General features: G+C 71.7%; 105 protein-coding genes (1 of these 105 running past the window's edge). 53 read left to right on the top strand and 52 right to left on the bottom strand.

What is annotated here, in order from left to right; translation table 11 throughout:
• Positions 1 to 252: 252 nt before the first annotated feature.
• On the bottom strand, positions 253 to 1,209 hold the full coding sequence (gene miaA / locus GRQ65_RS10710; protein ID WP_337191632.1) for a tRNA (adenosine(37)-N6)-dimethylallyltransferase MiaA: 957 nt from the start codon (positions 1,207 to 1,209) through the stop codon (positions 253 to 255).
• A gap of 57 nt (positions 1,210 to 1,266) precedes the next feature.
• Between miaA and GRQ65_RS10705 the strand changes: the two genes are divergently transcribed.
• The 5 genes from GRQ65_RS10705 to GRQ65_RS10685 are packed head-to-tail and all read left to right on the top strand — an operon-like array spanning position 1,267 to position 2,832.
• A complete protein-coding gene (locus tag GRQ65_RS10705) occupies positions 1,267 to 1,527 on the top strand; it encodes an antitoxin (RefSeq protein WP_237448039.1) in 261 nt (86 codons plus the stop codon).
• On the top strand, positions 1,524 to 1,760 hold the full coding sequence (locus tag GRQ65_RS10700; protein ID WP_160877925.1) for a hypothetical protein: 237 nt from the start codon (positions 1,524 to 1,526) through the stop codon (positions 1,758 to 1,760). Before GRQ65_RS10705 ends, GRQ65_RS10700 begins: the two co-directional genes overlap by 4 nt.
• Positions 1,761 to 1,767: 7 nt before the next feature.
• Positions 1,768 to 2,274 carry an NUDIX domain-containing protein gene (locus GRQ65_RS10695; RefSeq protein ID WP_160877924.1) on the top strand — a complete coding sequence of 169 codons (507 nt, stop codon included), beginning with the start codon at positions 1,768 to 1,770 and terminating at the stop codon, positions 2,272 to 2,274.
• Complete coding sequence (locus tag GRQ65_RS10690) at positions 2,271 to 2,543, top strand: hypothetical protein (RefSeq protein WP_160877923.1); 273 nt, start codon at positions 2,271 to 2,273, stop codon at positions 2,541 to 2,543. The genes GRQ65_RS10695 and GRQ65_RS10690 overlap by 4 nt, the downstream gene beginning before the upstream one ends.
• Before the next feature lie 22 nt (positions 2,544 to 2,565).
• Positions 2,566 to 2,832, top strand: coding sequence for a hypothetical protein (locus GRQ65_RS10685; protein ID WP_160877922.1), 267 nt, complete (start codon positions 2,566 to 2,568; stop codon positions 2,830 to 2,832).
• Positions 2,833 to 2,860: 28 nt separating this feature from the next.
• On the opposite strand, the gene GRQ65_RS10680 is transcribed toward GRQ65_RS10685, so the two are convergent.
• Positions 2,861 to 4,450 (bottom strand): RecQ family ATP-dependent DNA helicase, encoded by a 1,590-nt coding sequence (locus GRQ65_RS10680; protein WP_160877921.1) that lies wholly within the window; start codon positions 4,448 to 4,450, stop codon positions 2,861 to 2,863.
• A 92-nt stretch (positions 4,451 to 4,542) separates the two neighbouring features.
• Here GRQ65_RS10680 and GRQ65_RS10675 point away from each other — a divergent pair, with 92 nt between their 5' ends.
• The 4 genes from GRQ65_RS10675 to GRQ65_RS10660 all read left to right on the top strand — a co-directional run bounded on the left by GRQ65_RS10675 (position 4,543) and on the right by GRQ65_RS10660 (position 9,677).
• Complete coding sequence (locus GRQ65_RS10675; protein ID WP_160877920.1) at positions 4,543 to 5,442, top strand: PfkB family carbohydrate kinase; 900 nt, start codon at positions 4,543 to 4,545, stop codon at positions 5,440 to 5,442.
• Entirely contained in the window at positions 5,439 to 6,359 is a 921-nt protein-coding gene (locus tag GRQ65_RS10670; protein ID WP_337191631.1) for a pseudouridine-5'-phosphate glycosidase, read from the top strand. Before GRQ65_RS10675 ends, GRQ65_RS10670 begins: the two co-directional genes overlap by 4 nt.
• A gap of 301 nt (positions 6,360 to 6,660) precedes the next feature.
• Positions 6,661 to 8,406, top strand: a complete 1,746-nt coding sequence (locus GRQ65_RS10665) for a DUF1800 domain-containing protein (RefSeq protein WP_160877919.1) — start codon at positions 6,661 to 6,663, stop codon at positions 8,404 to 8,406.
• Complete coding sequence (locus GRQ65_RS10660) at positions 8,403 to 9,677, top strand: DUF1501 domain-containing protein (RefSeq protein WP_160877918.1); 1,275 nt, start codon at positions 8,403 to 8,405, stop codon at positions 9,675 to 9,677. Before GRQ65_RS10665 ends, GRQ65_RS10660 begins: the two co-directional genes overlap by 4 nt.
• A 34-nt stretch (positions 9,678 to 9,711) precedes the next feature.
• Here GRQ65_RS10660 and GRQ65_RS10655 read toward each other — a convergent pair whose 3' ends face one another.
• On the bottom strand, positions 9,712 to 10,908 hold the full coding sequence (locus tag GRQ65_RS10655; RefSeq protein WP_337191630.1) for a homogentisate 1,2-dioxygenase: 1,197 nt from the start codon (positions 10,906 to 10,908) through the stop codon (positions 9,712 to 9,714).
• A gap of 64 nt (positions 10,909 to 10,972) precedes the next feature.
• On the opposite strand from GRQ65_RS10655, the gene GRQ65_RS10650 reads away from it, so the two are divergent.
• Positions 10,973 to 12,055, top strand: a complete 1,083-nt coding sequence (locus GRQ65_RS10650; RefSeq protein ID WP_337191629.1) for a fumarylacetoacetate hydrolase family protein — start codon at positions 10,973 to 10,975, stop codon at positions 12,053 to 12,055.
• Entirely contained in the window at positions 12,052 to 12,717 is a 666-nt protein-coding gene (locus GRQ65_RS10645; RefSeq protein WP_160877917.1) for a helix-turn-helix domain-containing protein, read from the top strand. Before GRQ65_RS10650 ends, GRQ65_RS10645 begins: the two co-directional genes overlap by 4 nt.
• Before the next feature lie 137 nt (positions 12,718 to 12,854).
• Here the strand turns inward: GRQ65_RS10645 and GRQ65_RS10640 are convergent, their stop codons facing one another.
• Positions 12,855 to 14,402, bottom strand: coding sequence for a molybdopterin-dependent oxidoreductase (locus GRQ65_RS10640; RefSeq protein ID WP_160877916.1), 1,548 nt, complete (start codon positions 14,400 to 14,402; stop codon positions 12,855 to 12,857).
• A 67-nt stretch (positions 14,403 to 14,469) separates the two neighbouring features.
• Between GRQ65_RS10640 and ispF the strand changes: the two genes are divergently transcribed.
• Complete coding sequence (gene ispF / locus GRQ65_RS10635) at positions 14,470 to 14,973, top strand: 2-C-methyl-D-erythritol 2,4-cyclodiphosphate synthase (RefSeq protein ID WP_160877915.1); 504 nt, start codon at positions 14,470 to 14,472, stop codon at positions 14,971 to 14,973.
• Between the two features lie 21 nt (positions 14,974 to 14,994).
• On the opposite strand, the gene nirD is transcribed toward ispF, so the two are convergent.
• On the bottom strand, positions 14,995 to 15,354 hold the full coding sequence (gene nirD, locus GRQ65_RS10630; protein ID WP_160877914.1) for a nitrite reductase small subunit NirD: 360 nt from the start codon (positions 15,352 to 15,354) through the stop codon (positions 14,995 to 14,997).
• Positions 15,355 to 15,467: 113 nt separating this feature from the next.
• Between nirD and GRQ65_RS10625 the strand changes: the two genes are divergently transcribed.
• Positions 15,468 to 16,145: an IspD/TarI family cytidylyltransferase gene (locus GRQ65_RS10625; protein ID WP_160877913.1), complete on the top strand. Its 678-nt coding sequence runs from the start codon at positions 15,468 to 15,470 to the stop codon at positions 16,143 to 16,145.
• Here GRQ65_RS10625 and GRQ65_RS10620 read toward each other — a convergent pair.
• Together GRQ65_RS10620 and GRQ65_RS10615 are read right to left on the bottom strand one after the other, a co-directional pair.
• Entirely contained in the window at positions 16,102 to 16,671 is a 570-nt protein-coding gene (locus GRQ65_RS10620; protein ID WP_237448038.1) for a 2-C-methyl-D-erythritol 4-phosphate cytidylyltransferase, read from the bottom strand. The genes GRQ65_RS10625 and GRQ65_RS10620 overlap by 44 nt on opposite strands.
• A 62-nt stretch (positions 16,672 to 16,733) precedes the next feature.
• Complete coding sequence (locus GRQ65_RS10615) at positions 16,734 to 17,219, bottom strand: CarD family transcriptional regulator (RefSeq protein ID WP_160877912.1); 486 nt, start codon at positions 17,217 to 17,219, stop codon at positions 16,734 to 16,736.
• A gap of 279 nt (positions 17,220 to 17,498) precedes the next feature.
• On the opposite strand from GRQ65_RS10615, the gene GRQ65_RS10610 reads away from it, so the two are divergent.
• Genes GRQ65_RS10610 through GRQ65_RS10600 form a run of 3 tightly spaced genes read left to right on the top strand, consistent with a single transcriptional unit; the run spans position 17,499 to position 20,016 of the window.
• On the top strand, positions 17,499 to 18,536 hold the full coding sequence (locus GRQ65_RS10610; protein WP_160877911.1) for a UbiA family prenyltransferase: 1,038 nt from the start codon (positions 17,499 to 17,501) through the stop codon (positions 18,534 to 18,536).
• A gap of 44 nt (positions 18,537 to 18,580) precedes the next feature.
• The gene (locus GRQ65_RS10605; RefSeq protein ID WP_160877910.1) at positions 18,581 to 19,264 is read left to right on the top strand and encodes a copper chaperone PCu(A)C; all 684 of its coding nucleotides are present in this window, start codon (positions 18,581 to 18,583) and stop codon (positions 19,262 to 19,264) included.
• A gap of 8 nt (positions 19,265 to 19,272) precedes the next feature.
• The gene (locus GRQ65_RS10600; RefSeq protein WP_160877970.1) at positions 19,273 to 20,016 is read left to right on the top strand and encodes a phosphoglyceromutase; all 744 of its coding nucleotides are present in this window, start codon (positions 19,273 to 19,275) and stop codon (positions 20,014 to 20,016) included.
• A gap of 168 nt (positions 20,017 to 20,184) precedes the next feature.
• Here GRQ65_RS10600 and GRQ65_RS10595 read toward each other — a convergent pair whose 3' ends face one another.
• The gene (locus GRQ65_RS10595) at positions 20,185 to 21,195 is read right to left on the bottom strand and encodes a hypothetical protein (RefSeq protein ID WP_160877909.1); all 1,011 of its coding nucleotides are present in this window, start codon (positions 21,193 to 21,195) and stop codon (positions 20,185 to 20,187) included.
• A gap of 233 nt (positions 21,196 to 21,428) precedes the next feature.
• Positions 21,429 to 22,088, bottom strand: coding sequence for a phosphate signaling complex protein PhoU (gene phoU / locus GRQ65_RS10590; RefSeq protein ID WP_160877908.1), 660 nt, complete (start codon positions 22,086 to 22,088; stop codon positions 21,429 to 21,431).
• A 122-nt stretch (positions 22,089 to 22,210) separates the two neighbouring features.
• Between phoU and GRQ65_RS10585 the strand changes: the two genes are divergently transcribed.
• A complete protein-coding gene (locus GRQ65_RS10585; protein ID WP_160877907.1) occupies positions 22,211 to 23,377 on the top strand; it encodes an ATP-binding protein in 1,167 nt (388 codons plus the stop codon).
• Entirely contained in the window at positions 23,374 to 24,051 is a 678-nt protein-coding gene (locus tag GRQ65_RS10580) for a response regulator (protein ID WP_160877906.1), read from the top strand. Before GRQ65_RS10585 ends, GRQ65_RS10580 begins: the two co-directional genes overlap by 4 nt.
• A gap of 18 nt (positions 24,052 to 24,069) precedes the next feature.
• On the opposite strand, the gene GRQ65_RS10575 is transcribed toward GRQ65_RS10580, so the two are convergent.
• Positions 24,070 to 24,756 carry a maleylpyruvate isomerase N-terminal domain-containing protein gene (locus tag GRQ65_RS10575; protein WP_237448037.1) on the bottom strand — a complete coding sequence of 229 codons (687 nt, stop codon included), beginning with the start codon at positions 24,754 to 24,756 and terminating at the stop codon, positions 24,070 to 24,072.
• A 64-nt stretch (positions 24,757 to 24,820) separates the two neighbouring features.
• On the opposite strand from GRQ65_RS10575, the gene GRQ65_RS10570 reads away from it, so the two are divergent.
• Both GRQ65_RS10570 and GRQ65_RS10565 read left to right on the top strand, forming a co-directional pair.
• Positions 24,821 to 25,780: an EamA family transporter gene (locus GRQ65_RS10570; protein ID WP_160877904.1), complete on the top strand. Its 960-nt coding sequence runs from the start codon at positions 24,821 to 24,823 to the stop codon at positions 25,778 to 25,780.
• 19 nt (positions 25,781 to 25,799) lie between these two features.
• Positions 25,800 to 26,150, top strand: a complete 351-nt coding sequence (locus GRQ65_RS10565) for a DUF1304 family protein (protein WP_160877903.1) — start codon at positions 25,800 to 25,802, stop codon at positions 26,148 to 26,150.
• Here GRQ65_RS10565 and GRQ65_RS10560 read toward each other — a convergent pair.
• The 3 genes from GRQ65_RS10560 to GRQ65_RS10550 form a co-directional block, all read right to left on the bottom strand.
• Positions 26,109 to 26,675 carry a type III secretion system chaperone family protein gene (locus tag GRQ65_RS10560; RefSeq protein ID WP_439331856.1) on the bottom strand — a complete coding sequence of 189 codons (567 nt, stop codon included), beginning with the start codon at positions 26,673 to 26,675 and terminating at the stop codon, positions 26,109 to 26,111. The genes GRQ65_RS10565 and GRQ65_RS10560 overlap by 42 nt on opposite strands.
• Positions 26,672 to 27,919 carry a D-inositol-3-phosphate glycosyltransferase gene (mshA, locus tag GRQ65_RS10555; RefSeq protein WP_439331855.1) on the bottom strand — a complete coding sequence of 416 codons (1,248 nt, stop codon included), beginning with the start codon at positions 27,917 to 27,919 and terminating at the stop codon, positions 26,672 to 26,674. The genes GRQ65_RS10560 and mshA overlap by 4 nt, the downstream gene beginning before the upstream one ends.
• A 152-nt stretch (positions 27,920 to 28,071) precedes the next feature.
• Positions 28,072 to 28,530, bottom strand: coding sequence for a hypothetical protein (locus tag GRQ65_RS10550; protein ID WP_160877901.1), 459 nt, complete (start codon positions 28,528 to 28,530; stop codon positions 28,072 to 28,074).
• Positions 28,531 to 28,597: 67 nt separating this feature from the next.
• On the opposite strand from GRQ65_RS10550, the gene GRQ65_RS10545 reads away from it, so the two are divergent.
• Together GRQ65_RS10545 and GRQ65_RS10540 are read left to right on the top strand one after the other, a co-directional pair.
• Complete coding sequence (locus GRQ65_RS10545) at positions 28,598 to 29,428, top strand: SDR family oxidoreductase (RefSeq protein WP_337191627.1); 831 nt, start codon at positions 28,598 to 28,600, stop codon at positions 29,426 to 29,428.
• 5 nt (positions 29,429 to 29,433) lie between these two features.
• Positions 29,434 to 30,123, top strand: a complete 690-nt coding sequence (locus GRQ65_RS10540) for an amino acid racemase (RefSeq protein WP_160877899.1) — start codon at positions 29,434 to 29,436, stop codon at positions 30,121 to 30,123.
• A gap of 123 nt (positions 30,124 to 30,246) precedes the next feature.
• Here the strand turns inward: GRQ65_RS10540 and GRQ65_RS10535 are convergent, their stop codons facing one another.
• The 3 genes from GRQ65_RS10535 to GRQ65_RS10525 form a co-directional block, all read right to left on the bottom strand.
• Positions 30,247 to 31,593 carry a protealysin inhibitor emfourin gene (locus tag GRQ65_RS10535; protein ID WP_160877898.1) on the bottom strand — a complete coding sequence of 449 codons (1,347 nt, stop codon included), beginning with the start codon at positions 31,591 to 31,593 and terminating at the stop codon, positions 30,247 to 30,249.
• Positions 31,594 to 31,651: 58 nt separating this feature from the next.
• Positions 31,652 to 32,164, bottom strand: a complete 513-nt coding sequence (locus GRQ65_RS10530) for a hypothetical protein (RefSeq protein ID WP_160877897.1) — start codon at positions 32,162 to 32,164, stop codon at positions 31,652 to 31,654.
• Between the two features lie 102 nt (positions 32,165 to 32,266).
• On the bottom strand, positions 32,267 to 32,740 hold the full coding sequence (locus tag GRQ65_RS10525; RefSeq protein WP_337191626.1) for a PPOX class F420-dependent oxidoreductase: 474 nt from the start codon (positions 32,738 to 32,740) through the stop codon (positions 32,267 to 32,269).
• Between the two features lie 82 nt (positions 32,741 to 32,822).
• Between GRQ65_RS10525 and typA the strand changes: the two genes are divergently transcribed.
• Complete coding sequence (gene typA / locus GRQ65_RS10520) at positions 32,823 to 34,715, top strand: translational GTPase TypA (protein ID WP_160877895.1); 1,893 nt, start codon at positions 32,823 to 32,825, stop codon at positions 34,713 to 34,715.
• Positions 34,716 to 35,429: 714 nt separating this feature from the next.
• Positions 35,430 to 37,418, top strand: a complete 1,989-nt coding sequence (locus GRQ65_RS10515) for an ATP-dependent nuclease (RefSeq protein ID WP_337191625.1) — start codon at positions 35,430 to 35,432, stop codon at positions 37,416 to 37,418.
• A gap of 135 nt (positions 37,419 to 37,553) precedes the next feature.
• Here the strand turns inward: GRQ65_RS10515 and GRQ65_RS10510 are convergent, their stop codons facing one another.
• The 6 genes from GRQ65_RS10510 to GRQ65_RS10485 form a co-directional block, all read right to left on the bottom strand.
• On the bottom strand, positions 37,554 to 38,531 hold the full coding sequence (locus GRQ65_RS10510) for a zinc-binding dehydrogenase (protein WP_160877893.1): 978 nt from the start codon (positions 38,529 to 38,531) through the stop codon (positions 37,554 to 37,556).
• A 33-nt stretch (positions 38,532 to 38,564) separates the two neighbouring features.
• Positions 38,565 to 38,969, bottom strand: coding sequence for a DoxX family protein (locus GRQ65_RS10505; protein WP_160877892.1), 405 nt, complete (start codon positions 38,967 to 38,969; stop codon positions 38,565 to 38,567).
• Complete coding sequence (locus tag GRQ65_RS10500) at positions 38,962 to 39,384, bottom strand: Ohr family peroxiredoxin (protein ID WP_160877891.1); 423 nt, start codon at positions 39,382 to 39,384, stop codon at positions 38,962 to 38,964. The genes GRQ65_RS10505 and GRQ65_RS10500 overlap by 8 nt, the downstream gene beginning before the upstream one ends.
• A 38-nt stretch (positions 39,385 to 39,422) precedes the next feature.
• Positions 39,423 to 39,860, bottom strand: a complete 438-nt coding sequence (locus GRQ65_RS10495) for a MarR family winged helix-turn-helix transcriptional regulator (RefSeq protein ID WP_337191624.1) — start codon at positions 39,858 to 39,860, stop codon at positions 39,423 to 39,425.
• 167 nt (positions 39,861 to 40,027) lie between these two features.
• Positions 40,028 to 40,639, bottom strand: coding sequence for a rhomboid family intramembrane serine protease (locus GRQ65_RS10490; protein ID WP_160877890.1), 612 nt, complete (start codon positions 40,637 to 40,639; stop codon positions 40,028 to 40,030).
• A gap of 44 nt (positions 40,640 to 40,683) precedes the next feature.
• Complete coding sequence (locus GRQ65_RS10485; RefSeq protein ID WP_160877889.1) at positions 40,684 to 42,018, bottom strand: MFS transporter; 1,335 nt, start codon at positions 42,016 to 42,018, stop codon at positions 40,684 to 40,686.
• Positions 42,019 to 42,090: 72 nt separating this feature from the next.
• On the opposite strand from GRQ65_RS10485, the gene GRQ65_RS10480 reads away from it, so the two are divergent.
• Complete coding sequence (locus GRQ65_RS10480) at positions 42,091 to 42,588, top strand: MarR family winged helix-turn-helix transcriptional regulator (RefSeq protein WP_337191623.1); 498 nt, start codon at positions 42,091 to 42,093, stop codon at positions 42,586 to 42,588.
• A gap of 204 nt (positions 42,589 to 42,792) precedes the next feature.
• On the opposite strand, the gene GRQ65_RS10475 is transcribed toward GRQ65_RS10480, so the two are convergent.
• Positions 42,793 to 45,399, bottom strand: a complete 2,607-nt coding sequence (locus GRQ65_RS10475) for an Ig-like domain-containing protein (RefSeq protein ID WP_160877888.1) — start codon at positions 45,397 to 45,399, stop codon at positions 42,793 to 42,795.
• A 271-nt stretch (positions 45,400 to 45,670) separates the two neighbouring features.
• Between GRQ65_RS10475 and icmF the strand changes: the two genes are divergently transcribed.
• From icmF to GRQ65_RS10460, 3 genes are all read left to right on the top strand, one after another.
• Positions 45,671 to 48,829 (top strand): fused isobutyryl-CoA mutase/GTPase IcmF, encoded by a 3,159-nt coding sequence (gene icmF / locus GRQ65_RS10470; RefSeq protein ID WP_160877887.1) that lies wholly within the window; start codon positions 45,671 to 45,673, stop codon positions 48,827 to 48,829.
• A complete protein-coding gene (locus GRQ65_RS10465; protein WP_337191622.1) occupies positions 48,826 to 49,620 on the top strand; it encodes a helical backbone metal receptor in 795 nt (264 codons plus the stop codon). The genes icmF and GRQ65_RS10465 overlap by 4 nt, the downstream gene beginning before the upstream one ends.
• A gap of 86 nt (positions 49,621 to 49,706) precedes the next feature.
• On the top strand, positions 49,707 to 51,344 hold the full coding sequence (locus tag GRQ65_RS10460) for an ATP-binding protein (RefSeq protein WP_160877886.1): 1,638 nt from the start codon (positions 49,707 to 49,709) through the stop codon (positions 51,342 to 51,344).
• On the opposite strand, the gene GRQ65_RS10455 is transcribed toward GRQ65_RS10460, so the two are convergent.
• Genes GRQ65_RS10455 through GRQ65_RS10440 form a run of 4 tightly spaced genes read right to left on the bottom strand, consistent with a single transcriptional unit; the run spans position 51,280 to position 54,375 of the window.
• Entirely contained in the window at positions 51,280 to 51,963 is a 684-nt protein-coding gene (locus GRQ65_RS10455; protein WP_337191621.1) for a dihydrofolate reductase family protein, read from the bottom strand. The two genes, GRQ65_RS10460 and GRQ65_RS10455, sit on opposite strands and share 65 nt — an antisense overlap.
• Positions 51,960 to 52,484, bottom strand: coding sequence for a class III extradiol ring-cleavage dioxygenase family protein (locus GRQ65_RS10450; RefSeq protein ID WP_337191620.1), 525 nt, complete (start codon positions 52,482 to 52,484; stop codon positions 51,960 to 51,962). Before GRQ65_RS10450 ends, GRQ65_RS10455 begins: the two co-directional genes overlap by 4 nt.
• A 26-nt stretch (positions 52,485 to 52,510) precedes the next feature.
• Positions 52,511 to 53,374 (bottom strand): dihydropteroate synthase, encoded by an 864-nt coding sequence (gene folP / locus GRQ65_RS10445; RefSeq protein WP_337191619.1) that lies wholly within the window; start codon positions 53,372 to 53,374, stop codon positions 52,511 to 52,513.
• Positions 53,371 to 54,375 carry a glucosyl-3-phosphoglycerate synthase gene (locus GRQ65_RS10440; RefSeq protein ID WP_337191618.1) on the bottom strand — a complete coding sequence of 335 codons (1,005 nt, stop codon included), beginning with the start codon at positions 54,373 to 54,375 and terminating at the stop codon, positions 53,371 to 53,373. Before GRQ65_RS10440 ends, folP begins: the two co-directional genes overlap by 4 nt.
• A 662-nt stretch (positions 54,376 to 55,037) precedes the next feature.
• Here GRQ65_RS10440 and GRQ65_RS10435 point away from each other — a divergent pair.
• The gene (locus tag GRQ65_RS10435) at positions 55,038 to 56,075 is read left to right on the top strand and encodes a polysaccharide pyruvyl transferase family protein (protein WP_160877884.1); all 1,038 of its coding nucleotides are present in this window, start codon (positions 55,038 to 55,040) and stop codon (positions 56,073 to 56,075) included.
• A 371-nt stretch (positions 56,076 to 56,446) separates the two neighbouring features.
• On the opposite strand, the gene GRQ65_RS10430 is transcribed toward GRQ65_RS10435, so the two are convergent.
• A complete protein-coding gene (locus GRQ65_RS10430) occupies positions 56,447 to 57,364 on the bottom strand; it encodes a hypothetical protein (RefSeq protein ID WP_160877883.1) in 918 nt (305 codons plus the stop codon).
• A 443-nt stretch (positions 57,365 to 57,807) separates the two neighbouring features.
• Here GRQ65_RS10430 and GRQ65_RS10425 point away from each other — a divergent pair, with 443 nt between their 5' ends.
• Complete coding sequence (locus GRQ65_RS10425) at positions 57,808 to 59,181, top strand: exopolysaccharide biosynthesis polyprenyl glycosylphosphotransferase (protein ID WP_202387882.1); 1,374 nt, start codon at positions 57,808 to 57,810, stop codon at positions 59,179 to 59,181.
• 314 nt (positions 59,182 to 59,495) lie between these two features.
• Here GRQ65_RS10425 and GRQ65_RS10420 read toward each other — a convergent pair whose 3' ends face one another.
• The 3 genes from GRQ65_RS10420 to GRQ65_RS10410 all read right to left on the bottom strand — a co-directional run bounded on the left by GRQ65_RS10420 (position 59,496) and on the right by GRQ65_RS10410 (position 63,634).
• A complete protein-coding gene (locus tag GRQ65_RS10420; RefSeq protein ID WP_160877882.1) occupies positions 59,496 to 60,788 on the bottom strand; it encodes a polysaccharide pyruvyl transferase family protein in 1,293 nt (430 codons plus the stop codon).
• A gap of 63 nt (positions 60,789 to 60,851) precedes the next feature.
• Positions 60,852 to 62,441: an oligosaccharide flippase family protein gene (locus GRQ65_RS10415; RefSeq protein ID WP_160877881.1), complete on the bottom strand. Its 1,590-nt coding sequence runs from the start codon at positions 62,439 to 62,441 to the stop codon at positions 60,852 to 60,854.
• Complete coding sequence (locus tag GRQ65_RS10410) at positions 62,438 to 63,634, bottom strand: glycosyltransferase (RefSeq protein WP_160877880.1); 1,197 nt, start codon at positions 63,632 to 63,634, stop codon at positions 62,438 to 62,440. The genes GRQ65_RS10415 and GRQ65_RS10410 overlap by 4 nt, the downstream gene beginning before the upstream one ends.
• Before the next feature lie 26 nt (positions 63,635 to 63,660).
• Here GRQ65_RS10410 and GRQ65_RS10405 point away from each other — a divergent pair, with 26 nt between their 5' ends.
• On the top strand, positions 63,661 to 64,218 hold the full coding sequence (locus tag GRQ65_RS10405; RefSeq protein ID WP_160877879.1) for an acyltransferase: 558 nt from the start codon (positions 63,661 to 63,663) through the stop codon (positions 64,216 to 64,218).
• Here GRQ65_RS10405 and GRQ65_RS10400 read toward each other — a convergent pair.
• Together GRQ65_RS10400 and GRQ65_RS10395 are read right to left on the bottom strand one after the other, a co-directional pair.
• Positions 64,211 to 65,332: a glycosyltransferase gene (locus GRQ65_RS10400; RefSeq protein ID WP_160877878.1), complete on the bottom strand. Its 1,122-nt coding sequence runs from the start codon at positions 65,330 to 65,332 to the stop codon at positions 64,211 to 64,213. The two genes, GRQ65_RS10405 and GRQ65_RS10400, sit on opposite strands and share 8 nt — an antisense overlap.
• Before the next feature lie 91 nt (positions 65,333 to 65,423).
• The gene (locus tag GRQ65_RS10395) at positions 65,424 to 66,617 is read right to left on the bottom strand and encodes a right-handed parallel beta-helix repeat-containing protein (protein WP_160877877.1); all 1,194 of its coding nucleotides are present in this window, start codon (positions 66,615 to 66,617) and stop codon (positions 65,424 to 65,426) included.
• Positions 66,618 to 66,913: 296 nt separating this feature from the next.
• Between GRQ65_RS10395 and GRQ65_RS10390 the strand changes: the two genes are divergently transcribed.
• The 3 genes from GRQ65_RS10390 (at position 66,914) to GRQ65_RS23995 (ending at position 69,833) form a co-directional block, all read left to right on the top strand.
• On the top strand, positions 66,914 to 67,816 hold the full coding sequence (locus tag GRQ65_RS10390; RefSeq protein ID WP_160877876.1) for a right-handed parallel beta-helix repeat-containing protein: 903 nt from the start codon (positions 66,914 to 66,916) through the stop codon (positions 67,814 to 67,816).
• A 66-nt stretch (positions 67,817 to 67,882) separates the two neighbouring features.
• Positions 67,883 to 68,725, top strand: a complete 843-nt coding sequence (locus GRQ65_RS10385) for a glycosyltransferase family 2 protein (RefSeq protein WP_160877875.1) — start codon at positions 67,883 to 67,885, stop codon at positions 68,723 to 68,725.
• Positions 68,726 to 68,738: 13 nt separating this feature from the next.
• The gene (locus tag GRQ65_RS23995; RefSeq protein ID WP_160877873.1) at positions 68,739 to 69,833 is read left to right on the top strand and encodes a glycosyltransferase; all 1,095 of its coding nucleotides are present in this window, start codon (positions 68,739 to 68,741) and stop codon (positions 69,831 to 69,833) included.
• Positions 69,834 to 70,177: 344 nt separating this feature from the next.
• On the opposite strand, the gene GRQ65_RS10375 is transcribed toward GRQ65_RS23995, so the two are convergent.
• Both GRQ65_RS10375 and GRQ65_RS10370 read right to left on the bottom strand, forming a co-directional pair.
• Positions 70,178 to 71,155, bottom strand: a complete 978-nt coding sequence (locus GRQ65_RS10375) for a glycosyltransferase family 2 protein (protein WP_237448036.1) — start codon at positions 71,153 to 71,155, stop codon at positions 70,178 to 70,180.
• 11 nt (positions 71,156 to 71,166) lie between these two features.
• On the bottom strand, positions 71,167 to 72,108 hold the full coding sequence (locus GRQ65_RS10370; RefSeq protein ID WP_160877869.1) for a glycosyltransferase: 942 nt from the start codon (positions 72,106 to 72,108) through the stop codon (positions 71,167 to 71,169).
• Positions 72,109 to 72,230: 122 nt separating this feature from the next.
• On the opposite strand from GRQ65_RS10370, the gene GRQ65_RS10365 reads away from it, so the two are divergent.
• Positions 72,231 to 72,947 carry a Wzz/FepE/Etk N-terminal domain-containing protein gene (locus GRQ65_RS10365; RefSeq protein WP_160877867.1) on the top strand — a complete coding sequence of 239 codons (717 nt, stop codon included), beginning with the start codon at positions 72,231 to 72,233 and terminating at the stop codon, positions 72,945 to 72,947.
• Positions 72,948 to 72,960: 13 nt separating this feature from the next.
• Here the strand turns inward: GRQ65_RS10365 and GRQ65_RS10360 are convergent, their stop codons facing one another.
• Positions 72,961 to 74,241, bottom strand: a complete 1,281-nt coding sequence (locus tag GRQ65_RS10360) for an O-antigen ligase family protein (RefSeq protein ID WP_160877865.1) — start codon at positions 74,239 to 74,241, stop codon at positions 72,961 to 72,963.
• Between the two features lie 187 nt (positions 74,242 to 74,428).
• Here GRQ65_RS10360 and GRQ65_RS10355 point away from each other — a divergent pair, with 187 nt between their 5' ends.
• From GRQ65_RS10355 to GRQ65_RS10325, 7 genes are all read left to right on the top strand, one after another.
• Positions 74,429 to 75,400 carry a glycosyltransferase gene (locus GRQ65_RS10355; protein ID WP_202387881.1) on the top strand — a complete coding sequence of 324 codons (972 nt, stop codon included), beginning with the start codon at positions 74,429 to 74,431 and terminating at the stop codon, positions 75,398 to 75,400.
• Positions 75,397 to 76,473 (top strand): glycosyltransferase, encoded by a 1,077-nt coding sequence (locus tag GRQ65_RS10350; RefSeq protein WP_160877861.1) that lies wholly within the window; start codon positions 75,397 to 75,399, stop codon positions 76,471 to 76,473. The genes GRQ65_RS10355 and GRQ65_RS10350 overlap by 4 nt, the downstream gene beginning before the upstream one ends.
• Before the next feature lie 160 nt (positions 76,474 to 76,633).
• The gene (locus tag GRQ65_RS10345) at positions 76,634 to 77,806 is read left to right on the top strand and encodes a nucleotidyltransferase family protein (RefSeq protein ID WP_337191633.1); all 1,173 of its coding nucleotides are present in this window, start codon (positions 76,634 to 76,636) and stop codon (positions 77,804 to 77,806) included.
• Positions 77,803 to 78,660 (top strand): class I SAM-dependent methyltransferase, encoded by an 858-nt coding sequence (locus tag GRQ65_RS10340; RefSeq protein ID WP_160877857.1) that lies wholly within the window; start codon positions 77,803 to 77,805, stop codon positions 78,658 to 78,660. Before GRQ65_RS10345 ends, GRQ65_RS10340 begins: the two co-directional genes overlap by 4 nt.
• The gene (locus tag GRQ65_RS10335; RefSeq protein WP_160877855.1) at positions 78,653 to 78,934 is read left to right on the top strand and encodes a PqqD family protein; all 282 of its coding nucleotides are present in this window, start codon (positions 78,653 to 78,655) and stop codon (positions 78,932 to 78,934) included. Before GRQ65_RS10340 ends, GRQ65_RS10335 begins: the two co-directional genes overlap by 8 nt.
• Positions 78,935 to 78,986: 52 nt before the next feature.
• Complete coding sequence (locus GRQ65_RS24270; RefSeq protein ID WP_369334240.1) at positions 78,987 to 79,370, top strand: lasso peptide biosynthesis B2 protein; 384 nt, start codon at positions 78,987 to 78,989, stop codon at positions 79,368 to 79,370.
• Positions 79,371 to 79,522: 152 nt separating this feature from the next.
• The gene (locus tag GRQ65_RS10325) at positions 79,523 to 80,662 is read left to right on the top strand and encodes an asparagine synthase-related protein (RefSeq protein ID WP_237448103.1); all 1,140 of its coding nucleotides are present in this window, start codon (positions 79,523 to 79,525) and stop codon (positions 80,660 to 80,662) included.
• Here GRQ65_RS10325 and GRQ65_RS10320 read toward each other — a convergent pair whose 3' ends face one another.
• Positions 80,663 to 81,532: a hypothetical protein gene (locus GRQ65_RS10320; RefSeq protein WP_160877849.1), complete on the bottom strand. Its 870-nt coding sequence runs from the start codon at positions 81,530 to 81,532 to the stop codon at positions 80,663 to 80,665. It lies immediately after the preceding gene.
• A 127-nt stretch (positions 81,533 to 81,659) separates the two neighbouring features.
• On the opposite strand from GRQ65_RS10320, the gene GRQ65_RS10315 reads away from it, so the two are divergent.
• Complete coding sequence (locus GRQ65_RS10315; protein WP_160877847.1) at positions 81,660 to 81,830, top strand: hypothetical protein; 171 nt, start codon at positions 81,660 to 81,662, stop codon at positions 81,828 to 81,830.
• 69 nt (positions 81,831 to 81,899) lie between these two features.
• Here the strand turns inward: GRQ65_RS10315 and GRQ65_RS23990 are convergent, their stop codons facing one another.
• Together GRQ65_RS23990 and GRQ65_RS23985 are read right to left on the bottom strand one after the other, a co-directional pair.
• Positions 81,900 to 82,565: a LuxR C-terminal-related transcriptional regulator gene (locus GRQ65_RS23990; RefSeq protein WP_160877845.1), complete on the bottom strand. Its 666-nt coding sequence runs from the start codon at positions 82,563 to 82,565 to the stop codon at positions 81,900 to 81,902.
• On the bottom strand, positions 82,562 to 83,137 hold the full coding sequence (locus tag GRQ65_RS23985; RefSeq protein ID WP_337191616.1) for a LuxR C-terminal-related transcriptional regulator: 576 nt from the start codon (positions 83,135 to 83,137) through the stop codon (positions 82,562 to 82,564). Before GRQ65_RS23985 ends, GRQ65_RS23990 begins: the two co-directional genes overlap by 4 nt.
• Positions 83,138 to 83,389: 252 nt before the next feature.
• Here GRQ65_RS23985 and GRQ65_RS10300 point away from each other — a divergent pair, with 252 nt between their 5' ends.
• Positions 83,390 to 85,126, top strand: a complete 1,737-nt coding sequence (locus tag GRQ65_RS10300) for an ATP-binding cassette domain-containing protein (protein ID WP_202387880.1) — start codon at positions 83,390 to 83,392, stop codon at positions 85,124 to 85,126.
• Between the two features lie 16 nt (positions 85,127 to 85,142).
• Here the strand turns inward: GRQ65_RS10300 and galE are convergent, their stop codons facing one another.
• Positions 85,143 to 86,147, bottom strand: coding sequence for a UDP-glucose 4-epimerase GalE (galE, locus tag GRQ65_RS10295; protein WP_160877841.1), 1,005 nt, complete (start codon positions 86,145 to 86,147; stop codon positions 85,143 to 85,145).
• 235 nt (positions 86,148 to 86,382) lie between these two features.
• Here galE and GRQ65_RS10290 point away from each other — a divergent pair, with 235 nt between their 5' ends.
• On the top strand, positions 86,383 to 87,570 hold the full coding sequence (locus GRQ65_RS10290; RefSeq protein ID WP_160877839.1) for a right-handed parallel beta-helix repeat-containing protein: 1,188 nt from the start codon (positions 86,383 to 86,385) through the stop codon (positions 87,568 to 87,570).
• A 163-nt stretch (positions 87,571 to 87,733) separates the two neighbouring features.
• Here the strand turns inward: GRQ65_RS10290 and GRQ65_RS10285 are convergent, their stop codons facing one another.
• The 6 genes from GRQ65_RS10285 to GRQ65_RS10260 form a co-directional block, all read right to left on the bottom strand.
• Positions 87,734 to 87,892, bottom strand: a complete 159-nt coding sequence (locus GRQ65_RS10285) for a hypothetical protein (protein ID WP_160877837.1) — start codon at positions 87,890 to 87,892, stop codon at positions 87,734 to 87,736.
• Positions 87,893 to 87,979: 87 nt separating this feature from the next.
• Positions 87,980 to 89,287, bottom strand: a complete 1,308-nt coding sequence (locus GRQ65_RS10280; RefSeq protein ID WP_160877835.1) for an NAD(P)H-dependent oxidoreductase — start codon at positions 89,285 to 89,287, stop codon at positions 87,980 to 87,982.
• Positions 89,284 to 89,832 (bottom strand): dTDP-4-dehydrorhamnose 3,5-epimerase family protein, encoded by a 549-nt coding sequence (locus GRQ65_RS10275; protein ID WP_160877833.1) that lies wholly within the window; start codon positions 89,830 to 89,832, stop codon positions 89,284 to 89,286. The genes GRQ65_RS10280 and GRQ65_RS10275 overlap by 4 nt, the downstream gene beginning before the upstream one ends.
• 7 nt (positions 89,833 to 89,839) lie before the next feature.
• A complete protein-coding gene (locus GRQ65_RS10270) occupies positions 89,840 to 90,865 on the bottom strand; it encodes an NAD-dependent epimerase/dehydratase family protein (protein ID WP_160877831.1) in 1,026 nt (341 codons plus the stop codon).
• Complete coding sequence (locus GRQ65_RS10265; RefSeq protein ID WP_202387879.1) at positions 90,865 to 91,695, bottom strand: sugar phosphate nucleotidyltransferase; 831 nt, start codon at positions 91,693 to 91,695, stop codon at positions 90,865 to 90,867. Before GRQ65_RS10265 ends, GRQ65_RS10270 begins: the two co-directional genes overlap by 1 nt.
• An 8-nt stretch (positions 91,696 to 91,703) precedes the next feature.
• Positions 91,704 to 93,002, bottom strand: a complete 1,299-nt coding sequence (locus GRQ65_RS10260) for a methyltransferase domain-containing protein (protein ID WP_202387878.1) — start codon at positions 93,000 to 93,002, stop codon at positions 91,704 to 91,706.
• Between the two features lie 128 nt (positions 93,003 to 93,130).
• Between GRQ65_RS10260 and GRQ65_RS10255 the strand changes: the two genes are divergently transcribed.
• Positions 93,131 to 94,222: an LCP family protein gene (locus GRQ65_RS10255; protein WP_160877828.1), complete on the top strand. Its 1,092-nt coding sequence runs from the start codon at positions 93,131 to 93,133 to the stop codon at positions 94,220 to 94,222.
• Between the two features lie 125 nt (positions 94,223 to 94,347).
• Here GRQ65_RS10255 and GRQ65_RS10250 read toward each other — a convergent pair whose 3' ends face one another.
• Genes GRQ65_RS10250 through GRQ65_RS10240 form a run of 3 tightly spaced genes read right to left on the bottom strand, consistent with a single transcriptional unit; the run spans position 94,348 to position 97,591 of the window.
• The gene (locus GRQ65_RS10250; protein WP_337191615.1) at positions 94,348 to 95,313 is read right to left on the bottom strand and encodes a GDP-L-fucose synthase family protein; all 966 of its coding nucleotides are present in this window, start codon (positions 95,311 to 95,313) and stop codon (positions 94,348 to 94,350) included.
• Positions 95,310 to 96,350 carry a GDP-mannose 4,6-dehydratase gene (gene gmd, locus GRQ65_RS10245; RefSeq protein WP_160877827.1) on the bottom strand — a complete coding sequence of 347 codons (1,041 nt, stop codon included), beginning with the start codon at positions 96,348 to 96,350 and terminating at the stop codon, positions 95,310 to 95,312. Before gmd ends, GRQ65_RS10250 begins: the two co-directional genes overlap by 4 nt.
• Positions 96,347 to 97,591, bottom strand: coding sequence for a glycosyltransferase (locus GRQ65_RS10240; RefSeq protein ID WP_160877826.1), 1,245 nt, complete (start codon positions 97,589 to 97,591; stop codon positions 96,347 to 96,349). The genes gmd and GRQ65_RS10240 overlap by 4 nt, the downstream gene beginning before the upstream one ends.
• Before the next feature lie 182 nt (positions 97,592 to 97,773).
• Between GRQ65_RS10240 and GRQ65_RS10235 the strand changes: the two genes are divergently transcribed.
• Positions 97,774 to 98,874, top strand: coding sequence for a glycosyltransferase (locus GRQ65_RS10235; RefSeq protein WP_160877825.1), 1,101 nt, complete (start codon positions 97,774 to 97,776; stop codon positions 98,872 to 98,874).
• A 316-nt stretch (positions 98,875 to 99,190) separates the two neighbouring features.
• Here the strand turns inward: GRQ65_RS10235 and GRQ65_RS10230 are convergent, their stop codons facing one another.
• Complete coding sequence (locus GRQ65_RS10230) at positions 99,191 to 100,615, bottom strand: hypothetical protein (RefSeq protein WP_160877824.1); 1,425 nt, start codon at positions 100,613 to 100,615, stop codon at positions 99,191 to 99,193.
• Positions 100,616 to 100,685: 70 nt separating this feature from the next.
• On the opposite strand from GRQ65_RS10230, the gene GRQ65_RS10225 reads away from it, so the two are divergent.
• Together GRQ65_RS10225 and GRQ65_RS10220 are read left to right on the top strand one after the other, a co-directional pair.
• The gene (locus GRQ65_RS10225) at positions 100,686 to 102,023 is read left to right on the top strand and encodes a hypothetical protein (protein ID WP_160877823.1); all 1,338 of its coding nucleotides are present in this window, start codon (positions 100,686 to 100,688) and stop codon (positions 102,021 to 102,023) included.
• The gene (locus GRQ65_RS10220) at positions 102,024 to 103,238 is read left to right on the top strand and encodes an MATE family efflux transporter (RefSeq protein ID WP_160877822.1); all 1,215 of its coding nucleotides are present in this window, start codon (positions 102,024 to 102,026) and stop codon (positions 103,236 to 103,238) included. It abuts the gene before it with no gap.
• Here the strand turns inward: GRQ65_RS10220 and GRQ65_RS10215 are convergent.
• Both GRQ65_RS10215 and GRQ65_RS10210 read right to left on the bottom strand, forming a co-directional pair.
• Positions 103,229 to 104,464 (bottom strand): right-handed parallel beta-helix repeat-containing protein, encoded by a 1,236-nt coding sequence (locus GRQ65_RS10215; protein WP_160877821.1) that lies wholly within the window; start codon positions 104,462 to 104,464, stop codon positions 103,229 to 103,231. The two genes, GRQ65_RS10220 and GRQ65_RS10215, sit on opposite strands and share 10 nt — an antisense overlap.
• Positions 104,461 to 105,399 carry a glycosyltransferase gene (locus GRQ65_RS10210; protein ID WP_160877820.1) on the bottom strand — a complete coding sequence of 313 codons (939 nt, stop codon included), beginning with the start codon at positions 105,397 to 105,399 and terminating at the stop codon, positions 104,461 to 104,463. The genes GRQ65_RS10215 and GRQ65_RS10210 overlap by 4 nt, the downstream gene beginning before the upstream one ends.
• A gap of 308 nt (positions 105,400 to 105,707) precedes the next feature.
• On the opposite strand from GRQ65_RS10210, the gene GRQ65_RS10205 reads away from it, so the two are divergent.
• The 4 genes from GRQ65_RS10205 to GRQ65_RS10190 all read left to right on the top strand — a co-directional run.
• A complete protein-coding gene (locus tag GRQ65_RS10205; protein WP_160877960.1) occupies positions 105,708 to 106,226 on the top strand; it encodes a WcaF family extracellular polysaccharide biosynthesis acetyltransferase in 519 nt (172 codons plus the stop codon).
• Between the two features lie 34 nt (positions 106,227 to 106,260).
• The gene (locus GRQ65_RS10200; RefSeq protein ID WP_160877819.1) at positions 106,261 to 107,286 is read left to right on the top strand and encodes a GDP-mannose 4,6-dehydratase; all 1,026 of its coding nucleotides are present in this window, start codon (positions 106,261 to 106,263) and stop codon (positions 107,284 to 107,286) included.
• 131 nt (positions 107,287 to 107,417) lie between these two features.
• A complete protein-coding gene (locus GRQ65_RS10195; RefSeq protein WP_202387876.1) occupies positions 107,418 to 108,746 on the top strand; it encodes a methyl-accepting chemotaxis protein in 1,329 nt (442 codons plus the stop codon).
• Positions 108,747 to 108,762: 16 nt separating this feature from the next.
• Positions 108,763 to 108,770, top strand: partial view of a chemotaxis protein CheW gene (locus GRQ65_RS10190; RefSeq protein WP_160877817.1) — the 5' end (the start) only. 1,480 nt of this gene lie beyond the right edge of the window; only the first 8 of its 1,488 coding nucleotides appear in the window; its start codon is at positions 108,763 to 108,765; its stop codon lies off the right edge, out of view.

The following is a 108,770-nucleotide window of genomic DNA, read 5'->3' as shown; positions in this document are numbered from 1 at the left end:
ACTCGGAGGTCTTCGTCATCGTCCAGCCGGCACGCCGTACCTAACGTCCGTGGATGGAACAGCTAGCGCCGTCTCGAAACCACTGGCGGTGGTGAGTGGTTTCGAGACAGTCGCTAGCGCGACTTCCTCAACCACCGCTGCGCCGCTCCCGACTCTCGGATCAAGAGGTCGTGCAGCGACCGTCTCGAGACCACCCCGACCAGAGTGGTTTCGAGACACGAGTTCGTCGTTCCTCGACCACCGAGTCGTTCCTCAACCAGCGGAGCGGACGAGCGCGACGGCCTTCTCCACCAGGTCGGGATCGTCCGCGCGAAGCCAGTGGATGCGGGGGTCCTTGCGGAACCACGAGTCCTGGCGGCGCGCGAAGCGCCGGGTGGCCTGGGCGGTGCGCTCGCGGGCCTCGGCCTCGGTGAGCTCGCCCTGCAGGAGCGCGACGACCTCGCGGTAGCCGATGGCGCGGGGGGCGGTGCGGCCCTCGGCGAGGCCGTGGTCGAGCAGGTGGCGCACCTCGTCGACGAAGCCTGCGTCGAACATCGCGGCCACGCGCGCCTCGATGCGGGCGTCGAGCGTGGGGCGGTCGAGGTCGACTCCGATCTGGACGGTGCGCGGGTCGACGTACTCCAGCACCGGGAGGCTGGCGCTGTAGGGGCGGCCGGTGAGCTCGACGACCTCGAGGGCGCGGACGGTGCGCCGGCCGTTCTCGGGCAGGATCCGCGCTGCGGCCTCCGGGTCGGCCTCGGAGAGCCGGGCGTGGAGTGCGGCGGGGCCGACCCGCTCGAGCTCGTCCTCCCACCGGCGGCGCACCGCCTCGTCGGTGCCGGGGAACTCGAAGCGGTCGAGCACGGCCCGCGTGTAGAGCGCCGACCCGCCGACCAGCACGGGCGTGACACCCCGGCCGCGCAGCGAGGCGATGACCTCGCGCGCCCAACCCTGGAACTCCGCGACCGTCGCCGGCTCGCGCACCGTCAGGGTGTCGAGCAGGTGGTGCGGGATGCCCCGCCGCTCACCCGGCGGGAGCTTGGCCGTGCCGATGTCCATGCCGCGGTAGAGCTGCATCGCGTCGGTGTTGACGACCTCGCCGCCGAGCCGCTCGGCGAGGTCCAGTGACAGCGCCGTCTTGCCCGAGGCGGTCGCTCCGACCACGGCGACGACCGGCGGATCGACCGGCGGATCGACCGGCGCATCGATCGGCGGACGGGCTTCGGGCACGTGGCTAGTCTGTCAACGCCTGCCGGGCCACCCGGGCCCGCACCGGACCAGGAGCAGATGATGGGCTTCCTCGACGACGCCAAGGCCAAGCTGAACGACGCGGTCGACAAGCACGGCGACAAGATCGCCCAGGGCATCGACAAGGCCGCGAGCCTCGCGGACCAGAAGACCGGCGGCAAGTACTCCGAGAAGATCGACACGGGTGCCGCGAAGGCCAAGGACGCCCTCGAGAAGCTCGACGGCAAGAACGACGACCTCGGCGGCCCCGGCACGACCGGGACCACCGGCGGCCCGACCGGTCCGGTGGCGCCCCGGTGACCTCGAGCGACGCACCGCAGCCTCCCGGCACCCCGCTTCGAGAGGACGCGCCCGAGGGCGGGTTCTCGCCCGACGCGGAGCGCGAGGAGCTGCCCGACCTCGACCCGCAGCACGGCTCGGCCCCCGACGACACCGACGTGCCGCCGGTCAGCCACGAGTCGGAGCAGTCCGACGCCGCGGCGGACCTGCAGGAGGAGAACGCCGAGACCACGCTGGACCAGCCGTCCCAGTGAGCGGGCTGTGACCGCGGCCGACCACGGCCGCTTCGTGGTCGTGCCCGCGGCCTACGCGTTCCTGCTGAGGGAGGGCGGGCAGGGCACCGAGGTGCTGCTGCAGCTGCGCCAGGGCACCGGCTTCATGGACGGGCACTGGGCGGCGGCCGCCGCCGGCCACGTCGAGCGCGGCGAGACGGCGTACGACGCCGTGCGGCGCGAGGCACTCGAGGAGATCGACGTGCGCGACCTCGAGCTGGAGTTCCTGACCACGATGTCGCGCACGCAGAACGGCGCGCCGATCGACGAGCGCGTCGACTTCTTCTTCGCGGCCCGCGGGTGGACCGGCGAGCCGCGCATCGTGGAGCCGGCCAAGTGCGCCGACCTGCGCTGGTGGCCGCTCGCCGCGCTGCCCGACCCGGTGGTGCCGCACGAGCTGTCGGTGCTGCAGGGCATGATCGACGGACGCCTGCCGGCGTACACCACCCACGGCTTCGCACCCGCCCCCGAGCCCGACCAGGAGTCACGACGATGAGCGACGACACCGCAGACGACCAGCCCACCCAGACCGGCGACCTGGGCGACATGCCGGCCCCCGACACGGAGCCGCGCGAGCCCAACCCCGGCGGCGTCGACGCCCGCCCCGAGGCCGAGACCAACATCCCGGCCGACCTCGACCCCCAGGACAACCCCGCCACCGAGGACCAGCCGGACGAGCTGCAGGAGGGCGAGGACACCGAGACCGAGGCGACCCAGGAGTCCGACTCCGGCGACGTCGCCCCCGAGGACGAGTCCCCCGCCTGATCGACACGGGTACGTTGCTGTCATGAGCGCACCCGACCAGCACGACCCCTCGGTCAGCGGCACCTCCGGCGAGACGTCCGGCGACATGGGCGTGAGCAGCCAGCGCATCGGCGACGTCGGTGGCGGTCGGCTCGCGCCCAGCGGCACGCGCGACACCGCGCCGGTGCGCGCCGACGAGGTGCGCCCGCACCGCGACGCCGACGTGCAGCCGGACTACCCGAGCCTCCCGGTCGCCGGCTACCCCAAGCTCGACCCGCGCTCCAAGCTGCACCGCTACCAGCCGCGCTGAGGCGGCCGACCGGCCCAACCTCCGGGCCTCAGGCCGAGGCCGGCACCAGGATGCCGCGCTCCTCGACGACCTCGAGGCTGAGCGTGCGGTAGCCGACCTCGTCGAAGAGCACCGTCACGCGGTCGGCCTCGACCTCGCTGACCAGACCCGCGCCGAACTCCTCGTGACGCACCGGGTCGCCGACGCCGAAGGCGCCCCCGGCCGACTCGACGGCCCGGTCGCTCTCCTCCGCCGACCCGGAGCGGCAGGCGTCGCACACCCCGCAGCGGGCCCGCTCGGGGTCGCCGAAGTAGCCCACGATGAAGTCCATGCGGCAGCGCTTGGTGTCGGCGTACTCGCGCACCATCTCGACACGGGAGCGCTCCAGCTCGCGCTGCGCCTTGGCCCGCTCGAGCACCCCTAGGACGGGATCGTCGGCGCCTTCGCTGAGCGAGAGCAGGTTGAGGATGCGGGCGGTCTTGCGGGGGCCGGTGCCGGCCTCGACCTTCACGACCTTCGGGTCCCGGGAGCCCAGCCTGCTCGCCGCGCCGAGGACGGCGCGCACGTCCTTCTCCTTCGGCAGCCCGCCCGAGAAGAACTTGCCGAGCGAGAGGTCCTCCGGGCGGTGCACCAGCACCACGCTGGCGGGCTCGCCGTCGCGCCCGGCGCGGCCGGCCTCCTGGTAGTAGGTGTCGAGAGACTCCGGGGCGCGGTGGTGCACGACGAAGCGCACGTCGGGCTTGTCGACCCCCATCCCGAACGCCGAGGTCGCGACGACCACGTCGAGGTCGCCGTCGGGTGACATGAACGCGTCCTGGGTCTCGCGGCGGCGCTTGGCCCCGTGGCCGGCGTGGTACGACGCCGCGCGGCGCCCCGCCTCGACGAGTGCGGCGGCCAGGTCGTCGGCCTCGCCGCGGGTGCGGCAGTAGACGATGCCGCTGACGCCGTCGGGCTGGGCGGCGACGAGGTCGAGCACAGCGGAGCGCTGGGCGTCGCCGTCGGCGACGCGGCGGACGGTGAACTCGAGTCCGGCCCGGCGGAACCCGGTGATGACGACGCTGGGCTCGCGCAGCAGCCGCTCGACGATGTCCTCGCGCACCGGCGCCGCGGCGGTGGCGGTCATCGCCAGCACCGGCGGGCCGCCGACGGCGTCGAGGAGCTCGCGCAGGCGGAGGTAGTCGGGGCGGAAGTCGTGGCCCCACGAGGAGACGCAGTGGGCCTCGTCGACCGCGACGAGGACGGGCTCGACGGCGCGCAGCCGCTCCTGGACCTCGGGTCGGGCCAGCTGCTCGGGGGCCAGGAAGAGGAAGGCGAGTTCGCCCGCCTCGGCGGCCGCGAGCACCTCCTCCTGCTGGTGCTCGGTCTCCTGCGAGCTGAGCCGGGCCGCGCGGGTGCGCTCACCGAGGCGGGCGAGGTGGTCGACCTGGTCCTGCTGGAGCGCCACCAGCGGCGAGACCACGAGGGTCAGCCCGCCGCTGAGCACCCCGGCGACCTGGTAGGCGAGCGACTTGCCGCTGCCGGTGGGAGACACGAACAACACGTCGTGCCCGGCCACGGCTGCGGCGATCGACTCCGCCTGACCGGGGAGCAGGGAGTCGTGGCCGAAGACCTCCCGGGCCGTCTGCAGGACCTGGTCCACTCCCTCATCCGTCACGAGGGATCAGGTGACCGGGGGCGCACGGCCCGAACCTCGCCCCGGAGGGTGGGCGACTCCCTCACTACGCTGCGGGCGTGCCGTCAGAGCTGCTCCCCGTCGCGGTCGTCGGCGGCGCCAACGTCGACGTCAAGGCCCGCACCACCGCCGCGCTCGTCGGGGCGACGAGCAACCCCGGCGCCGTCTCGCGCTCGGCGGGCGGCGTGGGCCGCAACATCGCCGAGAACCTCGCCCGCCTGGGCCACCCCGTCTCCCTGCTGTCGGTGGTCGGCGACGACGCCGACGGCGACTGGCTGCTCGAGCGGACGGCCGCGGCGGGCGTCACCGTCTCGTCCGTACGCCGCACCGGCCGCACCGGCGCCTACGTCGCGGTGCTCGACGATGCCGGGGAGCTCGCCGTCGCGGTCGCCGACATGGCGGCCACCGACGCCTTCTCGCCCGACGACCTCGACCTCGACGCGCTGCGGGCCGCGGCGATGGTCGTGCTCGACGGCAACCTCACTGCGGCCACGGTGGCCGCGGTGCTCGACGCGGCCTCGCGGGCCGGCGTACCCGTCGTCGTCGACCCGGTCAGCGTCGCCAAGGCCGCCCGCATCGCGCCGCTGCTCGGCCCCGACCGGCCCGTGCACGCGCTCACCCCCAACCACGACGAGCTGGTCGCGCTCGGCGGCAGCGCCGCGGCGCTGCACGGGCGCGGTGCCGAGCTGGTGTGGGTGCGCCACGGTCGTGACGGGTCGGTGCTCAGCACCGCAGCCGAGCCCACGGCCGGCACCCGGCTCCCGGCACCGCTCGTCGATCCCGCCGAGGTCGTCGACGTCACGGGGGCGGGCGACGCCTCCATCGCGGCGTTCTGCCACCGGCTGCTCGCCGGCGACGCCCCGGCCGAGGCGGCGGCGTACGGCCACCGCGCGGCCGCGCTCACCGTGGCCAGCCCCCACACCGTGCGCCCGGACCTCCGCGAGAGGATGGGGTCGTGAGCCACCCCATGCTGCAGGTGACCGACGAGGTCGCGACCGCCCTGGCCGACGGAGCCCCCGTCGTCGCCCTCGAGAGCACGATCATCAGCCACGGGATGCCCTACCCGCAGAACGTCGAGATGGCCACCGAGGTCGAGGGCATCGTGCGCGCGGGCGGCGCCGTGCCCGCGACCATCGCGGTGCTCGGCGGGGTGCCGCGCATCGGCCTGTCGACCGACGACCTGGAGCTGCTGGCGAGCGACCCCGACGTCGCCAAGGTCAGCGTGCGCGACCTGCCCAGCGTGGTCGCGCAGCGCCGCCACGGTGCGACCACCGTCGCCTCGACGATGCGGCTGGCCGCGCTCGCCGGCATCCGCACCTTCGTCACCGGCGGCCTCGGCGGCGTCCACCGCGGCGCCCCCACGACCTTCGACGTCAGCGCCGACCTCACCGAGCTCTCGCGCACCCAGGTCGCGGTCGTCTGCGCCGGCGTGAAGTCGATCCTCGACATCCAGCTCACCCTCGAGACGCTCGAGACCCTGGGTGTGCCGGTGATCGTCGACGGCTCGGACGAGTTCCCGGCGTTCTACACCCGCGGCAGCGGGTTCCCCGCCCCGCTGCGCGCCGACGGCCCCGACGAGATCGCCGCGACCATGCACGCGGCCTGGTCCCTCGGCCTCGACTCCGGCATCGTCGTCGCCCACCCGGTGCCCGAGGCCGACGAGATCCCCGCCTCCGAGATCGACTCGGTGATCGCCCGTGCCCTCGCCGACCTCGACGAGCGCGGCATCAACGGCCGCGACGCCACGCCGTTCCTCCTCGGCCGCATCGTCGAGCTCACCGACGGCGCCAGCCTCACCACCAACATCGCGCTCGTGCGCGAGAACGCCCGCGTCGGCTCCGCCATCGCCGCGGCGTACGCCGCCACCGCCGGCTGAGCGCCGCGCCCCACCGCTGAGCCCGGTGGTACCGACAGTGGTTTCGAGACGGCGCTGGCGCGCCTCCTCAACCACCGACCACGACAGTTCCGACCCCGATGGTTGAGGAAGGACGAAGTCCTGTCTCGAAACCACTAGCCCCACCGGACCAGACCGGGACCTGACCGATCGGCCCAACCTCGCGCACTTCGTCTGCCGAGGCGCGCCGTCGTTCCTAGCGTGGACGTCGAGAGCGTGACTCGGCCGCCCCCACCGGTTCGCTCGACCCACCCTGCGTCCCCCCGCGAAGTGTGAGCCAGCGATGCCGCCACTCCTGCAGTCGACTCCCCCGACGTCGACGCCGCTCTCGGACCCGCTGTCCGCGCGGGCGCTGGCGGGCGGCGGCAAGACCAAGGGCAAGGCGAAGCGGAAGTTCCACCGCTGCCGGGTGCACACCTCCCACACCTGCTGGAAGGCGACCACCTGCAAGCATCGGTTGCACAAGCCGGCGAAGCAGGACGACGGCGGCAAGGGCAACCAGGGCAACCAGAACGGCAACCAGACCAAGCCGCCGAGCACGACCAAGAACCCCACCACCACCTCCACCCCGACGCCGACCCCGCTGGCGCCGAGCCCGCTGCCGAGCGCGTTCGGGCTCCACCTCGGCAGCCGGTTCAGCTACGGCGTGACCCCGCAGCTGCACCAGGAGATGGAGGCGGCGGGCGGCCCGCAGGCGTGGTTCACCGCGCAGCTCTCCCCCGCCGGCATCCCGGACCCGGTCGGCGACCAGTTCCTGACGTGGTGGCCCTCCCTCGACCTCGACGCCCCGACCATCTGGCAGCGCGACCAGGCCCAGGTCGAGCCCGCGTGGGAGGTGATGGCCGACTACCAGCGCTGGTGCCTGCTGCGCCGCATCTGGTCCTCGCGCCAGGTCCTCGAGCAGATGACCGAGTTCTTCGAGAACCACCTGCACGTGCCCGTCCACGACGACGGCGTCTTCGGCTTCCGCGCGTCGTACGGCAGGCTCATCCGATCCCTCGCCCTGGGGCGCTTCGACCAGCTGCTGACGGCCGCCATCACGCACCCGGCGATGGGCATCAGCCTCGACAACGCCTCCTCCACCAAGCGCGCCCCCAACGAGAACCTCGGCCGTGAGCTCCTCGAGCTGCACACCGTCGGGCGCGGCAACTACACCGAGGACGACGTCAAGGCCTCCGCGCGCATCCTCACCGGCTACCGCGTGCAGATGTGGAGCACCTGGCGCGACTGGTACGACACCGCCTCGCACTGGACCGGGCCGGTGCAGGTCATGGGGTTCAGCCACCCCAACACCGACCCGGACGGCCGGGCCGTCGCCACGGCGTACCTGTCCTACCTCGCCCACCACCCCGCGACCGCCGCGCGACTGTGCCGCAAGCTCGCCGTCCGCTTCGTCTCCGACGACCCGTCGCCGGCGCTCGTCGACCACCTCGCGCAGGTCTACCTCGCCGCCGACACCGCCATCGCGCCGGTGCTGCAGGCGCTGGTGGCCCTCCCGGAGTTCGCGGCGTCCGCCGGCGCCAAGGTGCGCACGCCGACCGACGACGTCGTCGCGACCTGGCGGGCCCTCGGGGTGCAGCTCGCGCGCCCGACCGGCAACGACTCGGCGGCCAACGCGATCCTGTGGCAGACCTCCACCGTCGGCGCCGAGCCGCAGAGCTGGCCGCGACCCGACGGCCCGCCCGAGCGCGGCGCCGCGTGGTCGTCGGCCTCGCGCATCCTGGCGTCGTTCCAGATGCACTACGCGATGGCCGGCACCTGGTGGCCCAAGCAGGACCTGACCTACCGCCCGCTCGCCTCGTGGGCGCCGGTGACCACCGGCACCTCCATCCGCTTCGACGACCTCGTCGAGCACCTCTCCCGCGAGCTGCTCTGCCGCTCGGCCAGCGCCCGCGTGCAGGAGGCGGCCCGGCTGCAGACCGGCCTCACCGCCGCCACGGTCATCACCCCCACCCACGCCCTCGTCAGGTGGGGCATGCCCGGCCTCATCGCCACCCTCCTCGACAGCCCGGAGCACCTGACCCGATGACCGACCAGACCTGCTGCGACGAGTTCAGCGAGGCGACCAGGCTGGGTCGCCGCTCCTTCCTGCGCGGGGTCGCCGCGATCGGCGGCACGGCCGCGGTCGCCACGACGTTCGGCACCGCCGCCGTCTCCACGGCGTACGCCGCGACCCCGGCCAAGCGCGTGCTCGTGCTGCTGTCGATGCGCGGGGCCTGCGACGGGCTCAACCTCGTCGTCCCGCACGCCGACCCGGCCTACTACGCCGCCCGCCCGTCCATCGCCGTACCGTCCGACCGGCTGCTCGCCAAGGACGGCTTCTTCGGCCTCCACCCGTCACTGGCGCCGCTGCTGCCGTGGTGGAACACCCGCCAGATGGCGGCGGTCCACGCCACGGGTCTGCCCTCGGCCAACCGCTCGCACTTCTCGGCGATGGAGGAGCTCGAGGACGCCGACCCCGGCTCGTCGGCGCGGGTCGGCTGGCTCAACCGGCTCATCGGCCGCGACGCGTCGCGCTCCCCGCTCGACGCCGTCCAGTACGGCGGGGGCGGGGTGCCGATCACCGCCCTCTCCGGCCCCGAACCGGCCCTGGTCACCCCCGACATCGACGCCGTGCAGCTGTGGGGCTCCGACGACGCCGCCTCGGCGGCCAAGCGTCAGGCCTCGATGCGGGCGATGTGGCAGGGCGCGGGCGGACCGCTCGGCAACGGCGCCGCGCAGGCGCTGGACGTCGTCGACGCCTTCGCCCCGGTGCGCAACTCCTCGGCGACCCCGGCCAACGGCGCGTCGTACCCCCGCTACTCCGACCTCGGCGACGCGCTCGCCGCCACCGCCCGCACCATCCGGGCCGACGTCGGCGCCGAGGTGATCACCGTGGACCACGGCTCGTGGGACCACCACACCTGGATCGGGACCCCCGACAACGGCAACCTGCAGCGGATGGCCGACGAGTTCGCAGCCTGCCTCAAGGGCTTCCTGACCGACCTCGGCCCGCTGCTGTCCAAGGTCACGATCGTGACGGTCAGCGAGTTCGGCCGCCGGGTCAAGGAGAACGCCAACGGCGGGCTCGACCACGGCTACGGCAACGTGATGTTCCTGCTCGGCGCCGGCGTCAAGGGCGGCTACTACGGCCGCTGGCCCGGCCTCACCAACACCGTCGACGCCGACCTCACCATGACCACCGACTACCGCAGCGTGCTCACCGAGGTCGTCTCCACCGGCTTCAGCGCCACCGTCGGCCAGGTCTTCCCCGGCTTCTCGCCGACCTCGGTCGGCGTCATGCAGACCGTCGCCGGGTAGTCCGCGACGTTCCGCACCGTCCGGACGTCGCGGACTACCGCAGCCGGCGCCCCGCCCAGCTCCAGGGGTACGCCGGGTCCTCGGCCGCGCGGGCGCCCTCGCCGAGCTCGAGCGGGCGGAAGGTGTCGACCATGACGGCGGTCTCGTCGAAGGCCTCCGCGCCGAGCGAGGCCTCGATCGCGGCCGGCTGCGGCCCGTGGGCGTGCCCGCCGGGGTGCAGGGTCACCGAGCCGATCGCGATGCCCGAGCCCTTGCGCGCCTCGTAGTCGCCGGCGACGTAGAGCATGACCTCGTCGCTGTCGACGTTGGAGTGGTAGTAGGGCACCGGCACCGCGAGCGGGTGGTAGTCGACCTTGCGCGGCACGAACGCGCACACCACGAACCCCGGTCCCTCGAAGACCTGGTGGACCGGCGGCGGCTGGTGCACCTTGCCGGTGATCGGCATGAAGTCCTCGACGTTGAACGTGAACGGGTAGAGGCAGCCGTCCCATCCGACGACGTCGCACGGGTGGGTGGCGTGCACGAGCCGGCTGCCGACGACCGCGCCGCCGCTGCCGCGGTGCTTGACCAGCACCTCGACGTCCTCGCCCTCGCGCAGGTGCACGGCGGTGGGTCCGACCAGGTCGCGCTCGCAGTACGGCGCGTGCTCGAGGAGCTGGCCGTAGCGGCTGAGGTAGCGCTTCGGCGGCGCGACGTGCCCGTTGCCCTCGATCGCCCACAGCCGGCTCGGCCCGGCGGACCCGTCGGGCACCCACCGGTGCGTGGTCGCACGCGGCACGACCACGAAGTCGCCGGCGCGGTAGGCCAGCACCCCGAAGACCGTCTCGACCACCCCCGCTCCGGCCTCGACGAAGACGCACTCGTCGCCGGTGGCGTTGCGGTAGTACGGCGACGTCGCGGCGGCCACGGCGTACGACAGCCGGACGTCGGCGTTGCCGAGCACGAGACGGCGACCGGTGACCGCGTCGAGGTCGGCCCCGTCACCGCTGAACAGGTCGTGCAGCCGCAGGTGGCGCGGGCGGAGCGGGTGGTTGGCGACCAGGGACTGGTCGGGCAGCTCCCACACCTCGCTCGCGACGATCGCCGACGGCACCCCGCGGTGGTAGAGCAGCGAGGAGTCCGAGCTGAACCCCTCCTCCCCCATCAGCTCCTCGTAGCGCAGCGCGCCCGTCTCGTCGCGCAGCTGGGTGTGGCGGTGGCGCGGGACCTCGCCGACCTGGCGGTAGTGCACCGGAGTCTCCGATCATCGAACGACACTGTTCGCTATCCGGTCATGCTCGGCTAGGCTCGCAGCCGTGTCAACGGACCACCTGCCGTACGCCGCCACGCCGGGCGGCGTCGTCGTCCGCTGGGGCACCGAGGCGATCGACCTCGCGACCGCCGCGCACGAGCGCCCCGACCTGGCCCTGCTGGTGCGCGAGCCGAGCCTCGACCCGCTGCTGGCCGCCGGCCCGGATGCCTGGGCGGAGGTCCGCGCCTGGGCACGCGCCCTCGTCGACACCGCGCCCCGGACGCCGGTGGCGGCGCTCGAGCTGCTGCTGCCCTTCACGATCGCCGACTACGTCGACTGCTACGCCTCCGAGGTGCACGCCAGCACCGTCAGCCGCGTGCTGCGCCCCGGCGCGCCGCCGCTGCACCCCAACTGGCGCCACCTGCCGGTCTCCTACCACGGTCGCGCCGGCTCGGTCGTCGTCTCGGGCACGCCCGTGCGCCGGCCCCGCGGCCAGGTGGTGAGCGACCCCGCCGGGCCGCCGACGTACGCCGCGACCGCGCGGCTCGACTTCGAGGCCGAGCTCGGCTGGGTCGTCGGCACCCCGCTCGAGCGCGGCGCGACGCTGACGCCCGCCGAGGCCGAGCGGCACGTCTTCGGGGTGGTCGGGCTCAACGACTGGTCCGCGCGCGACGTGCAGGCCTGGGAGACGGTGCCGCTGGGCCCCCACCTGGGCAAGTCGTTCGCGACCTCGGTCTCGGCGTGGGTCACCCCGCTGGCCGCGCTGGCGCAGGCGCGGGTGCCGCTGCCCGGCCAGGACCCGCCGCCCCTGCCGCACCTCGCGGTGACCGAGCCGGCCGGGGTCGACCTCGACGTCGAGATCGAGGTCGACGGCGAGGTGGTCAGCCGGCCGCGGGCGCGCGACCTCTACTGGAGCCCCGGCCAGCTCGTCGCCCACGTCACGAGCAACGGCGCCGGTCTGCGCACCGGCGACCTGATCGCCTCCGGCACGATCTCGAGCCTCGGTGCACCCGGGTGCCTGCTGGAGCGCGGGGACCCCGACGGCTACCTCGCCGACGGCAGCGAGGTCGTGCTCCGCTACGCCGCCGGGCCCGTCGTGCTCGGCGAGGTGCGCGGGCGGGTCGAGGCAGCGGTGGGGCAGCCGTGAGCGACGGCTCGCAGACCCTCGAGCGCGGCCTCGCCGTGCTCGCGGAGCTCGCCCGCCACCCCGACGGGCTGACGACGGCCGAGGTGGCGGCGGCGTGCGGCCTGCACCGCTCGATCACCCACCGGCTCCTGGTGTCGCTGAAGCGCACGGGGTTCGCGGTGCGCGACGACGCCGGGCGCCACCGCGTGGGGCCCAGCGCCCGGGCGGTCGCCGGCACCGGCCCGGCGCTCCGCGAGCTAGCCGTACCGGTGCTGGACACGCTGGCCCGCGAGGTCGACGCCACCGCCTCGCTGGTCGAGGTCGTCGGCGACGCCGCGGTGACCGTGCTCGTCGCCGAGCCGCCGACCCACGGGCCGCGCTTCTCCTACCGCCTCGGCAGCCGCGACCCCCTCGACCGCGGCGCCGGTGGCCTCGCCGCGCTCGCCTCCGGGCCGCCGCGGCCGGGAGAGCCCGAGCGCGTCGCCGCCGTCCGCGAGACCGGCCTCGTGACGACGTACGCCGAGCTGCACCCGGGCGCCTACGGCCTCGCCGCGCCCGTGCGGGGCTGGCCGGTGCGGGCCTCGGTCTCGGTCGTGACCGGACGAGAGGAGCTGACCCGCAGCGCCGTCGAGCCCCTGCGGCGGGCCGTCGAGGCCCTGCGCGCGGAGGGCTGTCAGCCCTGAGGTCCGCCCCCGCCGGACGGGGAGCCGACGGGGACGGACGTCTCTGGGGCCCGGGGGCCTCCGACACCCTAGGGGGTGTCGGTGGACCGCCTCAAAATCGGAGACCTCACCCCTTCGATGAGGTCAGGAGGGGGTTGTCAGGAGGCGGTGAAGTCCGACGTGTGCCACCCCGTCGCACCGTCGGGGAGCACGTCCCGCTCGGTCCCGTCCTGCACCGTGCCGTCGGCGTCGACGGCCCGCACGCGGACGGTGTGGTCGCCGGGCTCCACGTCGAGCGAGCCGGTCCACTGCACCCACGTGTCGACGTTCGGCACGCTCGCGAGCTCGGCCCGGGTCCAGGGGCCGCCGTCGACGGCGAACTCCACCGCCGAGATGCCCGTGCCCTGCGCCCAGGCCACCCCGCCGAACCGCACCTCGCCCGCCTCGACCTGCTCGCCCGAGCGCGGCACGTCGACGCGCGAGCTCATCTTGACCGGACCGCGCTCGCCCCAGCCGCGCTCGGTCCAGTACGCCGAGATGTCGGCGAAGCGGGTGACCTCGAGGTCCTCGACCCACTTGGTCGCCGAGACGTAGCCGTAGAGCCCCGGCACGATCGTGCGCACCGGGAAGCCGTGCTCGATGGGCAGCGGGACGCCGTTCATCGCGACGGCGAGCATCGCGCCGCGGTCGTCGGTGAGCGCCTCGAGCGGAGTGCCGCACGTCCAGCCGTCGTGCGAGGTCTGCAGCACCGCGTCGGCGTCGGCGTGCACACCGGCCTCCTCGAGCAGGTCTGCCAGACGCACGCCGCTCCACCAGGCGTTGCCGATCAGGTCGCCGCCGACGGGGTTGGAGACGCAGTTGAGCGTGACCCACTGCTCCGTGAACTCCCGGCGCAGCAGGTCGTCGTAGGTCAGGACGAGCTCGCGGTCCACGGCACCGTGGATGCGCAGCGACCAGTCGGCCGGCTCGATCGTCGGCACGATGATCGCGGTGTGGATCAGGTAGAAGCGGTCGTTGCGCGTCGCCCACGGTGTGATGCCCTCGAGGTCGGTGCGAGCGCCGCGCGGCACCGCGGGCTCGGTGACCTGCGGCAGCCGGAGCAGCCGCCGGGACTCCTCGACGTGACGACGACCGCGACCCACCACGCGCCCGGCCACGCCCAGCACCGCCGCGGCCGCGGCGATCAGCCCCGCCCGGACGAGGACCGTGCGTCGCGCGTGCCCCGCGGCCTCGTCGTACGCCGGGTCCGCCGCGGCCTCGTGGCCGTTCTCGTCGGCCCGCCGCAACGGCGCGACGAGCAGGGCGAGCACGGCGAGCCAGGTGACGAACCCGATGACGACCGGCACGCCGTCGGTGGCGGTGGCCCCGCGCTGGAGCGACACCGCGAGGGCACCGACGGCGGCGAGCACCGCGAGCACCAGCACCGAGAGCCACCACGAGCGGCGGGCCAGGCGACCTGCCCACGCACAGACGAGGGCCAGGAAGCCGAAGATGCCGAGGATGAGCAGCGGCTTGTCGAGCTGTCCGACGAGCCCGATGAGGTACTCCGCCAGCCAGCCCGGCGTGATCCGGATGACGAGCTCGGCGACCGCGACCACCGGCGACTCGCGGATGGTCAGCAGCATCGCCGCGACGTAGCTCGTCGCCAGGCCCGCAGCCCCGGCGACGACGCCGGCGAGCGACCACGCGCCGCGCGACGACCTCATGCCCTGATTGTCCCCCACCGGGATCGGGGTGCCCACTCGGCGACCTGCTGCCGGGCATGATGCTCGGGTGAGCGAGACCTCCGCCCCCCTGCCCCGCGTCGGCACCGGGGTCGACGTCCACCGCTTCGCCGCCCCCGACGCCGGGGTCCCGATGCGCCTGGCGTGCCTCGACTGGCCGGAGGAGGCCGCCGGGCTCGAAGGTCACTCCGACGCCGACGTCGCCGCCCACGCGGTCTGCGACGCGGTGCTGGCCGCGGCGGGTCTCGGCGACCTCGGGTCCAACTTCGGCACCTCCGAGCCGCAGTGGGCCGGCGCCCCCGGCGCGGCGCTCCTCGCCGAGACTGCGCGCCGCGTCGCCGACGCGGGGTTCCGCATCGGCAACGCCTCGGTGCAGGTCATCGGCAACCGCCCCCGCCTCGGTCCCCGTCGCGCCGAGGCCGAGTCCGCCCTCGGTGCCGCCCTGGGTGCCCCGGTCAGCCTGTCGGCGACGACCACCGACGGCCTGGGCCTCACCGGCCGCGGCGAGGGCGTCGCCGCCGTGGCGACGGCCCTCGTCGTACCGCTCGGCTGAGGACCGCCTCGGTCGGGTGGCTCAGGCCGCGACGCTCTTGCGGTGCCCGACCATCACGACCCCCTCGACGATCTTGATGTCGTACGCCGCGACCGAGACGTGGGGGTCGTCCAGGCAGCGTCCGGTGCGCAGGTCGAAGCCGTGCTTGTGCACCGGTGAGGCGACGAACGGGACGCCGTCGACCGTGCCCACGATGCCCTTGGCGAGCACGGTGTGGCGGTCGAACGGGTCGTGGTTGGCCAGGGCCAGCACGGTCTCGGCGTCGACGCGGAACAGCGCTACCGCCTGCCCGTGCACGAGCGCGGCGACCCCGCGCTCTATCTCCAGCTCGGCCAGGCGGCAGACCGGCTGCCAGTCGACGGGGTCGTGGCGGGGGCTCACCTCGGCGAACCTAGGCAGGGCGTGTTCGCAGGCTGTTACCGCGCAGGCCCCCCGTGCTACGAGTGTGTGAACTCCGCGGGGGCCCGGTGCGGCCCATGTCCTAGGTTCGGGTCATGAGCGCTGCCGTCGTCGTCCTGGCCGCGGGCGCCGGGAGCAGGGTCGGAGCCGCGCGCAACAAGGTGCTGCTGCCGCTCGGCGACACGAGCGTCCTGGGCCACAGCGTGCGCGCGGCGCTCGCCGTCGAGCAGGTGACCCGTCTCGTCCTGGTCGCCCGCCCCGGCGAGGAGGACGCGGTGCGCGAGAGCGTGACGCCGCTGCTCGGCGAGGACGGCGCCCTGCTCGTCACCGGGGGCGAGACCCGGCACGCCTCGGAGTGGCGGGCCCTGCAGGCGCTCGTGCCCGACGTCGAGGCCGGCGAGGTCGACGTGGTCGCGATCCACGACGGCGCGCGGCCCTTCGCCTCACCCGCGCTGTTCGCGGCCGTCCTCGACGCCGCGCGCGAGCACGGCGGCGCCATCCCGGTGACCGCGGTCCCCGGGCTCGTCGCCGCCGACCTCCGCGCCGGGGTCGAGCGGGTCGTCGGGGTGCAGACGCCCCAAGCGTTCCGCGCCGGACCGCTGCTGGCGGCGTACCGCCGGGCGTCCGAGGACGGCTTCGAGGGCACCGACACCGCCTCGTGCCTGGAGCGCTACGCCGATCGGGACGTGCGCATCCACGCGGTGGCGAGCTCGCCGCGCAACCTCAAGATCACGTTCCCGGAGGACGTCGCGGTCGCCGCGGAGCTGCTGTGAGCGCCTCCAGGAGCCGTACGTCGTCGAGGCCGGCCACCCGGCGGGCCTCGGCCGGCGCCTCGCGCACCGCCACCGGGAACCGCTGCGCGAGCTCGGTGGCGAGCCGGGGCAGGTCGGTGGTCGGCAGCCCGTCGAGGCTCGCGACGACCACGGGCGGCAGCACCACCGGGGAGACCACCTGACGCAGGCTCGTGCGGTCGACCGTCTCACCGAGGTCGTCGCCGGCGGGTGTCGCGACGAGGGCCTTGACGGTGTCGGTCACCGGGCGCACCCCGACCACGACGGCCCCGTGCGCCTCGGCCTGCTCGACGCACTCGACGACGAACGCCGGCGGGGTCAGCGGGCACAGCGCGTCGTGCAGCACGAGGCAGCGCCCGTCCTCGACCAGCGCCTCCCAGGGGGTGCCGAGGTCGACGGCCTCGACGCCGGCCGCCCCCAGCGCCCAGGCGGCGCAGGCGACCAGCGGCTCGCCGTGGACGAGCGCGAACGGCAGCGACCCCCGGCCGGTCTCGAGGACCGCCCCCAACGCATCGACCCGCCGGAGGAACTCCTCCGACGGGTCGACGAGTGGATCGCTGGGGGTGCCGCTCAGGAGGCGAGCACCTCGTCGAGCGTGGCCTCGGCCTTGTCCTCGTTGGTGTGCTCGGCGAGCGCGAGCTCGGAGACGAGGATCTGGCGGGCCTTGGCGAGCATGCGCTTCTCACCGGCGGACAGGCCGCGGTCGCGCTCGCGGCGCCACAGGTCGCGCACGACCTCGGCGACCTTCATGACGTCGCCGCTGTGCAGCTTCTCCAGGTTGGCCTTGTAGCGACGCGACCAGTTGGTCGGCTCCTCGACGTGCTCGGCACGCAGGACGTCGAACACGCGGTCGAGGCCCTCCTTGTCCACGACGTCGCGGACCCCGACCAGGTCGAGGTTGCACGCAGGGACCCGGACGACCAGGTCCTGCTGTGCGACGATGCGGAGAACGAGGTACTGCCGGTCCTCCCCCTTGATCTTCCGCATCTCGATGTCCTCGATGACTGCGGCCCCATGGTTCGGGTAGACGACCGTTTCGCCGACGGTGAAAGTCATATGTGAAGTTCCCCTTCCTAGGTGACTAGCCTAACACGACGCCGGGCGGATGAGGAGTGCGTTTGTGCAGGTCAGAGGCATAGTGGGGGCTTGACAAAGGTCCGCGCGACGTGCGTGCGAGGCCCCTCGGAGGCCCCGCGGTCTCAGGTTCCTCTCACCTCACGGGGGCAGGGTGGCCGCCACCCGGTGACCCGCTCGGCGACCAGAATCCGCAGGTCACCCCGCATCTCGACGCCCTCATGAGGGTTCGACCGGCCCGGCGTGGTCGATACTCCCAACATGGCGACCACCCCTCGCTGGCGCGACCGGCTCCGCCGTCGCGCCGACGCCCCTGTCGAGACCGATGCCACAGCCGCCGAGGCGCCCGACGGCGCCGCCGTCAGCTCCTCCGACAGCACGAGCGGGGCCACGACCGAGGGCTCGTCGTACGCCGCTCGACAGGCGCGCCAGTCCGAGCGCGACGCGGCCCGCGGAGCGCCGGCCGAAGCCTCCGCGCAGACACCGGTGGACGAGTCCCCCACCGGCACGCTGGTGGCCGAGCGGGAGCCGGACGGAGAGGCAGAGGCAGAGGAGGCCGAGCAGTCCGAGGCGCCGATCCGGCTCCGCGACCTGCTGCCGTTCCTGCTCCTGCGTGCCGCCCACCCGCGCCAGGCGGCGTTGACGGCGGTCGGGCTGGTCGTCGCGGCGGCGCTCGCCGGGCGCCCCGGCCGCGAACTGGTGCTGGTGCTGGCCACCGTGCTGGTCGGTCAGGCACTGCTGGGCTGGGTCAACGACCTCGTCGACCGCGAGCGCGACGCCCGCCATGCCACCCCCGGCAAGCCGGTCGCCGACGGGCGCCTCGAGCCCGGCACGCTCTGGTTCAGCTGCGCGGTGGCGGTGTTCGTCCTGGTGCCGCTCTCCGTCGCCAACGGGCTCTACGCCGGCGTCGCCTACCTCGCCTCGGTCGCCGTCGCCGCCGTCGGCCAGTGGCCCCGGCTCCGGCGCGGGGTGCTGTCGTGGGTGCCGTGGGCCTTGGCGTTCGCCCTCTACCCGGCGTTCCTCTCCTACGGCGGCTGGGGCGGCCAGGAGCGCGGCGCCCCGCCCGAGGTGCTCGTGACCGTGCTCGCTGCGGTCGTCGGGGTCGGCGTCCACCTGCTCACCGCGCTGTGGGGGCTGGTCGCGGACAACGAGGACGGCTGGCGCTACCTGCCCCTGCGCCTCGGGGTGCGCATCGGGGCTGCGAAGCTGCTCTGGGTCGCCGTCGCGTGGGTCGCGCTCGCGCTCCTCGCCACGGCGTACGCCGCGAGCACCGTCGGACTGTCGCAGGCCCCGCTGTAGCAGGCCCCGCGGTAGCAGGCAGGAGCGTCCACTAAGGTTCGACCATGCAGTCTCGACGCTCGCTCCGGCTCGTCGCGGGAGCCCTCGTCCTCGCCGCCCCGGTGCTGTCCTCGTGCGGCTTCCAGAAGGCCACCGACAAGGTCTACATCCCCGCGGCGCAGACCAACGACCGCAGCAGCGCCGACATCGACGTGCTCGCCGGCAGCGTCGTCGCCGCCCAGCCCAACTCCGGCACCGTGATCGCGACGTTCGTGAGCAAGACCCTCGAGGACCTCTCGCTCGAGTCGGTCGCCGGCGCCGGCGCCAGTTCCGACCTGGTCATCGGGCCGGTCGAGAGCCCCATCGACATCCCCCCGCGCGGCCACGTCAACCTCGCCGACGACGCGCCCGGCATCACGGTCCAGGGCGACTTCGGCGCCGGCGACTTCCTCGACCTCGCCTTCACCTTCAGCAACGGCGAGACGATCACCTTCGGCGTGCCAGTGCTGTTCGGCTGCCAGGAGTGGGAGGGCCTCGACACCTCCGTGGAGGAGGAGGAGGACAGCGCGTCCGCCTCGCCGTCCGCGACCCCGGGCGCCACCCCGTCCTCGTCCCCGTCCGCCTCGGCCTCGAGCGACGGCCCCGAGCCGGGCGAGCCCTACAACTGCGACTCCGTCCTGGAGGAGACCGGCGACGCCTCCGCGACGCCGTCCGACGCCCCGACGCTGACCGGCGAAGAAGCGGAGTGAGCGACGCCGTGACCCACACCCTGATCCTGCTCCGCCACGGCGAGAGCGTCTGGAACGCCAAGAACCTCTTCACCGGCTGGGTCGACGTCCCGCTGTCCGACCAGGGCCGCGAGGAGGCCGCCCGCGGCGGTGAGCAGCTGCGCGACGCCGGTCTCGCCCCCGACGTGCTGCACACCTCGCTGCTGCGTCGCGCGATCACCACCGCCTCGATCGCCCTCGACGTCGCCGACCGCCACTGGATCCCGGTCCGTCGTTCCTGGCGCCTCAACGAGCGCCACTACGGCGACCTGCAGGGCAAGGACAAGAAGCAGACCCTCGAGGAGTACGGCGAGGAGCAGTTCATGCTCTGGCGCCGCTCGTTCGACACCCCGCCGCCGCCGATCTCGTCCGACAACGAGTACTCTCAGGCCGGTCTCCCGCAGTACGCCGACCTCGGCGACGAGCTGCCGCAGACCGAGTGCCTCAAGGACGTCATCGCCCGCTTCCTGCCCTACTGGGAGTCCGCGATCGTGCCGGACCTGCAGGCCGGTCACACCGTGCTCGTCGCCGCCCACGGCAACAGCCTCCGCGCGCTCGTCAAGCACCTCGACGGCATCAGCGACGACGACATCGCCGGCCTCAACATCCCCACCGGCATGCCGCTCGTCTACGAGCTCGACGAGTCGCTGGCCCCCACCGTCCCCGGTGGCCGCTACCTCGACCCCGACGCCGCAGCCGCCGCGGCCGCCGCCGTCGCCAACCAGGGCCGCTGACCTCCTCCCGGGCCTCCCCGGGTCTCTGCACAGCCCCTCGTCGGCGGTAGTCACCGACGTCCGGTCGGTAGTCACCGACGTTTCGGGGCATGAGAGGCGTCTTGGACCCCCAGAACGTCGGTGAGTACCGACCGGTATCGGACGACGCCCCGACCCCTGGGGCGATCCTCAGCTCGCCCGGTAGCGCAGCAACCGGTCCCGCTGCTCGGCACTGAGGCCACGGCGGGCGGCGACGGTGCTGGTGTCGACCCACCAGCGCGGAGGCTCGACGGTCCAGCCCCGGGGCTCGGCCCGCCGGGCCAGCGCTCGAGCGCGCGCCTGGAGGATGCGCGGCACGACGGTCGTGCTGGGCGAGGCCACGTCGCCGGCGGCCATCGTGACGTGCTCGAGCCCGAGACTCCTGTAGGTCGCCTCCTTGTCGATGTCCTTCCCTCGGCGGCGCTGGTCGAGGTGCACGATGCCGTCGTACTCCCCGACGAGCCCGGCGTGCGCGTCGAGCAGGTCGGGCGTGCCCACGTGTCGACCGGCGAGGTCGAAGACCGGCCGGTTGCACAGCGGCCGCGGCAGGCCCGCGTCGAGGGTCCACGCCAACCGCATGACGGTCTCCATGGCCGACCAACTGTTCTCCTCGCACATCGCCAGGGCGGCGCGGCACTTCGCGACCCCGGTCCAGCCGTTGAGCGTCTCGACGTACGCCGCGACCTCGTCGGTCGAGACCACGTCGTGCATCAGCGCCATGTCGAGCAGGACCGTCGCCCGTCGCTCGTCGGAGCAGTACCTCATCTCGAAGCACACCGCCCGGACCGCCGAGGTCGTGGCCAGGCCCCGGACGGTGGTGAGGTCGCGGGGCGGCAGCCGCTCGGCGCTCACCGCGATCCCGGGCTGCGACCTGATCTCGGTCCGCATGATCGACAGAGTGACCGGCTGGGGTGCGCCGAGACGGTCACGGCCGTCGAACCACGTGGCCCCCGCCCACCGCAGCGCCGCCCACCCCGTCACCCCGCCGTACGCCGCCGGCAGGCACGCCGCCGCCTCGACGATCCGCTGCTCGGGGACCTCCGAGTCGACCGAGGACGGGACGTAGAGACCTCGGCTCACCCGCCGCCAGGCGCGGGCGCGGGCCTGGTCGGCGGTCGGTCCGGCCTTCCCCTCGGGGTCGGTGCGCACAGGCACGACCACACGCGCACGCTCGCTCCACGGGTTCACCCCACCAGCGTGGAGTGCTTCGCACCTCGGCGCGAACGGCTCTCCACAGCCCCGGGCGGGGCAGGGGGCTGGCGGTAGTCACCGACGTTCCGGGGGTCTGAGACACCTCTCAGGCCCCGAAACGTCGGTGACTACCGACCGAACGTCGGTGACTACCGCCCGGAGCCAGACAGGGCCGTGGCCGGACGACGAAAACGGAGGGAGCGTCAGGCGCGAACGGCGGGGACGGGCTTCTCGCCGGTGACGACGAAGACGACGCGGTGGGCGACGGAGACGGCGTGGTCGGCGATGCGCTCGTAGTAGCGGCCGAGGAGGGCGACGTCGACGGCGGCCTCGACGCCCTGGGTCCAGTCGTCGGAGAGGAGCTCGGCGAAGGAGCGGCGGCGCAGCTGGTCCATCTCCTCGTCGTCGCGGCCGAGCTCGATCGCGGCACTGACGTCGCGGTCGGCGATGATCGCCTTGACCCGGCCGACCATGTCCTCGGCGACCGCGGCCATGCGGCTGAGCGTCGGACGGATCTCCTCGGGCACGGCGATGTTGGGCACCCGCAGGCGGGCGATCTTGGCGACGTGGACGGACAGGTCGCCCATCCGCTCGAGCTCGGTCACCATGCGCAGCGCGGCGACCACGACGCGCAGGTCGCCGGCCACCGGGGCCTGGAGGGAGAGCAGGGAGAACGCCTTCTCCTCGACGTCCTCGCGGGCCTGGTCGATGGCGGCATCGCCGCTGATGACGCGCTCGGCGAGCTCGGCGTCACCGCTGAGGAGGGCCTCGGTCGCACCCGCGACAGCGGCCTCGACCTGCGAGCAGATCGCCGCGAGGTCGACGAAGACCGAGTCCAGCTCGTCGTGGAAGAGTTCACGCATGTCCTCGACGGTAATCGGGTGACGTGTACGCCCGGGGTGCTCACGTGAACGAGGAGTGAACATCGCGAACGTCGGGTTCGTGGATTGCGAACGGCAGTCGACGCCCGCCCTACGATTGTGGGGTGGACCCGACGACGCAGGCGTTCCTCGCCGCGATCCTCGGGGCCGTGGTCGCCGGAGGCGCGATGCTCGCCTGGCACATCTCCGACCGCCAGCAGCAGAGCGCGGCACCCGTCGAGCTGCCCGTCGTACCGCCCGAGGTCGCGACGGTCCTGTCGGTGCTGCGCAGCAGCGCGGTCATCGTCGACGACTCCGACACGGTGGTGAAGGCGTCGGCCCCGGCCTACGCCCTCGGCCTCGTGCGCGGCACCGCCCTGCTCAACGAGGAGCTCGACGACCTGGTGCACCAGGTGCGCCGCGACGGCCAGATCCGCGAGACCGAGCTGCTGCTCGCCCGCCCGAGCGGCCCGCCGCGCCACGTCACCGCGCGGGTCGCGCCGCTGGGCTCGCGCCTGGTCCTGGTGCTCGTCGAGGACCGCACCCGCGAACGCCGCGTGGAGGCCGTGCGCCGCGACTTCGTCGCCAACGTCAGCCACGAGCTGAAGACCCCGGTCGGTGCGATCAAGCTGCTCGCCGAGGCCGTCTGCGACGCCAGCGACGACCCGGAGGCGGTCGAGCGGTTCGCCAGCCGGATGTCGCTGGAGAGCGACCGGCTGACCGGGCTCGTGCAGCAGATCATCGAGCTCTCGCGGCTGCAGGCCGACGACCCGCTCGAGATGCCCGACCCGGTCGACCTCGACGACATCATCGCCATGGCCGTCGACACCAGCGCCATCGACGCGGGGTCCAAGAACATCCAGGTCGTCACCAGCGGCACGTCCGGCCTCGAGGTGTTCGGCAACCACGAGCAGGTCTCCGCCGCCGTCTCCAACCTGGTCTCCAACGCCGTGTCGTACTCCCGGCCCGACTCCACCGTGCTCGTCACCACCAAGGCCGAGGACGGTGTGGTCGACATCTCCGTCGTCGACCAGGGCATCGGGATCCCCAGCAACGAGATCGACCGCATCTTCGAGCGCTTCTACCGCGTCGACCCGGCGCGGCACCGCTCCACGGGCGGCACCGGTCTCGGTCTGTCCATCGTCAAGCACGTCGCCGCCACCCACGGTGGCGACATCCGGGTGTGGTCCGTGGAGGGCCAGGGTTCGACGTTCACGCTGACCCTGCCCCAGCACGTGCCGAGCGGCGCGGACGCGTCCCCCGAGCATCCCCACAGAGAGGTGTTGAAGTGACCCGGGTACTCGTCGTCGAGGACGAAGAGAGCTACAGCGAGGCCCTGGCCTACATGCTGCGCAAGGAGGGCTTCGAGGTCGCGATCGCCGCCGACGGCAACACCGCGCTCACGGAGTTCGACCGCAACGGCGCGGACATCGTGCTGCTCGACCTCATGCTGCCGGGCATCCCCGGCACCGAGGTCTGCCGCACGATCCGGCAGACCAGCAGCGTGCCGGTGATCATGGTGAGCGCCAAGGACGACGAGGTCGACAAGGTGGTCGGCCTCGAGCTCGGCGCCGACGACTACGTCACCAAGCCCTACTCCCCCCGCGAGCTCGTCGCCCGCATCCGCGCCGTGCTGCGCCGCGGCGTCGAGCCCGACCTTGCCCCGCCGACCCTCGAGGCCGGCCCGGTGCGCATGGACGTCGAGCGCCACGTGGTCACGGTCGGGGGCCAGGAGCAGCGGCTGCCGCTCAAGGAGTTCGAGCTGCTCGAGATGTTCCTGCGCAACCCCGGTCGCGTGCTGACCCGCGGCCAGCTCATCGACCGGGTCTGGGGCTCCGACTACGTCGGCGACACCAAGACCCTCGACGTCCACGTCAAGCGGCTGCGCGCCAAGCTCGAGCCCGACCCGGGCGAGCCGAAGTACCTCGTCACCGTCCGCGGCCTGGGCTACAAGCTCGACCTCTGAGCCCGGCGTCAGGCGGCCTCACCCGAGCAGCACCGGCCAGCCCGGGAGCCTCCCGGTGGCCCGCAGCACCGCCTCGGTGTCGTCCCACTCCGACGGCAGGGTCCCGCCCGTAGGCCGGTCCTCGAGCGCCTCGAGCACCCGGCGGGTCTCGGCGAGGGCGGCCGCCGGCGGTGCGGCCGCACCCTCGAGGTCGACCGACAGGTCGAGCAGGTGCACCGTCGCCTCGACGATCAGCGTGGAGACGAAGTCCCCGACCGTGAGCACGTGGCCCTGGGTGGCCACATGCGCCGCGGGGTCGGCGGCCGCCGCGGCGCGGGCGGCCGCCGGGCCGGTGTCGCGCCAGAACGCCGCCACGCCGTCCGCTGAGTCGAACGCCGCTGCCGCGGCCCGCACGTACGCCGCGTGGCCGGCTCCCCCGTCGCCCGCGTCGGGGTGGAAGTCGGTCCAGTAGGTCACCGCGTCGGTGTCGACGGGCCGGTCGACGACCGTGGCGAAGGTGGCCAGGGCACGGATCGCGTCGAGCGTCTGGTGCCACAGCAGCTCGCGCACGGTCCACTCGGTGCGGGTGGGGCGCTCGAAGTCTGCCGGCGCGAGGCCCTCGACCGTGGTCGTGAGGGCCGCGACGACCTCGGCGTACGTCGTGGCGAGCTGCACGGGCGACCGGTGCCCCGTCCCCGCCGGACGGAACGGCACCATCTCGCGCATCGACGTCCGGAACCCGCGTGCCACGCGGGGTCCGGCGTTCCTAGGCTGGGCCCGTGATGACCCGGTGACCGCCACCCGTCCCGAGACCGGTCGCCCCGAGCGTCCCGAGCCGCCCGGCACGACGGCCCCCGCGCCGTGGCTGCCGCTGGCTGCCGTCGGGGTGACGCTCGTGCTGTGGGCCTCGGCGTTCGTCGCGATCCGCCACCTCGCGGACACCTTCTCCCCCGGCTCGCTGTCACTGGGCCGACTGCTCGTCGGCGCGGTGTGCCTCGGGGTCACCGCCCTGAGCCGCGGGCTGGTCCGGATGACCCGGGGGCAGTGGCTGGCCGTGGTCGCGATCGGCGTGCTGTGGTTCGGCGTCTACAACGTCGCCCTCAACGCCGGCGAGCAGCACGTCGACGCCGGCACCGCGGTGATGCTGATCCAGGTCTCCCCCGTGCTCGTGGCGCTGCTCGCGGCGGTGTTCCTCGGCGAGCGGTTCACCCGCTACCTCGCGATCGGGCTCGGTCTCGCCTTCGCCGGCATCGTGCTGATCGCGACCGCCACCGGCGGGGAGCACGGCGATCGCAGCGTGGCCGGGGTGCTGCTCTGCCTGCTGGCCGCGGTCGTCTACGCCGTCAGCCTGGTCCTGCAGAAGCCGCTCGTCGCCCGACTGCCGGCGGTGCAGGTCACCTGGCTCGCCTGCTCGGTCGGCGCGGTGGCGTGCCTGCCCTTCGCCGGGCAGCTCGTCGGCGACGTCCGGGCAGCTTCGGCCGCCGACGTCGGCTGGGTCGTCTACCTCGGGGTCTTCCCGACCGCGATCGCGTTCACGACCTTCGCCTACGCCCTGCGCTCGATGTCCGCTGGCAACCTCGGCGTGACGACGTACCTCGTCCCGCCGATCACCATCGTCATGGGCTGGCTGCTGCTCGGCGAGACCCCCGCCACCATGGCGTACGCCGGTGGTGTGCTCGCCCTCGTCGGCGTCGCGGTGGCCCGGCGCAAGCCCCGCACCGCCGCGACGGCTCCTCCCCCTCCGGTGTGAGGGCTGCGAGACTCCCCCGGTGAGCACCCTCGCCGCCGTCCTCGTCGGGCTCGTCGCCGCCCTGCACCTCGGGTTCCTCGTGCTGGAGATGTTCCTCTGGGACACCCCGCGCGGTCGTGCGGCGTTCGGTCTGACCCCGGAGTTCGCCGCCGAGAGCAAGGTGATGGCGGCCAACCAGGGGCTCTACAACGGCTTCCTCGCCGCCGGGCTGGCCTGGGGGCTGGTCTCGGGACGCGAGGACGTGCGGCTGTTCTTCCTCGGCTGCGTCGTCATCGCCGGGGCGTACGGCGGCGCGACGGTCGGGCCGAAGATCTGGCTGGTGCAGGCGCTACCGGCCGTCGTGGCCTTCCTCGTCGTGCTGGTCGCCTGAGTCCCTCTCCAGCCAGCCGCGGAACGCCTCGAGGTTGGCGGTCGACTCCCCGCGCAGTCGCCGCCACTCCCACTCCTTGCGGATCGAGGAGGCGAAGCCGAGCTCGAGCAGGGTGTTGAAGGACTCGTCGGCGGTGCTGAGCACCGTGCCGAGCAGGCGGTCGAGCTCCTCGTCGGCGTGGTCGCCGTCGAGCACGACGAGCGGCAGCCGACCGTCGAGGTAGATGTCGCCGACGGCGTCGAGGGCGAAGGAGACGGCGTAGAGGCGCAGGTTGCGCTGGAGCATCCAGTGGTAGACGCCGGCGTGGTTCTCGTCGGGGCGCCGGCAGACGAAGGCGTGCACGGCCAGCGCGTGACGGCCCACGTCGAGCCGGACCGGCGTCTGCAGCTTGCGCTCGCCGGGCAGGGTGAAGGAGAACAGCCCCGGCGAGGGCTCGGTGAACTCCAGGCCCTGGGCGTCCAGCCAGGCGCGGATGCGCGCGAGGGCCGGCGCCTCGGGCTCGGGCTCGGGGTCCCAGTCGGTCACGACGCCTCCCGGAGCCGGCCGCGGGCCCGCTCGTAGACGGCCAGGGTCGCCTCGGCGGTGGCGTCCCAGGAGAAGTGGCGGGCCTGCTCGAGCGCGCCGACGGCCAAGCGGTCGCGCAGCGCCGGGTCGGCCAGCACCGCACCGAGCGCGGCGGCCCACTCCTCGGCGCCGTGGCCGGGCACCAGCAGACCGCTGTGCCCGTCGCGCACGACCGTCGTGAGGCCACCGACGGCGGCGGCGACGACGGGTGACCCGGCGGCCTGGGCCTCGGCGGCGACCAGGCCGAACGACTCGTTGAACGACGGGACGGCGACGAGCGTGGCGGCGGCGTACCACCGCGCGAGCTCGGCCTGACCGACCGGCGGCACGAACCGCACCAGGTCGGCGATGCCCAGCTCGGCCGCGAGGTCGGCCAGCGCCTGCGGCTTGTCGAGACCGGTGCCCGACGGACCGCCCACCACCGGCACCACGAGCCGCCCCCGGCGACCCGGCTCGCGGGCGACGAGCTCGGCGACGGCCCGCAGCAGGACGTCGGGCCCCTTGAGCGGCTGGATGCGACCGGCGAACAGCACCACGTCGGCGTCGACGGGCAGCCCCAGCGCGGCGCGGGCCTCGGCCCGGGGCACGGGACGGAAGACCTCGAGGTCCACGCCGGGGTGCACCACCTCGACGCGGGCCGGATCGGCGTCGTAGAGGTCGAGCAGCTGCTGCGCCTCGAGCGCGGTGTTGGCGACCAGCACGTCGGCGGCCTCGACCACCTGCTCCTCACCGATCACCCGAGCCGGCGGCTCGGGGGTGTCACCGTCCGCCAGCGCGGCGTTCTTGACCTTGGCCATCGTGTGCATCGAGTGCACGAGCGGGACCCCCCAGCGGTCCCGGGCGAGCGCCCCGACCTGCCCGGAGAGCCAGTAGTGGCTGTGGACGACGTCGTAGTGGCCTACGGGCTGCGCGGCCTCGGTGCGCAGCACCTCGCGGGCGAAGACGCACAGCTGTGCGGGGAGCTCGTGCTTGGTGAGCCCCTCGAACGGGCCGGCGTGGATGTGACGCACCGTCACCCCGTCGTACGCCACCACGACGGGCTCGAGCGCCGAGCTGGTCGCGCGGGTGAAGACGTCGACCTCGACACCGCGCCGGGCCAGGCGCTTGGCGACCTCGAGGACGTAGACGTTCATGCCGCCCGCGTCGCCGGTGCCGGGCTGGTCGAGGGGGGAGGTGTGCAGGCTGATCATCGCGAGCCGCCGCACCGCTCCCACCCTGCACCTCCGCCTCGCGCCCGCCGGTCCCTGGAGCCAACTCCACCACAGGGAGCCGACATTCCCGGAGGTACCCGGCCCAGGGAAGCGCTGATCAATGGCACGGGGCGGCGTCAGCCCCGCCCCCATTCATCAGCACCTCCCTAGCGGGCGGGCGAGCGCCGACGGCCGGCTGGGGAGGACGGGCCGCGCCGGGCGCGGTGCCCGCTGGCTGCGGGGGCTGCGGGGGTTGCGGGGGCTGCGGTCGCGGGAGCCGTCGGGCGGCGCCGGGCCACGCCCGCCGCGCAGCCCAGCGCGACGACCACGCCGGCCACGGCATCGACCCGCGCGTCGGCGTACTGCCCGCGCAGGAACTCCAGCAGCGACCACGCCATCACGCCCAGGCAGACGGCGACCAGCACCCGCAGTGTGGCGATGCCGGAGACGAGCCCCGCGCCGATGGCGAGGAGGGCCACGGCGAGCAGGGCGAGGCCGCCCCAGTAGAGCCCGTCGACGGCCGGGGCGGGTGCGCCGGTGCCGTCGAGGACCGCCCGGGCGAGCCAGCACAGCCCGCCCAGGATCCCGGCGACCCTCGCGCTGACGGTGAGGGGGGTCGGTGTCATGGGGGACGAGTGTGCCACCGCTCGCGGTGCCGGTCCGCGTGTCGGCGCCGGGGTGCAGGATGGGCGCGTGAGCGAGCACGCGACCGGTCCCACCACCCCTCCCGGACGACGCACGGCCGTCGTCACGGGCGCCAGCAGCGGCATCGGCGAGGCCACGGCGAGACGGCTCGCGGCCGCCGGCTACCACGTCGTCTGCGCCGCGCGACGCACCGAGCGGGTCGAGGCGCTGGCCGCCGAGATCGGCGGGACCGCCGTGACCTGCGACGTCACCGACCCGGCCTCGGTGGCCGGGCTCGCCTCGACCGTGGGCAGCCTCTCCGGGGGCCGGTTGGACCTGCTGGTCAACAACGCCGGTGGCGCCTTCGGCGGGGCGGCGAGCGTGGCCGAGGCCGACGCCGACGCGTGGCGCGCGATGTTCGAGGTCAACGTCGTCGGTCTGATGGAGGTCACCAAGGCGCTGCTGCCCGCGCTCGTGGCCAGCGGGGCCGGTGCGGTCGTCAACGTCGGCTCGACCGCCGGGCGTCTCGCCTACGAGGGCGGCGCCGGCTACACCGCCGCCAAGCACGGCACCAAGGTCGTCAACGAGACGCTGCGCCTCGAGCTCTACGACCAGCCCGTGCGGATCATGGAGGTCGCGCCCGGGATGGTGCGCACCGACGAGTTCGCGCTCAACCGCTTCGACGGCGACCGGGCGGCGGCCGACGCGGTCTACGCCGGGGTCGCGGAGCCGCTGGTCGCCGACGACGTCGCCGACGCGATCGTGTGGATGGCCACCCGCCCGGCCCACGTGAGCATCGACGAGCTGGTCATCCGACCCAAGGCGCAGGCCCACCAGCACAAGGTGCACCGGGTGCTGCCCGACCGCCCGAGCGCCGACGACGACTCTCTGGGAGACTGACGCACGTGAAGACGATCGGCCTCGTCGGCGGGATGAGCTGGGAGAGCAGCGCGGTCTACTACCGCGACCTCAACCTCGGGGTGCAGGACCGGGTGGGCGGACTCGCCTCGCCCAAGCTGGTCCTCACGACGGTGGACTTCGCCGAGGTCACCGATCTCGAGGACGCCGAGAAGTGGGACCAGATCGGTCAGCTCCTCGCCTCCGCCAGCCAGAGCGTCGAGCGCGCGGGCGCCGACTTCCTGCTGCTGTGCACCACGACGTTCCACAAGGTCTTCGACCAGGTCGAGGCCGCCGTCGACGTCCCCGTGCTGCACCTCGCCGACGTGGTCGCCGACGCGTGCCGCGCGGCCGGGGTCTCCAAGGTCGGCTTCATCGGCACCCAGGTCGCCATGTCCGACGGGTTCTTCACCGACCGGATGGCGGGCCACGGGCTCGAGGTGATCGTGCCCGACGCCTCCGAGCACGAGTGGCTCAACTCCGCGATCTACGAGGAGCTCGTCCACGGCCACGTGCTCGACCGCACCCGCCGTCGCGTCGTCAAGCTGATCGACCAGCTCTGGGACGCCGGCGCCGAGGGCGTCCTCCTCGGCTGCACCGAGCTCGAGCTGCTCATCAAGCAGGCCGATGTCGACCTCCCCGTCTTCCCCTGCACCACCCTGCACGTCAACGCCGCTCTCGACCGCGCGCTGTCCTGACGTCCTCGTCTGTGCGGTAGCCACAGACGTTCCGGGGGCCGGCGGTAGTCACCGACGTTCCGGGGGCCTGAGACACCTCTCACCCACCCGGAACGTCGGTGACTACCGACCGAACGTCGGTGACTACCGCCAGGACGACGGCGCGCCCGGGTCGAGGACGAGCTCGCAGACCCGGCGGAGGTCGGCGGTGAGGTGCTGCTCGGGCACCTGGGCGCGGTCGCCGCACAGGTCGAGGTCGAAGACGTAGCGGTCCGGCTGTGGCGTCCCGCCGGCGACCTCACGCAGGTCGATGCGCCCGACCAGGGCCTCGAGCTCGGTGCGGCGCTGCTCGTCGGGCTCCTCGGCCAGGTCGACCCGGCCCTCGACGACCTGGCCGGCGAAGCCGCCGGATCGGCGCACGCTGACGGCGCGCTCGGACGACCCCGACGGTCCTGACGACCCGGCGACCGGGGGCGGCTGGCCGGGCCCGGCTGTCGTCGCCCGCGGGGTCACGCCGACGGTCTCCCACGCCCCCGCGACCGCGTCGGCGTGCTCGCCGGCGACTGCGAGGGTGGCGGCGGCGAACGTCGCGAAGTCGGCCCGGGCGGGCAGGGCGCCGGTGAGCGCGGCGTACCAGACCCGGCCGGCCCCCTCGGCCGCCGAGCCCCCGATCGCGACGGCGGCGAGCTGGAAGGCCCGGTTGGGGATGCCGGAGTTGAGGTGCACCCCGCCGTTGTCGTCGGTCGTGTCGACGTAGCCGCTCATGTCGGCCGGCTGCGGGTCGCGCCCGAGCCGCGGGTCGTCGTACGCCGTGCCGGGGGCGGCCATGTCGCGCAGCCCGCGGGCCTGCACGCCCGGCAGGGAGAGCCCCTCACCGATGAGCCAGTCGCCCTCGTCGGCGCTCTGGCCGAGCAGCCGCTGCTTGAGGCAGGAGGCGAAGACGTCGGAGACCGACTCGTTGAGCGCGCCCGACTGGCCCTCGTAGACCAGCCCCGCGGTGCGCTCGGTGACGGCGTGGGTCAGCTCGTGACCGAGCACGTCGACGGGCTTGGTGAACCGGTCGAACACCTCGCCGTCGCCGTCGCCGAAGACCAGCTGCCGCCCGTCCCAGAAGGCGTTGACGTAGTCGCGCTCGTAGTGGACGGTCGCGAGCACGCTGGCCCCGCGGTCGTCGTAGGAGTCGCGGCCGTAGACCTCGGCGAAGAGCGCCAGGGAGGCGGCGACGCCGTCGGCGGCCTCGTCGACGGCCACGTCACCACTCGGGCCCTCGCCCGCGCGGCGCACGACCCGGCCGGGCAGCGACGAGGCGTTGTCAGCGGTGTGCACGACCCACGCCGCAGACGCTGACGGCGCCGCCGTCGGCACCAGCGAGCGCTGCAGGCGGAACCCGTCGTCGCGCGCGAGCAGCCGGGTCACCCACTCCTCGCCGTCCGGTCGCGTCGAGGCGAGCTCGCGCAGGAGGTACGGCGGCAGGAAGCAGAGGCGGCTCATGCCTCCAGCGAAGCGCGCACCACCGACATCCGCAACGACGAGGCGCAGCGCGCGAGGGTCAGCCGAGGATCTTGCGCGGCTTCGAGATGACCGTCTCGGTCTCGTAGGTGGGCGCGCTGGCGGTGACCTCGACGCTGAGCATCCGCCCACGGTGCTTCTTCTTCAACTTGAACGCCGTTCCGCTGCCCTTGCCGACCGCCTTGCCGTCGACCAGCCAGCGGTAGGTCAGCGTGACGACCTCCTCGGTCGTCTCGTAGGAGTAGGCCTCCTCGTCGGGCACCACGGTGACGACCTGGCCGACCTGCACCTTGCCGCTGATGGTCGGGCGGTAGGCGTCGAAGGTCCACAGCTCGTCGTCGCCCACGTCGACGCAGTCGTCGTCGTCGGCCTCGCACTCGTCGCCGTAGTCGTCGTCATCGTCGTCGTCCGACTGCGCCTGGACGGGTTGGGCGACCGCGACCCACGAGTCGTCGGGCGCGGGCGGTGCGGGCGCGGCCGAGGCGGTGCCACCGCCGAGGACGAGCGCGGCGAGGGCGGAGAGGACGACGGCCGTGAGGCGGGGAGTGCGCACGGGTCCATGCTGGCCGCCGCTGGCGGCGGGCGGCGCGGTTCGCAACGGGTCAGGCTGTCCGTCGTACGCCGGCATGACCCGGACGGGCCATGCCCGACCACGTCAGGACGAGGGCACGCGGTCCGGCGGGAAGCCGCCGGTGGCGACCGGACCCCACCGCTCGGGGGTGATCCGGATCAGCGACTTGCCCTGCGAGCGCATGGCGGCGCGGTACTCGTCCCAGTCGGAGTGCTCGCCGGCGATGCAGCGGAAGTACTCCACCAGGCCGTCCTCGGCCTCCTGGCTCGGCATGTCGAGCACCTCGGCGGCGCCGTCGACCTGCACCCAGGCGTCGTCCCACTCGTCGGAGAGCACGAGCACCGTGGCGCGAGGGTCGCGGCGCAGGTTGGTGGCCTTGGCGCGGTCGGGGTAGGTCGAGATCACGATGCGGCCCTCGGCGTCGACGCCGCCGGTGACCGGCGAGACCTGCGGGCGCCCGTCGGAGCGGGTCGTCACGAGCACCAGGTGGTGACGGGTGCGGACGAAGTCGAGGAGCTCGTCGCGCTCGACGCGGGTGTTGGTCGCGATGTTCGGCACGGCGGGACGGTAACCAGAACCACGTCGGGACGGCCCTCGCCGATGCGGGTCGGGCCCGCTCGCGAAAGTAGAGTGGCCCCTCGTGTCCGAGACCCGCAAGGCCCACCTCCGCAACGTCGCCATCGTCGCGCACGTCGACCACGGCAAGACCACCCTGGTGGACGCCATGCTGCGTCAGGCGGGTGCCTTCTCCGAGCACCAGGCCGAGAGCGTCGGCGAGCGGGTGATGGACAGCGGTGACCTCGAGCGCGAGAAGGGCATCACGATCCTCGCGAAGAACACCGCGATCCACTACACCGGTCCGTCGGCCCCCGAGGGCATGACGATCAACATCATCGACACCCCCGGCCACGCCGACTTCGGTGGCGAGGTCGAGCGCGGCCTGTCGATGGTCGACGGCATCGTGCTGCTGGTCGACGCCTCCGAGGGCCCGCTCCCCCAGACCCGCTTCGTGCTCCGCAAGGCGCTGAACGCCGACATGCCGGTCGTGCTGGTCGTCAACAAGGTCGACCGCGGCGACGCCCGCATCGACGAGGTCGTCGACGAGACCTACGAGCTGTTCATGGACCTGCTCGACGACTCCCACGGCCAGGACGCCCTCGACTTCCCCGTCGTCTACGCCTCCGGCAAGGCCGGCATCGCCAGCCTCACCAAGCCGGCCAACGCGACCCTGCCCGACGGCACCGACCTCGAGCCGCTGTTCAAGACGATCCTCGAGACCATCCCGGCGCCGACCTACACCGAGGGCGCGCCGCTGCAGGCCCACGTCACCAACCTCGACGCCTCGCCGTTCCTCGGCCGGCTCGCGCTGCTGCGCATCCACGAGGGCACCCTGAAGAAGGGCCAGACCGTGGCGTGGATGCGCCGCGACGGCGAGACCAAGAACGTCCGCATCACCGAGCTGCTCATCACCGAGGGCCTCGAGCGCAAGCCGGGCGAGCAGGCCGGCCCCGGCGACATCGTCGCCGTCGCGGGCATCCCCGAGATCACCATCGGCGAGACCCTCGCCGACCCGGAGAACCCCGTCGCGCTGCCGCTCATCCACGTCGACGAGCCGGCCATCTCGATGACCATCGGCACCAACACCAGCCCGCTGGTGGGCCAGGTCAAGGGCCACAAGGTCACCGCTCGCCTGGTCAAGGACCGCCTCGACCAGGAGCTCATCGGCAACGTCTCGCTCAACATCCTGCCGACCGACCGGCCCGACGCCTGGGAGGTCCAGGGGCGCGGTGAGCTCGCGCTGGCGATCCTCGTCGAGCAGATGCGCCGCGAGGGCTACGAGCTCACCGTCGGCAAGCCCCAGGTGGTCACCAAGCTCGTCGACGGCAAGGTCCACGAGCCGATCGAGCGCCTGACGATCGACGCGCCCGAGGAGTACCTCGGCACCATCACCGAGCTCCTCGCCACCCGCAAGGGCCGCATGGAGCAGATGACCAACCACGGCACCGGCTGGGTGCGCATGGAGTTCGTGGTGCCGGCGCGCGGCCTCATCGGCTTCCGCACCGAGTTCCTCACCGACACCCGCGGCACCGGCATCGCCCACCACATCTCCGAGGGCTACGAGCCGTGGGCCGGCGAGATCCGCTCGCGCAACTCCGGCTCGCTCGTCGCCGACCGCAAGGGCGCCGCGACGGCGTACGCCATGACCTCGCTGCAGGAGCGCGGCGTGATGTTCGTCGAGCCGACCACCGAGGTCTACGAGGGCATGATCGTCGGCGAGAACTCCCGCGCCGACGACATGGACGTCAACATCACCAAGGAGAAGCAGCAGACCAACATCCGGTCCGCCACCTCCGACAACTTCGAGAAGCTCGTGCCGCCGCGCAAGCTCTCGCTGGAGCAGTGCCTGGAGTTCTGCCGCGAGGACGAGTGCGTCGAGGTCACCCCGACCGCCGTGCGCATCCGTAAGGTCGTGCTCGACGCCAACGAGCGGGCCAAGACCGCCTCGCGCGCCCGCAAGGCCGCCAAGGGCTGACGCTCCCCCGCCGTACGACGACGGCCCCCGCTGCTGAGCAGCGGGGGCCGTCGGGTTCTTGTGCTGAACTGACCAGGAGCTCGGGCGGCTGCCGGCCGCGGGAAGCGCACTCGCAGGATTGCCGTTTCTTCCCACTCACAGCGTTGTACTCACACAGCAGGTGCTCAAGCAGCGCCCAGATGACGCTAGTGTTCAGCGAGGATCTGCACGAACGCCGAATCTCCGCGGGTATATCCGTCGAGCGAGAAGTCAACGAAGGTATCGCTTGTCGACACGAGCGACTCGATCTTATCGACCGTGTAAAGTTCCCAGCAAGGTAAAGTATTGCGGCGACTTTCGCCCTCAATTAAACAACCGCGTAGGCTCAACTTTCCTGTGCTGGTGTAACCGAGGGTTGCGGGCTCTACTACCCGCGGGAGTTGATCGTAGGTGAATGACACCAAGCGCCTCGACCTGATCGCGTCTTCAAGGTTCACGGCCGTCCCCGTTCTTGTTCCATGATGGAGCAACGGTGCCACAAACTTAGAAGAAATTCACCCCGGGCCTGGGGAGCGGAGCCCGCGGGAGCGCTGCAGGCGCACGAACCGACCAGCGCACCTGCCTTGCCCATCTTGCAGGTGGCACAGGTCCGAAGTTGGCTCAACTCCAGAGTCGGCTGCAGCGCGACTTGAGCGCAGGGGACTGCTACCTTGCCGGAACGCGCAGCCACCCGTCGTGCGGAATTTCTCAATACACGCAGCGCCGAAGTTTGATGTAGATATTAATCAATTCTTTTCGCAAGCAAGGAGAACATTGGTGCAAATTCGGAAGGCCCACTTCACGAACTTTCGTTGCCTCTCGGACGTCGAGGTCTCATTCGACCGGGTGACTACCCTGATAGGCCCCAACGGAGTCGGCAAGTCTACCGTCCTCCATGGGCTCAACTGGTTCTTCAACGGACCGTCAGTGGAGAAGATCTCCGCCGACGACTGCACGCGGGGGAATACTGCGGAACCGATCTCGGTGACTGTCGAGTTTTCAAATATGACGAAGACCGACCGGGACCACATCGGACTAACTCTGATGGACAACCAAACCGAGTTGAAGCTGCGTCGCGAGAGGAGAAGCGACGGCCAGGAAAGAATGTTTTTCGAATCCTCGATCCTGCCGCAATTCGCTCTGATACGCCGAGCCGGGCCGGCGATGGAGAAGCGAAACGCGTACAAAAAGCTCAGGGAAGAGAACCCCTCCTGGAATTTGCCTTCCGCGAACTCAGCCGTGGAGGTAGAAAACGCAATGCGGGCCTTCGAACTAGCAAACCCGGGGAAGCTTGCGCCCGCGGAGATTGAAGTTCGAATGGATATCTTCGGCTTTGACGGGAGTGCCCCCATGTCTGGCGTCTTCGACTATGTGCTCGTAGCCGCGGACATGCGCGCAAGCGATGAGGTGGTCGATCGAAAAACGTCAGTAATTGGTCGAATCGTAGAACGCGCAGTAGACCGAACCGCTGCCGATCAGGAACTACAGGCGATTGCAGAGGCAATGCATGAGCAGCAAGATGAGGTCTTTGCAAAGCATTTCACTGGTCAGTTCGAAAAACTATCGACTGAGTTGACGAATGCGGTGCAAGAATACGTGGATGATCGAAGCGTGGTAGTGAGGCGATTGCAACAGCCCAGCATCGGCGCTCCGAAAGTGCAGTTCGAGGTGGATGTGGCCGATTCCGAACTACACACCTCAGTCTCGCGACAAGGCCACGGGCTTCAGCGCACGCTTCTTATTGCCGCGTTGCAACTGCTTGCGCGTCATGGTAGCGGCGGCCCATCGGGCACAATCTGCCTTGCTATCGAGGAGCCGGAACTGTATCAACACCCAGTCCAAGCCAAGGCATTCGGGCGGGTTCTGCGTAGCCTCGCTGAGGATCCCGATCAGCGTTTCGAAATAATGTACGCCACTCACAGCCCGCACTTTATTAGTGCCGCCAATTTCTCCGAAGTGCGTCGACTAACCCGAAGGGTACGCACTGGAGACGACTTGGGACCGACTGTGGAGGTGCGGTCGACTACGCTGTCGAAGCTAAAGACTGCACTCGAGGGCGTTGTCAAAGAAAGCGTCATTGAAAGTCAGATGGGAAGCGTTGCTATGCATCGTCTCCCCGACGCGTTGTTCGCTTCAGGCGTCATACTGGTGGAAGGGACCACTGACCGAGCCGTCATAGAGGGCGTTTCGGAGCGCGGTGGGCAGAAGTCCGTTTTTGTCTCGGGTATCGTCGTTGCCGAAGTGAGCTCAAAGGGAAACCTGCCGCTACCTCGAGCCATCTTGCACGAGCTCGGCATCCCGGTCTTTACCGTCTTCGACGGTGACCACGGTGTAGCACACCGGATGATCAAAGTGGGCCGTAGTGACCAGGACATCGAAAACGCCGCCGCCGCGGAGTGCGCGATGAATCGCAAACTGCTGACGCTCTTGGGTGCCGCGGCGGAGGATTGGCCGAAATCTCAGGTCTTCGAGACGTTCGCGGTACTGGAGGACACACTCGAGACTTTTCTCGAAGGAGCTTGGCCAGAATGGCGTGAACAAGCGGACATGATTGCCGGGTCAGGCCTCGGCGATCCCAGGAAGAACGAACTGCTGTACTTGGATGCGAGCAAGTACGCGGCTGGCGAACCACCCGAACTGCTCCTAGATATCTTGGAGCGAACTCGCGACATGATGAAGAAATGAGGGACTCAGAATTAGAGGCAGGTGGCGCGAAGCTCCCAACTGTGCCGCAAGGCCGCCAAGGGCTGACGCTCCCCCGCCGTACGACGACGGCCCCCGCTGCTGAGCAGCGGGGGCCGTCGTGGTTGACACGGGCGGTCAGGGTCGCAGCAGCACCTTGCCGACGCGACCGGGGGTGAGGCTGGCGCGCACGGCGTCGGCGACCTCCTCGAGGGGGTACGTCGCCGAGACGGGCAGGGTCAGCGAGCCGTCGCCGATGCGGGTGATGAGCTCGCCGAACAGCTGGCGGCGCACGTCGCCGCTCATGGTCTGGTTGATCTTGCTGAGCCAGAAGCCCTTGACCGTGACCTGCTTGAAGATCAGGTCGCCGGCCGGGATCTCGAGCGTGGGCGAACCCATCGAGCCGAACGACAGCAGCGTGCCTCCGTCGGTGAGTAGTGAGACCAGGTCGGCCGCGGCGCTCCCGCCGACCGAGTCGACGGCGGCCTTGACCGGCGCTCCGCCGGTGATCTCGAGCGCGCGCTCGCGCCAGTCGTCGCTGTCGGTGGCGACGACGTCACCGATGCCCTGGTCGGCGAGTTCCTGCACGCCCGCGGCGCGGCGCACGAGCCCCAGGACGCGGACCCCGCGGGCCTTGGCCAGTTGGGCGACCATGCGGCCGACGGCGCCGTTGGCGGTGTTCTGCGCGAGCCACTCGCCCTCCTGGAGCTCGAGGACGTGCAGCAGCGTGATGGCGCTGAGCGGCATCGAGACCAGCTGGGCCGCGGACTCGTCGGGGATGGCCTCGGGGACCGGGATCAGCCCGGCCGCCGAGGTGACGACGTACTCCGCCCACGAGCCGAAGCCGCCGCCGGAGGCGACGCGCTGGCCGACCTCCAGCGTGTCCACGCCCTCGCCGAGCGCGTCGACGACGCCGACGGCCTCGGTGCCGGCGCGGGCGGGCAGCTCGGGCTTGAAGCCGTAGGTGCCGCGCACGGTCCACAGGTCGTGGTTGTGGATGGGCGAGAGCAGGATCTTGAGCCGGACCTGGCCGGGACCGGGCTCGGGCAGCTCGACGTCTTGGACGCCGAGGACGTCCTCGGGCTCGGCGAAGGTGTCGTGCATGACGGCACGCATGGGTGTCTCCTCTGTGGTGCTGGGTGGGGGTGGTCAGCGCGAGCGGCGCCAGGCGCGCCAGGCGCCGGTCGACCAGAGCGCCGCGGCGACCAGGACGGGCTGGAAGAACAGGCGGACGAACCGCTTGGTGTCGGTGTCGAGCCCGAAGCCGTCGCGGTGGTGCACCCACTGCGCGAGGTTGCCGGGGAAGACGGCGACGAAGAACGCCGCGACGATCCAGCCGACCGTCGTACGACGGCCGCGGGCGAGCACGAGCGCGGAGCCGAGGGCGATCTCGACCACGCCCGAGGCGACGACGGTGGTGTCGACGTCGAGCGGGACGAACTCCGGCACCTGGGCCCGGAACTCCTCGCGCGCGGTGGTGAGGTGGGCGACGCCGGCCCCGGCCAGGGCGAGGCCGAGGGCGATGCGCCCGACCGTCCGAGCTCGATCAGTCATCGGTGACCTCGACGACGACCTCGATGTTGCCGCGGGTCGCGTTGGAGTAGGGGCACACCTGGTGGGCGGCGTCGGCGAGGGCCTGCGCCTGGTCGTGGGGCAGGTCGGGGACGACGACCTCGAGGCGCACGGCGAGCTGGAAGCCGCCCTCGCCGTTGGGGCCGATCGAGACCTGGCCGCCGACGCTGGAGTCGCCGAGGTCGACCTTCTGCGCGCGGGCCACGGCCTGGAGCGCGGAGTGGAAGCAGGCGGCGTACCCGGCGGCGAACAGCTGCTCGGGGTTGGCACCCTGGCCCGAGCCGCCCATCGCGGTCGGGACCGCGAGGTCGAGGTCGAGGGTGCCCTCGCTGGTGCGGACGTGGCCGTTGCGGCCGCCTCCGGTCGCGAGGGCCTCGGCGGTGTAGAGCGTCTCCACGGGTGTCTCCTGAGTGGTGGTGGTGGTGGGTGGTGTGGTCAGGGGTGCGGGTCGGCGGCGACGGCGCGCATCTCGCGGTCGAGCCGGTGCAGGGTCTCGAGCAGGGCGTAGGCGGCGGCCTGGTCGGGCAGCCCGGTGGCGGCGGCGATGCGGCTCGGGACGAACGACAGCTCCTGACGGAGCTCCAGTCCGCGCTCGGTGAGGGCGACGGTGACGACCCGCTCGTCACGGTCGCGACGCTCGCGCACGAGCAGCCCCGCGGTCTCCATCCGCCGCAGCAGCGGCGAGAGGGTGCCCGAGTCGAGCTGCAGGCGCTCGCCCAGGTCGGAGACGGTGCGCTCGCCCTCGGTCCACAGGACCACCAGCACGACGTACTGCGTGTAGGTCAGCCCCCACGGCGCCAGCAGCGCCCGGTAGGCCTGGGTCGTCGCCCGCGCGGCCGAGTGGACCGCCAGGCACACCATCTCGTCGGTCACCGGCACCTCTCCACCATTGCACGCAACTCGGTTGTGCACAACTTGTCGGGTAGTGGTCGGGGCGAGCGGTAGTCACCGACGTTCCGGGGGTCTGAGACACCTCTCAGGCCCCGGAACGTCGGTGAGTGCCGCCCGAACGTCGGTGACTACCGCCGGCGGTGCGCCGACTACCAGCGCAGGTCGCTGTGCGCCCGCCGACGCTCGACGGCATGCTCGCTGAGGGTCGAGGCGGCGAGGAGGCCGCCGAGGGCGCCGAAGAGGTGGCCCTGCCAGGAGATGCCGGGCTGGCCGGGCAGGACGCCGAGCAGCAGCCCGCCGTACAGGAAGAAGAGGGTGAGGCCCAGGATGATCTCGCCGGCCCGCCGCGACCAGAAGCCGCGCACGAGCAGGTAGACCAGCCAGCCGAAGACCAGGCTGGAGGCGCCGAGGTGGATGGTCCCGGACGGCGCGAGCAGCCAGACGCCGACGCCGGCGACGACCCAGATCACCGCGGTCACCGCGAGCCCGCGGCCGATGCCGGAGAACAGCACCAGGAAGCCGAGCACCAGCACGGGCACGGTGTTGGCGGCGAGGTGGGCGAAGTTCGCGTGGAGCAGCGGCGCGAACACGATGCCGAGCAGCCCCTCGCCGTCGCGCGGGGAGATGCCGTAGGCGTCGAGCCGGTGGTCGTCGAGGGTGTCGACGGTCTCGGAGACCCACAGCAGGCCGGTGAACCCGGTGATCCACACCAGCGCGCGGACCCAGGTGGCGGGCTCGTCGACGGGGTGCTGGGACCTCATGGTGGCTCCCAAGGTACGTCGCGAGGGCCAACCGCCCGGCGGGCTCAGACGGTCGGGGCGACCTCGCGCTCGTCGCCGCGGCGCAGCTCGGGCAGCAGCGCGAACAGGCCCAGCAGCGGCAGTGCGGCGAGCACGATCAGGCTCAGCGGGATGCTGACGGCACTTCCGAGACCGCCGACCAGCGCGGAGCCGACCGAGCCGCCGACGAGGAAGGTCAGCGTCGCGATGCCGAGCGCGACACCGCGCACGTCGGCGTGGACCGCCGCGCCGACCGAGGTGTTGAGCGCCGGCTGACCGAGGCCGAAGGCGACGGTGACCAGCGCGACCGCGACGACGAGCAGCGCGGGGGCGACGATTTCCGCGCCGACGGCGGCCACGACCAGTGCGGTCGAGGCCGCGACGGCCGCCACCGCGACCGAGCGGGCCCCGCCGTGGCGCTGGAGCAGCCGACCCGCGAAGCGCGGCATCAGGGTCGCCAGCACCGCGCTCGGCACCAGCAGCAGGCCGACCTGCCAAGGCTCCCAGCCCTGGTGCACCATCACGGCGGGTACGGCGATCAGGTGGGCGAACCACGCCGCCGGCACCGCCGCCGCAGCGAGTGAGCTGCGCACGACGGTGCCGTTGCGGATGACGTCGCGGGGCAGGAACCCGTTCGGCCGCCGCCCCACGCGGCGCACGACGAGCGGCGCACCGAGCAGGAGCAGCACGAGTCCGGCGACGGCCACGGCCGGACCCGACGACGGCGACTGCACGAGCAGCACGAGCCCGCCGGCGGTGGCCGTCACCAGCAGGGCGCCGGGCAGGTCGAGCCGGTCGCCGCTGCCCTCGCGGGTCATCGCCCGCCACAGGAACGGCACGATCAGCAGGCTCAGGACCGGCAGCGCGAGCACCGCCCGCCAGCCGAACGCCGCCTCGACCAGGCCACCGACCAGCGGCCCCAGGCAGCTGACCGCCGCCGCCATGCCGGCGAGGCGGCCGAGGGCGAGGTCGCGCACCGCGCCGGCGTACCGCCCGCTGACGATGGCCACGCCCAGTGTCGGCACCGCCGCGGCGCCCGCGCCCTGCACGAACCGACCGACCAGCAGCACCCCGAACGACGGCGCGACCGCCGCGACCAGCGCCCCGCCGATCATCAGCGTGACGCCGACGAGCAGCGGCAGCCGGATGCCGACCAGGTCGGAGATCCGCCCGTGGAGCGCGGTGGTGACGCCGAGCATCAGGACGTAGAGGCTGATCGTCCACGTCGCGACCCCCACCCCGACGTCGAACTCCGCACCGATCTGGGCCAGCGCCACCGACGCCGAGGAGGACCCCATGCCGGCGACGCCGAACAGGACGCCGAGCAGGACAGAGACGCGGCGCGAGTCGTCGAGGGGCACGACCCGTCCCAACCGCGGTGAGCGCCGGTCCATTCCCGCCGTCCTGCCAGCGGGGCCACCTACGATGCTGGCGTGAGCGAGCGCGACCCGATCCGGGAGGCCCATCGCCAGTGGGTGCGCCACGGCTGGTCCGACGCCGCCGACGGGATGGTCGTGGTGACCTCGCTGGTGCGGGTCCAGCAGCTCGTCATGGAGCGCATCGACGCCGTCCTGCGGCCGCTCGAGCTGTCGTTCGCGCGCTACGAGGTGCTGCGGCTGCTGTCGTTCTCCTCCGCGGGCTCCATGCCGATGACCCGGCTCGGCTCACTGCTGCAGGTGCACCCCACCACCGTCACCAGCGCGGTCGCGCGTCTCGAGCGCCAGGGGTACGTCGAGCGGCTGCGCCACGACACCGACCGCCGCGTCGTCCTCGCCGCCATCACCGACGACGGCCGCGCGGTCGTCGAGAAGGCCACCGACGGCCTCAACACCGACGTCTTCGAGCAGCCCGGCCTGCCCGCTCCCGAGCTCGCCGAGCTCACCCGGCTGCTCGGTCTGCTCCGTCGCGACGCCGGCGACACCGTCGACTGAGGCTGGGACCGCTCGACCCCGGGCGGTAGTCACCGACGTTCCGGGGGCCTGAGAGCCCTCTCACCCCCCTCGAACGTCGGTGACTACCGACCGAACGTCGGTGACTACCGTCCGACCCCACCACCACGCACAGGTGGCGGGCACCCGGACCGGGCACCCGCCACCTGCTCAGCCGACCATCAGCTGGCCATGGTCAACGCTGGATCACCGCTTCAGCCTCAGCGTGACCTTCTGGGTGGTGCTCACCGCGGTCCCGCCGGTCGGGGTGAAGGTCAGGGTGACGACCACCTTCACCTTGCCGCGCTTGCGCAGGGCGGCCCGGTGCTTCGCGTCGAGCTTCACGACCACGGTGGCCGTGAGGTCCGGGCCCACCGTGACGCTGCGCGAGCGCACCTTGGTGCCGCTGAGCGTGACCGTGCCCGCGCCGTTGACCTCGGTCGTCAGCACCGCCGTGCCGCGGCGGCGCTTCTGCTCGACACCCGCGACCTGGAGGGTGCCGACGGTCGGCAGGACGGTCGGCACCGACGGCACCGTCGTGACCGGCGGGGTGGTGGTGTCACCCGGCGTCGGCGTGGTGGTGTCGCCCGGCACCGTCGGCAGCGCCTTCACCGAGATCGTCACCGAGTCGGAGACCGTCGTGCGGCCCGAGGAGTCGGTGACCTCGGCCTGCACCTTCACGCTCGTGCCGGCGTACGGCGCGTTGGGCGTCCAGGTGAAGGCGTACGGCGCGAGGGTCGCGAGCGCGACCGCCTTGCCGTCGAACAGCAATCGCACCGACCGGACCGCGTGGTCGTCGCTCGCCCGGACGACCGGGAGGACCGTGTCGCCCACCGACACCGTGGTCGTCGCGACCGGGTCGACGATCGCGACCGTGGGCGCGACGTCGGCCACCGAGCCGACCGCGGTCGGCACACCGGCGGGCTCGGTGTCCCGCCGGTCGGGCGTCGTCACGCTGGGCGAGCCGTCGGCGTCGGGTGCCGAGACGTCGGCGCTGCCGAGGAAGCTCCCCGACACGACGTACGGCGCACCGCGGCGCACCGCCGTCCCGGCGGCGTCCTGGTTGGCGACGGCCACACCGTTGCCGGTGAGGACGCTGCCCGAGGCGGTCAGCGCGCCGGCGACCTCGGTGCGGGCGTCGGTGAGGCGCACGCCGTAGCCGGAGTTGCCGGTGACCCGGCTGCCGCGCAGGAACCCGTCGGTGCCGCTCGTCCAGGCGACGCCCGTCTGCGGGACCGGGGAGCCCGCCGTGCCGCGCACGACGGTGCCGGTGACGTAGCCGTGCTGGCGGGTCCCGGTGCGCGCCGTGGTCGAGGGCGCACCGTCGGCCCCGCTCGCACCGTCGAACAGGATGCCGCCGGCCTGGTAGCCGGTGACGAGGCTGTCGGCGACGGTGACCTCGTTCTCGACCGTGCCGGGGCCGGAGCCCTGCACGAGGCTGGTCTTGACGATGCCCCAGCCGTGCGGTGCCGCGGCGAGCTCGGCGGGCGTGGAGCCGACCTTCATCGGGCCGACCACGCTGTCCGAGACCCGACCGGCCGCGCCGAAGAAGGCGATCCCGGCCTCGGCGTAGGTGCGGCCGGCGGTCACGGTCACCCCGGAGATGTCGACGAACATCTCGTTGGTGTCGGTCGAGCCGAGCGACTGCCGCGACACGGTGATGACGTTGCCGCCGCCGTCACGCAGGTACGGCGTCGCTCCGGCCAGCGTCGAGAGCGACTGGTCGGGCATGATCGTCACCTTGTCGGCACCGGCGCCCTTGATCTTGAGCGGCTTGGTGATGGTGAGGCCGTTCAGCGCCCCCGTCGCGACGGGGTTGCTGGCGTGGTTCACCGGCGTCGACCGCTCCTGGTAGGTGCCCTCGCAGACCACGATGGTGTCCCACGGTGCCGCGAAGTCGACGGCCCTCTGGATCGAGGTGAACGACGCCCCGGGGCACTGCACGCGGTCGTCGTCGACGACCCAGGTGGTGGCGGCCCCCGGCGTGCCGACGGTGTCGACGAGGGACATCTCCCCCGGCGTCACGTCGTACGCCGCGAGCTCGGCGGCCGGGTCGGGCCCGGTCTTCGGAGCGCCGTAGCCCGCACCCTGGTCGGGCGCCGTGCCGTCGGAGAGCACGAGCGGCGCGGCCGACGCGGCCTCCTGGAAGCGGAGGTCGGCGAGCTGGATCGACCCCGAGGCCGGGGTGCCCGCCTCGCCGAAGCGGAGCTCCACCGCGGCGAGCGAGGAGGTGTCGACGCCCTGGGCCGCGAACTCGCTCAGCGGCACCCGCACCTGCTCGAGCACGATGTGGGTGTTGGGCGTGTTGGTGCCGGTCGACACCTGCAGCGCGTTGCCCCACCGGGGGTCACCGGCGTGCACGGTGGCCTCGTGGCCGGCGGTGTCGCGCACGGCGACGAGGAAGTCCTGGCTGGTCGAGGCCGGGTCGTAGGACGTCGGCTTCTCGTTGGGCCAGCACGGCGAGGCCGTGGTGCAGCCGGCAGACGTGACGTCCTTGGTGTTGTCACCGCGGTTGTCCGCGCCGGGGTTGCGCTGGTCGAAGAAGTTGACGTCGGCGTCGAAGGCGAGCGCCTTCAGGTCGCTCAGGTCGCGGTCGGCCGCCGGGATCTTCGCGGTCAGCTTCGCCGTCTGGCCGCTCTTCCAGGCCAGCGCCAGCTGGCGACCGTAGGAGTGGTTGACCGGTGCGTTCTCCCGGGTGGCGTTCTGACCGCCGAGCTCACCGGTCATGTACGGCTCGAAGGCCCCCTCGCCGCCGACGTAGCGACGGAAGAACGCCGCCATCGTCGCCAGACCGAGCTTCTCCTGGTCGCCCATGCGGGCCGGGTCGCCCGAGATCTTGGTGTTGACCAGCGGGTTGAGGGTGTCGCTGTTGTCGATGACGTAGTTGTTCGTCTTGTCCTGGCTCTGGCTGCCCTTGCCGTCCTTGGCGTCGACGATGGCCTACCCACGGTCTCGCTCTGTTACGGAGACCGGCACGCGTGTTCCAGGGAGGTGAACTTCGGGACCACCCGTGGCCGCTCGCCTACCGTCGAATAGCGCCGTACAATTGCTAGGACGTCCAACCAACGCACATCCAAGGACTCCCGTGAGCGAACCCCTCGTCCCGCAGCTCCACGTCCCGCAGCACCCGGTCCGGCTCGTGACGGCCGCGAGCCTGTTCGACGGTCACGACGCCTCGATCAACATCATGCGGCGCATCTTCATGGCGCAGGGCTGCGAGGTGATCCACCTCGGCCACAACCGCAGCGTGCAGGAGGTCGTCGACGCGGCCGTCGAGGAGGACGTCCAGGGCGTGGCCGTCAGTTCCTACCAGGGCGGCCACATCGAGTACTTCGAGTACCTCGTCGAGAGCCTGCGCGCCCGCGGCGCCGACCACGTGCAGGTCGTCGGTGGTGGCGGCGGGGTCATCGTGCACGACGAGATCGAGCGCCTGCGCGCCTCGGGCGTCACGATCTTCTCCCCCGAGGACGGTCAGCGCCTCGGCCTGCCCGGCATGGTCAACAGCGTCGTGCGCAGCATCGACGTCGACCTGTGGGAGCAGCACCCGGTCGACGCCGACGCGGTCGTGAGCGGCGACCGGGTCGCGGTCGCCCGCGCGATCACCGGCGCCGAGCTCGGCCGCCTCGACCTCGCCCCGCTGCGCGACGCCGCGAGCCGGCGGCACGTGCCCGTCCTCGGCATCACCGGCACCGGCGGCTCCGGCAAGTCCAGCCTCACCGACGAGCTCGTGCGCCGCCTGCGGGTCGACCAGCAGGACAAGCTGCGCGTCGCGGTCGTCGCCGTCGACCCCACCCGCCGCCGCGGCGGCGGAGCCCTGCTCGGCGACCGCATCCGGATGAACTCCCTCGACGGGGACCGGGTCTTCTTCCGCAGCCTCGCCACCCGCGGCGCCCACGAGCTGCCCGACCACCTCGGCGACGTCGTCACCGTGCTGAAGGCGGCCGGCTTCGACCTCGTGGTCATCGAGACGCCCGGCATCGGGCAGGGCGACGCCGCCGTGACGCCGTACGCCGACACCAGCCTCTACGTCATGACGCCGGAGTTCGGAGCGGCCAGCCAGCTCGAGAAGATCGACATGCTCGACTTCGCCGACGTCGTCGCGATCAACAAGTTCGAGCGCCGCGGCGCGGAGGACGCACTGCGCGACGTCGGCCGCCAGCTCGTGCGCAACCGCGAGGCGTTCGGCCAGCGACCCGAGGACATGCCGGTCTTCGGCACCAGCGCGGCGACGTTCCACGACGACGGCGTCACCGCGCTCTACCAGCACCTGCGCGGGCTGCTGGCCGAGCAGGGACTGCCGCTCGAGGCCGGCACCCTGCCGGCCGTCGACGTGCGGCACTCGAGCCGCATCCGCCAGGTCGTGCCCGCCGAGCGGGTGCGCTACCTCGCCGAGATCACCGAGACCGTCCGCGGCTACCACGCCCGCACGGAGGAGCTCGTCGAGCAGGCCCGGCGCGTGCAGCGGCTCGAGGCCGTCGGCGCCGAGCTCGCCGCGCTGCCCGGCGACCAGCAGGGCGCCGTGCCCGCCCTCCTCGCCAAGGCCCAGGACACCTTCGACCGCGAGACCCGCGACCAGCTCGAGGCGTGGCCCGCGCTGCGCCAGCAGGTCGCCGAGACCCCGGGCCGCGAGTCGCTCTCCGGCACGGTCGTGCCCCGCGTCGCGCTCCCGACGTACGCCGACCACGGCGAGCTCGTGCGCTTCTTCCGCCGCGAGCACCTGCCCGGGCACTTCCCCTTCACCGCCGGCGTCTTCCCACTCAAGCGCGAGGGCGAGGACCCGGCGCGGATGTTCGCCGGCGAGGGCGACCCGGCGCGCACCAACCGACGCTTCAAGCTGCTGAGCGCCGACACCGACGCCAAGCGGCTGAGCACGGCGTTCGACTCCGTGACCCTCTACGGCCGCGACCCCGACGAGCGTCCGGACGTCTACGGCAAGGTCGGCACGTCGGGGGTGAGCGTCGCGACGTTGGACGACATGAAGGTCCTCTACGACGGCTTCGACCTGCTGGCGCCGACCACCAGCGTGAGCATGACGATCAACGGCCCGGCGCCGACCGTCCTGGCGTTCTTCCTCAACACCGTCATCGACCAGGCGCGCGAGCGCGGCGTCGACCCCGACGAGGCGCTGCAGCGGGTGCGCGGCACCGTGCAGGCCGACATCCTCAAGGAGGACCAGGGCCAGAACACCTGCCTGTTCTCCACGGAGTTCTCGCTGCGCTGCATGGGCGACATCCAGGAGTGGTTCATCGAGAAGGGGATCCGCAACTTCTACTCCGTCTCGATCTCCGGCTACCACATCGCCGAGGCGGGGGCCAACCCCATCAGCCAGCTCGCCTTCACCCTGGCCAACGGCTTCACCTACGTCGAGTCCTACCTCGCCCGCGGCATGGACATCGACGACTTCGCGCCGAACTTGTCGTTCTTCTTCTCCAACGGCATGGACCCGGAGTACTCCGTCATCGGCCGCGTGGCCCGCCGGATCTGGGCGGTCGCCATGAAGGAGCGCTACGGCGCGAGCGAGCGCAGCCAGAAGCTGAAGTACCACGTCCAGACGAGCGGGCGGTCCCTGCACGCGCAGGAGATGGACTTCAACGACATCCGCACCACGCTGCAGGCCCTCATCGCGATCTACGACAACGCCAACAGCCTGCACACCAACGCCTACGACGAGGCGGTCACGACCCCGTCGACCGAGTCCGTACGCCGCGCGCTGGCGATCCAGCTGATCATCAACCGCGAGTGGGGCCTGGCGATGAACGAGAACCCGCTCCAGGGGTCGTTCGTCATCGACGAGCTCACTGACCTCGTCGAGGAGGCCGTGCTGCGCGAGTTCGACGCGATCAACGAGCGCGGCGGCGTGCTCGGGGCGATGGAGACCGGATACCAGCGCGGGCGCATCCAGGACGAGTCGATGCTCTACGAGCACCGCAAGCACGACGGCTCGCTGCCCATCATCGGCGTCAACACCTTCCGCCGTCCGGACGGGGAGGGCGACGGCACCCCCGACCACGTCGAGCTGGCCCGCGGCACCGACGCCGAGAAGCGCTCGCAGCTCGACCGCGTCCACGCCTTCCAGCGCGCGCACCGGGACGAGGCCACGGCGGCCCTCGCGCGGCTCAAGGAGGCCGCCACCTCGGGCGAGAACGTCTTCGCCGTGCTCATGGACGCCGCCCGCGTCTGCACCCTCGGCCAGGTCACCGAGGCCTTCTTCGAGGTCGGCGGCGCCTACCGTCGCAACGTGTGAGGCCCCTCGAGCGCGTCGTCAGCCTGGTCCCGAGCATCACGGAGGCGCTGGCGTCCGTACGCCGCGACGCGGTCGTGGGCGCCACCGACTGGTGCACCCACCCGGCCGACCTCGACACCACCCTCGAGGCCCGCGTGCGCGGCACCAAGAACCCCGACCTCGCGGCGATCCGGGCCCTTCGCCCCGACGTGGTGATCGCCAACCAGGAGGAGAACCGCGAGCTCGACGTGCGCCGGCTTCGCGAGTCGGGGGTGCGCGTCGAGGTCACCCGGATCGAGACGGTGCCGGAGGCGGTCGCGACCTTCGAGCACCTCCTCGACGACGTGCTCGGCTGGGAGCGCCCGGCCTGGCTCGCCGAGGCCGAGCGGCTCTGGTGCGGGCCGCTGCCGCCGGTGCGGCACCGGGTCGCGATCGCGATCTGGCGCGACCCGTGGATGGTCGTCGGCGAGCCGACGTTCACCAGCGACCTGGCCCGCCGCCTTGGCTGGGAGAACGTCGTGGCCGGCGCGGGTCTCGACGGCCGCTACCCCCGGGTCGAGCCCGAGCAGCTCGCGGAGCTCGGCGCCGAGGTCGTCGTGCTGCCCGACGAGCCCTACGTCTTCACCGCCGACGACGGTCCCGAGGCGTTCGAGGGCCTGCCCGTCGCGCTCGTCGAGGGGCGGCTGCTGACGTGGTACGGCCCGTCGCTGGCGCACGCGGGAGAGCTCGTCTGGGCCGTCGACCGGGCCATCGACCGGGCGGCCGGCGTACACCCACAGGGGTGGCCCCAGGACGGGAACGTTTCCAGATAGCCCGTTCGGGCTATTTCGGTGGCCGGTGCGGCACCAGATCCCCAGTCCCCCTGCGGACCCACCCCGACTACCCGAGACTGACGAACGTGACGACGTTGGAGGACGTCGGGCACGCGTCCTGGAGGGGTCGCGCGCCCCTGGTGGTCGCCGGAACGATCCCGGTGGCCATCGCCCTGTCCCTGCCCTGGCGCGCCGAAGCCCTCCCGCCCGTGCCGGGCTTCCCCGGCCTGTGGCTCGCGCTCGTCCTCGTCTGCGACCTGCTGACCGTCTCGCTGCTGCTCAGCCAGTACCGCGCCGGCGGCTCGCCCCGGCTGCTGCCCCTGTCGTGGGCGTTCCTGTGGTCGGCGGGGATGGCCGTGCAGATCGCCATCGCCACCCCCGGCCTGCTGAGCGACGAGCCACTCTTCGCCGGCGACCCCAACAGCCTCGCGTGGCTCTGGATCGCACGGCACGTGATGCCGCCGCTCTTCATCGCCACCGCGCTCGCCCCGTGGCCCGCCGGGCTGGAGGAGCACTGCGCCGCACGCACGGACCGCGTGGTGCGCTCGCTCCTCGCGTGGGTCACCGTCGCGATGGCCTTCACCGGCGTCGGGCTCCTGGTGGGTCTCGCCCCCGACCTGCTCCCCCCCGTCGTCGGGGCCTCCGGGCGCCTCACCACCGCGGCAGGCACCACGATGCTCGTCGTCAACGCCGGGTTCGTCGCCGCGTCGGTCTGGGGCGTCGCGAAGCGCCGCACCCGCAACGGCCTCGAGGCGTGGGCGCTCGTCGCGGCGGTCGCCTTCGCCGGCGACGTGTGGCTGGTGATGCTGGCCGAGGAGCGCTGGACCGTCACCTCCTACGCCACCAAGCTGCTCGGGCTCGCCGCCTCGGCGTTCGTGGCCGCCGCCGTGCTGCGCGACGCCAGCCGGCTCCACGCCGACACCGTCGCCATGGCGGCCCGACTCACCGAGCAGAACGCCGAGCTCCTCGAGGCCCAGCGGCTGCGCGACCACCTCACCGCCGTGGTCAGCCACGACCTGCGCACCCCGCTCGCCGGCCTCCAGGGCTACCTCGAGCTCCTCGGCGACGACGGCCTCGACAGTCCCCTCGCTCAGCGGATGCTCGAGCGCTCCCACATGCTGACCCGCCGGCTGACGCTGCTCACCGAGGACCTCCTCGCCGCGGCGACCCTCGAGCACGGCGACCTCGTCGTCAGCCCCGAGCACCTCGACCTCGGCGAGCAGCTCGCGCTGTGCGCCAGCGGCTTCCCCGACCTCGAGGTCCGCGTCGAGTGCCGCCCCGACCTCGCGGCGTACGCCGACCCGCTGCGGCTGCAGCAGGTGCTGGCCAACCTCGTGCGCAACGCCCAGAAGCACGGCGCCGAGCCCGTCATCATCAGCGCCTCCCCGGTGCACAGCGCCGGGGGCGGCGGTGTCGTCATCGAGGTCGCCGACGCGGGCGAGGGTGTGCCGGAGGAGTTCGTGCCGCGGCTCTTCGAGCGCTACACCCAGGGCCCGCGCACCGCCACCGGCGGCTCGGGCCTCGGTCTCTCGGTGGTGCGCGACCTCGTCGAGGCCCACGACGGCACGATCCGCTACGACGCCTCGCGCAACGCCTTCGCGGTCACACTGCCGCTCGCGCCCGAGGGCAGCAGCGCCACCGCCCCGGTCGCCTCGCCGTTCAGCGCAGCCAGCGCCCCAACAGGGTGGACCCGGACACGAGCAGGTGCGCCGAGCGCATCGTGAGGTCGACCGGGTCGCCGACGGCGATCCGCGGGTGGTCGCCGGCCAGCAGGCGCGGCACCCAGGTCAGGTCGAGCTCGTCGACGACGTCGGCCGCCAGCAGGTCGCGCAGCAGAGAGGGACCACCCTCGGCGAGCAGGTCGCCGAGGCCCCGCTCCCCCAGCTCGCGCTTGAGCCGCGGGAGGTCGACCTCGTCCTCGCCGACCACCAGCACGTGCTCGGCCCCCAGCAGCTCCCGCGCCTCGTCGAGGTGCTCGGCCCCCGCCGTGGTCGCGAGCAGCACCCGGCCCGGCTCCTCCCCGCGCAGCCCCTCGGGCACCGAGGCCCGGCGGGTGACCAGCACGAGCGGCTTCGACAGGTCGGCGTAGCCCTCGTCGCGAGCCGTACCCGCCCCCACCACCACCGCGTCGCAGAGCGCCCGCAGCGCGGCGAAGACGCGGTGGTCCGGCTCGTTGTTGAGCCCGCCGCTGCGCCCGTCCGCGCCGGTCGCAGCGCCGTCGAGGGAGCTGATCATGTTGACCCGCAGCCACGGCGCCGCGTCGGCGGGAGGCGCGTAGAGGGCGGCGAGCTCCTCGTCACCCAGGTCGTCCAGCTGCCGCACGTCCGTCGACTCCACGCTCACGCTCCCCACCCCATGACCCAGTACTGCACGCCGTAGGGCGCGTCGTCGTAGTCGACCTGCGCCTCACCCAGGTCGCCGAGCGACCCCAGCCGCGCGATGCCCTCCACGCTCGCCCACAGCTCCTCGGCGAGCCGGGCGTCGAACTCCGGCCACCCCGCCCGCAGCGAGGCCCCCAGGCCCGCGTCGAACGCCTCCGCCCGCTCGTCGAAGGCCCCCGGCGCCTTGTCCGTCCGCTTCGCCGAGCCGTTGCCGACGACGAGGTACGCCGGACCGCCGGCACCGCTGGTCGAGCAGCGAGCGCTGGCGAGCGTCGTCGAGACCGTCGGTGGTTGAGGAAGGACGAAGTCCTGTCTCGAAACCACCTCGAGCAACGACGCCCCGACCCGCGCCCCCTGCTCATCACCGACGAGGGTCACGTCGGACCCGAGCCAGGCGACGGCGGCGAGCGCGGCGGCGCGCAGCTCGGCGACGGGGTCCTCGCGCCCGGCGTACTCCGGCAGGAGCGCGAGCGTCCCTGGCACGAGCACGACCCTGCTCACTGCAGCACTCATTGCAACCCTCTGATCGCGCGCTTCGGCAGCAGCCGCCCCGCGATGACGTTGACCATGTCGACGGTCAGCCGGGTCTCGACGACCTCGTGTACGCGGTAGATCCGGGCGCCGGCGAGCGCGGCGACCGAGGTGGCGGCGAGCGTGCCGACCAGCCGCTCCCCCACCGGCAGGTCGAGCGACTCCCCGACGAAGTCCTTGTTCGACAGCGACACCAGCACCGGCCAGCCCGTCTCGACCATCTCGCCGAGGCGGCGGGTGAGCTCGAGGGAGTGGAAGGTGTTCTTGCCGAAGTCGTGGGCCGGGTCGATCACGATGCCTTCGCGGGGCACGCCGGCCGCCAGCGCTCGCTCGGCGTAGGCCACCGTGTCGTCGATCGCGGAGCGCACGACGTCGTCGTACTCGACGCGGTAGGGACGCGTGCGCGGGGTGGCCCCGCCGGTGTGCGTGCAGATGATCCCGGCACCGTGGGCGGCGGCGACGTCGACCAGCTCGGGGTCGGCCCCGCCCCACGCGTCGTTGAGCACGTCTGCGCCGGCCGCGCAGACCGCGTCACCGACCTCCGCGCGCCAGGTGTCGACCGAGATCACCAGCTGCGGGAACGCCTCACGCACCCGCGCCACGAAGTCGACGACCCGCGACTTCTCCTCGGCGGCGTCGATCTCGACGCCCGGCGCAGCCTTGATGCCTCCGATGTCGACGATCTCCGCACCCTGCCCGGCGACCAGCGCCACCCGCTCGAAGGCCTTGTCCTCGGCCCAGGTCGCGCCCTTGTCGTAGAACGAGTCGGGGGTGCGGTTGACGATCGCCATCATCAGCGTCGCCTCGTCCGCGAACTCGTGCGTCCGCAGCCGCAACGTCACGCCTTCTCCTCCTCCGTGCCCACCGACACCGCCGGCGGACGGTCCCCCCGCTCGTCGAGCAGTACCCCTTCGGGCGAGTCGGTGGTCGCCTGGTCGGTGGTTGAGGAAGGACGAAGTCCTGTCTCGAAACCACTTTCGCCCCCGGTGGTTGAGGAAGGACGAAGTCCTGTCGGCCCGGTGGTTGAGGAAGGACGAAGTCCTGTCTCAAAACCACCCGCCCGCGCGAACGCCGCCGCCATGATCTGCTCCGCCATCCCGGACAGGTCACGCAGGGCCTGGTGCCGGTGCGCTCGGGTGCCGAGGTCGACCTGCGCGATCGCCTCGAGCCCGTGCGCCCGCACGGTGTCGACGAGCGAGGCCAGCTCCACGGCGTACGACGTCGGCACCGACAGCGTCTGCCACAGCGAGCGCCGTACGGCCCACTCGCCCGCGAGCGGCTGGTGCAGCCCGGCCAGGTCGGGGAACAGCAGCCGGATCAGCGGCCGCGCGACCAGCTCGGTCACCCGCCCGCCCTCGAACGGCACCGCGCTCGACCCGCTGCCCAGTGGGCGCTCGTAGAACCCCTTGACCAGCTGCACCTCGGGCCGGGTCAGCAGGGGGCCGAGCAGTCCCGGCACGAAGTGGGTGTCCCAGTCGAGCAGGTCGGCGTCCATGAAGACGAGCAGCTCGCCGCGCGTGACGAACTGCGCCTTCCACATCGCCTCGCCCTTGCCGGGCACGGTCCCGAGGTCGGGCCGGATCTCGGCGGCGCGGTGCACCACCGCGCCCGCGTCGGTGGCGACGTCGTACGTCGCGTCGGTGGAGTCGGAGTCGATGACCACGATCTCGTCGAGCAGCGCGACCGTGTCGACCAGCGCGCTCCGCACGCGGCTGACGACGTCACCGACGGTCGCGGCCTCGTTGCGGGCCGGCACGACCAGGCTCACGACCCGCTCGCCCTTCACCTCGACGAGCTCCTCGAGCGACCAGTCCCGCCAGTGGTGGGTGCTCACGCCGCTCACCCCTGGAGGCTAGCGACCGGACCGAACACGGGACCCTACCCCTGGCATTTCCAGAATGGCGGGAGTGGGCCTCGGGCGGCCTTCGATCGAGGTCGCTCGGCACGAGTCCGTCCCCTCGGACAACAGCAGGTTGGCGGTATCTCCCGACATGGCTCTCATCGAGACGCTCGGCTCGGAAGCCGCGCTGAACAGATCCGGGCGCTCCTCCCCGATTGCTCGGGGATGTGGTCCTCACATGCGGCGCTTCTCAACGTGGCCACGGATGTCCCTCCACTCGCACTTCTCGCCCAACGTGCGTGGGGGTCAGACGCCTGCGCCCGGGACCTGTGAAGAGGCCGGGAGACAACCGCTGCTCCTGGCATGCAGATACCGATCTCGGCGCCCTGCCCGGACAGGCTCCGGAGCCTTACGCTCAGTCCTACCTCCCACCGCCAGCCTCGCGGAGTAAAGCGCCGGTTTGTCTTGACGCCGCGGTTCGGCGTGGCCGACCTCGTCACCGTGCGCTGCAGGAAGATCGAGCGGTGTGGCAGGCTGTCCGGCGTTATGCCTCGCTGGTGCGACGACGCACTCGGGCGGGCTGATCGAGCCGTCGGGCCGACCCGACGATCGATTCTTCCCGGGGAGGCCTCGACTCCACCACTAGAACGTCACGGAGGCCTCGGATGACCGGAAACGAGGACGCGCTGGGCCTGTCCCAGCGACTCTCCCAAATCGCGACAGATGCCCTCACGTCTGTCCTCGCACCGGGTGAGCCCGTCGCGCTCGTGGACTTCCCGTATTCCGACAACTTTGGCGACGCTGCCATCTGGCAAGGGCAGAACGTCCTGCTCAACACCCTCGGGCACACACGTCGATACGTGTGCGACATCGGCCGCTACGACCCGGACGACCTGCGACGTATGCATCCTGAGGGTCCCATCCTCCTCCACGGCGGGGGGAACTTCGGCGACTACTGGCCCGAGCACCAAGAACTACGCGAACGCGTCCTGCGTGACTTCCCGGACCGAGTCATCGTGCAATTGCCCCAATCCGTCGGCTTCCGCGACTCGCGCGAACGCGCTCGCGTAGCGTCCGCCATGGGCGACCACCGCGCCTTCACTCTGCTCGCCCGCGATCGTTCAAGCCTGCAACAGGGCGAGGACATGGGCCTACGGACTCGTCTCTGCCCTGATTCGGCTACCCACATGGGCCCGCTGCCGACAACGGCCGGGCCGACTCGAGATTTGCAAGTCCTAGCTCGCACCGATCACGAGAGTGGGGGACTACGCGAACTGGTCTCCCGCGGGCGCCACCAGTCGGCCCTCACCGAGTGGGCATTCGACCAGAGGGGCCGACGCGTATGGACCGCCGCCAAGGCTGGGCCCCGGGTGGCGCGTCGACTACCTGGGCAACCCAGCAGCGCCCGGTCTCGCTGGCAGCCGGTGCTGTCACGTACGTACGACCTGATGGCGAAGACGTGCGTCGACGCAGCTGTCCGGCAGTTGAGCGGGACCCGTGTCCTAGTGACCGACCGTCTCCACGCCCACGTCATCGCCACCCTCATGGGAATTCCCAACATTGTGGTCGACAACAATTACGGGAAGGTTCGCACGATCTTCGACGCGTTCACGCATACGAGCGCTGTCGCGAAATTGGCAGGATCACCGGCGGAGGCCATGACAATGGCTGAGGACCTCATTGCATCAGGAGATGGTGCTTGACCTTGCCTTCGCGTCTCGGCTGGCGGCCGCTGAACGGGCCCAGTGCGTCGGCCTGTCGGGGCTCTGGGCACGAGGTTTAGAGGTGACGTGCCTTCGTCAGTTGGGACAGTCGAAGCGCTTCAGGGACAGGCTGTGGAGCCTCGCGAAGTCGAGCCCATGTGCGAGGCGATGTGGACGGGAGGAGTCGTCCGCAGCAGGTCGTGGCGACAGCCCAGGCGCCACGTACGAACGACAGTGACGCGGACGGAGAACAAGCTGGCGGCCCGAGAGTCCGGCCGTGCGTGTTGCTGGCTACTCTCTCGGGGGTTTTCACCATCGTTCGGCGAGCACACCGTGCCCGAAGTCCCCGATCCACTCAGCCTGTCGACCGCTCAGCCCGCCCAGATCTCCTGGAACGCCGCCGGCCGCTGCCCGACCCGCTGCTCGCGCAACTCGAACCCCGCCCACGGCCCCGACAACGACTGCACCCGCGGATCGGTCACCGAGGTGACCACGCCCGTCGGGTCCGTGAGCCACAGCGCCGCGCCCTTGCGCACGAGGTCGAACGTCGCCCCTCTCCCCTGCGCCTGCCACGAACCCGTGGCCAGCACCGCTTCACGACCCTGGGCGTCGAGGGCGACGAGCTTCCACCGCCCGGGCGAGGCGACGAGCCGCATCCCGGTGCGCGGCACGGCCGTCCCGGAGGCCTCGAGCACCGAGGTGTGCCACGCGGTGAGGGCGACCGACCCGGAGTGGTTGGGGGCGAACAGCACCCGCGCGCCGAGGCGTCGTACGTCGGAGCCGCCGGTCCACTTCTCGAGCCAGCTCACCGTGCCCGGGCCCTCGGGGTCGCCGTGCACCATGAGCCGGTCGACGACGCCGAGGGAGTAGGCCATCCGGCCCGTCTCGCGGAACCCCGCGCCGACCGGCCACGGGTCGCCCGCGCCGAAGTCGGCCCGCAGCGTCGTGCGCACCGTCGGCACCTCGGACGCCGGCACCGTCGGGGCCGCGCTGGGGCCGGGCGACGTCGGATCCGCGGAGGGCGCCGGCTCGGCGGACGTCGTGGTCGTGCTGGGCGACATCGTGGCCGCACTCGGGCTCAGCCCACTGGTGTCGGTGGCGACGGCCTGCGGCTGGTAGGCGGGGTCCTCGGCCTGGTCGGGCCGGGTGTAGCGGAACGCCGCGATGGCGACGGCGGCGATGAGCACGACGTTCAGCAGGACGACAGCCTTGCTCCAGGCGACCTTGTCGACACCGCCGTGCACGGGCCCGTCAGGCCTCTCGTCGGCGTCGCGCGAAGCCCCCGCCACCTGGTCCCCCTCCGGTGCCTGCTGCCGGTCCCCTGACCTGCGCGTCTCGGCCTCCGGCATCATCACCCGGTTCCGAAGGCCCCACAACCGGTTCCGAGGATCCCACCTCGTGGACCGCAGCGCGTGATCCTGGCCACTCGGTGGTCCAGGCCGCTCGTGGGCCGAACGGATGAAGATCCCCCATTCCAAGCGGAATTACAAGGGTTTGGTTGGATCGATCCAGGGGCTTACGGTAGTGAGCAGGTTCGGTTTGACTTCTGGCGGTTACGCAGGAGACATCTTCCGGCCCTAGCGTCCAAGTCATGGGAACACGCACACGTTCAACGGGGGGACAAATGCGTGGAGAACTGAGCGCGCCGTGGCGCGCTGAAGCACCGTCAGGTCCAGAGGCCGTACCGGCCCGGGCGAGGCGCGGCATCGGCTACCTGCCGAGGGCGGCGCTCGTGCTCGACGTCGTCGCGATGGCGCTCGTCGCCGTCACCGCCCTGGCCCTGCGCTTCGGCTTCGGCTGGTTCGCCTCGGCGCTCGACGTCGGACGGCCCATCGGGCTCGTGACGCCGCTGATCCTGCTGGGCTGGGTCGCGATCATCGCGGCGCTCGGCGGCTACCGTGAGCGGCTCTTCGGTGCGGGCATCGAGGAGTACAAGATCGTCCTCAACGCCAGCCTGCTCGCTGCCGGCCTCACCGCCGTGGCGTCGTACCTCACGAACTTCGAGCTGTCGCGCGGCTTCTACCTGTTGACGTTCATCCTCGGCCCGGTCGTCCTGGTGCTGCAGCGCGCGCTGCTGCGTCGCGCGCTCCACCGCGCCCGCCGCGCCGGCACCGCGTGCCACGACGTGATCATCGCCGGCGCCCCGGCCAACGTCGACGAGATCTCCCGGGTGCTGAGCCGCGAGTCGTGGCTCGGCTACCGCGTCCACGGCGCCATCGTCCCGGCGTCCTACGCCGCCGTGGAGACCGCCTCGGGTGTGCCTGTCCTCGGCACCACCGACGACGCCATCGAGGTCCTGACCGAGGCCAACGCCGACATCGTCTTCGTCGCCGGCGGCGCCCTCGACGGCCCCGACCAGATGCGCGAGCTCGTCTACGACCTCGAGCACCGCCAGATCCAGGTCATCGTGGCCCCCAGCGTCACCGACGTCGCCCGCGAGCGCATCCGCGTCCGCCCCGTCGGCGGACTGCCGCTGGTCCACATCGACCCGCCGCGCCACACCCTCGCCGCGCGCCGCGCCAAGCGGGTCTTCGACGTCGCGGTCACGTCCGCGATCCTGCTGCTCGCCGCGCCCACCATGCTGGCGATCGCCACCTGGGTGAAGCTGCACGACCGCGGCCCCGTCTTCTTCCGCCAGACCCGGACCGGGCGCCACGGCGAGGAGTTCTCCTGCCTGAAGTTCCGCACTATGGTGACCGACGCCGAGGCCCGCCTCGCCCGGCTCCAGGCCGAGCAGGGTTTCGAGGGCGGTCTCTTCAAGATGAAGGACGACCCGCGCATCACCAGCCCCGGCAAGCTCCTGCGCCGCCTCTCGCTCGACGAGCTCCCGCAGCTGCTCAACGTCCTGCGCGGTGACATGAGCCTGGTCGGCCCCCGTCCGCCGCTGCCTTCCGAGGTCGCGACGTACGACCGGCTGACGCAGCGCCGCCTCAAGGTCCGCCCCGGCCTCACCGGCCTCTGGCAGGTCTCTGGTCGCTCCGACCTGACGTGGGAGGAGTCGGTCCGTCTCGACCTCTACTACGTCGACAACTGGTCGATGCTCCAGGACCTCACAATCCTGTCCCGCACCGCCGGCGCTGTCCTCGCCTCGCGCGGCGCCTACTGACGTCGGAGCCCGGTGCTCACGCGTCGGGCTCCTACGGTCGGTTGACGGCTGTGCCGGGGCTCGGGTCGAGAACGAGGCCGGCACCCAGGCACCCGGCGCCGTACGGCGTGCACCCGAGGCGCCGCGCCACGACGAGCGTCCACAGCAGAGAGAACACTCCCCAGACCGCTGCCGCCACGATGACCCACGTCACAAGACGAGTGTGGCCTAGACCGGACGCCGTGGGAATGACTGGCGCGCGTGAAAGTTCTGTCAATCCCAGTGCGGTGGGCCCGCGACCGCCGCCCCGGGTCGTGGGCCCGCGGTGGGGTGGGTCAGCGAGAGGCGTGTGACTCGACGGCAGCCTGCACCTGAGAGCCGGTCGACGCGGTTTGCGCAACCATGGAGGCCAGGGCCGTAGCGAGAGCGTCCCGGCGGCTCGGCAGCTCGGCCGTCAGCGTGTCGAGGGACTGCACCAACCGGTCGCGAGAGATGTCGGCGATGTCGACGACCACGTCCGCCAGTCCCAGCTGCTTCATCACCTCGTGGGTCTTGAACTCGTAGGCCACGGGCAGGACGGGCGTGCCGGCGTCGAGAGCCAGGATTGAGGCGTGCAGGCGGGTGCACACCACCAGGTCGAAGGTGCCGTAGGAGTCCTTGAGGTCGCGCACCGAGTGGTAAGAGTCGTCCACCGTCACCTGGTCTCGCACCCCCTCGGGCAGGCGGCCGACGATCGAGACAGCGACCTCGGAGTCGTCGGTCCAGTACTCCGGGACGCCCTGACAGGTGCTGAGGAAGGTCACGGACGCGCCCCGCGCGCACAGTTCCTCCGCGAGGCCGGCGATCGCCTCCTCGTAGCGCACCTGCCCGGCGGCGCGCTCTGCCTCGGTGCCCCCGTAGAAGAGACGGCAGTCGCGGACGCTGATGGCGATTCGCGCCCCACTCGACGGGACCTCCCCCGACTGCCGGAGTCGGTCCACGTCCCCCGGCTCGGCCAGGGCGAAGACGATGTCGGGCACCACTCGAACGCTCGAGGTGTCGGCGTCGATGTCCCGGAGGTGGCTCAGCGACCGCTCGTCACGGAGGAGGGTCAGGTCGACCGACTTCATCAGGCGCCTCATCAACCGCTTGTTCTCGGCCTTGCCGAACGGGCCGACAGACTGCGGGAGGAGCACCACGGGTCGTCCAAGGAGTGAGGAGAGCTCGATCTCGAACAGCTTGCTCTTCAGCGAGTACTTCTCGATCAGCGAGGTTCCGCCCGTGTAGGCCACCACCTCGGCTCTCGCCATCGAGCTCAACTGGGCTGCCTCGTCGCCGGTGAGCATGGCGCGAGCAGCTCTCTCACCGGCTGTCCGCCACAGCCGCGCAGCGGTGCGAACGCGGACCCGGTTCAGGCGCCGCATCGCCTCCCGGTGTTTCCCCGGCCCCGCGGGCCTGTTGACCACGTTGCCGGTAGGCGGCAGCACCTCGCACCGAGGGAAGGTGCGGCGCGCCACGGTGGGAGCGTTGTCGTGGAGAACGGCGACGTGACCCGGGTAAGCCCTGTCGAGCGCCGCGATCTGGGCCTCCATGATCGCTGCGTCGCCCCCGTTGGAGACGACGGCACCGAGGTACACCACACGGGTCATGGGCTCAACCTAACGGAGGTGGTCTCCTCACGCGGAGGTCGCGGGACCGGCCTGTAGCGGCCGTCACGCGGGGTCAGCCTCTCGGGCTTCCTCGGTCGAGCGGGCCCGGCCGCCCCGTCGCTTCCTCGATCCGATCAGTTCTCTGATCGCACGTTGCTCGAGCGGCCAGATCAGACCCAGGTAGACCACGCCGCCCGTCGCCACCTGACCAGCGAGGGTCACAGCCGCCGGCTGGTCGCTCAGGAGGAGACCGACGCCGTACGCAGCCGCACCCATGAGGGCGGCGGCGAGAGCGATGCGCCAGAGCGGGAGGACGAGATCGCGCCACCGGACCTCCAACCTGCGCATGAGCGGTGGCAGGTTGATCGCCAGTGAGACCGGCGCCCGGGTAAGCACCGCCGCGGCGACCCCCAGGGCGCCCCACTGCGCGCCCACCAGGATGAGCGAGATGGCAGCGACAGCCGCGACCATGCTCAGACGGAACTGCAGCGCCGTCTCGCCCATGGCCTGGTAGAGCGGGCTCGCGTTGGCGCTCACGAGCAGGAACGGGATCGTTCCGGACAGCACGACCAGGAGCGGCACGACGGCTGACCACTGGTCGCCGTAGAGGACCTGCACGGCGGCTGGCGCGCTCACCGCCAGCCCCACCCCGAGAGGCAGACCGAGCAACCACGCTGCATGGACCAGTCGCAGCCACGCTCGCCTGAGGCGCGGCGGGTCCTGGACCATGCTCGCGAACGCCGGGAAGAACACCCGCGAGAGCGCCCCTGCGGTCTGCTGGACCGGCAGCATCATGAGGTTCACCGCGCGGCCGTAGTAGCCCACGGCCGTGACGTCGACGAAGCGTCCGAGGACGAAACGGTCTGCTGAACCGGCGGCGTAGTTGACGATGTTGAAGCCTGTGAGACCGCCCCCGAACGCCCACAGGGAGCGTGCCGCCGCTCTGGACGGCTTCGCGGTCGGCCACCAGCGCACGGCGTTCTGCACCTGGATGACCGAGACGAGACGCGATGCGATGGGCCCGAGGACCAGGCTCACCGCTCCGAGACCGAGCAGCGCCGCTCCGAGCGTCGTCAGCACGCCGGCCGTCGCCGTCACGAACGTCATCTTCCCAATGCGCTTGAACTGCAGCGCGCGCTGCATCAGCGCGACGTGCACGGCGTTCAGCGACAGGACGAAGGTGAGGCTCGACAACATGATCAGACCGGAGAGCTCGGGCTCTCCGTAGAAGCGTGCAACAGGCACCGCGACAGCGCAGACGATGAGCGCCATCACGATTCCCGTGGCGAGGTTCATCCAGAACGCGGTCGACAGCAGACGGTTGTCGAGACGCGGCGCCTGGATCACGGCTCCTGGGATCCCCATGTCGATGAAGATCGCTGCGAAGCCAGCAACGATCGCGACGAGAGCAGCCTGCCCGTACGCCTCGGGCCCGAGTACCCGCGCCAGGATCGCGGTGGCGGCGAGCTGCAGGACCTGTTCGAACACGCGGGTCCCGGCATTCCACGCGACACCTCGCCGGACCTGCGTCGAGAGCGTGCCTTGGCTGAGCTGTCCGCGAAGGGCTGGGTTCTCCACCTCGGGTTCGAGCTCGATGAGCGCATCGACCGCGACCTCAGGAGCACCACCCGCCGTCCGCCCGGACCCGGTCACCGGCCAGCCTCGAGATCGTCCCAGACGCGCAGCATCGCCTGCGCCGAGGTCTCGAGCGAGGCCGTGCGCACGACCCGGTCGCGACCCGCGAGACCCCGTCGTGCGGCTTCGGCCGGGTCGGAGAGGAGTTCGTGGAGCGCGGACGCCAGCGCGTCGGGGTCCTCGCTGGGCACCAGCCAGCCCACGTGCTCGTCGACGGACTCCGGGATGCCGGCGACCTCGGTCGAGATGACCGGACGTCCGCGCACCATCGCCTCGCGCAGCGACACGGGCATCGCGTCACTGTCTCCGTTGGGGAGACGACGGCATGCGAGGACGAAACCTCCGGCGCGGACCACCCGTCCGAGCACCTCGTCGTTGGGAAGGGAGCCCGCGAAGACGACCCGCTCCCCCAGTCCGAGACGCACTGTCTGAGCCTCGAGGGCCTCGCGCTCGGGGCCGTCCCCGACGATCTCGAGAACCGCCCCGTCGTGACGATCGGCGACCTGGGAGAACGCCCCGAGCAGGACGTCGAAGCCCTTCTTCTCCACGAGCCGACCCACCGAGACCACTCGACGGTGGTCGGCGACAGGCTCCACCGCGACGTCGGTGTCCACTCCGCAGGGGATGACGCTGACTTTCGAGTCAGGAACACCGAGAGCCGTCAGGTGGGGGACGTTGGACCGGCACACGGTGACCACCCGGGCCATACCCGCGAGGCGCTGCGCGAGCCGCCGAGAGGGCATGAAGATGTCCGCGGCGTGCGTCGTGATGGTCGCGGGGACCCCGAGCAGGGCTGCGACGTAGAGCGCCGGGACGATCGCACGCCATCCGAAGTGCGTGTGCACGACCCTCGTGTCGAGGCCGGCGAGTCGGCGAGCCGTGGTCGGGACACCCCGGAGCAGCAGTGCGGGCTCTGCCGCGGTGCACAGACGGATCGCGGCCAGCAGGCGCAGCACCGCGCGCGGCCTTCGAGCCCACCACAGCGCATCCCGCAGCGCCTCGGACCAGGAGACCTCCGGCATGGCGTGATAGGGGCCCGACCACTCGAGGGGGATGGACTCGCGGTCCCCTCTGCCCATGCTCGACACGTCGACCGCGACGCCTGCCCGGCGCAGGGAGAAGACCTCGTTGCGAACGAAGGTCTGCGACAGCACGGGGTAGCCGCTCACGACGTAGGAGACGGTGCCCTCAGCACCAGCGCGGCTGCTCACGCTCTTATCGTGACAGTCTTCTCGCCATGCTCCGAGCCCTGCCGCGTCTCGTGACCGCTCTCACCAACATCCTGGACCCCCTGCTGTGGCTGCACCTACTGAAGGTGGTCAACGCCCACGGGTACGCCCATGCCCGACAGAGGCGTCGACTCACGGCGGGACCGGGGCTCGCCATGGCGCCTTCGGTCAGTCTCCGCAACGCGGAGCGGATCAGCATCGGTGAACGCGGTCACATCGGAGAACGCTGCTCCCTCTGGGCCGGGGACGGCTCTAGCCGCATCGTCCTCGGCGACCACGTGCTCCTCGCACCGGAGGTGTTCATCACGGCCAGCAACTACGGCACCCGGTGGGGGACCCCGGTGATGGACCAGGACAAGATCGAGAGCGACGTCCACATCGGCGACGGCTGCTGGCTGGGCGCGAAGGTGGTGGTGCTCCCCGGAGTCACCCTCGGCGAGGGAGTGGTCGTTGGGGCGGCATCGACGGTGACTCGGGACCTTCCGGCGGGCAGCATCTGCGTCGGCACCCCGGCACGTGTCGTGGGTTGGCGTGAGGACTTCCCAGCAGAGCGCCGCATCAGCTGACGGCAGCCTCCACCACGGGGGCGAGGCGCGCGTCCCAGGAGATCTGAGCGATGACCTCGGCCCGCTCGGCCGGGCCGTGCACACCCGCCGCCAGAGCGGCCCGCACCGCTCCGGCCCACTCCCCCCGGGTGGTGCAGCGCCAGACGCGGTCGCCGCCATCGGCCACCGGCGGAAGATCGGTGGCCACCACGGGGAGACCTGCGGCGAGGTACTCGTACATCTTGAGCGGGGACATGGCGCGGGTCATCGGGGTGTCGTGATGGGGGATGAGCCCAACAGATCCCCCGGACACGACCCGCACAAGGTCCTCCTGCTTCAGCGGGCCGAGCACCTCGACACCAGCCATCTCCTGCAGTTCGCGCCGCATCTCCTCATCGGCGATCACCCCAGCCACAAGGATCCTGGGCACCACTTTCAGGACCTCGGCGAGCAGGGTGAGGTCCACGCGTCGCTCGACCGTGCCGGCGTAGACCGCATAAGGCACCTCTGGACGCTCCACCACGCGCTCGGGCGACCACAGCTGAGCGTCGATGCCGTTGGGCAGCGTGCGCGCGAGACCGGGCGCAATCCGGGAGGCGAGCTCGTCCGAGACTGCGAAGACGGCATCGCAGCGGTCGGCCAGCTGCTCGTACGCCCTCCGGTAGGCCGGCCACCACGGCTTCTTCCTGGGAGCCGAGGCGAAGTCGTCTCGACAGACGAAGACACGGCGGCCGATCCACGGGGCGTCCGCGAATGCGGCGACGAAGGGGTTGTAGGTCACCAGAGCAGCCTCATCACCCGATCGCAGACCAAGCACGCGCCCAGACCATCGGCTGTAGCGGGCGTACTCGCGTTCGAGCACCCTCACCTCGGTCGGCTCTCCCCGTCGGAGGCGGCGCGGTCGCAACCGAGTCACCAGACGATCAGCGACCTCCACCTGCTCAGTACTGCTGAGCCCACGGCGTCTGATCACCGCTGAGGGCCAGGAACGCCACGCGTCGACGACGGCTAGGCGAGTGACCTCCGGACTCTGGGCAAGAGCGAGCAGCCCGCGGTCGGGTGGTCTGCAGAACTCCCGGCGGACGACGTCGTCGAACGTCTCGAGTGACAGCGTGAACACCACGTCCGCGCCCATCAGGCACCACCGTTCGTCGAGAGGCCAGCGTCGCCCCGAGACTAGGCGCTCGGCGCGACGCTGGCGGACTCGGCGCCATGCCCTAGAGGGGTCAGCGAGCCGAGGACGACTTCGTCTTGGGCACGTCGACCGTGACCGGCAGGCCGGTGGTGTTCACGACGTTCCCCCGTCCGATGGGGACTCGGACCGGAGAAATCACCGGGCCGTACCGGCTGTCCGTGCCGAAGATGTTGTCGCGGACCTCGAGAGCGGACGCCGTGATGCTCCCGCTGACGTTGAGCGAGTAGTTGCCGCCGTCGAGGAAGTTGCCGGTGATCGTCACGTTGCGGGAGAGCTTGGTCCCAGCCTCGCTCCCCAGCATGATCGCCGCATTCCCGAGGTCACCTGTCGTGTAGTTGCGGGGGTTGAGAGTGTTGTCACGGATGACGACGTTCTGCGCCGAGATGCCCTGCACCGCGTCGGGGTGGCCGCTGCCGAGGCGCGTGAGGTCGTGCACCCAGCTGTCCTCGATCAGGATGTCGTTGCCGATGCGGATGCCGTCGTTGACGTTCGAGACCTCGACGCGACGGATCACGGCGCTGGAGGCCTCGATGCCGATGTCGGTCGTGCCGGTGCCGTTGACCTCACTGTCCGTGATGAGCAACCCTTTCGCCCCTGACGTCATGCGCACCGCACGGGCCCTCGAAGGGTTGGTGCACGTGATGCGCGTGTTCTTGACCGTCACGTTGTTCGCTTGGACCGTCAGACAACCCTGGATGTCGAGCCCGTCGATCACCGTGCCGGGCTTGGTCACCACGAGGGACCCGCTGGGCGATAGCGCAACCCCCGCCGGGACACCGGTGTTGTCGGGTCCAGGCTTCCCGGTGGTGTTCACGGCCACTGGGGAGACCGCAGGAGGGGGCGTCACCACGGTGAAGTACTTCCAGATGGTGCGGAAGGCCTTCTTGTCGACGACGATCTTCGCCTTCAGCTGCGCCGAGCCGGGGGTCGTGAGCTGCACCGGAACGGAAGCGACCCAGTAGCCATCGCGCTGGTCCAGGGTCGTGTCGACCCCTACCGGCTGGTCCCCCAAGAAGAACTGCACCTCACGAGCCGGCGTGCTCGACCACGCCTCCATGTCGACCGTCCCGACGGGAATTTGGAGACCGTTCAGTCCACTTCCCGCATAGCGGAGCTGGTCCGCCGGGGCCGCGGTGGCGGACGCTACAGCCGCACCGGTGAGGGCCACCGCAACGGCGAGCGCCGCGATCAATCGGTGGGTCTTGCGTAGGGTCTTGATGAGCACGACAGCGCCTCCGTGAGTTGGGGTTGACGGTGAGGCCGCTGCGACGACAGAACCCCCGGGGTGGGGCTTGCGCGCCCCGCCCGATCCGACATCCACAATTTAGAAACAATCGATCCACGTCGGAGTAAGACATCGCAACATCCCCCATACGGACGATTGCCGGTCTGGACAGCTGCGCCCGTGTCCCGTCGGAGGGTGCAGAGAGTCCGACGACTCGGCGGGGCGGGTCGCTACATGCCCGGGGGGCCCGAGCGCGCAGGACGAGCCAGGCGAGGCACGTCACCTAGGATGGAGCAGTGCGGGGGATGAGAGGTGGCTCTCTCTCGACGATCTGGCGGAGCTGGATCATCATCGGCCTGCTCGTCACGAGCCTCACTGCGTGCAGCGACCTGGGCAGGGAGCTGGGCGGCGGCATCGTGAGCGAGATCCCCGCTACTCCCAGCCCCGTCGAGACTGTCGCCGGCCCTACGAACACCGGCGTCCCCGCCGGCGTCACTCTCGAGCCAAGCGGGTCGTTGATGATCAGTGAAGAGGGTGCCGTCGTTCAGGGTCTCGACATCAGGGGCTGCGTGATCATCGCCGCTGACGACGTCACGCTCAAGCAGAGCCGAGTCAGGTGCGAAGACCCGGACGCGAAGCGTGCGATCACGACCTCCGGTGAGGTGTCTGGCACGGTGATCGAGGATGTAGAGGTCGACGGAGGCGGCGTCGTCGACATCGGCGTCGATGTGAGTCGCTCGCGGCTCTCGCGCCTGAACGTCCACAGCGTCAACGACGGAGTCCGCATGGGCAGCTCGATCCTGCTCGAGGACAGCTGGGTGCACGACCTTGCGCGCTCAGGGTCGCTCCACCCCGATGCAGTGCAGGGCATCTCATCCAACGACGTGGTGATCCGAGGCAACACGCTCGACCCGCGCGACACCGGAGGATCGGACCTGGGCAACGCGGCGATCATGCTCGGCAGCGAGTCGGCGCCGTACACGTCGCGCAATGTGGTGATCGAGGACAACCTGCTCGACGGTGGCAATTACAGCCTGAACATCCGCGGCGACATCGACGCGGAGGACTTCGTCATCCGCGACAACACCTTCGGCGACGGCAGCAGATACGGCCCAATCATCTCACCCGAGTCAGTTCCAATAGGTACGGGCAACACGACAGCGAGAACGGGGTTGATCGTTAAGATCGACCGCCCCTGATGGCTGTGAAGTCTGGTCTCACTACGATGCGTCCTGTTGGAGACACGGTCCAGGGGAAGAGCGCCGATGACTGACCTCGATGTGATGCTGATCACGCACACCAGAGCGGCATACACGGCTCTGTCGTTGCCCCGTCTCCTCGAGACGTGCCCAGAGGGCAGCCGCGTCTGGGTATGGCACAACGGCACGGATCGGGAAGTCCTCGACGTCATTGCCGCCCACGAGGACCACCCGCGTTTGCACCGGGTCCACCGTTCCGAGGAGAACGTCGGACTGCGACCCGCGATGAATTGGCTGTGGACTGAGGCCCGGGGCACGTATCTCTCAAAAGTAGACGACGACTCCCTCATGGAGCCTGGCTGGGTAGAGCACCTCACCCGCGCGCTCAGTGCCTCGCCGACGTTCGGCGTCCTGGGCAGCTGGCGGTTCCTCCCGGAGGACTGGGACGAGGAACTCGCCAGACCCAAGGTCGAGACGATGCACGGGGTCACCCTGCTGCGCAACCATTGGGTCCAAGGCAGCGGGCACATGTTCCGCCGCTCCCTGGTCGACGAGGTCGGCACGCTGCAGCCGGGCCAGAGCTTCCCGTCTTGGTGCATCCGGGTGGCTCAACGCGGATACGTCAACGGCTGGCCCATGCCCATGGTCCGCGAAGAGCACATGGACGACCCCCGCCACCCGCTGACGGCCTTCCGCAACGAGGCTGCCTACCAAGAAGCGAGGCCCCTCTCGGCCCTCCACACCGGAGCCACCACCCTGGCCGAGTGGCTGGAGCAGACCAAGCAGGACGCAAGGTCAGTCCAGGCTGCTTCACTCGACCTGCGCCGCTTCAGCGGATGGCGCCGCAAGCTGACCCATGGTCGTCGCAGACTCAGGAAGGCGCTGACGGGGAAGAACGCGTGGACGTGACGGGCATCGTCGCGTGAACCGCTCCACCCACCGTCCGTCGCGCGCCATCGACGTCCAGGTGCTTCTCGGTGGCGACCGGGACGTCAAGGACTGGCAGCGCCGGCACACGTCGGGCGAGGTGCCCGACGCTTTCCCCTACGGACTCGATCGGCTCAGCGAACACGGGCTGGTCGTTCGCGGGACGCGCCTGCGCACGCGGTCGCCCCGGAAACTCCGGGGCGCCTTGCGACGTCTCGGCGGTGGGTTGGATTGGACCTTCGGCGCGCTCGTGGAAGCCGACGCAGAGGTTGTTCTAGCGTGGGACGAGCGCGTGGGTGTGCCCGCCGTGCTGATGCAGCGCAACCCGCCCCCGGTGGTGGGCAACGTGATCTGGTGCACCGATTCCGTGCCGAACCGGCCACTGCGCGACGCCGTATCCAAGGGTCTGCGGCGTATGCACGGTGTGTTCGTGCTCAGTTCTGGCCAAGTGCCGATTCTGCGTGAGGCATATGGCGTGGATCCGCGGCGCACCGTCGTCGTACCGTTCGGCGTCGACGGCGACTTCTTCACACCTGGTGATCAGTCCGAGGTCGATCCCGAGCTCGTTGTGAGCGTAGGCAATGATCGCGATCGCGACTTCCCTACTGTGCTGCGCGCCTTCCGATCGGTACGCGACACCCGGCCCTCGTCCCGTCTCGTCATTGTCTCCAAGACCATCTCGCAGCACGAGGCGGACGCCGTTCCCGGAGTCACAGTCGTGCCTCACCTTTCCCACTCGGAGCTTCGGGACCTTGTGAGGCGTGCGGCGGTCACCATCACTTTGACCCGCCCCAACCTGCACGTCTCCGGCATCACAGCGGTCCTCGAGACCATCGCCATGGGGCGCCCAGCGATCACGACAGACACCCCGGGGATGAGTGACTACGTGCACGCCGAGGGCGGGATCTTCACGGTGCCGCCGGGAGACCACGCCGCAGCTGCGCAGATGTGCTCCGCGCTGCTGGACGACCCCGACCGAGCCTCGGCGGTGGGGAGGGCCGGTCGAAGGACCCTGGAGCGGCACTTCACTACTGAGCGGCAGGCCGCTCGTCTCGCGCCACTCCTGCAGGACGCAGTTGCCACCGGCTGACACGCCCGCGAGAGTTGGCCTCTTCAACACCTCGAGCCTCTCAACGCACCCCGGCGAGGTCCTGCACGCGAAGAGCTGCTCTGGGTGCTCAGCGGTCGGCTGCACGACGACACCGAATTCCTTGAGGTCGTCGTCCGACACAGCGTGCGGCAGTCGAGCGGGGAAGCATGGCGTCGGAGCGCAGATGTCGGGGCTGAGGCCCCCTCGGCTCGGATTCGCCGTCGCGTGCTGTAGCACGCCCAGGCGAGCCCCGCGTCAGCCAACCCGCGAACCGGGACCTGGGCCTGGGCCTAGGCCTAGGCCTAGGCCTGGGCTTCGCTAACCCAGGAGAACGTAGCGAACATTCATTGGGCGTCCGGTCGAGAGGGATCGTACGTGGCGTAGCCCTTCGCCCACTGAGAGCGCCGAGACCAGGCACCGATCCACCCGCTGTCACGACGACCACGGAGACGCGCGCCCAGCGCCCGAAGGGCGACCCCACCCATCAAGAGCCTGCGGGCCGCCGCTGCCTCGGCGGGTCGCATGTTCTTGCGGAGGTAGGTCATCTTGCCCTTCAACAGCAGTACCGTCTTGGCGGCCGAGTCGGACGACGACGCACCGACCTCGTGCATCGCTACGGCGTCAGGGGTGATCCAGATCCGTCGACCCAGCTGTGATACGCGGCGGCAGAGATCAGCGTCCTCGCCGTACATGAAGTAGTCCGGGTCGAACCCACCCAGCGCGAGCCACAGCTCGCGCGGGAGCATCATCAGGCAGCCGGTGACGATGGGCACGTCTCGCATGCTCGTGCGGTCCCACTTTCCCAACGACTCAGGGTCGAAGAACCTGTTGCGTCGGAAAACGGAACTCAGTCCCGTCGCGAAGCAGAACTGGCTCCACACTGTCGGCGCTCCCCAACAGGACTTCGGATCGATCCGGCCGTCGCGATCGACGGTCTGCCCGCCGAGTACCCCGCAGCGGGATTCACCGTCGGCTGCGCGCACCATTGCATCAATCGCGCCAGGTTCCGCCACCGCGTCCGGATTGAGGAGCAGGACGTAGCGCCCTCTCGCTCTCTCGGCGCCGAGGTTGCATGCCCGTCCGAAGCCGATGTTCTTCGGCACGCCTACGACTCGGTGTGCGGGCAGGAATCGCTGCAGCAGCGGCACGAGGGACGGCTGCGAGGCATTGTCGAGGGCGATCACCTCGTGTGAAACGCTCGGCGCGTTGGGCCCTGTGACCGACCGCAAGCACTCCTCCACGAGGTGGCCAGCGTTGTAGGTCACGATCACGACTGAGACGTCGGGTGCGGTCAAGGGGGTCTCCGAGCTCGTCAGGGGCATCGTCGGGCCTGTCACGACGCTCGGGGTCCTTCCGAAGACGACATCGCCCGGTCCGACGGCAGCTGTTGCCGTTCTGTTCCCGCACCACTGGAGCGCGACGTGTCGTCTCGACCCCAGCCCGCATCCGAGTCACGGCGGCGGGCTGCGGCCCGTCTCACCCTGAGAGTCACCAGACAGAACAGCACGAGGTCAGGCCAGTTCCGCGGGTCTCGCGCGAGCGAGAGCGCCGCGGAACCAGCGCTCCGCTTCTCGGTTCCGGGGCCGGCGTTCGCAGGGGCCACCGCGGTGCCGTCGAGCTCCAGGTTCCCTGCGCGGGTCCGGGCACCGCGTCGCACCAAGGCGGTGACGTTGCGCGCCGGGAACACGGTGAAGGAACCGGACGTGGTGCATCGCTCGTCGCGGCTGAACGACCGCCGCACGTAGTCGTCGTCGTTGGTGACGGCCGGGAACGGCGCGACGCGTGCATGTCCCGGTCGGCTCAGCCCGTAGACCCCGGAGCCGACGTACCCCTCGCCGAACACGTCGAGTCGCGTCCAGATGCGGTAGTAGGCGCGAACCACGGCGGAGCAGGACCGCGTGTCGACGACCATGCGCGGTGAGCCGGCCATGGCAGGACCGTCACGGAGGGACACCGCGAGGCTCCTCGCCGCATCGGCACCGAGCAGGACATCTGCATCGAGGTAGATGCGCGGGAAGACGGTGCACGCGGCGTCGGCGGAGTTGAGAGCATTGATCTTCCCAGGCACAGGGAGATCGAGGCATCGCACGTCCAAGCCCGACTCCCGCACCAGCTGAACAGTCGCGTCCGTGCACCCGTTGGCGGCGACGACCACCTCGAACTCTCCCTCGCGAGCATTGGTCAAGAGGGTCTCGAGACATCGGAGGATCACAGACTGCTCGTTGTGTGCTGGGACCACCACCGAGGCGACGGGCCCACCGTCAGTTCGTTGCACGCAGTCACCCTGCCACGTCTGGCTACCCCTGGCCGTGCCTTGTGCAACAGGTCATCGCTCCTGACTGTGTGCGCGGGAGCCAGATCGCGTGCGTCGAGAAACGCGCAGGTGGAGCGTCGTGGATGATGAAGCCCATGGATGTCTCTTCGGTGCTCTCAGCCATGCTCCGGCGCTGGTACGTCGCGCTGGTCGTGCTCGTCATCACCGGTATTGCGGCCGTGCAGCTCTGGGGGACAGCCGCACCCCAGTACACCGCCTCGACGACCTTGACTGTGGTGCCGAGTCAGTCGCTCGTTCAGGTCCGGGCCGATCTCGGCGCCGGTGAGTCGAGCCTGGGCAATCCGTTCGGGGTCCAAGCCACGACGGTGCTCGCGGCGCTCCTCAGTGAGAGCATCAACAGCGGTCAGGTGGTCCTACCCGCCTCGGCGGCCGGGACCCAGGTGGCGGTCGTTCGGAGCGACCTCGGCGTGGAGTCGTTCTTCAACGTCGTGGCCGTCGGCCGCACCCCGCAGGGCGCCAATGACGCGCTGCAGGCCGTGACCGACCAGTCAGTGAGCATCCTGGCGGCCATCCAAACATCAGCCGGCGCTCCCACGGACCAGCTCTACACCTCCCTCCGCACCCGACCCGATGGCGGAGTGGGCGTCAGCTATCCCGATCGCAGCCGCATGGTCCTGGGCGTCGTCCTTGCTGGACTTCTCGCAGCAGCGCTCCTCAGCGTCGCCGTCGATGCCGCCGCACGCGGCACGGGTCGGCTGCGGCGAAGGTCCGGAGACGCCAACACTCGCTCTTCGCGTCGCTGGGGCCGGCGACGGAACACGCCGACACCTACTGAGTAGCCGGCTGACCAGGTCAGGTCAATGCAGCGCAGGCCCCGTTGCGGCCTGATCGCCCACAGCGATATTGCGTGTCATCACGAACCCCGATGAGCGCGGCGAGGAAGATCAAGAGGAAGGTCACCTGCTGGAAGGCGAGCAGGTCGAAGGTGCCCGCCGCGAGTGCTGCTGCGACGAGGGGCGCGGCGAGTGCACCGGCAAGGCTGCGACCCGCCGATCCCGCGGCGGCCTCACGCGTGACGCGGCGCGCGAGGATCACAGGCCCCAAGAGGAGCACGGCCAGCGCCAGGGCACCCACGACGCCCGTTGCCACCAGCGTCGCCAGCCACTGGTTGTCCAGCACCGAGGACCTCACGGTGATGTCGGCCGGCGCGCCCCCGAGCCAGGGAGATGCTGCCCACTGGGCGACGGCACGGGGGTAGTCGTCGAGGCGTCCGGTGACGCTATTGTCCTCGCCAGCCCCCGTGATGAGCGTGGTGAACACCGTGGTGACCTGCGGCGTCAGCACGGCGGCCAGGGCGACGGTGAGGAACGCGCCCCCGAGCAGGACGGCCCGCTGCAGACGGGGCAGGAAGCCGCTGTAGATCACGAGGCAGACGACGACGGCGAGCAGGCCACTGCGCGAGAGCCCCAGCGGGAAGCCGATCAGGATCACGACGCAGGCCGCGGCTGCCCAGCGTCGGCCCGTCCGGCTGGCTGCGTGCACCGCGAGGTGGACCGCGACGGGCAGCACCATGGCGAGGACCACGGCGTACTCGATGGGGTGGGCCGCTGCGCCTGAGACTCGGGCCAACCCCTCGCGCGCGCTCACGGATCCAGGGCTCACGACCGTGGTGTTGAAGGGCAGGGCGATCACGTCCGCCCAAGGACCGATGAGGCCGGCGAACTGCAGGATGCCCGCGACCGCAGACACGCAGGCACCGCCGACGAGGCAACCCACCAGCAGGTGCGCTTGGCGCACCGTGTGCACCAGACAGGTGCACAGGAGCGCGATCCCCATCGCCGAGACCATCGCCAGCAGGGTCCGGTCCGTGTAGGCGCTGGCACCGCCGGTCAGCGGCCGCCGGTGGGCAACGCCCCAGGCGAAGACGGACCACGCCAGGTATGCGAAGAGCACCCCGGCGACCGGTCGGGCGGTGAGACGGTGGCGCACACGGATGGCGGCAGCCACCAGCAGGAAGGCAGCCAGCAGCCCGAGCAGCCGGACCGGCCCCCCGTTGGACCTGAGCGGGCCGACGAGGACGAGCTCGGAGGGGTATGCCAGGAGCAGGGCATAGGCAGCGACCACGATGGTCATGGCGCTGCCGGTGCGTCGGGCGGTGCCGCCGGTCGAGCCGCTCTCGACCTCGATCGCTGTCACCGAGCCTCCTCGCCACCCACCACGGACGCCTCGGGCGCCGAGGGCGACCTCCGCCCGTCGGCCCTATTATGTGGCCGGGTCTCCGAACCCGAACCCTGGATGCGACGCGGACGGTGGCGAACTGGTGAGTCTGACCCTGCTCGTGGCCAACGACGGCGGGCACCTGAAGCAATTGCACAGCCTGTCGAGCCGCCTGCCGACCACGGGCGACCGGCTCTGGGTGACCATCGAGTCTCCGCAGACCCGGTCTCTGCTCGCCGGGGAGGACGTCGAGTACCTGCTGCCGTCGAAGCCTCGAGACGTGTGGGTCGCAGCCCGCAACGCCGTCGCGGCGCGTCGGATCCTCAGGAGCCGTGACATCGAGCTGGTGGTGAGCACCGGCAGCAGCCTCGCTGCGGCTGTGCTCCCGGTCGCGGCCCTCCACCGGATCCCCACCGTCTACGTCGAGAGCGCCACCCGCATCGACGGGCCGTCATTCACCGGCAAGATCCTGGCTCGCCTGCCGGGCATTCGCACCCTGACGCAGCAGCGGCACTGGAACCTGCCCGGCTGGTCCTACACCGGCTCGATCTTCGACGGCTTCGAAGCGGCCCCGGAGTCTGCGACCGGCGACGAGCACGCGCCGTCAGGAGCCCCCGCGAAGCGGGTCGAGCGCGTCGTCGTCACCGTCGGCACCTCGGAGCACTACGGCTTCCGCCGCCTCGTCGAGCGCCTCGTGGCTGTGCTGCCTCCCGACGTCCACGTCACGTGGCAGACCGGCTCGACAGACGTCAGCGACCTCCCGGTGACGGCCCGCGCCTCGATGCCTGCCAGCGAGCTGGTGGCCGAGATCGCCGAGGCCGACGCCGTCATCGCCCACGCGGGCACCGGCTCCTCCCTCGTCGCGCTCGAACAGGGGAAGATGCCGCTGCTCGTGCCTCGGCGCAGCGATCGCGGGGAGCACGTCGACGACCACCAGCACCAGATCGCGTCGGACCTCTCGTCTCGGGGTCTGGCTCACGTGGTGGATGCCGACGAGCTGGCCTGGGCTGACGTCGAGCACGTCGCAGCGCAGCGCATCAGCCGTCTGAGCTCGCCGCCGGCGCTGCAGTGGTGACCGGTCCCGCGGTCGTGCTCGCGCACGACTACCTGACCCAGCGAGGCGGCGCTGAGCGGGTCGCGCTCGAGATGACCCGCGCCTTCCCGGACTCACCCATGCTCACCAGCATCTTCGAGCCCTCGACGACCTATCCCGAGCTGGCCGCGGTCGACGTGCGCACCTCGTTCCTGCAAGGCGTCCCTGCGTTCCGGAAGGACCCGCGCCTCGCCCTCCCGCTGCTGGCGCCGGCCTGGTCGTCGATGCGGGCACCGCGGGCGGACGTCGTCCTGGCCAGCAGCAGCGGCTGGGCCCACGGGTTGCGGGCACCCGAGGGAGCCCGCAAGGTCATCTACTGCCACAACCCCCCACGATGGCTGCACCAACCGGACGACTACGTCCGCAGCCGCGGCGAACGCGCCGCGTTGCGCCCCCTGCACCGCGCACTGCGCAGGTGGGACCGCCAGGCCGCCACCAGCGCCGACCTCTACCTCGCCAACTCGACGTCCGTCGCGCGCCGCATCGAGGCGGCCTACGGTCTCGAGTCCACGGTGGTGTTCCCCCCGGTCATGATCGACCCGGAGGCGCACCAGGAGCCCGTGCCTGGTCTGGAGCCGGGCTTCTGGCTCACCGTCGCCCGCGGGCGTGGCTACAAGAACGTCGACGCCGTCACCGCTGGGGTGCTCGCCCATGGCGAGAGCAAGGTCGCCATCGTCGGCTCGCCTCCGGCCGACCGTCCTGCGCTCCCCCACGAGCACTGGTGCGGGGTCGTCTCGGACGCCCAGTTGCGATGGCTGTACGCACACGCACGCGCTCTCGTGAGCGTCTCCTTCGAGGACTTCGGTCTGACTCCTCTCGAGGCCAACTCCTTCGGCACACCCGCCGTCGTCCTGCGCGCCGGCGGGTTCCTCGACTCCACCGACCCGGGTGTGTCGGGGTGGTGGGTGGACGAGCCCACCGCGCCTGCAGTGGCAGCCGCACTGGCCTCCCTCCCTGGCCTGGACCCGGACCTGGTGCGCCAGCACGCGGCCAAGTTCTCGCCGCAGCGCTTCTCCTTCCAGCTGCACGACGCCGTCGCGAGGGTCTCGGCCTGAGCGCAGCGTCGTCACCCAGTCGTTGAGTGCGTGACCTTCTCCAGCGCCTCACAGTTAGCATCGACAGGGGTGTGACTCTGGCCGGTGCGATGCCCGCGCCGACGGCAGCGTCATCGCAGACCAGGGGAGGGTCACGACGTTGCCGAACAGGTCGCACGACGTGCTCGTCTCCAGGACCGTGCACTGGCTGTTCGCGGACGCCGCCGGTCTGGCAGGCGACCCTCCCGCGTGGCCCAGCTCGCTCTCGGGGCCTCCGGGGCACCGTCCGGTCCAGCTCCTGCGCGAAGCGCTGGACCTCCACCGCGGATGGCCACTGCTCGCGCGGCGAGGCGGAAGGATCCCTGGTCTGCCGGTCGAGATATCGGCGGAGGCGGTGTCGCGCCGACAGCGCGCCGTGATGGAGCATCTCGTCGTCGAGAACGACCTCGCGATGGTCGCGGAGACCTTCGACGCGGCCGGGCTGGCCTGGGCCTGCCTCAAAGGGCCCGTCCTCGACGAGGCCTACCGTCGCCGCGGAGAGAGCCGCTCCTACGGTGACCTCGACGTCCTGGTTGCCCCAGGTTCGTTCCACGCGGCCCTGACCGCGTTGGGCGAGCGCGGAGTCGGCTTGCGGGACCGCAACTGGCGCCTGATGCGGGAGCAGGTGCCTGGCGAGGTCGACCTGCTGACCGGCCGTCGCACCGTCATCGACCTCCACTGGAGCCTGGTCAACCAGTCCGCACGACGCTCGCGACTCCGGCTCCCGTCGGCCGATCTGCTGTCTCGCGCGGTCCGGGTGGACCTCGGCGGCGTCGTGGGTCCCGTCCCGACTCTCTCGCCTCCCGATGCCCTCGTGCACCTCTGCCTCCACGCCGCAGCTTCGGGTGGCATGAAGCTGACGTGGCTGCTCGACGTCACGCTCGCAGCGTCCGACCCGGACCTGGACTGGGACGAGACGGCACGCACAGCCCGGGCCTGGGGCACCGAACGCGCCACCGCCCTCGTACTGGGTCGTGCCGCGCGACACCTCGGGGCACCCGTGCCCCGAGCGACAGTCAGGGCCCTGCAGGGTCACAGCGGTTGGGGGGTCGCTGATGCCGCGGTCCAGACGTCGGCGGCCCTGTGGTCGGCCACTCCCCCTGCGTCGGCGCGCCACCTGGCTCGCGGCAGTCTCGAGAGCGACAACGTCGTCCGGATGCTGCTGGCTCGCGCCAGACGTCGGATGACGGACCCGACCCCGCGCGAGCCGTTCGTGCCGGGACCGACCCACCCCGGTTCAGCCCTCTACCCCTCCGGGACCCCGGAGGACCTGACCCACTACCTGCGGACGGTGACCGCCATGGGGACGAGGTGAGGGCGCCGAGGTGGCTCCGGCTCTACATGGCGGGCGACCGCATGCTCGAGTCGTTCGTCCACGGTGTCCGCGGTCTGTACGACGGGATCTGGCTGGGCGTGCTCGACGAGGACCGGCTGGCGCAGCTCGACCGGGCGTTCTACGACGACGAGAGCGCGTACGTCACCGATGACTACAACCTGAGTGGCCTGATCAGGTGGGAGCAGGCGTTCCTGGACGAGTACGTCTCGCCGGGCGGGCGCGTCGCGGTCACGGGCGCGGGAGGAGGCCGTGAGGTCGCAGCACTCCTCTCTCAGGGTTACGCCCCGATCGGCTACGAGCCGCACCCGCGACTCGCGGCCGCGGGTGCCGACCTGGTCGCGCGGCTGGGTCACCCCGGGGTCCTGCGGCACTGTGGTCCGCACGGCTGGCCAGGCGGCACGGACCGGTTCGACGCGGTCGTGCTGGGCTGGGGGTCCTACATGCTCATCTCCAGCCGCGCTCGACGCATCGCGCTCCTGCGTGACGCCTCGGAAGCCACCGGTGGCCGAGGACCCGTCCTCCTGTCGTACTTCGAAGTGCCTCCCCGGCGCACGCAGTTCGTCGCGGCGACCCGGGTCGGGAGGCTGGTGCGTCGGGTGCGGCGCCGACCCCCGCCTGTCTTCGGTGACGCTCTCGCCCCGAACTTCGCCCACCACTTCACGCTCAAGCAGGTGCGCGAGGAGCTGGCCGCCGCTGGCTTGACCCTCATCGCCCACGGTTCGGACGGCTACGGTTGGGCCGTGGGTCGTGCTGACCCCGGGGGCGCTCAGGCGCCGAGCCAGGGGACGTCGATCGACCCGAGTGCACGAGAGCCAGGAGACGAACATGAGTGACATCGGGCCCGACACGCCAGTCCGACTCCGACCGGGTGCCGTGTCGTGGCGCGAGGTCGACGGTGAGGTGGTCCTGCTCGACCTCACGACGTCGGCCTACTTTGGTGTCAACGCCTCAGGGACCCTGCTGTGGCAGATGCTCGACGCAGGCACCACCCCCGCGGACATGACCGGCGCGCTCGTGGCCGAGTTCGACGTGGACCGGGACCGTGCGTCGACGGACGTCGAGGCCTTCCTGGCCGAGGCCCAGAGGCTCAACCTGGTGGAGGTCTGAGCGGGTGACGTCCGGCTCTGCGTACCCCTCGACGCTGCACAGTCCTGAGCAGATGCGCGCCTACCGGCGAGCCCCGCTGGTCGGTCGCTGGAGCGTCGCGAGTGGCCGGGCCGCGTGGTGGACCTGGAGGTCGTTGCGGCGGGCCGAGAGGGACCTGAAGCGGGACGGTGTGCACGCGACCGTCACCCCACCTCCGAGCCTGCCCGCGGGCGCCAGACGCGGCGTCGAGTTCGTCCTGCGACGCACGTCACCCACGTGTCTCGAACGCTGCCTGGTCCTCCAGACCTGGCTCGCGGCGCAGCACGTGCCGTGCGAGATCGTCGTCGGCGTCGCTCGCGACGCAGACCGCGTGCGGGCTCACGCCTGGCTCGACGTGGAGCGACACGATGCCGTCGCGCTGGGTTACTCCGAGCTCCACCGCCTGCCACCACCGTGACCAGCGCGCAACCCGGCGCCGGGCCCGACGTCCGCCGTCCTCCCGGTGAACGGCGCGCGGAACGCCGCGCTCGTCTGGCGGAGGCGGCGCCGCAGCAGCCCGTCGCACCGACCAGGCAACTGCGTCCCGACGAGCTGGCATCCGGCCTCGTGATGGGACTCGAAGCGACCCGCGCCCCCCTGGAGCGCGCACGAGGCGGCCGGTCCGCGAGAGAGGCGTTCGAGGCTTGCGTCCGAGACGCACTCGAGGGCGGCCCGTGTGTCGTGAGCTTCTCCGGCGGTCGGGACTCCTCCGCAGTCCTCGCGACTGCGGTCGATCTCGCCCGCCGCGAGGGTCACGATCCGCCGATCGCTGTCAGCCTGCGGTTCGCGCGGGTTCCGAGCTCGGAGGAGGACCAGTGGCAGCGTCACGTGGTCACCTCCCTCGGCGTGCGGGACTGGGAATGCGTCACCCTCGACCAAGAGCTGGACCTGGTCGGCGATGTCGCGTCACGTGAGGCCGACCGTCACGGTGTCCTCTGGCCGCCCAACACCCACTTCCACACACCCGTGGCCGAGCTGGCGCGCGGGGGGACACTGCTGACCGGCTTCGGTGGTGACGAGATCATGTCCCCCGGATGGGTGTGGGACAGAGCAGCCCTGGTGCTCACCCGTCAGGTCCGACCTCGACCTTCCGACCTCCTCGAGGTCGGTGCGGCGTTCTCCCCGGCGGTGGTGCGACGTGCCCGCCTGCGCCGTCGTCCCGATCCCACCCCACCGATGCCGTGGCTGACGCAGGACGCAGCCACCCGCGTACGCCGCGCCTGGCGCGATCTCGCTCTCGCTGAGCCGTTGCGGCACGAGGAAGCCGTCCGCCACGTCTACTGGCGGTCCCGCTACCTGTCGGTCGCTCTGGACAGTCTGGCTCTGCTGGCTCGGGGACACGGCGCGAAGGCCAGACATCCGTTCGCCGACCCGGACTTCGTGTCGATGGTGGCCGCGGAACGCGGTGCGGCTGGCCCGCGTCACCGCACCCGGGAGATGGTCCGTCTGTTCGGCGACCTGCTCCCTCGGGAGACCATCACTCGCGTCGGCAAGGCGACCTTCAACGGCGCCTTCTTCGCCGAGCGGTCGCGAGCCGTGGTGGGGGCCTGGGACGGAACCGGAGTGGACGAGTCGCGGGTGGACGTCGATTCACTGCGCCGGACGTGGGCATCGGCAGACCCGGATGCCCGGACCTACCCGTTGCTGCAGACCATCGCCGCTCAGCAACGCTCAGCCGGTCGGAACGGTTCGGCCGAACAGTGCCTCTGATCAGAGCGATCGCAGAGCACGGATCAGGCTCGCGGCAGTCGCCTCCATCTGTCCGAAGTCCCTCGGACGCTGGAAACGGACGAAGGGAAAGGTCCCCAGTTCGAAGAACGCCTGCGCGTCGGCCGGTGGTCCGGGGAGAGCGGCATTGTGACCGAGAAGGGGCAGACGCGCGATCGGTGGCATGGTGACGACGGCGGTCTCCTCCGACCACTCGGGATGCACGAACCCACTCAGCGGAACCGACGGCGGCACGGGAGGCACCCGCACTCGCCACCGCTGACGGGTCCCCACCACGCCCAGGTCCTCGCCGACCCCGAGGTGGTTCGCTGCCCCGGTCCGCAGGTCGATGCTCCCCGGTCCGGCGAGGACCTCTCCACCGTCGATCACCACGACGTCGTCGGAGATCACCGGCAGACCCAGAAGGTGCAGTTGGGCGAGCAACGAGCTCTTGCCAGCCTCGCGCGCGCCGAGCACCACCCACGCTCCGCCGTCGATCACGACAGCGCCACCGTGGAGCACCTCCCGACCCAGCCAGCGGGCCACCACGGCCCCGGCCATGGCCAGGAACGGATGCACCAGGACCTCATCAGGATGCTCGCCGTCGAGAGCGCAGGTGACAGTCATCGCGCGTCGGTCCACGCTGACGTCTCCGCCGGCGGCCAGGAGTCGATAGGTGGCGCGGTCCGCCCCGACCCTCTTGTCCACCCGCGTGAGGCCGAGGGGCTCACGGCGCACGGTGAGGACCGGCCAACCGTCCTCGACGGGTCGCAGGAGTCCTACCGCACCCGGCAGGCCCAGCACCTCCACCCCGTAGAAACCCGCTCGTTCCTGACCGACGGGTCCGTACACCGCACCGTCCGACGGGTCCACGCGCCACTCCGACCACGTAGGGGTTTCTGACCCCCTGACACGAGAGGGGTATTCGCCCAACATAGTTCATGGGGGTCGCTGTGCGACCACGCAAACGCACAATCCGCTCACCACACATGGGGGAACAATGGGACACAACACGTACGAGGCGCCGGCCATCACCGAGGTCGGCTCGCTGCACGACATGACGCTGCAGTTCAAGACGTTCGGTGCCGCTGACGGCGTCATCCTCGTCATTCCCGGCGTCGCCAACGTTCCGATCGGCGAGTCCGACGAGAACGGCAACATCTCCTTCTGAGCCGAGCCTCCACTGCCCGCCTGCCGCGCCTGCGGCAGGCGGGCAGTTGCGTTTCCGGAACGCGCGCCGTCAGCCGGTCTGACTACCGTCGTCCGCAAGCAGTCCCAGTTCCAACCCGAGCGCAACCGCCTGCACGTGGCCCCGCGCTCCGAGCTTGGCGTAGATGCGCGCGCGGTGGCTCTCCACCGTACGCGCCGACACACCCATCGAGCGGGCCATGCTCTTGGTCGTCGCACCGTCGGCGATGGCGCGCAGCACCTCGGTCTCCTTGGCGGTCAGGGTCGGCCTGACCTGTTCTGAGCGGAGTTCGCGCCACTGGCGCAGAACCGTCATCGCCACGGCCGGGTGCAGCGCAGAGCCGCCGCCAGCCGTTGTCGCGACCGCCTCCTTCAGCTGGTCGACCGTCGCCTCCTCGAGCAGCAGGAATCCGGCGGCGCCGCCCAGGAGGAGTTCCGGCACCTCGTCGATCGCCCCCCTCTCGCACACGACGAGCACGGGGACCGAGCACCTCAACACCTGGTGGAGCAGCTCGGAGAGCGGCTGGCGACCGACCCGGGTCGATGCGACGAGCACGTCAGGACTCGCCTCGCTCGCGAGGCCGGCGACCTGCAGAGGGTCGTCGGTGGAGATCAGGGCACGAGCCTCGGCGAGCGCAGCTCTCAGAGAGGAGGCCACCAGTGGCGTACCGCCAGCGATCATCACACGGAGCGTCGAGAACTCGACAGCCGAGCTCACGATGTCAGCCGCCCTCGACTGTCCGGAGGACCAGCTCGACCGGTGCTGCGCAACGCCTCCACAACCGTCGTCACCTCGAGTTTCGACAGCATGCGTCGCTTGGCACCCGCGACGGCGCTCGCAGAGATCCTGAGCTCGCTCGCGACTCCTGCGGCCGTCAGCCCGCGGGCGAAGGCGTCGAGCACGGCGGACTCGCGCTCGGTCAGGCGTCGCGCAGCTCCCGCACCCGAACGAGTGACGGCGGGAACGAAGGCGGGTGATCCTTGCGCGACCGCCAGCACCGCGGCTGAGAGTGCAGTCGAGTCGACGACGTCGAACGGCTCTGCGTCGACGAACTTCTTGCCGCGCGCCCACCTGACGTCGCTGGCGACCACCACGTCGACCTTGCCCAGCGAGCTGAGGGCGCGCGCCGAGGTGTCCGCGAGCTCCCTGACCACGAACCCCGCGTCGGAGATGGCGAGGGCGCCCACCAGGGCCGCGCGCACGATGGGTCTCGGGTCGACGACGACCACCACAGGTCCCCCACCCGCGGCTGACCCGCCTGCGGGGTCACTGCTCGCGCCGGCCTGCACACCCCCACGGTACCTGCGTCAAGTTGAGTCGAACTGTCCTGCGGCCGCCGCAGATCAGGGATCGCCCCCCTCCGACCGCGGAGCGGACTGACCTCGCCTCGGCTGGAACGGGACTCAGTGCCGTTCTGCTCACATCCCGATGTCTGACGAGTGAGTGTGCAGCGACGAGCGCGCGACCCACCCCTCACCTAGACTCCGCAAGTGCGACTGAGGGGCATTCTGCGGGCATCCCGGAGCACCGCGGGACCGCTGGTGCGCGCGCTGGCGACCGTCCGCGAGGCCGATCCCCGTGGGGCGGTCCTCGCATTCGTGCTCCAGGTGCTCGGCGCCCTCTCGGCGCTGGGCGTCGTGCTCGCCAGCCGACTCGCCCTGAGCGCGGTCCTGGATGAGCGCGCAGCCGACGATCCCGACCTCCTGATCGCCCTGCTGCTGCTGGCGCTCTTCACGGCACTCAGCGGCTCCGTCGGAGTGCTCCAGGCGGCGCAGCAGCGACTGCTCGGCGAGCGGGTGTCGCAGCTCGTCTGGAGGCGCCTGCTCCGGGTCACGACGTCGGTGGACCTGCCGACCTACGAGTCCACCCGCTTCCTCCAGCGTCTCGACCGCGTCCGCAGCAACGCCGTCTCTCGGCCGGTGGCGGTGTCCGGAGCACTGCTGGGGCTGGTCGGGTCCGGCGTGGGCGTTGCGGCCATGACCGCGGCCCTGCTCAGCATCGAGCCGATCCTGGTGCCTGTGCTGCTCGCGGCGGGCATCCCGTCCGTGCTGATCGCGCGGCGGTCCAGCCGAGCAGAGTTCGACTTCGCCAAGGACTCGACCTACCTGGCCCAGCGACGCGGCTACCTCAAGATGCTGATGAGCCACCGCTTCAGCGCCGCGGAGGTCCGCGCCTTCGGGGCCGGGCCCGGGCTCATGGCTCGCCACCAGCAGGACGACGACGCCTATCTCGCTCGTCTGACGACCCACTCACGGCTCAAGCAGCGTTTTGCGTTGCTCACCGTGGCCGCGTCGGGAGTCAGCCTCGCTCTCGCTCTCCTCGTCATCGTGGCGCTCGTGTCCGCGAACCGCATCGCCCTGCCGGACGCCGGCGCCGCAGCCATCGCGGCACGGCTGCTCGCCGGCCAGCTCGTGACCGTCTTCCGCTCGGTCACCTCACTCATCGAGTCGGGGCCCTTTCTGCGCGACCTCGAGGGGTTCCTCGCCATGGACGGCCTCTCGACCGAGGCCGGCGAACGGCGCGGGCTGGAGACAGGGCTGGCGGTGCGCGGGGCGACCTTCAGCTACCCGGGAGCGACCCGGCGCGCCGTGGACGAGGTCGACATCGACGTGCCTGCCGGCTCGGTCGTCGCGCTCGTGGGCGAGAACGGCTCCGGCAAGACGACGCTGGCCAAGATCATCGCCGGTCTCTACCCCGCCGCGGCGGACTCGATCACCTGGGACGGCGAAGCCATCGAGCCCGCAGACCTGCGCGCATCGGTGACCGTGCTCTTCCAGGACTTCATCCGCTACCAGATGTCGGTCGCCGACAACGTCGTCATGTCCGACACGAGCAACCCCGTCGACGAGGACCGGCTCCGAGCGGCCCTCGACCGCGTCGGGGTGGGCAGCGCCATCGAGGCACTCCCCCGGGGCCTGGACACGGTCCTGGGCATCGAGCTCGAGGACGGCGCCGACCTCTCCGGCGGGCAGTGGCAGCGGCTGGCCCTCGCACGAGCGCTCTACCGCGACTCGCCGCTCGTCGTGCTGGACGAGCCGTCGGCGGCCCTCGACCCCAGGGCCGAGCACGAGCTGTTCGCCGACGTGCGCCGCGTGCTCGACGGACGGTCAGCGGTGCTGATCTCGCACCGCTACTCGAGTGTCCGCCTCGCCGACCACATATACGTCATGGACGGCGGCCGGGTCATCGAGCACGGCAGCCACGCCGAGCTGGTCGCAGCCGGCGGGCGCTACGCCGAGCTGTACGAACTGCAGTCCCGCACCTATCTCGAGAGCTGACGCCGGCGCACGGCCCTCACTCGTAGCCGAGGATCTCCTGCCGCTTCTCACCCCAGGCCAGCGCGGAGGCGATGGCGTCCTGGAGCGACAGCTGGGTGCGCCACTGCAGGAGCTCGGCGGCGCGGTCGGCGTTGGCGAAGGCGCCGACGGCGTCGCCGGGGCGCGGGGGTGCCTCGCTGAGGGGGACCTCGCGGCCGAAGACCTGCTCGAAGGCCGCGACGAGCTCGCGGACGGTGACGCCGTCGCCGGTGCCGACGTTGATCACGACGCTGGGGGCGTCGGCGGCCTCGATCACGGAGTCGAAGCGCTCGACGGCGCGCACGTGGGCCTGGGCGAGGTCCCAGACGTGGATGTAATCGCGGATGCCGGTGCCGTCGCGGGTCGGCAGGTCGGTGCCGGTGATGGTGAAGGAGTCCTTCTGACCGCGGGCCGCCATGACGAGCTGGCCGAGGACGTGGGAGGGCTCCTTGGCGTAGATGCCGGACTCGAGGTCGGGGTCGGAGCCGATCGGGTTGAAGTAGCGCAGGATGACGGCGCGGAGGTCGGTCGCGACGGCGATGTCCTGCAGGGCCTGCTCCATCATGTGCTTCGTCCGGGCGTACGGCGAGCCGGGGGCGAGCGGGTCGGACTCTACGACCTCGAAGTCCGCCTTGACGTCGTACAGGCTCGCCGAGGAGCTGAAGATGACGCGGTGCTTGCCGAGCTGGTCGAGCTGGTCGAAGAGCTCGAGCGACTTGGCGACGTTGTCGCGGTAGTACTCGTAGGGCAGCTGCACCGACTCGGGCACGACGATGCGCGCGGCCATGTGGATCGTGGCGTCGAGGTCGGGGTGCTCGTCGACGATGCGCGTGAGCAGGTCGCGGTCGGCGATGTCGCCCTCGTAGAAGATCCGGTCGCGCACGAAGACCCGCGGACCGGTCAGCAGCGAGTCCAGCACGATCGGGGTGTGGCCGGCCTGTTCGAGGGCCTTCGCCGTGATCGAGCCGATGTATCCCGCGCCGCCGGTGATGAGTACCTTCACGCGCCCGATCCTAGGCGCGACCGGGGCTGATACCCGCTCGAGCGCGAGCTGACGCAGTCTGCGCGTCGCGGTCTTGACCGGCGTCAGCCGATCGGTCAGTCGCCGTAGTCACCCGTGGCCATCACGACCCCAGTGAGCCACAGTTTGGTGACGCCGAAAGTAACAGAACTCCTACTTTTTTGGCATGACCCCACCCCGCCAGGCCACTACCCAGGCCATCCGTCGTTACCGTTCCGTGGCAAAGGCCGCTCTTGTCGGCTCGATTGCCACAATCGGGCTCCTCGCCCCTGCGCTCCCCGCCCAGGCGGTCGCCCCGGCCGCGACCGCCACCGCCGCCCGCGGCGGAGCAGTCGTCGACGCCCGCGACTTCGGCGCCCGCTGCGACGGCACCACCGACGACCGCGGCGCCATCGACGCCGCTCTGCAGTCGCTCGCCTCGACCGGCGGCACGCTGCGCATCCCGTCGGGCACCTGCCGCGTCAACCAGACCGCCGCCCGCCTGTTCATCGGCGTGCCGAGCGGCGTCGACATCGTCGGCACCGGCTCGTCCGAGATCGCCCTCACCTGCGACCCGGGCGCGGAGTACGTCGAGCTGTTCCGCGTCGGCGGGTCGGACATCGCGCTGCGCGACCTGCGCCTCACCCGCGCCGGCGCCTGCAACGGCGCGCTGATCGCCGTCCACCAGATCCAGGGCCTGACCCTCGACGGTGTCTCGTTCGTGGGCAACGCTGCGAAGTACGAGCAGTACGTCCACGGCCTCCTGCTCCAGGGCGTCGAGGGCAACAGCAGCGACCTGGTGATGAACCGCGTGTCGATGACGGACCTCGACTACGGCCTCGTGCAGCCGAGCTCCGTCACCACGACGTTCGACCGCATCACCGTCGACCGCAGCAGCTTCTCGGGCAACTTCGCCGACGACCTCGAGTTCAACGCCCCCGCCGGCCTGATCTCCAACGTCACCGTCACCAACTCGCGGTTCAAGAACAACCGCTCGAACGGCGAGAGCTCCGGCTTCGGCATCGGTCTGGCCAACGTCAGCGGCGCCCGCATCCAGGGCAACCGGTTCAGCCGCTACCGCTTCGAGCCCGTCCACATCGAGGACCGCTCCACCCGCATCCTGGTGCAGGGCAACCGCTTCCGCCGCTCCTTCACCGAGGACCGCAGCTACGCCTCCCACGTCTTCATCGTGAGCGGCTCCAGCCAGGTCGACGTCGTGGGCAACACCTTCGACACCGGTCACAACTGCAACCGCATCCAGGCGGTGTTCGTCAACGCCGGCGGCGCGGGCTACGCCAACCCGACCGGGGTGATGGTCAAGCGCAACAAGCTCAAGGCGAGCAGGACCGCCTCGCTGGCCTACCACGACGGCATCGCCGTCTCGCTCAAGCGCAACAAGATCAGCCCGGCGCGAGGTCGCTGCTGATCGCGCACTGATCCACCGGCAGGGGTGCCGGGGTCATGGAAGGACCGGCGGAGGTCATCGACCTCCGCCGGTCCTTTCGCTTCTCCGGGTGAGCCGCACCCGCGACCACCCGCACACGAGAAAGGCCCGCCTCAGGAGAGGCGGGCCTTGAGGAGGTGCGGGATCAGGCGGCGTGGTGCTCGCGGGGCATCAGAGCCGAAGGCGCCGGAGCGGCCGCGTCGTGAGCGTGGCGGGTGTGGAGCAGCCGGGCCGCGACGAGCGCGACCGGCACCGAGAGGACGCACCAGCCCGCGAGGACCGAGAGCACGATGAGCAACGTCACTCTCGCATCTTGCGCCTGCTCCGCCGCTCGCGGGAGGGAATCCGCGGAAATCCTCAGGTGGTCTTTACCGGACAGTTACTCAGACGTTCACGAGGCGGAGATCGCGGAGGAGCCGAAGAAGCGCAGGTCCTGCTCGCGGCGCAGCGCGACGCTGAGCAGCCCGTCGGGCAGGCGTACGTCGTGCAGCGTGATCGGGTCGTCCTTCGCGAGGTCGCGCAGGAGCACGCACCCCTCGGCCAGCCCGACGGGGAGCGCGCCGTCGGCGTGGGCCACCTCGGCCTTCTCGGCCTCGCCGAAGTAGTGGTAGCCGCCCGAGGCGTCGAGGACGGTGCCGGCGACCAGGTCGGTCTTGGCCGTGGTCACGACGTCGACGCGCGGCGCCCCGAGCGGGCGGAAGCAGGCGTCGTCGAGCAGGACGGCTCGCGCCACGGTGGCCGGCGCCTCGAAGTGGCAGAGGTGGTAGGGCGTGTAGAAGGAGTAGACAGGACCGTCGCCGAGCTTGTAGAGGCGCAGGTAGTGCTGCTGACGCGGGTCGTCCATCCGGGCCAGGACGAAGACGCCCGGCGCGGGCAGCGAGCCGATCGTGTAGTCCACGGCGCCGCCCATCGCGGCCAGCTCGTCGACGTCGTAGAGGTCGACCAGCTCGTCGACGTGGCCGCGGTGCTCCATCGCGAGCATGCCGCGCCGGTGCACGGTGAAGCCGGCGGCGTTGGCCACGATCGCCTGCTCGACGCTGACCTTGGTGCCGTCGGCGAAGGAGGTGACCTTCCAGGCGTCCTGGCCCCACTGCGCCGCGAACCCCGCCTGCGTCGTCGGGGTGCGGTAGGGGTCCTGCAGCCCCTTGATGTTGCCGCTGACCAGCGGGGTGAGGCCGATGCCCCGCACGAAGCGGATGAGGTTCATCTGCACGCCGGGCTGGTCGCCGTCGCAGCCGGAGTACATCGACCCGGCCTCGGTCGCCATCTGCGAGAGCAACGGGCCGACGGTCGCGTCGAGCTCGGCGTTCATCAGCACCAGCGGCACGCGGTGCTCGATGCAGGCCACCGCCAGCCGCGCGCCCCACTCGATCGCCCCGGTGGCGTCGATGACCGCGTCGAGGCACGACGCGGCCGCGAACTCCTCCACCGAGTCGGTGACCGCGACCGCTCCCCCGGCCACCGCGGCGTCGAGCTCGGCCGCCGTCGAGACCAGCTCGGGGCGCGCGCCGACGTCGAGCTCGTCGAGCAGCTCCACGGCGCGGTCGGCGTGCCGGTTGAGCACCGCCACGACCTCCATGCCCGGCGTCGACAGGGCGATCTGGAGGACGAGCCCACGCGCCATGAAGCCGGCCCCGGCCAGACCGACCCGGACCGGGTCGTCCACGCGCTCGGCCAGCAGCCGGTCGACGATGATCACTGCGCGTCCTCCTCGGTCGCGGCGTACGCCGGCCAGGCGCGGTCCTTGGGCGACAGGTCGTGCACCGGCAGCGGCCAGTCGATCCCGAACGCCGGGTCGTCGTGACGCCAGCCCTGCTCGGCCTCGGGGGTGTAGGGCCCGTCCATCTGGTAGCTCACCACCGTGTGCGGCTCGAGGGTCTGGTAGCCGTGCGCGACGTACGCCGGCAGCTGGAGCGCGCGGCCGTTGGCCGCACTCAGCTCGACGGCGACGTGCCGCAGGTAGGTCGGTGAGTCGGGGCGTACGTCGACCGCCACGTCGAAGATGGCGCCCGCGACGCACCGCACGAGCTTGGCCTCGTGGTGCGGCGGGGCCTGGCGGTGGAGGCCACGCACCGTCCCGGCCTCGGCGTTGTAGGACGTGCTGGTCTGCGCGACGACCGTCGGCAGGCCGGCGGCGCGGAACTCGTCGGCGCACCAGGTGCGGGCGAACCAGCCACGGTCGTCGCCGCGCGGCTCGAGGTCGACGACGACGACGCCGTCGACCTCGGTGGGCGAGAACCTCACTGCGTCATCACGGGGCCACCCAGAACAGCCGCTGGTCGACCTGGCCGGTCTGCAGCAGGTGCTGGATCTGCTTCAGCCGCGTGTGTCCGCGCCCCTCGAAGGTCGCGACGTCGAGGTCGATCGACTCGAAGACGCGCCGCAGCTGCTCGGCCCCGCGGCGGGCGTCCCAGACGCACGAGAAATCCGGGAGCACCTCCCCGATGCGTGAGAAGTCGACGCGGTACGACCGGTTGTCACCGGACGGCGCCCCGAGCGTCAGCTCGCAGCCCGGGAAGACCTCGGCGACGGTCTCGGCGATCTGGCGCACGGTGTAGTTCTGGTCGTCGCTGCCGACGTTGAGCACGACGTCGTGCACGCGCGAGCGCTCGGCTCCGAGCGTGCAGACGATCGCCTGGGCGATGTCGAGGGCGTGCACGAGTGGGCGCCACGGAGTGCCGTCGGAGGTCATCGCGATGCGGTCCCGCGTCCACGCCAGCCCGGCGAGGTTGTTGAGCACGATGTCGAAGCGCTGGCGCGGGCTGGCGCCGAACGCCGTCGCGTTGCGCAGCGAGGTCGGCGAGAAGCCGTCGTCGGCCAGGGCCGACAGGTCGCGCTCGACCAGCGCCTTGCACCGCGCGTACGCCGTCTGCGGGGCGATCGGGCTGGTCTCGTCGACGACGCCGTCGGCCGCGCCGTAGACGCTGCACGACGACATGTAGACGAAGCGCTCGACGCCGGCCGCCTTGGCCGTGCGGGCGACGTGGACCGAGCCGAGGTGGTTGACCTCGGTGGTGACCGGGCCGATGAGGTCGCCGAGGGGGTCGTTGCTGAGCTCGGCCATCGCCACGACGGCGTCGACGCCCTCGAAGTCGGCGACGGTCACCTCGCGCATGTCCATCAGCCGGGTAGGCGGGAGCCGGTCGACGCCGCGGTAGAGCCAGCCGTTGAGGTAGTAGCCCGTGTCGAGCCCCACGACCTCGTGGCCCGCCTCGACCAGCACGGGCGCGAGCACTGCTCCGAGGTAGCCCTCGACGCCGGTCACCAGCACGCGCATCAGTCGGACCAGACCTTCCACTCGGCCTCGCCGCGGTCCCAGAGCTGGTTGAGCTCGACCCAGTCGCGATAGGTGTCCATGCCGTGCCAGAAGCCGTTGTGCTCGACCACCCCGAGCTGGCGGTCGCGGGCGAGCGCGCGCAGCGGCGCGTGCTCGAGCATCTCGTCGGGCTCGCCGCTGAGGTAGCCGTCGACGAACTCGCGCTTGAAGAAGAAGTAGCCGCCGTTGACCCAGCCGGCCGGGCGCGTGGGCTTCTCGTTGAACTCCGAGACGAGCGCGCCGTCGACCGCCATCTCGCCGAAGCGGCTGGTCGGGTGCACGCCGGTGACGGTGCCGACCAGGCCCGACCCGACGTGGCGCGCGAGGCCGGCGGTGAGATCGACCGACCCGACGCCGTCGCTGTAGCTGAGCGCGAAGTGCTCGGCCTCGCCGAGGTAGTGCGCGGCGCGCTTGATGCGGGTGCCCGTCGCCGTCGTGAGCCCCGTCTCGGCGAAGGTCACCTCCCACGGCTCCTCGCGGTGGTCGGTGTGGAAGGTCATCTCGTGGTCGCCGTCGAGGCGCAGCGTGAAGTCCGAGGTGAGCATCCGGTAGTCGAGGAAGTAGTTCTTGATCAGCTCGCTCTTGTAGCCCAGGCACAGCACGAAGCGCCGGAACCCGTGGGCGCCGTAGGTCTTCATGACGTGCCACAGGATCGGCGAGCCGCCGATGTCGACGAGCGGCTTGGGCAGCCGCTCGCTGGCCTCGCGCAGCCGGGTGCCGAGGCCGCCGCAGAGCAGGACGACGGGTACGTCGACCGGGTCGACCGGCGTCGGTGTCACGGGCTGGCTCACGCCGCTGGTCACTGGTCCGACCCCCGCAGCAGGTCGTCGGCGGTGAGCACCCGCGGGCTCGGCACGGGCACGATGAACCGGCCGCCCGCCTCGAGGTAGTCGCGCTGCTGCCGGGCGATCTCGGCGACGAAGTTCCAGGCCAGCACGAGCACGAAGTCGGGCCGGCGCTCGGGCAGCACCTCGACCGGCTCGACCGGGATCCGCGCGCCGGGCAGGTGCATCCCCTGCTTGTGCGGGCTGCGGTCGACGACGTAGTCGACGAGGTCGGCGCCGATCCCCGACGTCACCAGCATCGTCACGCCCTTGGCGGCGGCGCCGTACGCCGCGACCGTGGCGCCCTCGGCCCGCAGGCTGGTCAGCAGGGCCCTGAGGTCGCGCTGCACGGTGTGGGTGCGGGCGGCGAGGCCGCCGTAGAAGGCGCGGGTGCCGAGGCCGAGCTCGTCCTCGAGCGCGAGGTGGTCGGCCACCGCGGGGGTCGGCTCACCGCTCCGGGCCAGGGTCCAGCGCAGGGTGCCGCCGTGCAGGTCGGGGAAGTGCTCGACGTCGACGAGGTGCAGCCCGTGGCGCTCGGCGACCCGGGAGATCGCCGTGCAGGAGAGGTAGCTGTGGTGCTCGTGGTAGATCGTGTCGAACTCGGTGCGCTGCACCAGGTCGCGCACCCAGGGGTTCTCGACGGTGACGACGCCGTCGTCGGCGACGCAGGTCGCCAGCGCCTCGACGAAGCCGTCGAGGTCAGGCACGTGCGCCGCGACGTTGTTGGCGACGACGACGTCGGCGCGGCCGTGCTCGGCGACCAGCCGACGGGCCAGCTCGGGTGTCAGGAAGTCGCAGACGGTCGGGATGCCCGCCGCCTCGGCCGCCGCAGCCGGACCGGCCGACGGGTCGACTCCGAGCACGCGTACGCCGTGCGCGCGGGCGTGCTGGAGGAGGTAGCCGTCGTTGCTCGCGATCTCGAGCACCAGGCTCTCGGGACCGAGGCCGCGCCGCGCGACCAGGCCCTCGACGTGGCGTCGGGCGTGCTCGACCACCGCGGGTGCGAAGGAGGAGAAGTAGGGGTAGTCGGCGTCGAAGAGCGCCTCACCGGGCAGCGACTCGGTCAGCTGCGCGAGCGCGCACCGCTCGCACAGCGCCAGGGCCAGGGGGTACGTCGGGTCGACGGTGTCGAGCCGGTCGGCCGGCACGAGGGCGTTGGCCACCGGCGTCGAGCCGAGGTCGAGCACCTCGACGAGACCGGTCGCGCCGCACGCCCGGCACGGAGTGGGGACGACGCGCAGGGCGTGGCCGTCCCCCGACAGCTCGTCGACCACCCGTTCACTCTAGGGGTGCTGTCAGGCGGATCCGGCCATCACGGGGTTCCGGACGTAGCATGACGGCGCAGTCGAGGCGTCCGTGAACTGTCGGGGGGACGCCCGCAGCGCACTGGGGGGTGCCACGCATGGGGGTCGACGAGGCCACCGCAGTGACCGTGGAGCGGCCGAGCCGCTGGCGCCGGATCCGCTCCTTCCCGCGCCGCCACAAGTGGATCACGCTGCTCGTCGTCCTGCCGCTCGTGCTCGGCGGCGGCGCGCTCGCCGTCGTGGCGTCGTACTCCGGCTACGCCTACCACCAGCTCGAGGAGATCCCCCGCTTCGAGCTCAACGTCGGACCCGACTCCGAGCGCCCGCTGCGCCCGGCCGACCGCACCCAGAACATCCTGCTCATCGGGGTCGACGAGGGCGGCGGCGCGAGCATCCAGGACGCGATGCAGGCCGACCAGTGGAAGCCGGGCGTCTTCCGCAGCGACTCGATGATGTTCCTGCACCTGCCCGAGGACCGGAAGTCGGCCGACCTCATCTCGATCCCCCGCGACTCCTACGTGCCGATCCCCGGCCACGGCACCGACAAGCTCAACGCGGCGTTCTCGTACGGCGGTCCCGCCCTGCTGGCCAAGACCGTCGAGAACCTCACCGGGGTCTACGTCGACCACGTGGCGGTCATCGACTTCTCCGGCTTCGCCGACCTGACGACCGAGCTCGGCGGCGTCGACGTCTACGTGCCCGAGACGGTGCGCGACACCATGCGCGACTACACGTGGACGGAGGGGTGGCACCACCTCGAGGGCGAGCGCGCGCTGTGGTACGTCCGGATGCGCTACGGCCTGCCCCGCGGTGACTTCGACCGCGTGCAGCGCCAGCAGAACTTCCTGCGGGCGATCGTCGACAAGGTCACCCGCAGCGGCATGGTCAGCGACCCCGTCAAGCGGCTGCAGCTGGTCGACCAGGTGCAGGAGTTCGTCGCGACCGACGAGGGGCTCGACGCCCGCGTGCTCGGCGGGCTCATCCAGTCCTCGCGCAAGCTGCGCGCCGACGACGTCCTCGTCGCCACCGTGCCCTACACCGGCACCCCCACGATCGACGGCGCCAGCGTCGTCACGCTCGACATGGACGCCACGAAGCGGATGTTCGCCGCCGTCGTCGACGAGCGCCTCGAGAAGTGGCTCCAGCGCAACGACGTCGACCAGCTGCCGAAACGCGACGACGTGCTCTGACTCGTCGCGGGCGGCGTCAGGTCAGGTGGTTTCGAGACAGGACTTCGTCCTTCCTCAACCACCGAACCGGTGGTTGAGGAGGTCGTGCAACGACCGTCTCGAACCACGCGGCCGCAGCGCGCAGGTCAGCCGAGCTCGCGCAGGTCCCCGACGTGGGCGCGGTACCACTCCACCGTGGAGGCGATGCCCTCGCGCAGACCGGTGCGGGGGGTCCAGCCGGAGCCGGTGAGCAGGCCGACGTCGAGCCGCTTCTGCGGGGTGCCGTCGGGCTTGGTGGTGTCCCACCGGGTCTCGCCCTCGAAGCCAACGGCCTCGGCGACGAAGCCGGCGATCTCGGCGATCGTGTGGTCGACGCCGGTGCCGACGTTGACCTGCTCGGGGGCGTCGTACTGCTCGAGCAGGTGCAGGCACGCGGCGGCGAGGTCGTCGACGTGGAGGAACTCGCGGCGCGGGGTGCCGGTGCCCCAGTTGGTGACGACGTCGTCGCCGGCGGCGAGGGCCTCGTCGTAGCGGCGGATCATCGCCGGCAGGACGTGGCTGCCGGTCGGTGAGAAGTTGTCGCCGGGGCCGTAGAGGTTGGTCGGCATCGCCGAGATCCAGGGCAGCCCGTGCTGGCGACGGACGGCCTGCACGCCGATGATGCCGGCGATCTTGGCGATCGCGTAGGCGTCGTTGGTGGCCTCGAGCGGGCCGGTGAGCAGCGCGTCCTCGCGGATCGGCTGCGGGGCGAGGCGGGGGTAGATGCAGGAGGAACCGAGGAAGAGCAGCCGGTGGCTGCGCTGGGCGAGGGCGGCGTCCATGACGTTGGTCTGGATGCGCAGGTTGTCGCTCAGGAAGTCGACGGGGTGGGTCGCGTTGGCCATGATGCCGCCGACCTTGGCCGCGGCGAGCACGACCTGGGCGGGCCGGACCTCGTCGAAGAAGGCGAAGACCGCGTCGCGGTCCCGCAGGTCGAGCTCGGCCGAGGACCGCCCCACCAGCTGCGTGAACCCCTCGGCCTCGAAGTGGCGCCACAGCGCCGAGCCGACGAGGCCGCGGTGACCGGCGACGTAGGTCACCGCCGAGCGGTCGAGGAGCGGCGCGTCGCTCACAGGTCCTCCAGCCGGGGCCAGCCGTCGAGCTCGACCTGGTCGACCCAGCCCGGACCGGAGTGCGCCAGGCTGGCCACGTCGGCGTCGACCATGATCCGGGCCAGCGCCGCGGTGTCGACGACCGGCTTCCAGCCCAGGTCGCGCTCGGCCTTGCCCGCATCGCCGATGAGGGCGTCGACCTCGGAGGGGCGCAGGTAGCGCTCGTCGTACTTGACGTGCTCCTGCCAGTGCAGCCCCACCTGGTCGAACGCCGCCTCGACGAAGTCGCGCACGGTGAAGCGCCCGCCGGTCGCCAGGACGTAGTCGTCGGGAGCGTCGGCCTGGAGCATGCGCCACATGCCCTCGACGTACTCCGGCGCGTAGCCCCAGTCGCGGATCGCGTCGAGGTTGCCGAGGTAGACGACGTCCTGCAGCCCGGCGGCGATGCGGGCGACGGCGCGGGTGACCTTGCGGGTCACGAAGGTCTCGCCGCGGCGCGGCGACTCGTGGTTGAACAGGATGCCGTTGACCGCGAAGAGGTCGTAGGCCTCGCGGTAGTTGCGCGTGGCCCAGTAGGCGTAGACCTTCGCCGCGCCGTACGGCGAGCGCGGGTGGAAGGGCGTGCTCTCGTCCTGAGGCGGCGGGGTCGCGCCGAACATCTCCGAGCTCGACGCCTGGTAGTAGCGCGCGTCGACCCCAGCCATCCGGACGGCCTCGAGCAGCCGCATGGCGCCCATGCCCGTGGTGTCGCCGGTGTGCTCGGGCTCGTCGAAGCTGACCCGCACGTGCGACTGGGCCGCGAGGTTGTAGACCTCGTGCGGCTCGATCTCGTGGACGAGCGTGACCAGCCGGGCACCGTCGGACAGGTCGCCGAAGTGCAGGAAGAGTCGCGCGTCGGGGTCGTGCGGGTCGCGGTAGAGGTGGTCGATGCGGCGGGTGTTGAAGGTCGAGGAGCGACGGATCAGCCCGTGCACCTCGTAGCCCTTCGCGAGCAGCAGCTCGGCGAGGTAGGAGCCGTCCTGCCCGGTGATCCCCGTGATCAGTGCGCGTCGGGTCACCGGCGCCTCCGCCCCTCGGCGAGGCTGCGCACCCAGCGGTCGTAGGCGTCCAGGCTGGCGGCCGGCGAGAGCACGCGGTGACAGTAGTCGAGCCCGGCCGCGCCCATCGCCTCCGCGGCGACGGGGTCCGCGGTGAGGGCGGCGACGCCGTCGAGCAGCGCAGCCGGGTCTCCGGGCGGTACGACGAAGCCGGCGCCGGCGGCGTTCACCTCGCCGGCGGTGGTGCTGCCCGGCTCGGTGGCGGCCAGCACCGGGCGACCGCTGGAGAAGTACGACGTGAGCTTGCTCGGCACGGCCATCTCGAGCAGGCCGGGGCGCTCGTTGACCAGCAGCACGTCGGCCGCGGCGAGCAGCCGCGGGTAGTCGTCCTCGCCGGTCGGGTCACGCAGCTCGAGGCGCTCGACCCCGGCCGCAGCGCTCTCGATGCGCGGGCGCTGGCCGCCGTCGCCGACCAGCACGAAGCGCACGTGCGGTGCGCTCGTCGAGGCGAGCCGGGCCGCGTCGACGACGTTGAGCAGACCCTGCTTCTCGCCCATCGCGCCGGTGTGGAGCACGACGGTCTCGTCGGGCCGCCACCCCATCGAAGCCCGGAACGCCGCGCGGTCGAACGGGCGGGCGGGCTCGACGTGGGTCCAGTTGCGGATGGTCGCGACCCGCTCGGCCGGCACGCCCAGCGTCTCGACGACCCGGTCGCGGAACCGGTCGTGGATGACCGCCACGCCGTCGGCCCGGCGCAGCGTCGCACCCTCGAGCGCGCCGAGCACCTGGGCCACCCGGTCGCCGCCGGCGGCGGTCTCGCGCACCCCGACGGAGTAGAGGTCCTGCACGATGACGCCGGTCGCCGGCGCGAGCCGACCCGGGCGCCGACGCAGCGCGGCGGTCGAGAGCGCCATCGCCGAGCTGATGAGCGCCGGACTGGTGCAGACCACCACGTCGGGGGCGTGCCAGCGGGCCGCGGCGAGTCGGAGCCCGAAGGACACCTCGGAGAGCGCGCGACGCACCCCGGTCGGCGTGGTGGGCACGTGGTGGCGCAGCCGCGTCACCGCGACCCCGTCGACGTCCTCGTGCAGGGTCAGGCCGTCGAAGCCCTCCGGGACACGCCACTGGGGGTAGTGCGGGTAGGCCGTCAGCACCTGGACGTCGTGACCGCGGTCCTGCAGCCCCGTCGCGAGCCCGGCGGCGTACGGCGCGATGCCGGTCGTCTCGGGCGCGAAGTTGAGCGTCAGCACAGCTGTCCGCACGCGTAGGCCCCCCGGCTCCCTCGACTGTCCCCACGGCGCTCCCCCGGCGCCTGGGATGCCGGTCCACGCACGCACGGGCGGTGACCGACTGAGACAGGCTCTCACGTCAGGAGGGCCTGGCGCGAACGCCCCCGTATGCTTCGCCCGTCCGACGCTCCGCCCGCTCGACGAAGGGACGCCGCGTGAGGGTCCTCCACGTCGCGACGCTGTTCTCCCCCGACGCGGCGTACGGCGGCCCCATCCGCGTTGCGCTCAACCAGGCCGCCGCGCTCACCGCCGCGGGCCACCAGGTCACCGTCGCCGGCTCGCACCGGGGCTACGCCACGGCCCCCACCGAGCAGGACGGCGTCCCGCTGCAGCTGTTCGCCGCTCTGCGGGTCGTGCCGCGCACCGGGTTCGCCGGGCTGAGCTCGCCGGGGCTGCTGCGCTGGGCGGCGACGCACCTGCGCGGCTTCGACGTGGTCCACGTGCACCTGGCGCGCGACCTCGTGACACTGCCGGTCGCCGCGCTCGCGCTCGCCCTCGGCGTGCCGCTCGTGCTGCAGACCCACGGCATGGTCGACCGCAGCGCCCGCCGCTCGGCCGGTCTCCTCGACGCCCTCCTCGTGCGGCGCGTCCTGCGCGGGGCGCGGCACGTGCTCTACCTCAACCCCACCGAGCACGACGAGCTGCGCGCCGTCGCCGGCCCGCGGCCGCGGCTGACCCACCTGCCCAACGGCGTACCCGACACCGCGCTGCGCGCCGACGGCGCCAGCCGGGAGGTGCTCTACCTCGCTCGGCTGGCCCCCCGCAAGCGGCCGCTCGACTTCGTGCGCGCCGCGGTCGAGGTGCACGCGACGCACCCCGCCCTGCGGTTCACGCTGGTCGGCCCCGACGAGGGGGAGCTGAGCGCGGTGCGGCAGCTGATCGCGGCCAGCGGTGCGGCGTCGTACGTGCACTACGAGGGTCCGCTCGGCGCCGAGGCCGTGCTCGAGCGACTGACCGCCGCCTCCCTCTACGTGCTCCCGGCTGTCGACGAGCCGGCGCCGATGTCGGTGCTCGAGGCGCTGAGCGTCGGTCTCCCGGTCGTCGTGACGGACACCTGCGGCCTCGCGCCCGCGATCACCGAGACCGGTGCGGGCGTCGTCACCGACGGCTCGGTCGAGCAGCTCGTTGCGGCGATCCGCTCCTGCTTCGACGGCTCCGGCACCCGCGAGCGCCTCGCCGGGCGGGCGCTGGAGGCCGCGCGCGAGACGTTCGGCATGGCGCCCGTCGCCCGGAGGCTGGCCGAGCTCTACCGCTGACGGCGGGGTCAAGTGGTTTCGAGACGGCCGTAGCCGGCCTCCTCAACCACCGATGTCGGAGGTCGAGGGAGCACGACGTCCTGTCGGCACGGTGGTTGAGGAAGGACGAAGTCCTGTCTCGAAACCACCCGACCGCAACAGTGGTTTCGAGACGGCCGTAGCCGGCCTCCTCAACCACCGATGTCGGAGGTCGAGGGAGCACGACGTCCTGTCGGCACCGGTGGTTGAGGAAGGACGAAGTCCTGTCTCGAAACCACCCGACCGCACAGTGGTTTCGAGACGGTCCTAGCGGACCTCCTCAACCACCGGGGGAGGGCTACGCCGTACGACCCGTCGCTCGGCCGGACGCGGCCGCGGCGGAGGGGCCCGTCGCCTTGGCGGGGGCGACGGGGCCGGAGCGGACCGGGCGGGGGCGGACCACCGCACCGAGCCGGCCGCGCAGCCCCGAGGGACGGCTGGCGGTGGTGACCAGACCGAGCACGTCGGCGCGGACGACGTCGAGGTGGTCGAGCGCGTCGGTGACCGTGTCGACCCGCGGCTCGGGCGGGGTCACGAGCACGACGCCGTCGGCGTGCTGGCAGACGACGGCGGCGACGCTGGAGCCGAGGACGGCGGGGGCGTCGACGACCACGACGTGGTCCTCGGCGAGGCGGCGCAGCAGCCGCACGACGTCCTCGGAGCCGAACAGCTCCGCGCCGCGCCTGGTCACCGCGCCCGCGACGAGGTGCTTCAGCCCGGGCTGGTCGTGGTTCTCCTGCAGGACGTCGTCGAGGTCGGCACCGGCCTCGAGCACCTGCCACAGGCCGCGGTCGGGGTCGAGCTCGAGCTCGTCGGCCATCACCGGACGGGCGAGGTCGCCCTCGACGAGGACGGCGGGCTCGCCGGCCGCCGCCACCGCGGCGGCGAGCTCGAGCGCCACGGTGGAGGCGCCCTCGCCCGGCGAGGGGCTGGTCACGACGATCTGGTGCGGGGTGCCGCCGGGGCGGGCGCGACCGAGCTTGAGCCGGGCCTGACGGATCTGCTCCACCGCCCCGACCTGCTCGCCGTCGTCGACGAGGGCCAGGAGCGGCACGCGGCGACCAGTGGGGCGGCGCAGCGACGGCAGCTCGGCGAGGACGTCGACGCCCCAGGTGCCGCCGATCTGGGAGGCCGAGCGCACGCGGCGGCGTACGACGTCCAGCGCGATCGCGGCACCGGCGCCGGCCAGCAGGCCGAGCAGCACGCCGACCGCGAGGTTGAGCGCCGGGCGGGGGTAGACGGGGTCGGTCGAGGCGACGGCGGTCTCCACCACGTTGAGGTCGGACCCGCCGTCGCCCTCGATCGTCGCCACCCGCGAGGTCAGCGCGTCCATCCAGGCGTTGGCGAGCTGGACGGCCTGCTCGCGACTGGTGTCGCGCGCCGCGATCTGGATCAGGGCGGTCTCGGGGGTCACCTGCACGGTCACGTGGTCGAGCAGGTCGGAGGGCGTCTCGTCGGTGCGGAGGCTGTCGGCCGCGAGCGTCGCCGTCGCCTCGCTGCGCGCGAGCGCGGCGTACGTCGTCGCGCGCGACTGCGCCGCGTCGGCGAGGTCGGTGCTCGAGGCGCTCCCGCCGTTGACCACGACCAGGCCGGTGGTAACGCCCTCGTAGACCTTGGCGCGGGTCTCGGTGAACACCCCGGCGACCGCCACCGCGATCAGCACGGTGCCGAGGACCAGCCACCAGTGCCGCAGCACCGCACGCACGTAGGTGTCGAACTCCACGGTCCGCACTGTAGGCGAGAGCGCCCCCGCAGACAGTCCCGTCGCGGCTCGGGGCTCGTATGCTCCGGGCATGACGGGGGCGAGCGCGGAGGCTGACGTGCGCCCGTCCCCGACCCGTCGCCGTGGGCCCGTCGGTCCTCGCCTCGTGCTCGTCCTGGTCCTCGGCACCCTCGCTCTGAGCCTGGCTGTCACGCTGCTGGTGGGAGGCGGCCAGGTCTTCGCCGCCGCCGGGGCGTCCCGACGGCTGGTGCTGCCGCTGGTCTACCTCGGGGCCGTGCTGATCGTGCTCCACCTCGGCACGGGCGGGCGGCGGGTGCGCCTGGGCCCGCTGTGGCTCTGGGCGCCGCTCCTGCTCGCCGCGCTGAGCGGCCTGGTCAACCTGGGCGGTTTCCTGACCGACGGGCTGCCGACCAACGCCGTCCAGGGCGTCCTGCTGCTCGGCGGCTTCTCGCTGCTCGGCGTCTGCGGCGCGGTCGCCGGGCGGTGGGACGAGCGGCAGCGCTACTGGCTGCTCGCCGGCACCACCGTCGCAGCCGTGCTGGCGGCCAGCCTGCGCACCCTCACCCTCACGCCGTACGGCGCACTGGTCGTGCCCGCCGTCTTCCTCGCGCTGCTGATGACCCTGAAGGGCCGCCAGCACCGACTGGCCTGGGGGGCGGGGACCGTGGCGCTCGCCGTGCTCGGCTCGCAGGCCCTGAGCCCCGGGCCGGGGCTGCCCATCAGCATCGCGGTGCTCGGCCAGATCGCGGTGTGCGCCGGCGTCGTGCTCGTCGCCGTGCTGCCCCGCACCCTGCGCGCGGCCGCGATGACCGTCGGCACGCTCGGACTGCTCGGCGTCGTCGCGCTGCCCGGCGTGACGGCGTACCTCAGCGGCGAGTACACCGGCGACGACGTCACGCTTGCCCAGCGCGCCTACGAGACCCAGCAGGTGCTGCACGAGGTGCAGGAGACCCCGCTCGGCCCGCTCATCGGGCGCGGGCCTGCCGCCACCGTCGACCTGACCGACTCCCCCGACCGCGAGACGCTGCGCCAGTCGGGCCGCGACCTGCTCCGGGTCGACGACGTCCACCTCGTCACGTCCTACGTCATCCTCAAGGCCGGGGCTCTGGGGCTGCTGTGGTGGCTGGGCCTGGTGCTGGTGATCGTGCGCTACCTGTGGTCGACGCTGGTGGCGGCGGAGGTCGACGTCTGGCGCGCGGCGCTGCTGCTCTTCGTCACCAGCGGCCTCGTCGCGGGGTTCCCGGCGGGCACCGAGACGTTCTCCAATCCGCTGCTGCCCCTGCTCCTCGGCGTGCTCTGGGCCGAACGCCGTGCCGACTCCGACCGGTCGCACCGGCTGGTCCTCGACCGGTCACGACGCCGTTCGCTCGCAGCCCCGTCTGTGACGCCGTCTGCGACCCGGCCCTAGATGCCGCGCAGCTCCGTGCGGCTGCTGGTCACGACGGCCGACCAGCTCGCCTCCAGCCTGGGCAACTTCGTCCTGGTCTTCAGCCTCGCTCGGGCCGCCACCCCCGAGCAGTTCGGCACCTACGCCCTCGGCGTCGCGGTGCTCAACCTCGCCCTGGCCCTGTCGCGCTCGGTCGTGGCGACGCCGTTCACGATCGACAGCAGCACCGACGACACCTCAGTCTCGGTCGCCCGCTCGTCGTGGCTGGCGCTCGCCGTGGGCACGCTGCTGGCGATCGGCGCGGCGCCGTTCGTCGTCGCCGCGGCGGTGCGTGACCCCGCCCTCGCCTGGGTGCTGCTGGTGTGGGCGCTGGCCCTGCCGCTGCTGACCCTGCAGGACTTCCTGCGCTACGTCGCCGTGGCGCGTGGCCGACCCGGGGCGGCCCTGGTCGCCGACGGCACCTGGACGCTGGTCGTGCTCGTCCTCTTCGGCTACCAGGTGCTCGCCGCCTCGCCCGCACCCGCGTGGGTCTGCGCCCTGGTGTGGGCCGCGGGGCTCGTCGTGGCGACCCTGGTGCTCGTCGGCGCCGGTCTCGCCGAGCGTCCGCGCGGCGCGGGCGCGTGGGCGTGGCTGGTCGGCGACCGGCGCCACGCCCAGCTCGCCGGCGACGCCGCCCTCGCGGGTGGTGGGCCGATCGTGGTGCTGAGCCTGGTCACGCTGCTCGTCGGCGCCGACGCCGTCGCGGCGCTGCGAGGCGCCTCGACGGTCTTCGGGCCGCTCAACACCCTGATGGCGGCCTCCATCCTCGCCCTCGTGCCCGAGGTGCGGCGGCGGCGCGACGCAGGCGGGGAGCGGCTGCTCGTGGGCGTCACGGCGGTGCTCTGCACGGTCGCAGCGGGGTTCGGTCTGGTGATGGCGCTGCTCGTCTCCGACGACCTCGGCGCCGCCCTGCTCGGCGCGACGTGGCCGCTCACCGACCGGGTGCTGCTCGCCACGACGGTGGAGTACGTCGGCATCGCCCTCATGACCGCCGGCGTGGTGTGGTGCCGCGCCAAGAACCGCGTCGACGTCGCGCTGCGCTTCCAGGTGGCCCAGTGGGTCGGCCTGCTCGCGGCCGTCGCCGTCGCCGGGCTCGCGGTCGGCACCGCGCGCGGCGTCGCCGTCGGGCTCGCCGTCGTCGGCCTCGCGACCGGCGCCGCGTGCCTGCTGCGGGCGCGGCGGCTGCCCTACTCCTGAGCGCCCGGGCCGGACGTCACGACGTTCTCCCTGACGACCACGTCGTCGCCGTCGCTGTGGAGCAGCGGCAGTCCCAGCGGGGTGACGTAGCGGTTGCCCTCGACGACGACGTCGAACGGTGCGGTCAGCCCGGGTCCGCCCGCACCGAGGAAGACGGCCTGGAACGGCGCGCGGTTGGCGGTCGCGTCGAAGAGGTTGTCGCGCACGACCACGTCGTGGGAGCCGTTGACGACGAAGACGTGGGAGGCGTAGTCGCGCGCGGCGGTGAAGCAGTCGCGGAACGCGTTGCGGCTCACGACCACGCGCGCCGAGCGGTCCTCGACGTGCACGGGCTCGAAGAGGTAGCCCTCGAAGTCGTTGCCGCTGACGACGGCGTCCTGCACGTTGGCCAGGCCGACGCCGATGCCCGAGCCGTCGGCGACCGCGCGGTTGTCGCGGAACTCGCTGTCCTCGACCCGCACTCGCCGCATCGAGCCCGCCGGGGCGTTGAACTCCAGGTCGTCGGCCCGGTTGTCGCGGAAGCGCGAGCCGCGCACCGTGATGCCGGTGTAGGCCGACGCCACCTCGTTGCTCTGGAACAGCCCGTAGTCGACCCCCTCGACCGTGATGTCGTCGAGCAGGATCGCCTTGGAACCACCGTCGACCTGACGCAGGTCGATGCCGTGCAGGGTCGCGCCGAACCGCGCGCCGGCCCCGTCGGTCCCGCCGTCGATGCGCACGCCGTCGAGGGTGAGCCCGCGGGTGACGTAGAGCGCGAGCACGACGCCGTAGCAGTCCTCCACCCGCTCGAGGGTGAGGTCGCGCAGGGCGATCGAGCCGCCCGCGAGCCTCAGCAGCTCGACGTACTGGTCGGAGGCGGCGCAGCCGAGCTGGAGCCCCGACGCCGGCCCGCTCCCCTGCACCGTCACACCCGAGGGCACCAGCAGGAACGGGTCGTCCTCGAGCGACGGGCTCACCAGGCACGGCCGGTCCGGCAGCTCCAGCACCCCACCGCCGAGCTCGCCGAGTCGCGTGAGGACCGCCTCGAGGGCGGGGCGGTCATCGGTCGTGCCGTCGCACACCGCGCCGAACGCCGTGAGCTCGAGGCGCGCGCCGCTCGCCGGGACCTGGTACGGCGTGCTGCCGGTCGTCGAGGGCAGCGGCCGCGGCACCACCGCGCCGCCGACCGTGAGCACGAGGGCCAGGGCGAGGAGAAGGAACAGGGGCCTCGCCCGGCGCGCGCTCACGCGTGCGGGCGACTGAGGCCGAGCACCTGGCGGGCCACGCGGGTGCGGGTGTCGTCGCGGGGCCCGGCCGCGGCGACGATGAGCCGGTGGCGCACCCGCATCAGCGGCATCCGCAGGTGGCTCGCGACGAGGTCGGAGGCCCGGAGGTCTGCGCGTTCGTCGCGCCGCAGCCGCCGCGTGAACCCCACCTGGTCGGCGATCCCCTCCGAGCTCTGGGCCGCCGACGACGAGCCGGAGCCGATGCGGAAGCCGACGAGCGTCTCGTCGAGCCCGACGAAGTCGCCCCGCTGCAGCAGCGCGAGGGTGAGCGCGAGGTCGTGGGCGATCCAGGGCGCGTCGGCCGGCACGCCCCCGATCGCCTCGTAGTCGGCACGGCGGAACATCAGGTTGGCGTAGGCCCCGAGCGGGTTGCCGGTGTGCCGGACCACCCGGCGCACGACGGTCCGCCGGTCGCGACGCCCCACCAGGTCGCCGTGGCGCAGGCTCCGGTCGGGGTAGAGCACCCGGTCGTCCTCGTCGATCATGTGCTGACGGCAGCTGACCACCGCGACGCCGGGATCGGCCAGGGCGGCGACCTGGCGGGCGAGCACCGTCGGGTAGAGGACGTCGTCGGCGGCGAGGATCTTCACCAGCGGCGCGCGGGCGAGCCCGACCGCGCGGGCGACGTTCTCGGGCCCGGGCACGGTCTCGGCGTTGTCCACCACGCGGATGCGCGAGTCGTCGAAGGAGCGCACGACCTCGCCCGAGCGGTCCGGGCTGGCGTTGTGGACGACGACCAGCTCGAAGTCGCCGAACGTCTGGTCGAGGACGCTCTGCACCGTCCGCGCGACGAACCGCTCCTTCATGTAGAGCGGCACGCAGACCGAGACGGCCGGCACGTGCTCCGGACGTCCGGGGTCGCCACGACCCGGCTGCGCCCCGCTCGCCCCCGTCACGCGGGTCAATCTAGCCCTCACGTCCGTTGTCACCGGCAACGAACCCGTGGTGCGGGTGGTTGAGGAAGGACGAAGTCCTGTCTCGAAACCCCTCCCACGAACAGGTGGTTTCGAGACGGTCGCTGCACGACCTCCTCAACCACCGGCGGCGCCGGTCCCGGTGGTCGAGGAAGGACGAAGTCCTGTCTCGAAACCACTGGACATCAGACGTGGTGTCGTGACGGTCGCTGCACGACCTCCCGACCACCGAGGCGGCACGACCTCCCGACCACCGACGTGTGGCCGCCTAGGGTGGCCGCGTGTCAGCGATGCGCGACCTGTCGGGGTTCACCGGGGCCGGCTACGACGTGGGGCGCGGCCGTCTGACCCAGGCGTTGTGGCTGCTGGTCTCGGGCACGGTGTTCGTGCGGTGGTGGTGCCCGGCCCGGCTGCGGGTGGCCATCCTGCGGGCCTTCGGGGCCACGATCGGCGAGGGCGTGCTGGTGCGCCACCGGGTGCGGGTGCACTGGCCCTGGAAGCTGACCGTCGGCGACCACTCCTGGATCGGGGAGGGCGCCTGGTTGCTCGACCTCGAGCCGATCACCATCGGCCGCCAGGTGTGCGTCTCGCAGGACGTGCTGCTGTGCACCGGGAGCCACGACCGCCGCTCCCCGACGTTCGAGTTCGACAACGCCCCGATCACGATCGGCGACGGCGCCTGGGTCGCGGCCCGGGCGACCGTGCTGCGCGGCGTGCACGTCGGCGAGGGAGCGACGATCGGGGCCACGGCGCTCGTCGTACGCGACGTCCCGGCGCACGCCACGGTCACCGCGCCCCCGGGAGGGTGAGCACCCCTCTCACCACCTGCGACAGAGTGGGCACGTGCCAGCCGCTCTCATCACCGGGATCACCGGACAGGACGGGCTCTACCTCGCGGAGTTCCTGATCGCGAAGGGCTACGAGGTCCACGGTCTGATCCGTGGGCAGGACAACCCCAAGCAGCACCTGGTGCGCTCGCTCGTGCCCGAGGTGCAGCTGCACCGCGGCGACCTCACCGACATGACCAGCCTGGTGCGCGCCCTGCGCGACTCCCAGCCCGACGAGGTCTACAACCTCGGCGCCGTCTCGTCGGTGGCCTACTCCTGGGACAACGCCCACCTCACGACCGACGTGACCGCGGTCGGGGTGCTCAACGTCCTCGAGGCACTCCGCCTGCACCTCGGCGACGACCCGGGGCGGGTGCGCTTCTACCAGGCGTCGAGCTCGGAGATCTTCGGCAAGGCGCAGGAGACCCCGCAGACCGAGCGGACCCTGCCCTGGCCGCGCTCGCCGTACGGCGTCAGCAAGGTCTACGCGCACTACCTCACCATCAACTCGCGCGAGTCCTACGGGATGCACGCCTCCTCCGGCATCCTCTTCAACCACGAGTCGCCGCGCCGCGGCCTGGAGTTCGTGACCCGCAAGATCAGCCACGGCGTCGCGCGGATCGCGCTGGGTCTCCAGGACGAGCTGGTGATGGGCAACCTGGACGCCCACCGCGACTGGGGCTTCGCCGGCGACTACGTCGAGGCCATGTGGCTGCAGCTGCAGCGCGACGAGCCCGACGACTACATCGTCGCCACGGGCGAGACGCACGCGGTGCGCGACTTCGTCGCGACCGCCTTCCAGCACGTGGGCATCGACGACTGGGAGCGCCACGTGCGCACCGACCCGCGGTTCACGCGCCCGGCCGAGGTCGACCACATCGTCGGCGACGCCAGCAAGGCGCGCACCGAGCTCGGCTGGAAGCCGCGGGTGGCGTTCCGCGAGCTCGTGGCGATGATGGTCGACGCCGACCTCGCCGAGCAGTCCCGGCAATCGGGCCGCACTTCTGACCTCCACACTCGGCGTGACGTCAAGATTGACTAGACAGTCAAGGAAAACCCCTCAGACGCGCGCCAGCGCCGCCGACCGTGCACCAAGGACGATCCGATGACCGCACCGGATCGACGCTGGGCCCCGGCAGCGTGCCGGGGACCCCGAGGATCCGGAGGGCACCCGTGGACCACGCCACGACCGCACGACTCGAGCCGTCCGACGTGCTGGACGCGCTCGACGGACTCGTCGCCGTAGCGCGCCTGGACGCCGACGGCACCGTCGTCGACGCCGGCGCTCGGCTGTGCGAGCTGCTGGGTCGCTCGTCCGAGGAGCTGCGGGGCCGACACCTCGCCACGCTGCTCCGTCCGGAACGCGCCGGCACCGAGGGCGAGGGGAGCACGACGTGGGAGCGCCTGCTCGCCGGCCCGTCGGAGACCGCCTGGGTGCGCGACGACGGCTCGACGGTCTGGCTCCGGGGCGAGTGCCGTCCGCTCGGCTCCGGTGTCCTCTACGCCGCCACCGAGACCGTCGAGCCGGTCGACGACGAGGCGGCTGCCGCGGCCGAGCTGGCCCGCGCGGAGGTGGAGGCACGACTGGCCGCGGTCGACCGCGCACAGGCGGTCATCGAGTTCGACCTCGAGGGCAACGTGCTGGCCGCCAACGACAACTTCCTCAGAGCGATGGGCTACACCCAGCGCGAGGTGGTCGGGCAGCACCACAGCATGTTCTGCACCGAGGAGCACACCCGCTCGGTGGAGTATCGCGACTTCTGGCTGCGCCTCGGCAAGGGCGAGGTGATCGCCGGACGGTTCCACCGGCGCGGCAAGTACGCCCGCGACGTCTACATCCAGGCGACGTACAACCCGGTGCTCGACCTCACCGGGGAGCCGGTCAAGATCGTGAAGTACGCCTACGACGTCACGAGCGAGGTCGACCGCGAGCACCGGGTCGCCCGTGGTGCGGAGGAGATGACCGAGACCGTCCGGGCGCTCGCCGAGTCGATCGACGACATCGCCGCCGAGTCCCGGACGGCGACCGAGCTCGCCGCACAGACCCACGGCAACGCCGAGCAGGGCGTCGAGGCTCTCCGTGCCTCGATCGAGGCGATCCGGTTGATCCAGCGCTCGTCCGGTGCGATCGCCGACATCGCGAAGGTGATCTCCTCCATCGCCGAGCAGACCAACCTGCTCGCCTTCAACGCCTCCATCGAAGCGGCCCGCGCGGGCGAGCACGGGGTCGGCTTCTCCATCGTCGCCGGCGAGGTGCGCAAGCTCGCCGAACGCTCCTCGCAGGCCGCGAGCGAGATCGGTGAGCTGATCGCCGAGGCGGCCGACCGCGTCGACCAGGGCTCGGACGTCTCCAAGCGCGCCGAGGGAGCCTTCGAGCGCATCGTCTCGAGCGTCGTGCGCACCAACGAGGCGATCCTGGCGATCTCCGGCTCCACCAAGAAGCAGCAGCGGGCCTCCGAGCGCGTCAACGAGCTCATCGCCGAGCTCTCGACCGAGCGGTGACCTCATGAGCCCCGTCATGAGCGA

Source organism: Nocardioides flavescens, from assembly GCF_009823805.1.
Classification (GTDB): domain Bacteria; phylum Actinomycetota; class Actinomycetes; order Propionibacteriales; family Nocardioidaceae; genus Nocardioides; species Nocardioides flavescens.
Note: the sequence above shows the minus strand (reverse complement) of the source record. Positions and strands in the feature narration are given on the sequence as shown.

Bases quoted from the DNA above. Each gene is read 5' to 3' on its own strand.
- GRQ65_RS10705 (WP_237448039.1), top strand. From the start codon at position 1,267: ATGATGGGCTTCCTCGACGACGCCAAGGCCAAGCTGAACGACGCGGTC.
- GRQ65_RS10690 (WP_160877923.1), top strand. From the start codon at position 2,271: ATGAGCGACGACACCGCAGACGACCAGCCCACCCAGACCGGCGACCTG.
- GRQ65_RS10685 (WP_160877922.1), top strand. From the start codon at position 2,566: ATGAGCGCACCCGACCAGCACGACCCCTCGGTCAGCGGCACCTCCGGC.
- GRQ65_RS10665 (WP_160877919.1), top strand. From the start codon at position 6,661: ATGCCGCCACTCCTGCAGTCGACTCCCCCGACGTCGACGCCGCTCTCG.
- GRQ65_RS10660 (WP_160877918.1), top strand. From the start codon at position 8,403: ATGACCGACCAGACCTGCTGCGACGAGTTCAGCGAGGCGACCAGGCTG.
- GRQ65_RS10640 (WP_160877916.1), bottom strand. From the start codon at position 14,402: ATGAGGTCGTCGCGCGGCGCGTGGTCGCTCGCCGGCGTCGTCGCCGGG.
- GRQ65_RS10625 (WP_160877913.1), top strand. From the start codon at position 15,468: ATGAGCGCTGCCGTCGTCGTCCTGGCCGCGGGCGCCGGGAGCAGGGTC.
- GRQ65_RS10615 (WP_160877912.1), bottom strand. From the start codon at position 17,219: ATGACTTTCACCGTCGGCGAAACGGTCGTCTACCCGAACCATGGGGCC.
- GRQ65_RS10610 (WP_160877911.1), top strand. From the start codon at position 17,499: ATGGCGACCACCCCTCGCTGGCGCGACCGGCTCCGCCGTCGCGCCGAC.
- GRQ65_RS10605 (WP_160877910.1), top strand. From the start codon at position 18,581: ATGCAGTCTCGACGCTCGCTCCGGCTCGTCGCGGGAGCCCTCGTCCTC.
- phoU (WP_160877908.1), bottom strand. From the start codon at position 22,088: ATGCGTGAACTCTTCCACGACGAGCTGGACTCGGTCTTCGTCGACCTC.
- GRQ65_RS10575 (WP_237448037.1), bottom strand. From the start codon at position 24,756: ATGCGCGAGATGGTGCCGTTCCGTCCGGCGGGGACGGGGCACCGGTCG.
- GRQ65_RS10550 (WP_160877901.1), bottom strand. From the start codon at position 28,530: ATGACACCGACCCCCCTCACCGTCAGCGCGAGGGTCGCCGGGATCCTG.
- GRQ65_RS10535 (WP_160877898.1), bottom strand. From the start codon at position 31,593: ATGAGCCGCCTCTGCTTCCTGCCGCCGTACCTCCTGCGCGAGCTCGCC.
- GRQ65_RS10510 (WP_160877893.1), bottom strand. From the start codon at position 38,531: ATGCGTGCCGTCATGCACGACACCTTCGCCGAGCCCGAGGACGTCCTC.
- GRQ65_RS10505 (WP_160877892.1), bottom strand. From the start codon at position 38,969: ATGACTGATCGAGCTCGGACGGTCGGGCGCATCGCCCTCGGCCTCGCC.
- GRQ65_RS10490 (WP_160877890.1), bottom strand. From the start codon at position 40,639: ATGAGGTCCCAGCACCCCGTCGACGAGCCCGCCACCTGGGTCCGCGCG.
- GRQ65_RS10475 (WP_160877888.1), bottom strand. From the start codon at position 45,399: ATGGGCGACCAGGAGAAGCTCGGTCTGGCGACGATGGCGGCGTTCTTC.
- GRQ65_RS10435 (WP_160877884.1), top strand. From the start codon at position 55,038: ATGACCGGAAACGAGGACGCGCTGGGCCTGTCCCAGCGACTCTCCCAA.
- GRQ65_RS10420 (WP_160877882.1), bottom strand. From the start codon at position 60,788: ATGACCCGTGTGGTGTACCTCGGTGCCGTCGTCTCCAACGGGGGCGAC.
- GRQ65_RS10405 (WP_160877879.1), top strand. From the start codon at position 63,661: ATGCTCCGAGCCCTGCCGCGTCTCGTGACCGCTCTCACCAACATCCTG.
- GRQ65_RS10400 (WP_160877878.1), bottom strand. From the start codon at position 65,332: ATGGGCGCGGACGTGGTGTTCACGCTGTCACTCGAGACGTTCGACGAC.
- GRQ65_RS10385 (WP_160877875.1), top strand. From the start codon at position 67,883: ATGACTGACCTCGATGTGATGCTGATCACGCACACCAGAGCGGCATAC.
- GRQ65_RS10375 (WP_237448036.1), bottom strand. From the start codon at position 71,155: ATGCCCCTGACGAGCTCGGAGACCCCCTTGACCGCACCCGACGTCTCA.
- GRQ65_RS10365 (WP_160877867.1), top strand. From the start codon at position 72,231: ATGATGAAGCCCATGGATGTCTCTTCGGTGCTCTCAGCCATGCTCCGG.
- GRQ65_RS10360 (WP_160877865.1), bottom strand. From the start codon at position 74,241: ATGACCATCGTGGTCGCTGCCTATGCCCTGCTCCTGGCATACCCCTCC.
- GRQ65_RS10335 (WP_160877855.1), top strand. From the start codon at position 78,653: ATGAGTGACATCGGGCCCGACACGCCAGTCCGACTCCGACCGGGTGCC.
- GRQ65_RS24270 (WP_369334240.1), top strand. From the start codon at position 78,987: ATGCGCGCCTACCGGCGAGCCCCGCTGGTCGGTCGCTGGAGCGTCGCG.
- GRQ65_RS10325 (WP_237448103.1), top strand. From the start codon at position 79,523: ATGGGACTCGAAGCGACCCGCGCCCCCCTGGAGCGCGCACGAGGCGGC.
- GRQ65_RS10315 (WP_160877847.1), top strand. From the start codon at position 81,660: ATGGGACACAACACGTACGAGGCGCCGGCCATCACCGAGGTCGGCTCG.
- GRQ65_RS10270 (WP_160877831.1), bottom strand. From the start codon at position 90,865: ATGCGCGTGCTGGTGACCGGCGTCGAGGGCTACCTCGGAGCAGTGCTC.
- GRQ65_RS10255 (WP_160877828.1), top strand. From the start codon at position 93,131: ATGGGGGTCGACGAGGCCACCGCAGTGACCGTGGAGCGGCCGAGCCGC.
- GRQ65_RS10225 (WP_160877823.1), top strand. From the start codon at position 100,686: ATGACGGGGGCGAGCGCGGAGGCTGACGTGCGCCCGTCCCCGACCCGT.
- GRQ65_RS10220 (WP_160877822.1), top strand. From the start codon at position 102,024: ATGCCGCGCAGCTCCGTGCGGCTGCTGGTCACGACGGCCGACCAGCTC.
- GRQ65_RS10205 (WP_160877960.1), top strand. From the start codon at position 105,708: ATGCGCGACCTGTCGGGGTTCACCGGGGCCGGCTACGACGTGGGGCGC.